The sequence below is a fragment of the Rickettsiella grylli genome (genome assembly GCF_000168295.1).
In the GTDB taxonomy this organism is placed as follows: domain Bacteria; phylum Pseudomonadota; class Gammaproteobacteria; order Diplorickettsiales; family Diplorickettsiaceae; genus Aquirickettsiella; species Aquirickettsiella grylli.
This window is the reverse complement of the sequence record NZ_AAQJ02000001.1, coordinates 645,001-760,343: the sequence shown is the minus strand read 5'-3', so window position 1 is coordinate 760,343 and position 115,343 is coordinate 645,001. Positions and strand designations below refer to the sequence as shown.

Genomic DNA, 115,343 nt, shown 5'->3' with positions numbered 1-115,343 from the left:
TTTTAACATAAGCTGTCCTTATCATAAAAAATAAAGGGTAAAAAAATTTATCAACAATGTAATCAAGCTGATAAAACGAAACAAGGTTCTGTAGCATGGATTAACCAAAATAATACGCTAAGCCTATCGAATAAAAATCAGCACTGGGTAGATTGTTTTCGCCACCGACTCGTTGAATACGCGTCCATGCTAGATCAATAGGAACAAAAGGCGTGATATCATAGCTAAAACCCAATCCGAAGCTCGGATTCCAACTATCCGAATAATTTAAATAGGATTGCCCATTCACAAAAGCAGAACCATTTGCCCTACGATAGGCTAAACCTAATTTAGCATAAAAATTCACGTTACATGAAATAGGCAACATGGGCTTTGCCATAAAATCGATAGCATTTTGATTTAAAGAAACATTTTGGCCAGGAACACCATCTATACCGGAGAAATCAACATCAGAAAAACGAAAATAACCGATTTCAAAAGCGACATTTTGATTAAATTGATAACCTCCTGCAATGCGACCGGTAAAAGCCATTTTATTATTAATGGATTGTGCAGCCGCATGGCTGGCTTCTTGATGCGTGTCAGCGGTGCCCAGTTGGCCTAAAAGATAAAATCCAGGAATAGAGGCATCGGCGAACACAGAAAAAAAAAGTAAGAAAAGAAAAAATAATTTTATCCTAATTTTCAACATGGATAACACTCCTTGTGAATGAAAATAATATGAGGAGACTTTGTTTTATTTCTTGAATCGAACGAGGCTGAGCGTATAAATTTCTTATTCAGTTAAGACGAATCGAGCTCACGATCATCGATTAGATTTTGCAGTATTACTGTTCCTATTATACGATAGGTCGAATGAAAGACCACCCTCGCTATTACGCTTATTTTACTTTATGTCGATTACATCAACCGATTGGAATTTTTTTGTTGTTGTGGCCTACATTATGGGCGTTATGGGTTGCAGGATTAGGCGTTGTTCCTTTAAGAATCATTTTGTTATTTATACTCGGGGTCATATTAACCCGCACGTTGGGTTGTGTCATCAATGATATTGTGGATAGAAATCTCGATGGCCACGTGAGAAGGACACTGCATCGTCCTTTGGTGATAGGGACTGTGAGTGTAAAAGAAGCCATTTTAATGGTTGTTGCTTTAACCGCGCTTGCGTTTGTCGTTGTTTGTCAATTTAATCGTTTAACGATAGGTTTAGCGAGTATAGCGCTCGTTTTCATGACGATCTACCCGTTGACCAAACGTTACCTGGGATGGCCGCAATTATTTTTAGGTCTTGTATTTGGCGGTTGGCCTATCTTAATCGCTTTTGCTGCAGAAACAGGAAGAATACCCCCTATTAGTGGACTATTGTTCTTAGCCGCTTATAGTTGGTGCATCGCTTATGATACTATTTATGCGATGATGGATAGACAAGATGATCAGCACGTCGGTATCCGATCCAGTGCGCTTGCATTGGGTCAATATGAAGTTATTTTCATTAATACGATAGAGACTGTTTTTGTTTTCTTATTAAGTGTGATCGGTTTTTATTTAAAGGTCCATTTTATTTACTATGTGATGTTGTTGTGTGTGATTGGTTTATTTATTTATCAACATCATTTGATTAAAAGTCGAAAACCGGCGGCCTGTTTTAAAGCGTTTTTGAATAATGCATGGATAGGCGGCCTAATATTTCTCGGTTTTTGGGGGGGGTTACCGACTTAGCCATCCATGCAAAACTTCATACACTCACATTAACAGGCGCAATTCATTCATGAAAACCAAAGTTATTTATCCAGGTACATTTGATCCAATAACGAATGGTCATCTTGATTTAGTTCAACGTGCAGCACGTCTTTTTGAAACGGTTATTGTTGCTGTGGCTAAAAATCCACCTAAAACACCGTTATTTTCGCTGAAAGAGCGCATGTGTTTAGCAAAAGAAGCATTAATTGACCTGAATAATGTTCACGTAGAGGGTTTTGATGGTTTATTAACCCATTATGCGAAAGAACAGCATGCGCGTATCATTTTACGTGGTCTCCGTGCCGTATCAGATTTTGAATATGAATTCCAATTGGCCAGTATGAACCGGAATATGCTGCCCGATTTGGAAACGTTGTTTTTAACGCCCGCTGAACAACATTCGTTTATTTCGGCTCACTTAGTGAGGGAAATTGCGAGTTTAGGAGGGGATATTACCTCGTTCGTACCCCGGGTTGTCGCTGAAACCTTGCAAACAAAATTTAAACCCTTTCACACACCGAATAAAAGGTAAAAAATGGCTTTATTCATCACTGATGATTGTATTAATTGCGATGTTTGTGAACCTGAATGTCCTAATGAGGCGATTTTTCAAGGCGAGTTTATCTATGAAATTAAATCTCACCGATGCACAGAATGTGTGGGTCATTTTGACGCACCACAATGTGTGGAGGTTTGTCCTGTCGCATGTATTATCATCAATCCTTATCAAAAAGAAACGCCTGAAAAATTATTACTAAAGTATCAGGAACTCGTAAAAAAAGGTGAAGTGAAATAAAAAACGTCGGTTGTTTTTTTACCCCTCAACCCGCATAATAGCGGCTTTATAGAATTGTTCACATTAAAAGAGGGCCATCATGGCAGTTCAAAAGTCACGTAAATCTCGATCCAAAAGAAATATGCGCCGTTCACATGATGCATTAGCCTTTCCGGCTGTTTCGATTGATCCAACCAGTGGAGAAAGGCATATTCGCCATCATATGACGAAGGATGGTTATTATCGTGGAAAAAAGGTACTTAACGTTAAGGAATAACACCTTAGATGTCTCATTATACGTTAGCTATCGATGCGATGGGGGGGGATTACGGGCCTTCTGTCATCGTGCCCGCAGTGCTTTTAGCCCTAAAGGAAGAGCCTGCACTTCATATCATTCTTGTTGGTCATCTGGATAGCCTAAAGAAGCATCTGAAAATGGCAAAAACGAGGCTATTACCGCATCAACTGACCCTTCATGAGGCGACTCAGGTCGTTGCGATGGATGAAGCGCCCGCATTAGCTTTACGGAACAAAAAAGATTCGTCCATGCGCGTTGCAATTAACTTAGTCAAAGAAGGGAAGGCTCAAGCGTGTGTGAGCGCAGGTAATACGGGTGCGCTCATGGCAACGGCCCGTTTTGTATTGAAAACAATCCCGGGTATTGATAGACCGGCTATCAGTGCGATGCTTCCTACCATGAAAGAGAAGAACAAGGTTCGCGTGTTAGATCTCGGTGCGAATGTGGATACGGAGGTAGAACATCTTCTGCAATTTGCAGTCATGGGGTCGGTATTAAGTTCTGAGATTGATAATATTAAAAGTCCACGCGTTGCCTTATTAAATATTGGTTCTGAAGAAATAAAAGGGAATGAACAGGTTAAAAAAGCAGCGGAATTATTAAAACAGGCCCATATCAACTATACCGGTTATATTGAAGGCGATGAGATATACCAAGGCTTGGCGGATGTTATTGTGTGTGATGGTTTTGTGGGTAATGTCGCATTGAAAGTCACTGAAGGTGTCGCAAAATTAATGGGTCATTATATTCGATTAGCCTTTAACCGTCATTGGTTTTCACGTCTTTCTGGTTTAATGGCGTTGCATGTTTTGAAAGGATTACGTAAACAATTCGACCCCGCTCATTATAATGGCGCAAGCTTAGTGGGTTTGCGGGGTATTGTCATTAAAAGTCATGGGAGTGCAAATGTATTTGCGTTTAAAAACGCAATTAATGAAGCCATTTTGGAGGTGCAGAAAAATATTCCAGAACGGATACGCGAACAAGTGACCGGTTTATTAAAGGAATCAGAACAATCTTTATGAAATATTCACGTATTGCAGGCACGGGAAGCTATTTACCTGAAAAAATACTCACCAATGCTGAACTTGAGAAAAAAGTGGCGACCACGAATGAATGGATAGTCGCACGGACCGGTATTCGTGAACGCCGTATTATTGGTCCCGACGATAGCACGGCGAGTATGGCGGTCGCGGCTGCTCAACACGCGTTGCTCGCGGCTTCCATATCCCCTAAAAATATACAACTTATTATTGTCGCCACCAGTACACCGGATAAATTTTTTCCAAGCACCGCCTGTTTAGTACAAGCGGGTTTGGGTTACGATGGGTGTCCTGCGTTTGATATCGTTGCAGCCTGCGCTGGATTTAACTATGCCTTAAGCGTTGCTGACAAATTTATTCGCAGCGGGACTGTTGAAACGGCCTTAGTGATAGGGAGTGAAAGCATGTCAACAATTATTAATTGGGAAGATCGTTCCACATGCGTTTTATTTGGTGATGGTGCCGGTGCCGTTGTCCTTCAAGCGGCAAAAGAACCTGGAATTATTTCCGCACATTTGCATGCGGCGGGTTCCTATAAAGATTTATTATCACTCGATACCGGATTAAAAAAGGGAGATTTACCACAGCTTAAAATGCAAGGAAGTGAGGTGTTTAAAATTGCAGTGAATAAATTAAGTTCCGTTTTAGAGGAAACGTTAGCATCGAATAAAATAGATAAAGAAGATATCGATTGGTTCATTCCTCATCAAGCTAATTTACGAATTATTAAAGCGATGGCGAATAAACTTAAAATGACGTTAGACCAAGTTGTTATCACCTTGGATCAACAGGGCAATACGTCAGCGGCATCGATTCCTTTAGCATTAGATAGAGCTGTGCGTGATGGTCGCATCCAACGTGGACAGTTATTACTGATGGAAAGTTTTGGTGCAGGTTTAGCGTGGGGTTCCGCTTTAGTACGTTACTAATGGGAATAACTTTTATTGAATGAATGAGAGGTTCATCTCAATGAGTCATTATGAATAAAAAAATTGCTTTTATTTTTCCAGGACAAGGTTCACAATCGCTCGGGATGTTAGCGGAGTTTGCTAAAGAATACCCTTTAATTCAAGAAACCTTTTCTCAAGCTTCTCAAGTTCTTAAGTTTGATTTATGGAAATTATGTCAGGAAGGGCCCGAGGCAGCGCTGAATCAAACTGAAAATACACAACCGGCTTTATTGGCTGCCAGTGTTGCGTTATGGCGTGTTTGGCAGCAAGAACGTGGTGTAAAGCCAATGTTTATGGCCGGTCATAGTTTAGGCGAGTATTCAGCACTCGTGTGTGCGGGTGCATTAGATTATTTGATTGCAATACGTCTCGTGGCTGAACGTGGACGTTTGATGCAAGCCGCCGTTCCAGCCGGGACCGGCGCGATGGCCGCTATTGTGGGTTTAGATACGGAACAATTGCAAGCCCTCTGTGATTCAGTTGCAGAAGGCCAAATCCTAGCGCCGGCTAATTTTAATTCAATCGGCCAAACGGTGGTGACAGGAGATAAGGCCGCAGTAGAAAGGTTACTGGAACCCGCCAAACGGGCCGGTGCTAAATTAGCAAAGCGTATTCCAGTGAGCGTTCCTTCACATTGTGCATTAATGAAACCGGCCGCCGAGCATTTAGCGGAAACGTTGCAAACCATTCATATTAATACGCCTCATATTCCTGTCCTAAATAATGTTAATGTGCGTATTGAACAGGATCCTCTTTTAATAAAACACGCATTAACTCAACAACTATACAGTCCTGTGCGTTGGGTGGAAATAATTCAATCACTTGAAAAACGAGGAATTGAAGAATTTATTGAATGTGGTCCAGGGAAAGTCTTAACAGGGTTAAATAAACGCATCACATCAATACCGACGCTTCCGATACATGATCCAGAGATACTTCAAGAAGCCTTAATGAGTTAAGGAATTTTTATGTTATTAAAAAATAAAGTAGCCTTAGTAACCGGTGCAAGTCGTGGTATTGGCGCTGCCATTGCTATTGGATTAGCAAAACAAGGCGCATTGGTCTGGGGAACTGCGACAACAGAAAGTGGTGCGGAAAAAATTTCACAGTCCTTTCAAGAGCACGGGTTGCACGGAAAAGGTTGGGTATTAAATATAAACGATGACCACGCTATAAAAAATCTAATGGACGCGTTACAGGTAGTGAATTTACCCAATATCTTGGTGAACAATGCAGGAATTACACGAGATAATTTGTTATTACGTATGAAAATGGATGAATGGAATGCAGTGCTGGAAACTAATTTAAGTGCTATTTTCAAATTAACGCAATTATGTTTAAAACCGATGCTAAAAGCACGTTATGGACGTATTATTAATATTTCTTCTATCGTGGGGTGTACAGGAAATTCAGGTCAAGCGAATTATGCCGCAGCCAAAGCAGGGTTGATTGGATTTACAAAAGCATTGGCACAGGAAGTTGCAACACGTCATATTACTGCCAATGTGATAGCACCCGGATTTATAGAAACGGATATGACCCATCAATTAAATGAAAGTCATCGGACTGCGTTATTGGAAAAAATTCCAGCCAAACGATTAGGCAGTGTGGAAGATATTGCAAATGCCTGCGTTTTTTTAGCTTCAGATTGGGCAAGCTATATCACAGGGAGCACATTGCATGTCAATGGTGGAATGTACATGAATTAATCAAAATAGGTTTATCGATAAAGTATTGTCGATAACAACTCAACGAATTGCATAATTTAGTAATTTGGCTTGCGTTCATTCAAGAATTGAATAAACTAAGCGACGAGTTTTATTTATATTTAAGGGGAGATTATCAGTGAGTACAATTGAAGAACGTGTCAAGAAAGTAGTGGTTGATCAACTTGAAATAAAAGAAGAAGAAGCCACTATGGAAGCTTCTTTTGTGGATGATTTGGGTGCTGATTCTTTAGATACTGTAGAGTTAGTGATGGCCCTCGAAGAAGAGTTTGATACTGAAATTCCAGATGAAGAAGCTGAAAAAATTCGAACTATTCAGCAAGCCGTTGATTACATCAAGCAATACCAAAAACAACATCAGGAAGCAGAGGATGATAAAAAAGAAAAGCAAGAATAGCATTTTAGAATAATAAGCAGGCATCAATTGCCGAAAATAGAAGCCAGTTCATTTGAAAGGGGGTCCGGACGTGAAGAAAAAGCGACGTATAGTGATAACCGGTATAGGTATGATGACACCATTAGGCCTTAATGCCAAAACAACTTGGGAAGCAATATTAGCAGGAAAAAGCGGTGTTTCTACGATTACGCAATTTGATGTTTCTACTTTTCCTTGTCAAATCTCAGCGAGTGTAAAAGACTTTAAAGCTGAAAATTATGGTATCTCAGCAAAAGAAAGCCGGAAAATGGATTTATTTATTCAATATGGTTTAGCGGCTGCGATCGAGGCGATGACCGATTCAAAACTTGAAATCACTGAAAAAAATGCAGACCGTATCGGTGTTGCCGTAGGTTCTGGCATTGGTGGGTTGCCTTTTATTGAAGAAAATCATAGCAAATTAGAACAAGGAGGTCCGCGGAAAATATCTCCATTTTTTATACCAGGCGCCATTACGAATATGCTCGCAGGTCAGATTTCCATTCGTTATGGTTTACGCGGCCCGAATATAGCGGTAGTGACTGCCTGTACTACAGGTACGCACAACATTGGATTGGGTGCTCGCACCATTCTGTATGGAGATGCTGACGTGATGGTTGTCGGTGGCTCAGAAATGGCAACCACTTCTTTAGGTTTAGGTGGGTTTTCGGCTTGTCGTGCGTTGTCTAATCGGAATAAAGAACCGCAAACAGCGAGTCGTCCTTGGGATAAAGCGCGCGATGGTTTTGTGCTGGGTGATGGTGCGGGAGTTTTAGTTCTCGAAGAATATGAACGCGCAAAACAGCGCAATGCGCCTATTTACGCCGAATTGGTGGGCTTTGGTATGAGTGCAGACGCTTTTCATATGACAAGTCCTGCGCCTGACGGTCAGGGAGCGATGACAGCAATGTTGAATACATTACATGATGCCAACATTGACAAAGAAAAAATAGCTTATATTAATGCGCATGCGACGTCTACATTGCAAGGTGATTATTTAGAATTAAGGGCGATACGCCGCGTATTTGGTGATCATGTTAAAAAATTGGCGATAAGTTCGACGAAATCAATGACGGGACATTTACTGGGCGCTGCGGGCGCAGTTGAGGCGATTTTCACTATTTTAGCACTAAAAGATCAAAAAGCGCCGCCAACAATTAACTTAGATAATCCTGGGAATCCCCCTGAGCTTAATATTCCCGACGATGATTATGTGGATTTAAATTTTGTTCCACATGTTCCACAAGAGTTAAAAATGAATTACGCACTTTCTAATTCCTTTGGATTTGGTGGAACAAACGCTTCATTGCTTTTTGCTCGATTATGATGTCTATGCCACAAAAAAGGTGGACGTTGATTATAATAGTCACTGTGCTCCTTTTTTGTGGCACGTATGTTGTGTCACATTTTTATCGGTTTTTAATTTCTCCACTCAGTTCGACTCAGACTTTTCGAGTCCTCGTAGAACCTGGTACCTCGGTACATCATTTACTGAAGGATTTACACACGAAAGGTTATATGCCTCACCCACGTTTTTTCTTAGTGTTAGCTTATCTAAAAGGCGCTACCGACAAGTTAAAACCAGGCGAATATCAAGTTGACGCGGGAACAACACCAAGCCAATTATTGGATAAAATAATGGCAGGAAAGGCTATTTTTTATCGATTTACGATCGTTGAAGGCTGGACATTTAGCCAATTAATGGCTGCATTAAATCATGTAATGGTGATTAAGCATCAACTTAATCTGCACTCGCCAGAACCAATTTTAGCTCAATTAGGTTTTCCTCCACGTAATCCTGAAGGTCTATTTTATTCAGCAACGTACTATTTCAGTACTGATACGACGGATAGTGAGTTATTAAAATGGTCTTACCTTTTGCTCAAAAAGAAATTACAAGCCGCCTGGAAGAATCGCGCTGCGCATTTACCCTATAGAACATCTTATCACGCGTTGATTGCTGCTTCTTTAGTGGAAAAGGAAACAGCAATTGCGAAAGAACGACCCATGATTGCCGGCGTGATTGAACGGCGTTTGAAAGCGGGCATTCCTTTACAAATTGATGCGAGTGTTATTTATGGGTTAGGCATGCATTATACCGGAAAATTGACAATAGAAGATTTGCATCACGATACGCCATATAATACTTACTTGAGAAAAGGGTTACCGCCTACGCCGATTGCGAATCCGAGTTACGCGTCACTTGAGGCTGTTTTGCATCCTGATCACCGCAAAAATTTGTATTTTGTGGCGAAAGGAGACGGAACACATCAATTTTCGGAAGACTTAACAGAACATAATTGGGCCGTTCAACGGTATCAGCTCAACCAGCATTATCCTTATGTCAAAAAAACGAAACCCTGTCAACGCTTTTGGTATATGAGTCAGTCGATGCGTCTGTTTTTTTGTCAGTTGAACGAATTTCGTTAAAGATTTCGTTAAAGTGTTTAATAGCAAATAAGTTTGTCTTTTACAGAAAAGTTTTGGATGGTTTCTATGAGAAATTTTTGTTTATCTACAGGAAAAAAAGACATCATATAACGGCTTTGAATGATGATGGAAAAATAATTTAAGGATTCATGAAGAAATATTCGGTTGATTAATTTTTTGATGTCGTATTCAGATACAATAATATTGTAAGCATTTTTGTAGATAGATAAAAAAAACTGCCTTTGTTCATAAGAAAATTCTGTCACACAGAATAATCTCGAGATATCATAAGCCGGATCTTCTTGACTAGAAAGTTCCCAGTCGATTAATTGCATAGTACCATTCGTTTCAATGATATTAAAGTGATGTAAATCACCATGTGATGGGAATTTTAAAGTATTGGATTTTTTAAGAAAATTTTGGATACCCGTTAATTTCTTTAATATTTTGTAATCTTTTTTATTAAAAATAGATTTAACTGTTTGAAAATAGCGGGAAGAATCATCAATAAAAGAAATCGCTGTTTCAGTGTTTCTTTTAAAATTACATTGAGAATAATGGAGTTTTTTAACTAAATGCGCTAACGAGATAAGTTTAGAAGGGCTTTTGAAGTCAATTGCAGAAAAAGATTGATAGCTTGGAATCAATTCGGTAACAAGCAGATTGTATTTTGAATAATAGGCTACCATTTTTAAAGAAGTTAAATTCAATAAATGTGCTTGCACCAGGTTTTTTATTTCTATTAACAGCTTGGGATATAAAGGCTTATAGGCTTTAGGAATGCGCAATACCAGTTTTTCGTCGATATAATGATAGGTTGTATTCGAATGTCCTCCTCTAATTTCTTTAAACTTATGGGGGTGAACAATCTTTAATGTTAATAATCGGATTAAAAGATTTTTATTAAAGATCGCAGGGCCTTCTTTTTCGAGTATGATATCGGATAATATATGGCTTATAAAATCACTTTCTTTTTTATAGAGTGTTTCTATGGGTTGCTCTGACCTATGTAAATCCATTACGTCTGGTAAATGCTCCTTTTAGGTTGAAAAAATAACGGATAACGTCCATGTTATTTATTTTTTCTTTCTTTACTTTATCCTCCGCTGAGACGTTTTTTACTTAAAAGAGCGCATTGTACATAAAAAACGGATGAAATAAAATGTTATCGCTGCAAAGGTTCAAAAATGAAGTCAAGAATTTTCAAAAATGAACGATGAAGAATCATCAGATATTCGTATTTTAATTCTTTTTTTATTCGCATAACGCCTCGTATTCAGCGTATAATTGTTAAAATATCTATGAAAGTGTTTATGAAAACGACACCCGCACGCTTTATTACTTTAGAAGGGATAGAAGGCGTTGGTAAATCAACACAACTTAAGTTTGTTGCTGATTATTTACAACAAGCCCACATTCCACTGACGATTACACGTGAGCCTGGCGGTACACCGATCGCCGAGGCAATCCGTTCGCTATTATTGCAATCTGATTTTTCACCTGAAATGCTTATTCCTGAAACGGAACTCTTATTGTTTTTTGCAGCACGCGCGCAACATATTCATTATGTGATAAAACCTGCTTTGCAACGGGGTGATTGGGTACTCTGTGATCGTTTTACCGAAACAAGTTACGCCTATCAAGGTGGTGGTAGAGGGATTGATGTAGCGTTTATTCGTAGTTTGCATCTGTGGGTGCAACAGGATTTAAACGTTAACGTGGTTTTATTACTGGACGCGCCGGTTGATATTGCCCTACGACGCATGCGTCATCGAAAAACAGCCGATCGTATTGAAGCTGAAAAACATGATTTTTTTACACGAGCCCGTGCGAGTTATCTTGAAAGAGCTCAACAAAGACCTGATGTTTACCAGGTTATTGATGCGAGCCGCTCTTTAAAAGATGTGCAAAAACAAATTAAAAACGTTTTGGATCGCTTATTGCATTTATGGGTAAAATCCGATGAATAATTATTCTATCCCTTTACCGTGGCACACTCAGCAATGGCAGCAACTGTATCGTTCTCACCAAGAAGGCCGTTTATCGCATGCCTTGTTATTCGCCGGGCAAATGGGTTTAGGCAAATCATTATTTGCTCTTCATTTTGCTAAAACTTTATTGTGTAAACAGCCTAAACAGTCGCGTGCTTGTCAAGCGTGTCGCGATTGCATCTTAGTGGCGGCCGGTACCCACCCTGATCTATCCTTGCTGACGACAGAAAAATCGACTCAGGGGATTAAAATTGATCAAATACGTGATATCACCGATAAATTAAACCATACGAGTCAAGCCACTTATAAAATTATTGTGATTAATCCCGCGGATAGCTTGTTAGTTGCGGCAAGTCAAGCGTTATTAAAAAGTTTAGAAGAACCTAGTTGTCGTTCTTTATTCATTTTATTGACTGAAAAAAGAGAACATTTATTACCGACTATTCGGAGTCGTTGCCAACTCATTCGGTTTAACCCACCTAAAAAATCATTAGCCATGGCGTGGTTAGCGCAGCAACTTCCCGCATCAGCTCTCGATACACTTTATCACCTTTCTTCGGGTGCACCGTTACTTGCTGTAAGGTACGCAGAGGAAGGTTATCCTTTATTTTATGCAGATTTAGTCCACTCATTAGCGCAATTAGTGAATCAAACATTAAATCCTATACGTTGTGCTGCGAAGTATCTAAAAACGGATATACAACAATTATTATCGGCATTATTGAACCTGCTGAATGAATTACTAAAATGTCAGTTATTGCGTGGCTATACCGCTACAATTGATTCAATTGCACATCTCGCAAGGGTTTTATCGACGGATTTTTTATTACAGTATTACGATAGGATCATGATATTACGCGCGCGAATGGTTAACGTTACACTGAATGTATCGTTGGTGTTAGACGATCTACTTTCTCGCTGGGCTTTGCAGGGTAAATCATGTTAGTTGACTCACATTGCCATTTGGATCGCTTGAATCTTGATCATTTTAATAATGATCTGCGCGCTTGTTTGGCTTTTGCTCGGAAACACGATGTATTCCATTTTCTTTGTGTCTGTATTGATTTAACTCATTTTCCAGCCGTATTAGCGATTGCTGAACAATTTAAGGATGTTTCTGCTTCTGTTGGTGTTCATCCCACGGAGTCCTTGCGTGAAGAGGTGCGTTTGACTGAATTAATTCAACTTGCCCAACATCCTAAGGTGGTAGCTATCGGTGAGACGGGTTTAGATTATTACCATGACACTACACGGAAAGAATGCCAACAAGAGCGTTTTCGTCAGCATATTCGTGCGGCTATTGCGGTCAATAAGCCATTGATCGTCCATACGCGACACGCTCGTGAGGATACTTTAAACATTTTAAGAGAAGAGGGCGCTCAACACGTGGGGGGGGTATTACATTGTTTTACAGAAGATTTAAGTATGGCCGAAAGTGCTATTAAAGAAAATTTTTATATTTCTTTTTCAGGTATTTTAACCTTTAAAAACGCGATTGAATTAAAAGCGATTGCGCAAAGATTGCCTTTGGAATATCTCTTGATTGAAACGGATTCACCTTATTTAACGCCGCATCCTTTTCGTAGTAAACCAAATCAACCCGCTTATGTACGTTATGTCGCTGAATGTTTAGCACAATTGCGTCGTTGTTCATTCGATAAAATTGCTGAACAAACGACGGCTAATTTTTTTACTTTATTTAAGCAAGCACAGTGCGGGAATTCATTCATTGAGGATAATTAAGTTTAATCATGCGGGTGTTATTTTGTTTTCTATTGCTGTGTAGTTATCATGTATCCTTTGCGGAAATGAGTGCTGAAACTGCCACAGCCGTTTATTTTAATTCAATACAAAATCAACCTAAAAAATTAGATACTTTTTTGTGGGTCATGCCAAAAGGAGGTGATCTGCATAATCACCTGGGTGGTGCTAGCCTTGCAGAAAATATGTTGCATTATGCCCGTCGGGATGGTTTGTGTATTCATGCGAAAAGTTTTGCTGCAAAAAAAGATCCGCATTGTACTGAACCTTATTATGTTGCACACTTACAAAAGTTTCCTCGCTTATATCACCAAATTATTGATGCCTGGTCGATGCGGAATTTCCGACCCGGTAAAGAAACAGGACATGATCATTTTTTTGCAACATTTGAAAAATTTCTACCGATTTTAATTCAACACCGTCCTGAAATGATACGCGAGACTATTGAAAGGGCCCGTCACGAAAATCTCCTTTATTTAGAGTTAATGGTTACGCCGGATAACAATCGGTCTGGATTATTGGGCCGTCAATTGGTTTGGAATCCCGATTTAAATCGTTTACGTCAACAACTTCTCCATAAGGGTATTATTTCTATCGTCAAAGAAATGTCGAATCAATTTAATTTTTATCAAAAGCAAATAAAAATTTTTAATCAGCAAGAAAAACAGGTCTATCCAGGTTTCAAATTACGTTATTTATATCAGGTTTTCCGCGAACAACCACCCACACACGTTTTTGCACAGTTATTAGCAGGTTTTGAACTCGCGAGTCGCGATTCACGCGTCTTAGGTATTAATCTTGTTCAAGCCGAAGATGGAAAATTGTCAATGCGGGATTATCATGTACAGATGAAGATGATTGGATTTTTGCATCAACTCTATCCTCGCGTAAAAATTAGCTTACATGCAGGTGAGTTGGTTAAAGGTTTAGTACCGTTGAGCGGTTTGCGTTTTCATATCCGTGAAGCGATTGAAATAGCCCATGCGAACCGTATTGGACATGGTGTTTCCATTTCTTATGAAAATAACGCAGAGCAATTACTGCAAGAAATGGCTAAAAAGCAAATTGTTGTTGAAATTAATCTCAGTAGTAATGCAGCCATATTACAGGTTTACGGGAAACAACATCCCCTCTTGCTCTACAAACATTATCAAGTGCCGTTCGTATTATCGACCGACGATGAAGGAGTATTAAGGACCAATTTGACTGAACAATTTAAAATCGCTGTAAAGAATTATCATTTTTCCTATTTTTTTTTAAAACAACTGGTACGTAATAGTATTCATTTTAGTTTTTTACCCGGAAAACATTTATGGGTTGATAACCACTATCAGCAACCCGTGCCGGTGTGTAAAACAAGTCTAATGCGCGGCAAATTGTATTCGAATTGTCAACGTTTTTTAATGAAAAATGAAAAAGCAGAAAGTCAGTGGGAATTAGAACAACAATTTTTAAAATTTGAACACTCCTTTATTAATAGTAAACATCATTTACAATGTGAAAAAGAGAGCCTAGAAAACAGCCGACGAATATCACGAATAATGAAATGAACATAACGATAATGATCATATGTAAAGAGGCAGAGTGGTTAAAAATTACCCTTCCTTTGTAACCTTGGCTTGTTTTTACGGCAGTCAGCGATTACTATCGGCTCATTTATTTTTGATAATAACAACTAAAAAATAGCAAATGAAACTTATTTTCTCCCCAAGTACACGCATTACAATAGCGCTTTTTTGCGTGCTTGTCATTAAACTCCTATTAGCGTGGTTTATTCCGCTTACCGCCGATGAAGCTTATTATGCCATATGGGGTACTTATCTGAGTGGTGGTGGCTACGACCACCCGCCGATGATTGGATTTGTTTTATATCCATTTTTGCAATGGAGCCATGCAATTTGGACACTGCGTTTACCTGCTATTTTTACAAGTCTTATCCTCGGTGTCGTGTCTTATCTGTATCTTAAAAAAGAAAGCCCAGAACGCGCGGCTATCACGAGTTTTTTATTAATCATTTCGCCGATAAGTTTGTTCAACATTATTATTACAACGGATACGCCGTTGTTTATTTTTTCGTTTTTATCCTTTATTTGTGTATTAGAGGCTTTAAAAAAAGGGGATGATTGGCGTTGGTTTGCTTTAGGCGGTTTGTTTTTAGGGCTCGCTTTTTTTTCAAAATATTTTGCTTGTTTATTAGGGTTAGCGTATGCCGTATATTTTATAGGTATTGCGCCGAATCGTGCACGGCTCATTGGTTTAGGTTTATTGGTTGTATTCACATTGCCTTTTGTAGCGCAGAATATTTATTGGAATTATCAACATGATTGGTCAAATATTTTATTTAATATATACAACCGAAACCATGATATGGGCTTTCGTTTCAAAACGTTGCTGGGCTATATTCTCATCTTACTCTATCTCATCACCCCCCCTTTGGTATGGGCGATCCTAAAGTTTCCTAAAGAAGAATTGAAACAACACGCTGCATTTTATTTCTTTTTTATCCCGTTATTATCATTTTTTATACTGAGTAGCTTTAAATCCATAGGACTTCATTGGCCATTGGCATTTATCCCTTTTATTTATATGTGGGCAGGTTTGTATTTGAGCACAGAAAATCTGAAAAAATTATTAAAATTTACGATTTATTGGAGTGGTATCCAATTATTGCTTATTGTCAGCTTACTCATTATTCCAATTAAATGGATACAGCACAACACTATTCTGAATTTAAACACGAATAAAGCTATTTATTTTTTTCATCATAAAGCTATCAATGCACTTTTAATACAAAAATATTCGCAACCGGTGATTTATGCGAGCCCTAACTATGCCGATGCCAGTTTATTTTTTTATGATACGAATCATTATGCCTCTGTTTTTTTAAAGGGTTCTTATCATGGTCGAGAGGACGATTTAATTACTGATTTTAAAGCATTTAATCAGAAAAATTTTTTAATTTTTTCGCGTACGCCTTTTGTTTATAATGACTACAAGCCCTATTTTAAAAAGGTGACGTTACATCAATTTTATTATCAACGCACTCCTTTTTATTATTTGTTGGGAACAACGTTTAATTATCCGGTCTATCGACAAAAAATATTAAAAGCCATTAATGATACCTACTGGGTTGATCCGCCTTATTTGCCCCATGCGCCCAGTTTTTTTTACTTAAAATATTTTAAAAATTAAACCGCGGAAATAAAAATCTAGGTGATTAAACTTAAAAATTCGGACCGTGTACGGAGATCCTCTCGAAATAAACCGAGCATGACGGATGTTTTCATCGAAGCACGTTGTTTTTCGACACCACGCATCATCATGCAGAGATGTTTCGCTTCAATAATAATAGCAACTCCTTTCGCATCCAGTATTTTTATTAAACTTTCCGCAATTTGTCGGGTTAAATTTTCTTGGATTTGTAATCGCCTTGCATAAAAATTAATAATACGTGGTATTTTTGAAAGACCAATGATTTTTCCGTTTGGAATATAGGCGATATGACACACACCTATGAAAGGTAACAAATGATGTTCGCAAAGCGAATATAATTCAATATCTTTAACGACGATCATTTCTTCCATCGCTGAACAAAACACCGCACCATTTAAAATCTCATCTAACGATTCATGCAGACCACCGGTTAAATAACGTAAGGATTGAGAAACACGCATAGGGGTGTTTTTTAAACCTTCTCGTTCAGGATTTTCTCCAAGGGCGGTTAAAATAGCTTTAATGTGCTTTTCCATAATTTTTTATGTTATTAAAATGAATAAAGATCAGTTATTTCTGAGCTGAATGGATATAATAGATTAACAGTTCTCGGCATTAAATCAACGTGCTTGTCGAATCGATGCGTCATCCACTTAATTTTTTAAAAATAAAAAAATTAAGTGGAATATTTCAATAACTTGACACCTCACTTTAATGTCCATAGGATATAAACTGCCGTAAAGGCATAAAATTAGCTTATTAATTATAAGTATTTAATTAAAGTAAAATAAAATAATTGAGTATAAAAATGATTTAAAACGATTAAAAAAAATGAATGGATGGTTTTATGGATAATCTAAAAAAGAAATTTACTGTTAAAGAATCTGCTTGCTTAAAGCGTTCTGCTTTATTGGTAGAAGACGACCCGTTTTGCCAAAAAATACAAAGTCACTGTCTTTCTGAATTAGGATATAAAGTAGAAATTGCATCTAATGCAACAACGGCGATTCATCGCGTTGAGCATTCCGCTTATAATCTTATTGTATTGGATTTAGGCTTACCGGATGAATCGGGTGAGTTAGTCATTTGTGCAATACGTGAGTTTAAAGCAAACCAACTGACACCGCTTATCGTAGCAACCGCACAAGCGGATGCTCCTACACAGCAAAAATGTTTATATTTAGGCGCTGATATTGTTTTTATGAAGCCATTCGATACGCAGACATTGTCGAAAGCGATTGATTTCTGCCATTCTCGAATAAAAGAACCATTTCACGCGAATCAATAATAATCCTGTCTTGAGTCAATAACCTAATATTTATCCCATAACCAATTAACTTTATCGCAAACAATAGCCCATTTATTTATAATGATATCCATACTATTCATTAGCGGGTAAATTAAGTTTTCAGGAGGGTCTATGTTAATCGATTTTGCACCCCAATTCATTAACTGTTTTGTTGATTTATTACAGGCGATTGATTCGTGTCAATTCCATATTCGAACGAAGCTGATAAAGTACCCATTATGGGTCGATAATGGTCATGGGGAATTTATTAATAACCGCGATAAAGTTATTTTTGCTTTAGGAAATTTTGGCCCAACACCGGAGTTATCGCCACAAGAAACCTTTAAATGTCCTGGTGTTGTTGCCGCGACTGAAGAAACTTTAATGCTGATTAATCAGGTTAATCAATCTAAACAAGCCTTTAAACAGCTTTTGAAAGCCTGTCATCAAGCACTGGGTCAAGATGTCACTAAATTCGTACGTACTACTTTAGCACATGCCGGTTATCCAGGCGTTAAATTAAAACAGGTTTTTCGACATATTATGTTTATCAATTATCATCCGAGACGCATTGCTTGGACGAAAGGTAAACACACAACAAGTAAACATTTGTCAAAAAAAGCATCTGAAAAATTGCTCGACAAGGCAGGGAAGGGGTTACATATCGATATACAGAAAGCAAAATTAAGCCATTTACCACAGCAAACTAAACTCATAAAGCACCGTGCGATTAAGCCCGGTTGGGTTGTCAATATTGGCGCATTTAAAAAAGAGGATAATTGTTCTGTCTACGAAGATATTCGTACTGCTTTACCTTTCTTTTACTTGCATGATCAACAATTACCAAATCCAATCGTCTGTTTTAGTAAATCCGCATCTGAAACCCGTAAGATGCGTGTCGATAAGCGAATTGAGTCCGTTGCTTTTCTACCGTCTATCAGCGTCTATCGTTATAAAAAAGAACCACTTTAAGTAAATAAAGTGGTTGCAGTTTTTTTTCTTACGTGGTTAAATTTATTGGCTGACGCTATAAAGTAAAGTCAGTGCTCCATGAGGGTTTTATAACATTAAGGGAATAGTATGTTTTTATTCGAAATGACATATGTTCAAATGAATCTTACTACTATAATAAAAGCGAATATTTATAATAGCTTACCTATCACCGAAATTTGTCGATCTTCTTGTTCATCCCACAGCTAAAAATAAGCGGCTTATACGCTTAATCAAGCCTATCTATAATCAAACATAAACCTTCTTAAGAAAGATTTAATTCTATTTTAAGCTAGGCGAGCTACACTTAAGTTAGTGTTGAAGAGTGAAGCTAAAAATTTTTTAATGCAGCAGGAGTTCTTATGTTCAAACATGATCATGTTGTATCCATACAAAAAAATTTACTTGCTGGAAAATATTTTCAAGCGTTAGAGGATTTACGCAATATTGGCCATCCTATTAAAAAGGCATGGTACGATTACTGTTTGAAAGAGAAGAATGAAATATCAATCAATAAATTTACAGTAAATTCTCGATTTAAAAAATTTTTAGTTGATAACATTAACGATAGTCAATTTTCGGCTGAAAATAACGATAAAACAATTCAACAGCTTTACGATCTTAAAAATACACTATCACAACTAACACTTGTTTTAATGGTATGGAAAGATAATCCAAAATCTAAGCTGGAGCAGTTAAACTTATCCAATGCGGATAAAAAAAAATTACGCCAACAATTAAAATATAAAACCCATCTTGATAAAGAGGATCGCTATGACATTAATATCGGATTCCAAGCGGTTATTTTCATCCTTTGTCAGCAAATCAATAATGCGATAAAACAAAATTCTGCACACGATTCAGTTGATTTGAAAGATATCAGCCAATTTAAAGAAACCCTCGGAAAAGATGATTTAATCCATTTTATTTTTTCTCAGCAAGAAAATTTAAACAACGTGTTGTCTAAAAATTTAAATTCAAATAATGAACCCGTTTTATTTGAAAGTAATCCCCAAATAACTGAAAAAATAGGTGAAGCCATTGCCACGTTTCAAACACCCACTAAAAAGAAAAAAGTGCTTAAATATAGTGGCGTTGCGTTTGCATTTATTGCCGCATTAGCATCCGGAATTTCAACAGGCGCGGTGATTATTTTACTATTTCCTAGCTTATCATTTACAGCAATTACTTTAGGAGTATTAATTACTTTATTTGGATTTATGGCTAATTTTCGATTTTTATCGAAAAATTTTCCTGACTTTTTATTAAGTTTAATCAAAAAAGGTGGCATTACTGAATATATTGATCAGGATGGAAATCGGAAACAATTTTCAACACTCTACAAATATTTACTAACACCCTTAGCGATATTCGCCTCATTAACCGTGGGTGTTGGAACAACCGCATTAACCTATATCACTATTTTCGGATTAGTCGCCAAATTCTTACCAATCTTAGCCATTATTTGGCCACCATTGCCCTTTATTCTGGTCGGTATTTTAGCGGTATCCATAGGTATTACACTAACGGTTGCAACGTTAACGGCTTCTTTGGAATTATTAAAAAAGCCAGCGAGCTTAAATATGAGTTTTCTACAACTCTGTCAATTTACTTATAAAAATTGCATCGAATGGTTTAAACAGTTAAAGCATGCAAAAACCCATGAAAAAGTAGGTTTGGTCATTATGCTACTTTTGCTCCCGGTAGGGTTAGGGGGGTTAGCGTATTATCGTTACACTGCAGGGGTTGATTTATCCATTTTTATCGGATTAGCTGGCGCTATCGTGACAGGACTCGTGGCTTATATGGCGCAAATGGCCTTTATATTTTTATCCATTAATAAATTAAAAAACGCCATTATAAGGCCATTTTCTTCAGAACCGATTCAACCCGAATCTGCTAATTCTCATTCTTCACGTTTATTAAATCGGCTTCACTCTTTTTTCTCTAAAATTTGGGATCCACTGGTTCTTGGTATTAATGCAATAGGTAATTCTATATTAGTTTATAACGGTTCTCCTTTATCCATCGCAGGCGCCGTTGCCTGTGGCGTAAATTCCTTTAGCGGGAACATGTTAGCACCCGATATTCATCATGTTCAAAGAAAGCAAATTAATCAGTTTATTAACCAAGAGTATGAAACTTTTATTACTAAAACAAAGTTAAATAACGAAAATCCGCTATTAGTGAGCGATCATAACACGCAACCATCTACAACAAATAAACCTTCTCCACATACATTCTTTTTTAATCTACCTGAAGAAAAAACTGAAATAAGGCCAACACCTCATGAAGCGAATGTGTCTTCAAACCGGTGTTCGTTTTATCTTTAAACTCTGAGTTTCCCCATCTGATTGAAAAGATAGTTAGGGTTAGTATTATGAGTTATTGAAAGAATAAGGCATATTAACCGCTTGAGTCATTGTTTTTAGATCTTTAGTCTCTAAGAATTCTAAGATCATTCTTATATCATCTTCGGTTAACTGTACATTTTGATTTCTGTTTTGTTCGGAAGCGTGAGAAAACAGATTATATTTAAAGCAGGAATTGGAAAGAAGTGCGTCTATCGTTTCACTCCTTTCTTTTTTATGTAAATGAATTGCTTCTAATCTTTTTATCAGACCATCGGTATAATCGGGAAATACCTGTTCTCTTAGAAATTTTAAATCTCTGTTTGTAATAGATTTCGATAAGATATCGACATCTTTTTCGGTTAAATCATAGAAAGAAAACACTATTTTGGATTTAATTTCTTTTATTGCTTCAATTTTACGTAATGTATCCCAAACAGCTGATAATTTCTCATCCTTTTGTATGAAGTTTGGCGTTTCGTCCGCTATATTTTGAAGCATTGCACTATAAATAAGTAATTCTACTATCTCTCTATGCTCTTTTAAACGCGCATGACAAAGTGCTGTTCGACCACTATTGCTCGCTGCATCAACATAAGCCCCGCAGCTCAGAAGATTTTTTACTATTGTGGAATTACCTTGTTTAGACGCATGATAAAGAGAGGTTCTTCCGCTATTACTTGCAATATTAACTTTAGCTCCTTTATTGGTTAGTAACGTTGCAACTTCAGTTTGATCTTTAGAACAGGTACTATAGAGAACAGTAACTCCACGGTCATCCGGTAAATTAATGTCAGCGCCTGAATCTATCAGTAATTTTATAATTTCAGTATGGTTTTCTGAAGAAGCAAAAGATAATGATGTTCCTCCATAACGATTCATTGCATTAATGTTAGCGCCATTTTGAATAAGTAATTTTGCGATCTCGACATGGCCGTTTGAGCAGGCCAAATCCAATGCCGTCCCATCATCTCCATTCCCCTCTAAATTAACATCAACACCATGCTGTATGAGCAATTTTGCTATCTCAAAATTACCGTGTTTACAGGCGCAACATAATAATCCTTCTTTACATTCGCGCGTCGTTGCTTTATTTTCTAAAAACAACGCGACGATGTCATTATAATCTTCAAAAAACGCATAATACACAGGTATTATGCCATCTTGATCAACTTGATTTATGTCAGCGCCTGAATCTATCAGTAATTTTACGATTTCAGTGTGACCTTGTTGAGAAGCTTGGCAGAGAGGTGTTTTTTTTTCGCAGTTACTGAGTAAATTAACGTTAGCGCCATTTTCAATAAGCAGTTTTGCGATCCCGGTATAACCGTTTGAGCAGGCGGAATACAATAACGTTTCTCCGTTGTCCATGACATTGACAACAGCGCCATTGTTAATAAGCAATTTTGCGATCTCAGTATGACCGCATGAACAGGCCCAAGCCAAAGGTGTTCCGAAAATATTTTCTAGGTTAACATTAATTCCATACTTTATAAATAATGTTGCCGCTTGTAGGTTACCTGTTAAACAAGACGTATAAAATAATCTTTCTTTGGTTTCGTACAATGTGGCTTCATTTTTTATGAATAATTCTAGAATCTCATTATGACCTTTAAAATACGCACAATGCAGGGATGTTGTGCCATCTTTGTCAGGGAGATTTATATCAGCTCCATGTTCTATAAGTAATCTTACTATTTCGGTGTAACCTTGCTTAGAGGCTTGGTAAAGTGGTGTTGTTTTTTCATTGTTATTCGTTAAATCAACAAGAGCGCCGTGTTTTATCAGCTTATTTACTATCTCAACATGACCTTTACTACATGCGGCGTAGAGCGGCGTGTCTCCATTAAGATTAACTGAATTAACGTGAGCTCCACTTTTTATAAGTCGCTTTACTTTTTTCACGTGTCCTTTATAACAGGCATCATAGAGCGCTTCTTCAATATTGGTAACTGGATTAACGTTATCACTAATGTGGGTTCCTCTAAATACGTCCACTAGTTCGGGTGGAACGGTATGAGAATCTAGCAGGGGAGGACGTAAAGGATTAGATGATCGCTTCATATAGAAAATTCCTTATTTTCTTATTTTCGTTATCGATATTTATTGGCAATGTAATATACACCGCTTGTTTTACTCTTTTCAAGAGCATCTGCAAGAACAAGAAAAGGAATATGAAAAAGATCATCCTTTAAACTCTGGCGTAACGAATTATTTATGGTTTTTTATCATGTGAGATGCTCTATTACCATTTTAGACATTTTAATGATAATATATATCTGTTTAATGACAAATAAGGAAGAATAACAATGTCAGAAAAAAAGCAGCGAGCAAATCATGACTCTGCCTGGAAAGATATCCTTGATGTTTATATTAAAGAATGCATGGAGTTTTTTATCCTAAAATCAATAAAAAAATAGATTGGGCTGTTGGTTACGAAATTCTTGATAAAGAGCTACAATCTATCACGACCGAGGCCATGAGAGGTAAACGATTTGTCGATAAGCTCATTAAAGTGAAGTCCATTGATGGTACAGAACAAGTTGTTCTACTGCACATAGAGATACAGGGCCAAAAAGAAGATGGATTTCCTTTACGTTTATTCCAATATTATTACCGGTTATTTGATCGTTACAAGAAACCCATTCTAACTTTAACCATTTTAACCGATGATAATACGTCTTGGCATCCTGAAAATTATCAAACGAAAGTATGGGATTTTCCTGTTTTAAGTTTCAGTTTCCAGACCTGTAAATTACTGCATTATCAAAATAATAAGGAAGACTTAGAAAACGTCGATAATCCCTTCGTTATTGTAGTTTTAGCACATTTAGCCGCTATAGAGACTAAGAATGACTCGAAAGCTCGCTATAAGATAAAGTTTGCTTTAACTCGCCGTTTACTTGAGAAAGGTTACAGTCGGGACTATGTCATTAATTTGTACAAAATGATAGACTGGGTGCTCGTATTACCTAAAGCGCTCGCGCTTGAATTTAGGTCTAAAATACACGATCTAGAGGCGGCAAAAAAAGTGAGTTACATAACGAGTATTGAAAGATTAGGCATCGAAGAAGGTCTACAGCAAGGACTCGAACGAGGCCGAGAAGAGGGCCGAAGAGAAGAAGATTTAAAGATTGCTAAGAAGATGCTGGCTAAACGAATTAATCCTTCACTTATCAAAGAAATAACGGGTCTATCGTTAGTTGAACGGGTGAGTAAAAAAACTATTCGAGAATACAAAAATACAAACGGCTTACGGCTTAATCCGGTGATTTGGATCCGCCCTTACAGTTAAGCTAATACTGCCGATAAATTTTATTATCGGCAGTTAGTTTTAGCCCTGAAAAATAAGGTTTTTTCATTTTTTACTATAAATAATCTCTACTAGTCAAAAAAATATGTTGCCTATTATGTTGCCTATATAGCTATATTTTCACGTAATATTTTCTTAATAAACTCGCCTTTTTTATCTGTATATAATTCACGATTGGTTAAATGAGATTGTGATAACTGAATCTTAAGCGCTTCATATTCAAGCCTAATTTTCTGATCACGTCTTAAGATATCTCTAAATAAAACGCTATGTTCAATGGTACTATTACCGCTCTGAACAATATGAATATGATGAGTTCTTTTTTCGCCAAAGGGTGGTATGCCTTTAAAAAATCTCAAATGAGATTTATTTGGGTTCTCATTCCAAAAAACATAAGCAAATGTTTCAAGTGGCTTAATCCATTGCTTAGCTTCTTCTATAGAGTTTACAGCAATAAAAATATCAATGATTGGCTTGCTTGAAAGCTCTGGCACAGCAGTGCTACCTAAATGCTTTATTGAAACATACGATAATTGATTTGAAATTCTTTTAATTGCTTTAATTTCGGCTTCCGCTAGTTTAGTCCAATTAGTATTATAAGACTCAATAATAATATTATCTTCCGCCTCTAATTGTTTGGCTTTTGCCGAGCCGGTCTTATAATCGATCATCTGGACAAAGGAGCTTTTTCCATTGACATAGCTTTCTATATCTTCAGAAAATACTTCCGCTAATGACTGTTTTAGTCGCGAATATACTTGAGCATAATCATCATGCTCAAGCATAAATTCTTTGAATAGTATATGTCGTTTGATTTCAGGCGCACCCTGTTCAAATAAATGGATATTCAGTGTTCTTTTAGTTTTAGATTTCCAATAAAAACGGCGTCCAGCTATTCCATATTCTCCCATACAAACATAACCTAGCTTTTCAATTCATGATTAAATGAATCTATTAAAGTAATGTCTTTGACAACCGGAAGAACATCAACGATTGGCTTAGCATAAATATTGGGTATAGCGGTACTGCCTATATGATGGATTTGGATGCAGTTTTCTTTCAGGATAAATTTAATCTCATTGGCAGCATCGGCATATATATTTAACCATTCTGGATTGAATTCTGTTAATTCAACAAATTTTATTTTTTCATTTGGGTCAATCATTGCTAATCTATTGCCTACTATTACTATTTCAAATATTTTTTCCAAAACTCGTTAGGATTAATAATTTCGATATCTTTATATCCCGTTATACTCAACAAATCATTATCCCCGCTAATAATTATGCGGCAATTTGCAGCCAGAGCTACTGCAATAAATTTATCATCATCAGGATCACGAGAAACCGGTGTTTTCAACTTTATTGGTTTAAAAAGTAGACTATCTTTAATTATTAAATTGATAAATGGGGCTAAATCTACATGAGGATATTTCTTGGATAAGATATCACTTACCCTACTATATTCTTCTAAAATTTCTAGAGAAGAGACAATCTCAATTCTTTTCTCATGTCACGCATTTAATATTTTCGCAGGGCGTGGCGCGTTTTTTTAACTAATGAATAATATTCGCTTTGTTCAGGAGGAGAAATAGTTTTTAAAATAACGACGCCCTCCTCTGCCAACACTACAAATCGATCTCCTGTGTGAAGGCCTGCTTATAAACGTAAATAGAAGCTACATAGATAATAAGTGCAAAGACGATTAACAAGAGTAATCTTGAAATAACCGATAGTACTTCGTTTAATGGTTTTAATCTTTCTAGTAATTGTATTTTTACTGTTTAGGAAAATTCAGACTCATCAAGCTAAGGCTTCTAGACCTTTTTTTTCTACTAGGTTAAGTAGCTTTAATGAAGTTCCACTGGGGTGTTTTTCTCCAGTTTCCCACTTTTTTATAGTAGAGGGTGTTATATTTAAAAAAGCAGCAAACACCGGTTGGCTCACTTTCTCACGCAATCTAAGGCGCTTTATCTGACGAGGGCTTAATTCATGTACAGGAGGTAAACACAGGGCATCAAAGGTACGCATTGTTTCTGCTTCTAGCAAGCCAGCATCATACAAGCCTTTTGCAGATTCATGGACTACTTTAAGTATTGATTTTTTCATAATAAAACCTCAATAAGTTCCCCTACCTTTATTGCTCGATCTATTTGTCTCTCATCGTAAGTAAAATAAAGTTTGGCTAACATTTTCAAAGCAAGTTCTTCTTTGAGTGTAATATTGGAACGTTTATTTTTCGCAAATCCATAAATAAAAAAAGCTTTATTATTTAGTTTAAAAGCAACTAGAGTGCGTGATCCACTGCTTTTTCCACGGTTTCCAATAGATATCCTTTTTTTATAGACACAACCACCCAAATTAGCCTCATAGAGTCCCTCTTCTATTTCCTGAACAGCTTTTCTTAAAACCTCATCTTTCAATTTTTGCTCTTTTGCCCATCGATAAAATGATCGGGTTTTAAAAACTCGCATAAAAATTCCTATATCTTTAATATAGCACTTAGTGGTCTATTTCGCAAGGTGAATTAAAATAAAGTGCTTCGCATTATGTATCTTCTGAATCAGTTTTTTATAACAATCCTGATCAGACCAATATGTGGAACAGCTAATGGAAGAAGTATTTCGAAAATGATTATGTATATAAACTATACTCATACTAACGATTGTAAAGATTAGGTAGGCTAATATAAAATAGGAAATAGGTATTTTTTTGTTTTCATGAGAAGATTTTTTATTTTGTAATTTATTGTTTTCAATACTGTCTGACTAAGGCATGTAGAGAATATATATGGACATATTCAGCTATCATAGCCTTTATATAATCTATAGCTTCATCTCCATGTTTTATTTGAGTTAAATTAATTTTTTCTCGTGTTATGGGATTAATTAGTCCCTTGTGCTTAAAAGCTTCAAGCAAAGCTCTGCCATCAAAAAAATGAATGGGAGTTCCATTAACTCCGATAATTAACAAGGGAGGTGATGTAATAATATCCTGGGTTATCGGGCAATGAAAGTTAGTTTGTTCTTCGGGTGATAAACGACTTTGTATTATATGGGAAATATCATTCCATATGGGATTATCTTGTTTTTTAGTATATTGAGTAATTTCATCTGGAATGACTCTAGATTCTTTAAAATGGTTTCCAGTACTAAATTCCTGTCTATTAACAAAAAAATTAGCTTGAATGTGAGATGAGAATATATGAGATATTTCTTCTCCCCATCTACTTTCAGCAGATGCCCTACTCTGAAAAGAATTTTCAATAAGTGTTCTTCGTCGAATACTTTCAGAAGTATCAAGATTTAAATTTACCTGTAATGGCAAATGTACTATAGGTCCGATAGATATCTGACTTGTTTCGATAGCTGTCAAATCGATATTAGGTACAGCAAGGTGTATCGAATTTAAATGCTCCTCGATATATCTAGTCATATCTATAGTGATTTCAGGGACAATGTCTTTTTTTATTCTAAATGGATTTAATTTTTTCAAAATGTCAAACATATTTTTATTTATTTCGCCTTTATTTTTTTTACACTAATAAGCATTTTATCAAATCTATTTTTTTGGTCGGTTCGCGTATGATAGTCTTGTTCATTCATGGACAGCAACTAACATAATTGCTTAACTTCCCTTCCCTTCTATTCAGGGACTTTCAGGCTCATCAAACAATTTTTCATTAGCTTCAGTAATTTTTTTTGCTTTCTCAGTAATTTTTTGAAACGACCAATTCCACCAAGCGAGATTGATTAATTTGTGAATCGTTTCATCATCAAATCGTTTGCGAATCAATTGAGCAGGATTACCACCAACAATTGAATAGGCTTCTATATCTTTGGTTACAACCGATCGCGATGCAATAATGGCACCATCACCTACTTTTACTCCAGGCATGAGCATCGCATCATAGCCAATCCAAACGTCATTTCCAATGATAGTATCACCTTTATAATCTGGAGTAAGAGGTACATCTTGCCATTCATTGCCAAACGCACGAAACGGGAAACTCGAAAAACCATTGGTTGCATGATTAGCTCCATTCATAATGAAGCGTACATTAGTGGCTATTTGACAGAATTTGCCGATAATCAGCTTATCGCCAATGAAGTCAAAGTGGTACAACACGTTTTTGTTAAAATTCTCAACATTTTCAGGATCATCGTAATAGGTATATTCGCCTACGATAATGTTCGGGTTCTTCACAATGTTTTTTAAAAAGCACAGTCGAGTTATATTAGGCATAGGAAATTTAATATTTGGATTAATCATATTCTCTTTTTCTTTTTATTTACTCTCTCCGGCTTAGTCGATATAAAACATGCCGACAAAGAGGACTGTTTTTTGGTAGCTTTGGGTGATCAAAGTCGTCGTGTGGATTATGATGCATACCAATTTTTTCCATTACCCGACGGGATCTTATATTATTTTCTACGGTAAATGAAACAACTTCTTCTAACTTCAGTGTAGTAAAAGAAAAAGCGATTATCGCTTTTGCGGCCTCGGTAGCATAACCCTTCCCCAAACATTTAGAATCTAATCTCCAAGCAATTTCAACAGCAGGCGTGAAATGTGCCTCAAAGGAAGTAACTAACAACCCTACAAAGCCAATAAATTCACCATTTGATTTTAATTCTACAGCATATGCTGTAAAACCATATTTTTTATAGTGATTCATAAAACGGCGAATTAAGGTTTTTGTTGCTGCCCTATTTCCAATTTTAGGCAGAAATTCGCAGACTAAAGGATCTTGATTAATTGCCGACATTGAATCAAGATCTTGTTCTTTCCAAGTTTTAAGTATTAAACGTTTTGTTTTAAAGATAATCATCGCTTTTAAATATTTACCCCATAACCAAATTCAATAAAATTAACCCTATTAAAAGCGTTTGTTGAGCATCTGCAATTGCAAAAAGATCTTTCAAATTTTTCTGTAACTTGTCTAGTAAGTTTTTTACCTCAAGAAGACATTTACTTGGTAGTGAAACAAAAGGTCCTCCTTGCATTCGGCTATTTTGTAAAATAAGCTCATGTTGTTCCGGTGCACCACGAGAAAAAGAAAATAATAGTTTTTTAACTAAATAACTAAAAAAACGTGGTGCGCTACATGGGCTAACTAAATAAGGAGAGGCATAATAACGCGCAATTAAAGGCTCAATAACAATATTTCGCTTTAAATAATAGAATCTAGACATGGGTAGTTAATATCCGTATTTAATAAAAATAAATTTATTTTTTATTTATTGAACCAAGCAAACACTACAGTTTTAAACCATGACTGTAAATATCTTTTTTCTATATAAAGCATCAAAAATAACTGTACAAAAACAACACTTACAATAATCAAAAAAAATTGAAATATGGTAACATGAATTACATAACTTAATAATGCAATAGCTATAACGGTTAATATAATCGATATCATCGTAGCTAATAAAATAGTAGAATTAATTACACTCGTCTCTATATCTTGCAAAAAATCAGCCCTAATAATGACACGTAGAAACGTGAAATTACTACCAAATAGCATCGAAAAAATAAATAAAGTTGATAAAGTAAATGAATAATATAACCCGATTATAGAGATCAAGAGAAATAAAGGGGAAAATTTAAGGCCTATGAAGTCTCTAAATCGGGTGTGGAAAATCATCATCACTGAGGCAGAACAACCACCCAATGCAACTCCACAGACAAGCCAACCTAACATTTGACCCACATCATGAAAGCGCATAGCAGCCCACGGACCAGTAATTAAATTAAATAATTGCTGGATAGGTAGTAATAACACGAATATTATGAAAATTAAGAGTCTATCTGCGGAGTGAAAAATTGTATGGATAAATTTATTAAAGTTAATTCGTTTTCTACGTAAATTAGTAGTAAATACAGAAATACTTGTCTGCTCTTGATAGCTATAGATTGCTAAAATGCCTAAGGTTTCCAGGAAAAGTGCAAAAAAAAATAGTTCCGCTAAAGACCAAATATTTAATAAAAAACTGGCTATCATTGCTCCCAAAGCCATACCAAGTTGCGTTCCTAGTAAACTAACACTTTCAGTTTGTCTCAGACACATTTTTTTCGCTATAGCTTTAGAAATTCTTGCAGAGGTACTTTGGTAAATAAAAAAACCTAAATCATAGAAAACAATGACAAAATAGATAATATTAGATGGATTTATATACTTTAATGTACCTACACTCAAGAATAGTAAAGCTGCTATACGCAGCCATTTTATTGTCAAAAGTTGGGAATGGGTTGATATTCTATCCATCTTTGATGCAAAAAAAAATGCTGAAATAACGAAAGGTATCATAGCTAATAGAAATATATTACCTAATGGAATAAGTGGCTTCTTAAAGTTAGAAAAATAACCTGCGGTTCCTACAAAAAAGATACCTTGAGGTAAATAAATAGATAATGTTATGAAAAAGAAATTAACAATATTTTTCATATTATTGATAAACTGGCATCTGATAATTAACTGTAATCAAAAAATTACCCATAAATAGCGCATCAAGTTTTGCTGAAATTAAAGTTTTAATTGCTTCCTCTGGTGTGCACACAATAGGTTGTCCTCTCATATTAAAAGAAGTATTGAGTACTAAAGGAATACCCGATAGCTGTTCGACTGCATCAAGCAAAAGCCAATATTTTTCAGCGTAATGTCTATTAACTGTTTGAATACGCGCGGAGCCGTCAACGTGTGTAATTGCAGGGAAAATTGATTTGTATTCCTTTTTAACTGGTACTGTATAAAGCATGTGCGGAAATTCACGTCCATGAGGTATATCAAAATAATGATGAGCCTTTTCAACTTTAACTGAAGGAGCAAAAGGACGAAAAGACTCACGTTGTTTAACCAATAAATTAATACGATCCCGCATATTAGGATCGGTGGGATCTGCCAGTATACTCCGATTACCTAAAGCCCTAGGTCCAAACTCCATACGATCTTGCATCCAAGCAATGATCTTTCGATTTATTATCCACTTAGCTGCTTCCTTAACAACATCAGAAACAGAAAATTCTTTTGATGTAATTTGATCACCAAATTTTTCAATTGCTTTTTTATAATCGGTTTCATGAAAATCTGGTCCAAAATAAGGTAAATCAAAAGGCGACATGCGAGGAAGAGCAATTCCCTTCTGCTGCGCTTGTACCATAGCTGCTCCTATAGCAGTTCCTGCATCACTTGCTGCAGGCTGTATATAGATATCTTTAAACAATGCCTTACGTAAAAGGTTACCATTAGCAGTGCAATTTAAGGCAACACCCCCAGCCATACAAAGCTTTTTCAAACCAGTTTTTTCTTGCCAAAAACTAAGAATATGTAAGAGCGCTTCTTCTAATGTATTTTGTAGGGTTGCTGCTAGATCTTTATGTTGTTGTGTAATAGGAGATTCGAGTGTACGCGGAGCAAAAAAATTCTCTGATAACCATTTCCGAAGCCACGGCCAGTTTGCCTGTCAATTTCTGTTGTATTTAATTTAAACTTTTTAATAAAAATTTGGTCCTGATCACGATATTCAATAACTTCATTAAATAGCTGTTGATATCTTTTTTTATCTCCGTAAGGTGCCAAACCCATGACTTTATACTCATCAGAGTTAACATAAAATCCTAAATGTGCTGTAATTTGTGAGTATAATATCCCAATGAGCTAAATACATTATAATTTTTCAGTAAATTTATTTTTTTATTTTCAGCGGAAAATAAAGAAAGACTATGCATTTCACCAATACCGTCTGCAATTAAAACCAATGCTGAATCAAACTGACTTGGATAATACGCAGTTGCAGCGTGTGCTAGATGATGATCAACTGAAACAAACTTATTACTAACAAATTTGCCGGAGAAATGGTTTTGCCATAAATCGATTTGTAGACACTTATCAAGAACTTGTTGGTAATATACGCAACTATCTTGCGTCGTTAAAAACAAGGCATGGTAAGGCTCGTAATTAAATCCATGACAGATAAAGTCCAAATCACTTAAAGTTAACCCTGCTTTTTTTAAACAAAAATTAATTGCATTAATAGGAAACTGACAAGTATATTTTTCTCCATTAAAACGTTCTTCTTCAACAGCGGCAATTAACTGGTTATCGACCAAAATACATGCCGCTGAATCTAGTCCTTGACACATACGGTATTCTTGCTCAGTAAAATCGCTATAGTAACCTTTACGGAAATTTATAGCGCTATGTAATCCACTATATCCTAATATATTCAATATAATTCCTTATATACTAAAAATTAAAAAACAAAGTCTCTTGTAAAAAAAGACTGTTCTTTTCCAAAAATTCCTAATTAAAACTATTTAATATAATTGTATTATAATATTCCTAAATCCAGATTATCGTGTAGGGAAAAAATTACATTATTTGTAAGTGCTGGATAGAATTTTGTTATAATCCACGGTATATCCTACTAAATATTTCGGGTAATTAGTACTCACAACACAAGCAATATAGGATTTATCAACATCTAAAGTAAAGGGAGGCATCCCTTTAAAAAGTATCCAATGTGATATATCTGAATTCTCTTTCGAAGAACGATAGAATGGGATAAGTAACAAGGTAATTTTTAGCTATTTGATCCTATATTGAAGTATCACAAGAAAATGAAAGTTACGTCAGCAATTCGATTTAGATAGTGTAGCGTTAGCCATGGGATCAGCAGGATTAAGCAGTGAAATAAAGATAGCGAATCCCTTAGAGCGAAGTATCGTAGCCGATTTGAGTGTAGCGGCTATGGGTGGCGTGGTACGCGGACGAATCGATGTTGAAAACTTAGCCATTCAATTGATTTCTGATAGTGCTCGGTATGCAGTGCAACAATCCTATGCAAATTCATCATCAGATGAATATCATCAAAGCCAAAGAGCGAGCCGTGGTGAAGGACACATTACGCAAACTACAATAGAACAACAATGGGAATCACAATTAATTAACGATGCAGAATTCACTGCGAATAGACAGTTACCGTCGGTAACATTTGATGTATCAGTATGTAAATCACCAGTTCGGCCAAATTTTGCATTCAAATAAGCACGCCTTACTGCAACGTACCGGAGGACGGGTAATTGGTAATGTTCAGAAATTGGAACGATTGGGATTTTTTGGCAAGCAGGTTGTTCCGAAAACGGCAGTTAATGACGCATCTTCAATAGATTATCAACACCTCGCCAAAATCCACTGGGATTCCTTGCAGGAGGTGGTTTTGGATGATAAAAATGACTCACTTCTTCGCCAACACGTTGTCCAAGTTGTTGTGATACATAAGAATTATTGACATATATTTTTTGTCATGAGCGTTTTTTATGTTTTTCGAATAGAATTTTAAATTTTGATAAATACTATTATCGGCAGTTAGTTTTAGCCAGCGCGTTCTAGCGTTAAATGACTTAGATCAGTTTGATTTGCTAACTCCCGTCTTTAATAAATGTTTTATTACAATTCTATCTTCTCTTATTATTTGATTAAAACATTTGCCCATTTCTATCCTCAAAATAGACTAGTTTAACTTCCTTAAGCCAAGAAGTAATGTTTCGAACATCGCACCTCTCCAATAAAACGCTTAGCGGCGCATCATAAAAAACGGAGAACGTGTTTCGATAGTGTCGGTATCTGTATCACATACTTCGGGGTTTTCTTGATCGTTTTTTAATGTTTCTGCTATCATCTCCTGAACTTCTACTATCATCTCTTGAGCTTTTGATATCGTCGCATCTTGTCTCGTTCTTAGCGCCTTTATTCCTGCTATTGTCGCATCTAGTTCCATTATCCTCGCGTCATGTCTTGCTTTTTCGTTCGCATAAAACTGAATATAATCCTCGGTAAATGCTTGGTATAAACGTGTATATTCTTGTAATCGTTCCTCTAAGGATTTCTCGCGCTGGCGTTGTTGTTTCTTCAACGTCGATTCCTGAGGAATGAAGCCTCGCATGATCCTAACGTCTCGATTCAGCTGACGAATGCTTTTTGTACGAAAGTCTAAAAACCGACAACAACACGCATGCTGTATCTGATAAATCGATTCCTTCGGCGAGGCATGTTTATCCGGATGAAATAGTAATAGGTCTTTTTTAAAACAAGCCATTAATTGGCGTTGTAAGGCTTCGGATGGGGGAATAGCGTCCTGATAGCACAGGCTTCCTGATTTCAGCTCCTCCACTAACGCATGATGCTGATTGAGCTGCGATTGAATGAGGGTATAACATTCATCTAAGCGCGCTTCTAAAAATGACCGCATCGTTGCTTCCTGATCGGGCCTGTCTTTTTCTGCCAATAGCTGCGTTAGCTCCTCGAGCGTGGACGGAAGCTGATCATTAAAGCGATTATCCGTTAGCCCGTGCGATCCACTGAGCGGGACAAACGAGGACGTATCATTGGATAGCCTCTCCTCCTCACTATCCACGCTATCGGATTGAATCACCGGCCACTGGGGTGTTGAATCTGGCATGAAGGGTGTATCACTACTGAATGAGCTCTCCTCGCTGTGTACTGTATCCGGCGTAACCTGCGATTGCATTGAATTCGGCATGAAGGCAGCAGCAGTGTCTCTCACCTGCAGCGCACGCTTCAAACACAAATTTTTAAATCGATTCATCATTTCTCTCAACCCTCGATATTCTTCTTTTAAGGTATCCTGTACGAAAGTTTTCTTTTCCCAGGCTACGCTTTTTAATTCTTTTTTCAATAACTTCAAAAATCTCGCTTTTTGTTTTTGCGCATCGTCGTGGTAGCGATCGAGAAATTCATCCATGGTGACGTCTAAGCTGCTTAACTGTCTATCGATCATCTTTACACATTGATCGATATCCTGCCGTAAATAAACCAACAGCGTCTGCGTTATCGTAACGTCCACTGGAAAATGACTGTTCGACAATGCCGGCACCGGTCCTTCTTGCAATAACGCGCGAAAGGAAAGACACTGTTGATAATAAGACCAAACGGCTATCTTCCTGTTAATCCGAGTCACTAAACGCAACACCCATCGGATAACACGCGATTTTTTTCGATACGCACGAATCTGATGTTCCAGTTCTTCTGGTTTAACACCAAATAAGCGGAGTTCGTTTTCCAACACGTGGTTTTCATATGACCAGAGTGGGCGCGTTTTAGAGATCGCAGGACTCACCTGAATCACGTTGGCCCAACATTGCCAGGAAAAACCTTGGAACGGTCGCTTCGTTAATCGTTGACCGACCTCCTCAAGAAGTAATCTGTCGAACATCATACCCTCCGATAAATGCAACGGCTTAGCGACGCGCCGTAAAAAACGGAGAACGTGTTTCGGCAGCTTCCGTATCCAGTGTCGCGTGGGTTTGCGGCAACGTTCGACGACGACGAGCCATGAGTAACGCTCTTAACCTTTTTATTTCTGCATCCGCCGCAGCTTGCTTCGCATCCACCTCTGCTTGCTTCGCATTAGCCTTCGTTTTCCAAACCTCAGCCTCAGCCTGTTTTTCCGCGATCTCTGCTTGCTTCGCATCCACTTCTGCTTTCATTTTTGCCATTTCTTGCGCATGTTTTTCTTTTAACTCTGTTTGCTTCTCTGCGAGTGCTTCAGCATCTTCTTTATATTTATTCGTCAGCTTATTTTGTATTTTATTTAATTCAGAGATCAATTGTTTTGAAAAGCGCATGACGTCATCGTGCAGATTAGATGCCCAAAATCGACCCTTCTGTGCTTTTTCAGAAATTTCCATCATTTTTTCAAAGCATTCTCTTGCGGCTTGAAACTCATGACTACCAGGTCCTGTATCACCAGAACCGACAATACGTTGAACACTGCGCTCTAAATGATATTTGATTCCTGAAAATTCTTCTGGCCTTTTTGCTGCAGTATCCTCTTTCCATATAAAAAACAGACCCGATTTAAGCATCGCAATCAGTTGATTAATCACATTATCTTTTTCTCGTTGGTGTAGAATAACGGCATAACGATCCAAATGTTTTATCAAGGATTGATAAGGGACGAGCAAATCAGGATAGGTCTCTAATTGTTTTTCTATTGCTCCCATGGCGGTGTCATCTTGAATAATGTGCTCCAATAACGCTTGCTTAAATGACTTCATCTCTTGCGCGTTATTTTTGAATGCTTTCACTAAAAAAGCCTCTTGCACATCCATCACGGGTTCAAAAATATTGATAGACGTCCCCAGTAAGAGACGCAACGCCTTTATATTCTTGATTTCATACACTTTATCCAGTAAAAAACGAGCGATACTCTGATTTTTATCCGGATGCGGATTGTTTAAATTCAATTGAAACAACGACAAATGATCCTTGAGATAGTCCCAGTTATCCTGATAGACTTTGGGTAATGTCGAACGGGCTTCCTCCGAATGTTGAAGCAACTCAGGATCCTGCTCTCCGATTAAATAAGCAAAAAGTTTCAGTGCGTTTTGTTCCTGATTTTTCCTCATACTTTTACGTGAGTTGTTTTCGAGTAGTCTACCGGCCACTTGGGCTTCATTGACGGTTGCATCGATGAATTGACTCACTACACTCACCGCCCCTTCAGCCAGTTTCATCTTCGGTCCAGCAGCGTTATGTAAGGAAGCGCCGCCATAGGTAATCGGCTGCACGGCGTTGATCTTAACGAGCGCGTTAAGTGCAAGATTCAATAGACTTTCCTCTGATAAACGTTCCTGTTTAAATCGTTGTTCGGGTGTTTCTTTTAAACGTTCGGTTAACGCTTGATATTCTTGGGCCAGCACTCTGTTTACAAACCGTTCATCCTGAGACCGAAGCACTGGAAAAATAATAGGCGTTTGATAATTATTCTTTGCTAATGTAAGTAGGCCGGAGCAATTCGCATCATTCAGCGCGGTGTTTTCGAAATTCGCCTGTTTTAATACAGGGTGTTCCGCAAGTTTTAACCCTAAATTTTCCCAGTCAAGAAGTTTTCCTGCGACGATGCCTAACGATAGATCGAGGAGGTATTTATTTTTAGATAAAAACGTACAGAGTGATACACTGCCTTGATGTAATAAAAAGGGTGCTAAACTCAATGTGGTTAAGGTGTGATGTTGTGTTAAATGGATCAATAATCGCCGATGAAAATCGATATTGAGGTAATCTTTTTCTTCCGATCCTTCCTGAAAATAAACACGTTCAAGTTTAATTGAACACCACGCAAGCCCTGATTGAAAGACACTGAGCAATTCTTTTGCAAGTTCATTTCGAGAGAGTGTCAGTTTAGTTTCGACTTGCTCTTCGTTGAATTGTTCAAACGCTGCAATCCGCTGGGCAAAATGAGAAGAACCATTGGTACTTTCAGCGCTACTGGAGCTGTCAGACCGTCTTATACAAATAGAATTTTTTTTTAATACGGGAACTGCTGCCGATCGGCGGTAGGGATCAAGTCTCACATTATTTAAATGAAATCGATAGGTGACACCCGAATCAAGTTCTTCAAAACTCGCTTTTAATTTTTTAAGCTGCTTACTCGTTAAGTAGTGGTCTTGATAAATAAAAAAACCATCTCTTTTAAATTGTTTTAACGCGTCACCAAATGCATTCATTTCTATGGGTTCCATTATTTTAATTATGTGCTGTCAATTTTATTACACATTTAACAAAAAGTTAAATGTATTTTTTTAGCCTATCGAACGACAACGACACATTATTTTTAATATTAAAAAAGTAAACGTCAGCAAAAACATTTCTAAATTATTTTTTTTCGATCTATTGGATGTCTTTATACATTATAATAGTGAAGCGTTTCTTTTTTTACACTGGAGTAGAAAAATCGATGCAAAAGAAAATAGTTATATTTATTTCACTTTCTTGTTTGGCAGCGTCTACTTTAGCAGTGGCTACAGAGAAAGCGAAAACTTACATTCTCCAAGGCCTCATTGAGAACATACATTTTGCGGCTGATAAAAACGGTAATAATAATCGCTGCTATATCGCGATTAGCGACTCGAATAATAATTATTACTCGAACGGTTATCATTTTGCTGCAAGAGATATCTGTTTAATGGCGCAAAAGGCATTTATATTGGGTTTAGAGGTTCAAGCAAAAGCGCAAGGTGAAGTGGGATGGGGTCCAAATTATATTGTGGATATGCATTATGCAAATAGAAATGCCTGTTGGCCCCAAGCCCACTACGGTCAAGAATGTAAAAATGAAAGTGAAACAATGAGCCAATCAATTAAATAGCATCATTGATGTATTAATTTGTGTAATGAAGCAGAGAAAAAGAACGATGTTTTACGCTCTACAATTTTTAAGCTTTGCCCTGCTATTTTTTTATAGTTCTTTTTCACTGGCTATCACGTGTTCAGTTGATTTTAGTTCTCCTAAATCCTATGTGGATTCATTAAATAAAATAAGAGAGCGTATTGGCATACGACTTCCAAATTTAACCACTTCTCAAGGAAATATGAGCATCAGTGTTTTCGTTTTATCGCCCAGCGCCTCCAACATCGGTATCATTGTAACCTTACAAGGAATTGATTATGATGATCCGAATACAAGCGTTCCAATAAGATTAGTTTTATCACCTGAGAATCTTTACCTCGCAGGTTTTATTCAAGGTAATACTTTTTATAGATTTCGAGATAGACAAAATACGGTTCTGCCGAGTGACATCCATGTACAAATCGTTGATCTCACTACAGGTTCAGATTATACGGAGCTTGAACGAGTCGGCGACGTTCGTCGCGATAGATTACAAATAAATAGGCATAGCTTGGTAACGAGTTATCGTGATTTAAATCAGTTCTCAGGAACCGCCCTCAATCAAGCTTCCGCGCGAGCGATGCTACGGTTTATAACCGTACTTCCAGAGGCCTTACGATTTAGGCAAATACAAAGAAACTTTAGACCCGTCCTGAGTCAAACCGCCAGTAATTCACATTATATCATGAGTCCTTCTAACATCAGTCTAACACTCAATTGGGGAGGATTAAGTGCGACTTTACCGAGCTATAGCCCTGATTCAACCCAGGTGCAAGTAGGAAATATTCGATTAAATGGACTCACAGAAATTTTGTACGCAGTAGCATTATTACTTGACTGCTATCATCGACCTAAAACAAATGTCTATGCACAATGTTCTATGGCGGATCCAATCGTTATCAATAAAGTAATCTGGGATAAAAAAACCTTATCCACTATTCTTAGTGAGTAAGGCCTTTATTCACTATGGCTTAAAAAATTCACATTTCAACAGATTACTTATTTTTGATAGACCAGTGCCCTGCACTCAAAGCCAGAAAATGACATAAACTCGGTAGAGATTATGATTTCATTAGAAAGGTCAAAGACTACGCTGATAGGTGCATAACCAGAAAATTTTCCAGCAACAATTTCCATGACATTAACCTCCTTCTTTCTAAAAAAATTAGTTAATGTAAACATATCTCCTTGTGGATTTTCTAGTACGATTCCTAAAGTATATTCGTCTCCCGTAAGATAATGGACAAGCCTAATTTTTTTATTCTTCACTGCATAGATTATATCTTTTTCTTCTAGCATTACAGAATTATAGTTTGAATCTCTCGCTATAAAAAAAATATAAAATTTATTACTATAAGGACAGATTGATCCAAAAGTATTTAAACACTCTCCAATCAGCTCGATTCTACTGAATTCTTTAATATCACTAAACAATGAACGGTTCATTTAATTATCTCTAGCTAATCAATTTTTTTAGATTATTCACACTCCATTTATCCATTCATATAGAAATTTTCAGCTAAACCACATTTTTTATAAGTGGTTTTATTATTCATTTCAATGGGGAAAATATCAAATTTAAGCGAATGACCTTCGAAATCCCAAGCACGTGAACGCATCTGACCTTCGATACCTTGAATAATCGCGTGCACCGTAAACCCCCCTAAAATCCAAAATATCCAAACGCTGGGATCGACGTGAGAATCAACAAGCAAAGAGGGTTTAGACGTATAACTTAGACGAACTGTAGGAATGTTATTATCCTGATGTAAATAAACGGAATAGATCCCTGAAAGGGAGAAAGTAACATAACTACTCTTTTTAACGACATCACATCGACCTGTGGTATTAATAATTACAATTTTGTTATCTAAAATTTTTATCGTCGCATTATCGAAATAAGGTCTATATCCGGTGGAAACTTTTTCCAAAGGGATAAGCCCATTGTTTCCGATAGTGTGCATTTCATTTATTTTAAAATTAGAAATACTCGATCCCTTAAATAACCCGGGTAAACCCGGTAAAATTACTCGCTCAACAAATGCCCATTTTGCGATAGCGAAACCTACTGACGATCCTTCTGCAATTAAAAAAGGATCAAATTGAAGTTGTAGATCGGCTATCTTAGGTGGTTTTTTATTAATTTCCAAAATAGCAAGAATACCTAATGAACCTAATTTACCATTGATAGATTCGTTATATGAATACTGAATTATACAGGGTTTCATCCAACTAATTTCACTACCGCTTGGAAGATTTACGAGATAAGAAAAAACAAATTTGAGTTTTTCTTGATTGTCTACAATCATCTCTGCCATGCGTTGACTGAAAATTGCTGAAGAAAATTTTTCATTACTTGGAAAAAGATCATTGATATCATCCTCTAAAATGACAATATTACCCTCCCCAGACCGTAATAACGACCGCTTGGTAATGACGTTTTTGCAGTTGAATCGAAGCTGTGTCTCAGTATTTATATCAGTTCCTACAAAGGTAAGTTCAATTTCGAGCTTAGGACAAATCCCGTCAACAATAATGTCTATTTTCTTTCCGGCAATTGTCGTTGACAGTTTTCCTTTTTTTATAGGCGTGATAAAATTAATGCGTTGTGAGCTACCTCCGGGTACAATCTGCCAGTTACCAAACACGCCCGTTATATAATCACCACTATCGTGTCTATAAGAAAAGTCGCTAATCATTAAATTTCGAGATTGTTCAAGTTCGCAATTAACCGCTTCACATGAAGTTGCACAGACAATGTCCCAGTTATACATATCCATTTTTACTCCTTTTATTATTAGGTAATATTCAGTCCGATGACGAAACTATCCGCTAACGTTGCTGATTTTAGTTCCATATTCTCTACTCTAGGCCATTGAATGGCGCCTGTTAGATTATCAGCAAAGACACGGAAAGAGGGTACATCATTATACTTTTCGTTATAAATCGCATTTGCTATCATAATTGCACCAAAGGTAATACCGGTTGTTGCCGCAGTAATTGTGAATCCCAGTTTAACCGCATTAAAAACGGTAGGATTTCTAGCAATACCGTTTTGGATATCGATGGCTATTGGGGCCAATTTTTCTAAATTTATTGGGATACCCAATAATTTAAAACTAAAACTGGCTGTTCTCGTTGCTTCACTACCAATGAGAGTCGCTTGAGCACCTTTGGAAATCGCTCCTGCAACCCCTATACCTAAGGCAAATACTGAGGCTATCGAAGTGATAATTCCTGTTACTAGACTTAACCAATTTAACCACTTATCTAATTCTACATGACAATATACATGAGCGTCTCCCATTCCTTTTTCATCAGGAACAAAAATAGGTTCTCCTTTCTTGTTTTTTTCAACTTTATATTTAAAATTTTGTTCAAGACTCATATAGACGGTAACGCCAGCACGCGGACGATAATGTGCATTAGAAATGTTGATATAAATATGATCAGATTGAAGTGTTAAAATAAAAGAATTTTTAGGTATAAGGGGTGACCATATTCCATCCTCACCTTCGAAATCTTGCCAAACCATCTCTTTTTTGTTTGAAAGTGATAAGCCGGTTTCGCTAATTTCGAAGTCTTCTTCGGTCGTATTTTTAATAAGATTGACTGCTGCCTTAAGTAGAATATGTTTAACAAACATGGTCTTACTGATAATGAGTGCAGCATTTGCACCGAAGGGCTTAACAATCTGCAAAGCACCTACATCGATTGTCTGTTGTCGCTCATTAATATCTGTTTTTCCATCAATTAATGCCAATGTTCCAAAAGCTGCTGTTTTACCATCAATAGAATTATTTGCAGCATAGCTATACGCAGAAGGTTTCAGCCATTGAAAATCTCCCTGACTTGCTTCCAAGCCGATAAGTACTATTGAAAATATTTGTCCAAAAGCTTCAATATTATTATTAAACCAAAGTTGGAAAGCGTTTTGACAAAATAAAGCTAAATTGTTATTACCAATTTGTTCATTTGTAAACGTTGAAGAAGTAACAATTATTTTCTCTTTTTGTGTAATCATTAATTTGAAACACTGCGTTGTAGCCGTAAGAATCGATGTCTTATCATTTTCAATCCATTTTTTGGGGTCATCCACTATTCCATCTAAAGCCACCTCTATATCTAGGTAGGATAATGTTCCATTTGTATTCATTTCATAGTGTTTGTTATCGTCTTTGTTATAAAATTCAACGTTACCAGCTTTTATATGACATCTAAAAGAAATTTTTTTTCCACTTGCTTCATGTAACATCTCCCATGTATCCCATTCTCCAACTATTTTTAAAACATTATTTAAAATCGTAATACTTTCTGCAAATTCTGATGGATAAAGTTCTTTACCTTCTAAATTAATTATTTTATTCATCGTATCAATATCTGTGACACTGACAACATCCCAACCACTTGTCGATATAGAAGCCATTTTTTTCTCCATATAATTTTTTTATAAATTCTTATTTTTTATTTTTACAATGATGACAATTAATTTATTATTTATATCTCAATTATCGACAGATAAAATCTAATACATTAGATTTAGATAAATGTAAGTAAATTTTACTCCTTGTTAAATAAAAATATACTATACTAGTTTATTTAATTTCAAATAAAAAAACAAATACGTAATATCCTATTCTTTATATGTTTTCTTCTTAATAACTGGGTAAGAATCAACAATATTTCAGAAGATAATTTAAGAGAGGAAATCTAAAAGTGATTTTTTATAAAATTTAATTTCTGTAAAACAACCTGTGTATACTTTACGAAAATCCAATGCTTATTTATTTCCTTTTCGAAAGAAAAAATCGGAAATCGATTGACTGGTTGGAGTATTACTTTCAGCGTTTTTTTCTTTATTTTTAGAAAAAAAACCAGGTCGAGTCTCTTCATGGTCCTGTTGGATTCCAAAGGCAACGGCCTCCTCGTGTATTGTTGAAATTTCAAGGTTCCGAAATGCAGTCGATAAGGAACCCGGATAATTCGCTTTTCTTCTATTTTTTTTCTTTTTTACAACGGGATTTCTCATTAAACTTGAGACTGTCTCTATGGGCTTTCCACTTCGTGATCGCTGATTTTTTTTTTGCTGTTCTTGGACTGACGCTAATTGATCGTAAGAGTCAAGTTGATACTTTGTTTCTAATTTTTTTTGGTTTGTGAAGGAAGGATTCAGTGCAAATAAATGTTGATTAGATGGCGTTAAATCAAGCTCAGTATAATATACTTTATCTGTATTTGGAATCATTGCTGACTTTTTTGTTCGCTTTTTTTGTGTGTTTATAGGAGCAACACAGAAAGACGAAGCACCCTCTCCTGGTGAAGCCGCTTCGAGAGATTCGATTTTCTTTTTAGGAATAACCATACAATTTTTTTCAGGATCAAGATAAATACGCACATCATCCGTTTCATCGAGCAATAAAAGGTTCGCATATTCAGATTTTCTGGAATCAACAGATTGTCCCTCAGGACAATAGTCACTGGGTTGGGAATCGTCATAGGGACTGTATCCCGGTTTTTTTTTAGGCAGTGTTAAAGAAAATCCTTCTGGATCGATATAAGTGCACGTATCATCCGTGACCCCTTGAAGCAAAAGATTTTCATATTCAGACTTTTCTGAATCAACATAAGCTACGTTAGAATAATAGTCTTGTGTTGAGTCATCATAGGGATGGTGGCTCTTATAAAGCGAATAAGCCGCCGCCTCTGCTTCGCTTAAAGGAACATTAGCACATTCTGTTTGTTCAGCCGGTAAAAATTTTTTTGTTCGTCTCGGTTTTGGCGTAGGCGCACCCGCTACTTGCGTTTTATTTTTCTTCTTTTGTTCTTGGGTTTCCAATAAATTTTCGGGAAAATGGACTGGAAATTTAGTTTCCCTCTTTTCGAATATTTTAATTTTACCTGCCGTGTTTTTTTTCATTGCGTTGATTTCCGTAATATTTTTTCCGTTCGCTATTTTTATAATTTATAGTCTACAATATCTAATAAAATTATAAAATGGAAAAATTCACAATCAATAAAAATACGTTTATTTAATTCGGCGTAATAATATTAAACATGGGCGGAAAATTATCAAATAAATTCATAAATGCATCAAGCTTTTGTTGGTTACCTTCTAATTGAATATCACCAGTTGATATATCGTGCATCATATTTTCTTGCTTTAAGGTGAGCTTATCAAACGTACTTCTTTTAAGATTTAAGCTGACATCGGCATCTTTAAAATGTTTATTGGGCGTATAGATCAATACTGAATGGTCTATTTCAAGTGCATAGGATTGGTTTTTATCCGTTAAATTGAGATTAATTTTAAATTTTTTACCTTCTGCTTTATGGCTATTCAATCGAATACCCATAAAATCAAGATACATTTCTATGGGCATCGCACGTAGTGTATCGGGACTCGCCGTTTCAGTTCCTGCCACATGAGGGACGCCATGACGAAGTTCGTAAGCTCCCATCAAATATTCATTTCGCCAGGTTGCATTTTCAGATTGATAACCCAGCTGTTCAAACGCATCGGCTTCTAAATAACGTGCGGCTTTGTTATTAGGATTGGCAAAAACAACGTGATTCAGGACTTCAGCCACCCATCGATACTCCCCTTTTTGGTAGTATTCCCGTGCTTTGTGGATAACGGCTTCTTCTCCTCCCATAAATTCAACATAGCGTTTTCCGGCTTCCGCGGGGGATAAAGGATTGAGATGGGCCGGATTGGAATCATACCAACCGATATAACGTTGATAAACTGCTTTCGCATTATGACTCACGGAACCATAGTAGCCTCGATTATACCATTCACTCGCTAACGATGGGGGTAATGTAAGCCGATTACCCACTTCAGTTAGGGTATACCCTTGATTTATCATATGAAGTGTTTGATCGTGGATATATTTGTAAAGATCTCTTTGTTTTTTTAAATAATTCACAATGTTTTCTGAACCCCACATAGGCCAATGATGTTGAGCAAATACTACATCAGATTGGTTCCCCCACCGTTCAATCGCTTCATTGATTGTTTTCCACCAACTCGCGGGATCTCTAACTTGTGCTCCTCGCAAGGTATAAAGATTGTGTAAGGTATGAGTCGCATCTTCTGCCATGCATAATGCCCGCTGTTTTGGGAAATAAATAAGCATTTCAGCCGGAGCTTCAGTATGGGGCGCCATTTGAAAGACCATCTCGACGCCGTCAATCATTCGTTTTTCACCTGTTTTACGAATAACATCAGTAGGCGGAATTAAGCTGATATTGCCCAGTGATATTGTTTTTCCTAAACCAGCATCAATCTGGCCTGTTTCGCTTTTGGGCAATAATGCACCATACATATAGGTTGCGCGCCGGCTCATTGCATTTCCTGCATAAACATTTTCACTTACAGCGGCGCTTAAAAAGCCTTCTGGGGCTATTATTTTTACTTTTCCGTTTGCAACCGATTCAGGGGTTACGATCCCCTTCACACCGCCATAATGATCCGCGTGACTATGTGTATAAATAACCGCAATAACCGGCTTTTTAGGCCGGTGCTGATAATATAACGCAAGCGCTGCATTTGCAGTTTCTTCAGTGAGTAATGGATCGATGATAATAAGGCCTTCTCTTCCCTCAATAATATCCATGTTAGAAAGATCATAACCCCGTACTTGATAAATATTATCCTTAACGTGATAAAGACCATAATTCATGTTGAGTCTTGCTTGATGCCAAAGACTTGGATTCACGGTCGAAGGAGCTTGGAAAGAGGCTGGGATAAACGCATAGTTTTTCATCGACCAAATCACCTGACCGTGTTTATTTTTAATCTCTAAATCGGGAGCATTTCCTATAAAATGAGCTTTTGCATCGTCAAAAGCTTTTTTATTATGGAAGGGAAGTTTATTGAGGAAGGATTGGTTGGCTGATTTGGTAAATTGAGATGCTGCTTTTGGCGTTAAATCGTCTGCATAGACATTCAAGCCCAACACTAATAAAAAAAAGGGAATCATTTTCCAAAACATACCTGTAATCCTATTAATAAAATAAAAAAGCTTGACTCTTTATTATTAGAATCAAAGAAATTGTAAGTTAAGTGCAGCATAAATTTGTGTTAGTGGCTGCCCTGCTCCCTTATGTGAAATTGAAAATTGTGGTTCAATAAAAAAATTATAGATGGTTTTCCCAATTTTGCTTACTTTTCCAAAACCAACGCTCAGTGGAATAACATGGCTATTGGGAACAAAATTGAATACCCACGTCGGTGCTGTCCTTAAATAATAACCTTGACCTAATTGGTAGAATGCAAAAGGCTGTAGAGTAAGCAGACTGGTATGTTCTCTGTTTTTGTTGCCTGTAAAATCGGCTTGATACGTCATTAATCCGCCAAATTGGATTTTTTTTGAGCTTCCATTGAAATACACGATTGCAAGCCCTCCTTGCCATTGGCCATTCCCTAAAACACTGGGGCTTGCGGTGGGCGCGACAAGCAAAGGACCGATGCCAAAGCTTATTGATGGATTTCCTGTATTCAATAAATAAGCAGCGAAAATATTAAAATCACCGGTTCCCGTTTTATGCGATGATTCGGTAGGAAAATTTTGGATCGGCATGGACGCTCGTATTAAAAATTTATGAATAGGCTGTGCGTAACGTAACCATACGGTATCGCCCGAAGTATCCAACGCGGATAGATTAGAATAATAATAGTTTTGAATATTAAATGCTTTAATATTCGCAATGGGATTATTGGCTTGTGTTAAATCAGTGGATGTATTATCTGCTTTTACGTAGAGCGCATAACCAATCATGACGCATAAAAGGAAAAATAACGTTAATTTTTTCATGAATAAACTCACTATAAAAGTTTAAAATCAGTTATCCACTTAAAAGGAATAGGTTAGTGCTAAAATATGATTGAGTTGATTTTTGCTGAAAGGTGTTTCAGATTGATATTGATTAATATAGCCTATTTTTACTGATTTTTTCTTGGATAAATAAATACGGACACCTAAAAATAGTCGATTTTCACTTAAAACACTGTCGGAAGTATACTTTGTTTTATTTAAACGAAAAAAAAGCTCATCGTAAAAATAAGGATTGATCTTTCTCCTAAAATCATATTTTATTTCTGCTGAAATTCGTTTTCGCAATCGAAACGTCATTGGATGTTGGTTTTCTCGTATTATTTCCTCTAAACGGGATCGCGAAATAAAACGGATGCGATCCTTTGGATTAATAGGCCAAATAAATTGCTGAAAAAAACGATTTTCTGAGTAAAATTGATGGGACGGGTCATGACCTGACCATCGATAACCCAACCAAATATTTTTATTGAATAAAATTTGACGCCCAACCCCACCTTCAAAAAATAGTGTTTGCCACGGATGATCGTTATTAATAAATCTTAATTCAGATGAAATGGAGTAAAGCCAGGGACTGTTTTCAGAAAAGCTCCGCTGGGTATCTATCCCTAGCCAAAGCTTTTCATGCTGTTCACATGCAAAGCAAATGAGTGGGAAAAATAATAACAACAAGCCACTATAAAAATTGAATTTCATTTTATCATGTTTTTCCTCATCATTAATTCGTAACCTAAAAATGGAAAAATTACTATTGTTAAAAGTAGATTGTTGTTTTAAAAAATACGTTGGGTTAATTGGGTTGAGTATTTGCTATTTTCATTGGTTATGGGATAAAAATAGATTAGCTATTATTTCCTAAAATCCCTCCCATTTTTTGAAACGATTTAAAATCGATCGATGCCTTTCCAGCTGAACAATTTAACCTGATTAGAAATGGGTTGACAAAGACAATGTGTAGACTCTTCCCTGAAATCGAGACCGTGCACGAAACTCTTGAAGACATTTCCCGGTTACAACTAAGTTTAAAGCAGCCAACGTATAACCTACTTGGAGACCAACGGCATGGACCTTATCATGGATAGAAGGATTACCCTTCACGGCAGCTCCTGAATCATTTGTAATTTGCCATTGGTCATAACCCGGAATACCAATTTCTAAACTATCTTTTTCTCGAATAGAAAATAATTGACTGATTCCCCAATTCAAAGAAAAATAATTTCCAGGTCGAATGTCAATATCCGTTTTACGTTGATTAAAATCATAGGTACCTGCAAGTGTAACGGATAATAAATGTTTTTTACCAGGAAACCATGTGCCCGCACATTGAAACTCATGCGTCCAAAAGCCTAAACCTGTATTATTACGACTCAGATTACGATATCTCCCCGTTGGTGCATAAAATGCATAAGAAGCTGAAAGATCAACGATTGGCCATCGCCATGTAAACCATAACGGTCGAACATAGGAATCTGCAATACCCCAACTGGATTGATTAATTGAAAGCCCTGTATTCAGTATTTGAAGGGAAGATTGCAAGGATGGATTTGCTACGGGTTGTAATAACATGAATGCGAAATCAGCACCCATCAATTTGGTTTTGGGTACCCAAATGAATAGAGGCGCAACAAACGCATTATGAACATTAATGTCCAAAGCAATTTGGGTATCCCTAATGTTTATGGATTGAATTGAATGTCCATTTTGATTTTTTATATCGTGGCTTGTGTAAAAATAGTTGTATAACGTCAAGTAATAACCCGGCGGCGGTGAAATAAAGCTTCGAATATCCCAAGCACCGGGTATATAATGTCCTAATTCTTGTGCAGCTATTTGCTCACTGCTGTTTGTTAAAAGCCACACAAAAAGCATCGCTTTAAAAATCGGTCTCATTAATTTTACGGTTTTCGTTTTACGTTGTGTGCGACTATCCATGCAAATTAATTTAATTTCTATCGTCAAAAACGATTAAAATTTATATCCTCATGTAATTTGAATTTGAAAGTTCATGCATAGAAAAACGACCTGAATCTGCATGATCATGAAAAGACGGCGATGAATAAAACCGAAAAGGGGCATAAACTCGAGTCATTACACTTCCCTTTTTGGGTATTAAAGGGGTTTTTTCAGCAGGCTCCATGCGCCCATAAGCGCTATAAACTTCATTGTTTGAATTCGTATGGTCTACAGACAGAAGCGATTCATTATCAAAATCAAAGTTTAACTTCTCTAAGCGCTCTATCATTTTGCAAATAGCGTTATATTCTTCACAAATTTTATACAAATCTTTCGGTAATTTAATATACGCTTCTTTTGGATATGTCGTAAAATCGAATTGCGTACTCATCCATTGCAATAATTCGTTAATGAATTCAGTTTTACCGTGATCGTTTTCATGTATTCGCGCCGCGTTTAATAATTTTTGATGGACGATTAATTTTAATTCTAATAATGTCTGTTTTAATTCTTCTCGGTCTTTTTCTCGTTGCAAATTTAAAATAGATTTTAATTGATCTTCATCTGTGTCCGCTAAAGAAGACAACAACAAATCCGGTTTAAAAAGTTGTATGCTACTTTTCATTTGTCGAAATGACTCAAAAATACAAGCCACCGTTCGTGTATCTTCATTATATCCATATTGCTCAAATTTTCCTAACACACGTTTAACAAAATCTATCATCGCAGTAGAACCTAAAAAAATCAAACCGGTTTGAGAGACCTTCAGCATAAATTGGAGTAAATGAGGGCGTAAAAATTCTAACTCGCCTGTAAAATTATCGTCAATTAATTGCGCTCCAGCCGCATAAGAAAAAAAGGATAAGTAGGTTGAAATGATTATCAATAATACAGATGTTTTCGGATAAAGTTTAAATTCAACAGGAATTTTAATCGAATCGTATTGCCACGCTGTCAAATAATCATAGCTGTTTTGTAAAGCATTTCCACCAAAAAATGCTAACAATACACCCAAGCAATAAATAGAAGGTGCTGAAAGGATACTTCCTGAAACTAAATTTCCAGTTAATCGATTTATTTCACTAAAGGTACCTATCTCAAATCCTGAACAGGCTAATATGACCCAACTTGCGCCTGAAAAATAAATTAATTTTCTAAAAATGTTATTGAGTTTACTCGGCGTATAATGGATTGGGTTGGGTGAAATTTGATGAATGTAATGAAGTAATTGTGTTAATAGTTGTAAAGGAGAGGAATCTTGTTTTTGAATATCACGCATATCTTTTGCAATGCAATTCGTAGAGCCGCACACCGAAAAATTAAACCCATAAATACTTAAAAGCTTTAATGCCTGATCAAGGCGATCAATCATTCGTTGTTTAACCAGCGAATAATAATGATTGAGTTTCTTATGTAATTCTTTTTCCTGTTTTTTTTCTTCGCTAAGAAATTGATGCGATATTTTTTGAACAACAAATTCAAAAGGTAAAAAAGGAATTCGATACCAATGGTTTTTTAAAACTAATTTGAAAGGGAGTAGATGAAGTAATGTATTGGTTAAACCAATAATCATGGACTGTAAAACAACAATTTCTTTCGGTAAGCCGGGTATAGGATTCGTTATGCTCAGTATGATAAAAGGGACTGAAGCAATAAAAGAACCCGTAAATATCACTATATTTTCAGCTATTTTGTGTTTATAACTTAACGGATATTTTAAATAATTAATAAGGGATGGAGGAATAAATTCAGCATTTATTTGATCAAAAAAGGCATTAGTGGCTGTCATTAAGACGCCGCCTGCGACCAACAGGGTACCGGTCAAATGATTGATTATAAAAAAATCACAAGGGATTTCTTTATAATCGGGATCAGCACAAATCGATTCGGCATAGGCTTTGGCTGGAACGTAGTAAAACATCACACCAAAAATAGAAACGACAAACAAACCCGATTGTTTGAGTAATTCTAACGATAAGCGCGTTCGCCCTTTTCCATCCAGATGGTATTTAACGACGGTATTTAAGGCATCGGAAAAACACACAGCGTGTTGGTTAAGCCGATAATTTTCTATCTGAATATTATTTCCTTCATGAAGAGGATGAATACCCTGAAGAGGGTGATCGATTATTGATATTTCTTCAAGAGTATCCGAATGATTGGTTAATACGGGCATTATTCATCTCCTTTTTAAGACTTTTTGTTCTATTGAGACGTTTTTAGGCACTGGTAAAAATAGTTTCTAGCCTAAAAGCTGAAACAATAATGTTTAAATGTATGTGGGAGGGAAAATCTGAGAGTAGCGTAATAACTTCCCTATTTTTTTTAATCTAAAAATAATTTAATAATTTCTGGGTCATTTTTAAACGAGGCCTATCTCGTTTTAATTTAACATAATTTTTTAAACATTCCAAACTTTTTAAAACAATAAACGACGTTTTATAAGGGTTTAATGCTGCTCCAATTACGACAGGCAGGGCATAACCAATCAAGCATTTTGCTATTAAAACCGCAGTTTAAACAACGATAAACTGGCTTATTTTCCATTAATTTTTTAATCAGATCTTTCAAACTGGTTAAATGATTTCTATTGGTTAATGGATTATTTTCTTGTGCTAAATGTAAATCAACTAATTGATATAAACCGATTAATGAAGGTTTAGTTTGCAATTGTTGCGTTAAAAATTGCAATGCTTTATTACTATCTTTTTCTTGAATCAATTTTACAATCGCTAATGAAATGGAAGTTTGCGCATGCTCATTGAGTGTTTCACGTAAATAATTGAGTAGGCCTATTATTCCTGACTGATGTTGTAAGTAGCATTGATTTAAAGGCTCTAACGTTTCTGTAATATAATCAGGATCTTGTTTTTTTACGGCTTGGTAGAGTGCAATAGCCTGTTCCCATTTTTCGTTAATAATCGCTAATTTTCCCTTAATGAGATTAGCGCGTACGCAGTGTTTGTCATATTTTAAGGCGAGATCCAATAATCGGATAGCTTCTTTGTGATTATTTTCTGCATTCAGTAGATTTAATGCTAATTCACAATAATAATGAGCAATGTTTTTAAAAATTTTGCTATCCCATTTCGAAATTTTTTTTGCTTGCTTGATAGCAATTTCCCACCGTTTTTGTTGTTGATAGATTTCTAACAAATAACGTACAGCTATACGTGCTGATTCATTATCATCCTGCTGAATGACTTCAAAAAACAAACGTTCAGCCCTATCGAGTAAACCCGCACAATAATAATCTCTTCCTAAGGCAAGTAATGCTTGTAATTTTAATGCGGATGAGAGATGAGGTCTTGCAATCAAATTTTGATGAAGTCGAATAGCTCGGTCAATTTCCCCCCGGCGGCGAAATAACACACCTAACGCTAAATGCGTTTCAACCGTTTCCGTATCCACTTCAAGTATTCTAATAAACGTATCAACCGCTTTATCAGACTGCTCGTTGAGTAAGTAGTTTAAACCACGCAAATACTCACGATTACATGCCTGTTTTTTACGGAGGTGTAAATTAGAAAATTGGCAATAAGCAGCATACCAACCTGAAGCAGCTGCAAGAGGAAGCAATAGAAACAACAATTCCAGCATAGTATTTCTTCTGCTCAGTATTTTCTATAGTTTCAACCATTAATGTTGATCTTTAAAGGGTAAGGCTCTTAAATTAGCGAGTTCTTTTTCAACGAGATTTAAACGATGGCGTAAACGACGGTTCGCATATTTCAGTTTAATATAGGTAATAAACGCTGTTAGCAGACCTAATAAGCCACCAAAAACAAAACTCAATATGGCTAATAAAGAAAGCGGTATTCTTTGAGTCCCTAAGTAATAATTTACACTCACTAAATCCGCATTAAGACCTGCAAAAATTAATCCAAAAATAAATAAAACAATCAGGAAGAAATATGTTATGAATCGCATAGATTTTACCTACTCACTCGACGGAAACCGATGCTCCAAGTAGCCATTATTAAACATAATGCTATAGTGGAATTTGTACGTGCTACGCCTCATTAATCTAAGCATGTCTTTCTATTGCTTTTTGACTATCCACATTTTCTATTTTTACTACTGAAAAAATATAACACGCTTGATCTTTTTTTATAGCCGACGAATGCACTCGACATAGCGAGCGCTTCCGCCTATCAACCCTACATCAATGATCCTTACCGATTCCCTTTAAGACAATTAAGAAAAATTATTGAGCTGTTTTTTCTTCTAAAGCAAGAAGGGACAATGAAATATAATGATTTTTTCGATCAAGACTTAAAATCTTTGCTTCTATTTCTTGCCCTATTTCAAAATTTTTTCCTTCCTCGCCATATTCAGCCACTTTAAGCTGAGCTTCCACATGATTACCTAAATCAACCTTCATTCCTTCATCATTGATTTCAATGATTTTACCTTTAACTCTCTGATCCTTACTGTATTTATCAAAAGGATGCGATGATTCGGTATCTAATTGTTTAATACCCAGCGAAATACGTTCTCGTTCGGGATCTATCGACAAAATAATGGTTTCTAATTCATCGCCTTTTTTATATTTACGTACCGCTTCTTCACCAGATAGGTTCCATGCAATATCCGATAAATGCACTAAACCATCAATATTTCCTGGTAACCCAATAAAAAGACCGAAATCAGTAATTGATTTTATTTTACCTGTAATACGCTCGCCTTTAACATGCGTATGCGCAAAGTCTTCCCACGGATTTGACTTACATTGTTTAATACCCAATGAAATACGACGTCGGTCCGAATCAATATCCAGTACAATAACCTCAATTTCCATACCCGCTTGTACGATTTTGTTGGGGTTAATATTTTTATTGGTCCAATCCATTTCTGAAACATGAACTAAGCCTTCAACGCCTTCTTCTATTTCAACAAAGCAGCCGTAATCAGTGACATTCGTTACTTTACCTTTCAAACGAGTACCTACAGGATAACGCTTTACTAAGTCCTCCCACGGATCGCCTACTAATTGTTTCAATCCTAACGAAACACGTCCCCGCTCTCTTTCTATCTTTAATACGACGACTTCAATTTCGTCGCCTATGTTTAATACTTCACTGGGTTGCTTCACTCGTTTCCACGAAATATCCGTAACATGTAATAAACCATCAATGCCGCCTAAATCGATAAAAGCACCATAATCCGCTAAGTTCTTCACAATACCTTTAATCACTTGCCCTTCTTCTAACTCCGTTAATAGCTGCTCTCGTCCCGCTTGACCTTCGGATTCAAGTACAGCACGTCGCGATAAAACGATATTGTTACGCTTAGGATCAAGTTTTATGACTTTAAATTCGAGATCTTTACCTTCAATAATACTAGAATCACGTATGGGACGTACATCTACTAATGAGCCCGGTAGAAAAGCTCGCAAACTGCCAATTTCTACTGTAAAACCGCCTTTTACTTTTCCGGTTACCTTTCCTGTCACGAGCGTATCGGCATCGTGTGCACGCTGTAAAGCAGCCCACATTTCCGCACGCTTGGCTTTTTCGCGTGATAAACGAGTTTCGCCGAATCCGTCTTCTAAAGATTCAATACTCACATCCACTTGATCGCCAACGCTGACTTCTAACTCGCCAGCTTCATTGTAAAATTGCTCAATAGGGATCAATCCTTCTGATTTTAAATTCGCATTAACGACAACACGATCCTTTTCGATGCGAACCACAGTCCCTGTAATGATCATTCCGGTATAAAAAATACGTTCGGAGAAATTTTCCTCCAATAGCTGTGCAAAACTCTCACTCATAATCGTTATATCACTTGTTCTTTTTAAGAACGGTGTTAAGGCGCAAAATGCGCGGTTAATTTTAAGCCATTACACGAAATTTTCAGAAATTTTTCGCCTAATGCCCCCCCTTGTACTTCTTTGCTTGAGCGCATGCTAACTTACTTTTTATTATCTGTAACGCTTCTTGAACACCCAAGCTCGTCGTGTCGATAGTGATAGCATCCAAAGGCACTATCAGCGGTGCTACTCGACGCTCCTTATCTCTTCGATCGCGCAGCTTAAGCTCCGCTCGCACAGCGTTAAGGCTAACATGCTTTCTCATTGGCTTCAACTGCAAATAACGTCGTTTAGCGCGTTCTTTAAGACTCGCTGTCAAAAAGATTTTAAGCAATGCATCCGGGAAAACCACGCTTCCCATGTCACGACCATCGGCAACTAAACCCGGCGCACGACGAAACGCCCGTTGATACGCTAATAGGGCTTTTCGAACCTGAGGATACATCCCTAATTGTGAGGCTAATTGGCCTATTTCAGTGGTCCGAATCGATGCGGTAATCTCTTGTTTATCCCAAAAAACCTGCTGAGTTTGATCGGGTTGTGCACTGAAATGAAGTGACAAATCACCCATCAATGGGAGTAATTTATCCTCTTCAAAAGGGGTTTGTGTTGATAGCGCGATCCATGCTGCAGCACGATAAATCGCGCCGCTATCGAGAAAGTGCCAGGATAAATCGCGCGCTAATAATTGACCCAACGTTCCCTTTCCTGAGCCACTTAAACCATCTATCGTAATAACAGGAACAGCGGAGTTTTCGGTCGTTAACAGCATGATAAATAAGTCTCCCAAGCCAATTTCCGATATTGCTGTGCACTTATTACAGGGTTGTCTGCTTGATAAATACCCCGACCCACAATAATAATATCTGCGCCCTGTTCAGCAATGGCCTGCTCAGGTGAAATATAGTGCTGACCAAGTCCTTCAGCATCACTGCACTCTTTTTTTACGCCAGGAGTCATCGTTAACCACGCTGGATTTTTGGATAGTTGATGCTGTGCAATAAACCCAATCACGAAATCAGGATAGCGAGCGGCCATCGTAAGGCTTGCTTTTGTGTAGCCTTCTGTCGCTAAGGCACCCTTGGAACTCATTTCTGCAAGCAATAATAAGCCTCGTTTTTTAACTAAACCTATTTCTTGCAAGCCCCGAATAATGCCAGGACCTGGGATAGGATGGGCATTAATGATATCGGCCCAATCACTAATACGATAAACACCTCCGGCATATTGTTGCTTAACCGTAGAACCAATATCGGCAAATTTACGATCTTCAAAAAGCAAAAATTCATGTTTTTGTGCTAAACACGCGAGTTGCTGAATAAATTCAGCTGTAAAATCAGTGAGTATATCAACATGCGTTTTTAATACACAAATTTCCTTTCCTACGGTATCTGCCAAATGAAGCAAATCAGAAGCGCGTGTCACATCAGCAGATAAACAAAGGTTAGTTTTTTTTTTCGCTATCAGTTGGCACAAACGCTGCGCGGTTACATTTAAACAGAAAGCGGTGCGCTCAGAAAAATTTAATTTTTTAATTTTTTTTGACATTTATTGAATCAACAACGGATCAAATGGAACAATTTGCGTGGTGAGATGCATCTCGGTATGAAGCTGTTCCGCTATTTTTTTCATTTGATCCGGTTTAATTTCGGGCCCTACAAAAACACGTGTCAACATTCCTAACAAGCTCTTGTATTGACGACTATACGCATTAAAACCTTTACGCCGCAAATTTTGAACTAAATTTTCAGCTTCTCTAGCATCTTTAATATCAGGTAATTCGACTACCCAGGCTTTTGCAGGGGCTAAAGGAAAATTTAATACGGTTTTTAGACTCGGTTTAGCGGATGTAATCGGTAATAACGCCGCTGTAGGTGCTGTTGGTAAGGAAGGGATAGTAAACGAAAGAATGTTCTTTGTGTGATATTCTTTCATAAATAAAGGTACAAAAATAACCCACAACGCGGCAATACTAATGATGAAAATTAAATACGTGCGTTTAGATGAAACCACGAGCGCTCTCAATTAATGTTATAAACCTATTACACAGGAATTTGTATATTAAAACAAGATTTATCAATAAAATGGGTCCCTGGTTAGGCGTCAAGAAAACCTCTTCTTTCAAAGAGGTTTAATAAACATTATTTTTATATGAAATTAAGCGGTTTGAGGAATATACACGCCAGTATAACGACGTTGCCAAGCTAATTTCTTATCAATTAGAAAAGCATATTCTTCCATAGCAATAGGTTTATTAGAGAAAGCGATGGGTTTCGCTCTATAAGGAAATAAACTATTCCAAACCTGTTCATCAGGTTGTACCGGTAATATTCCAGTTGATTCATATTTCGCATAAAGCTCTTTTAAAGATTTTGCATTAGCAACAAACAAATTTAATAATCTTTTTAAAACGGCTCCACCTTCTACGTTATCAACAATTAAATCAATATTATCAATAATTCCCGTTAAATTTTCAGCAATAACACTGAGTGCTAAAGAAATTGCTTGCACAGCGCGAACGGATTGTTCATTCCCTGTAATTAAACTTGTTAATTGTTCATTAATGGCTTTTAATAACGAACAAGTTTGTTGCAAGGTATTATAACGCACATAGGCTTTAGATAATTCAGCGCTTGCTTTATTTCGATTATCAATCGCTACTCCGATAAGTCCACCACCGGATCCTATCATAGTTACGCCAGCACCAACAACCGTAGCAGTCGCCCCTCCTGAAGTAAGACCGGCTAAAACACCGACTACAATGACTAGGGAACCTAGGGCTGCTAAAACTGCTCCGCCCGCAATCATTGCATTGGCTGCTTGGATGGAAGCATTTAAAGCATCTATCGTATCTTTTAACTTCTTCATTTCTCCCGTATTGGCGTTATATTTAATATCTGCTTTACTTTGTATAGACTTAAAATTTGAACCATCTTGACCTATATATTTTCTAAAACTTCCCAATTCATTCGTAATAACGATAATTTTTTGTTCACGAGTGTTTGCTTGATCCCGTAAAAGACCTATCTGGTTCAAAAAATTATCCTTAGCGCCCGAAACATCATTGACAACCTCATCAACCAGGTTATCCATATCATTTTCATAAGTCATAATAAGACTACAATATTGCTTTAAACCTGAATTAATTCCCACCACTTTATTGTTAAGACCCGATAACCAAAAATTAGCATGCTCTTGAGCATTTTGTTGAATTTTTGGGACATCTTTAAATTCTTCATCGGGAGGAATAATTAACGATTGTGTGGTCGTCGCAATGCAGTAATTTTGCACAACTGAACCTTGAGCAAAATTGGCTTCAGAGATACATTGTGTTTCACTGGGTATAATCGACTTATTCTCTAACTTTTTTAAATTATCTTGATAGTTTTTCGATAATAAAGAAAAGTTTATAATTTTTTTATGCGTATCCTTTTTAACAAGAGTATTGTCTGAAAAATTTTCAGGCACTTCCGTACAATAATTTTCATCGTTCAATTTTTGTTGTAACATAAATTCTCCTTAATATGTTAATTGATATGTAATGAAACGGCTAATAAACTCACTTGAGCCATTAACTCATCCCAACTTTGTTTTAAAACAGCCATTAAGCGTCTCAATAACACCGGTGTCTCATTGGCATCGATGGCATTTAACGCATCTGAAATATTTATAAGGTTATTGAGTATGTATATACATAGGTTATTAGAATTCTGAATTGTTGCTAAAACAACCATATTAACATTCAACTTTTCGGTTAACGTTTTATGTTGGTTTTTTAGTAAAGCTAATTCTGTTGTCGTTTGATTAAGTTGTGCCATTTTATTCCTTAATTCTGCTTCTTTTTTGCTTTTATTAAATCCAACTTCTTGAATCAAAATAGGTAGCCATAGGCAAAAAATCGGAATAATACAGGCTATCCATGCCCAATTAAGATCATTTAAATGTTTTTGTAATGCATTTATTTCATCTTGCAAAACTTTCATTTGATTTTGAAGATTTTTTTGATTTAGCTCCACTTGATTAATTTGAGTACTTATATTGCTGATTTCTTTTGTCGTTTTTTCACGTAATTTATTTAATTCGGTGTGAGCATCTGAGGTTAGTTTTTGAATCCGCTGTATATTCGTGTTGATATTGTTTATAGAGTCCTTAAAAATAGAAATAGCTTCGGCCTGTTTGTTGCCAACATCTTCAATTTGTGCCTTAGCTTTATTAAAATTCTGATTAAAAGGGACATCATAATCTTGAATAGCTTTTATAACAGGCTTTATAATTAAATCGGCTTCATTAGTTTTGGTATAGGTTACTGAAATTTTTAATAAATCATTGTAGTTTATTGGATAGTTATTGATTTGTTGTTCGAATAATTGTTTTGTAAAGTTTTGATAAATTTTAACTATACTTTCATTACGTTCTAACGGAGTACATTGACATGACATATATTCATCCTTAAATAAATTTATTTTTTTATTTTATATTTTTTTTCTGTTTTAAGCATTTACAATATATATAAAAGTGTCCGTTAAACTATCAGGGCTGATAAATCAAATTCATTAATTCTTTTTTAAATACTCGCGAATATCCTCTGGACAATGATAAAGTGCTTCGAGTATGGGGCATTCAGCAATTGAAATATTACCGTCACAGGCTTGTTCCCAACCCATCAGCGCATGTTTTATCCGCTGTAAACTCTTTATTTTATTCTCAATCTGAGAAATTTTTTGTTGTATCTCTAGCTTAACCGGCTGACTGGAGGATTGATTCATTTCTAAATCAAGTAAGTTTTTAATTTCATTTAAGTCAAAGCCAATGAGCTTCGCGTTTTGAATAAAATAAAAGCGCCGTAGGAGACTTTCAGGGTAAAGACGGAACCCTCCTTCAGACCGCTTTGATTTTGGAATCAAGCCGATTTTTTCATAATAACGGATTGTGACCGGTGTTTGTTGAACTAATTTAGCCAAATTACCTATCGTATAATACTTCATCGTTTATTTCCTAGCATTAAATTTCTTTATTAAAATAGTAATGATACGCCTAAACTATAGGTATTATCATTCGTAGAAAGATTATTCTCTTGAAACAATTGCTTAGTGTACCCATAATTACCGGTATGTTGATATTGCAAATAAATTGCAAGCATCGGATTGATTTGATAATACGGCCTTAATGTTAATTGCAATTCATTAAACCCGCTTCCTACTAAATCATGTGTAACGGTTTTACTTGCAAATAGTGCTTCTACTTCCGTTCGTACAAAAAAATTATGCCCAATTTGCGTATCGCGCGTTAAGTCTAGATCGAGCTTGCTACTACCGTTATGATAATAAGCTCGAATATCGGTTTCGATAAAAAACGGAGTTAAGCCTTCAATACCGATACCGGGTTGAAAATAAGGTGTCATTGTTGGACGATACACATAATTCACACCCCCTTTAACCGCCCAGAATTGGCTGATAGCATGCCAATAAAACATATCCAAATTGGCATTTTCGATAATACCCTGCTTAATTTCTGCTTTTTCCAAATAGAGTTGTAGTTTGTTATTATCACCACCAAACATCCCTTTATAAGTAATTTCTTGATCGTTATTCATTAAATTCTGATTAATATCCAATAAATTCGCACTAAAAAATCGTGGCGCAGGATCGGAAGGATGATCAATTAAGCGTTGATCGACAGGTAAGTGCTGAACACGAACTATCGCGCGATTTCGATAAGCGAAAGGTTTTATTACATTTTTTGGATGTTGGTTTGCGGGTGTCACGTCGATTAACGTGGTGTATTGAAAGACACGCGCCATACCGGCTGCCATGTGATAAAGCTGATGACAATGGAAAAACCACTGCCCGCTCGCATCCGCATCAAGATCCGCCACTACAGTCGACATAGGTGGAACAACGATAGTGTGTAATAAAGGATCGTAAGCGCCATGCCCATTACGTAAAATAAACCAATGACCATGAATGTGCATCGGGTGATCCATCATCGAATGATTGGTAAATATAATTCGATAGCGTTTTCCGGGTTTTAGTAAAATCGGTTTTGCATTATTCATTGTCACACCGTTAATAAACCAAATATAACGGTTCATATAACCCGATAAATCCATGTGTATGGTTTTTTCTATCGGTTTGTTCGGATTATTGGTTTTAACCGCTGCAATCATTTTTTGATATTTAGTACCCACGGTTAAATTTTTCATGCGAGACATAGTCTGTCTATTGTTCATACCCATATCTGAGCTATTTTTAGCTAAATTCATTGCAGGCATTCGCATGGATGATTGCATACCATTATGCTTCATCATCATGATAGGAGGAGGTTCAGGAAAAGGTTTAATATTTTGAATATTGACAGGGGTATTGGGTGTTGTCGTTAATACACCCATCGCTCGCCCTAACGTATCCATTGATTCAGCATAAATAACGGTGGCCCCAGGATGTTTGATGGATACTAAAACATCATACGTTTCACCAGGCTCAATCTTAAAATGCTTGATAAAATAAGGCTTAATATTATTACCATCGACCTGGACAAGTTCCATCATACCGTGATCAAGTTTGACGTTATAATTAGTACTCGCTCCTGCATTAATAAAACGTAATCGAACCTTATCGCCTACGCTGACATGCCGCGTCCAAGGTCGTTGCCATACACGTCCATTTAACAGATAAGCATCATAGGCAATATCACTAAAATCATAAATGTTCATTCGACTCATTTGCATCATTTTATAACTCTGCAATAATCCTTGGCGTTTTAAGGGTGTCGCATGACGATAGTCATGAAGAAACTTCAATAATGAAGGCTGTAAAGGAAATCGCGAGTCATAATAACCATCGATTTTTTTCAGGTTATTGTAAATTCCTGTTGGAGGAGTATTACTCCAATCCGATAATACCACGACAAAGTCTTTGTTAGAATGATAGCGAAAAGGTGTTTTGGGGTCGATAATAATTCCGCCATACAGGCCTTGCTGTTCTTGAAAACCATCATGTGCATGATACCAATACGTCCCTGATTGATAGGGCGTAAAACGATAATGAAAAACACCTCCAGGGGGTATTGGTTTCTGACTCACACCACTGACACCATCCATTTGCCAGGGTACAATCAAACCATGCCAATGGACTGTTGTTCCTTTATTAAGTCGATTATACACATTAATCAGAACAGGTTGTCCTTCTTTTAAATGTAAAATAGGACCTGGAATTTGATTATTGACAGCAATGGCTTGTACGGACTTTCCTGTAAAATTGACCTGCTTATAAGCAACGACCAAATTAATAGACTGAACTTTAGCCTCAGCTTGATGAGCAAAAAGCAGTGCTAAAAAAAACGTAAAATAATAAAGAGGAATAGCGTATCGGCTCATGAAATGCTTAGCGTTAAAAAATAAGGATTAATATAAATTTAACCTTAAGATTAAAGTCAAGTATTATTTCAACATATACTTAAAGGGTTAACTATTTTTGACCCTTTTTTAGAATTATCGTGTCAACCTTTAGGATTCAATGAACAAGACATAGATTTTGGATTTTGTGCTTTATTCGTTTAAAAACTCTCCTGTTGATTAATTAATGATGAACTAAGTGTAATAAATCTTGATCAGAAAGCCCTAGAAGATCTTTAATAGCGCCATACTCATAGCCCCGAGCTAACATCTTCTTAGCAATCTTTAAATCTTCTTCGTATCGACCTTGCTGCAGACTTTCTTGCCGACCTTGCTGTTTTAACTGACCTTTCCCATGGTAGAACAGCATCGAAATAACCACCGGTAATTTTTTGTATCCAAGGTTTAGATGCTGCTGCATAATGGCCACTTTATAGCGGTGCATGCGAAAAGGCATCAGTTCTTCTGCGGTGCTTTGATGTTCGAGATTGAGATAAACATAACCGTGCATCCCATTGACTTTCAACGAGTACAAAATATCAGAATGATGTTGTTTCAGATCCGCGTCGACAAAAGACCCGGGCTCAATCTTTAATGTTGTTATTTTCCTTATTCTATTTGCGCACAAGAATTCTAACGGAAAATTAAATAGAATTGAAATCTTTATCATGAATTTACATCAAGTACGGGGTGGAAGAATGAATCTTCTATGATCGACTCATCCTGTCATAGGATTCTTTAAAGGGATTCACGTTCTAAATAATGATATATCGCTGCAGCCGTATGAAAAGAACCAAAAATTAAGAGTCGATCATTTTTTCGCAATTGACTGAAAGCGCGTTGAAACGCGAATTCGGGTGAAGAAAATTCTAAAATGGATTGTTTGACTTTCAAATCGAGTAAAGACTGTTTTAATTGAGTTGCTTTAGCACCGCGGTGTTCAGTTAAATCACAAAGATACCAATAATCTACATGATTACTCAACGGACGAAAGGTGTTGGTAATATCCTTATCAGCCATCATACCTGCTAAGGCATAAGTCTCTCCTAAACAGGGTGTGTTCGCTAAACGTTTTGATAAACAAACACCACCTGCAGGGTTATGAGCCACATCAACAATAATTTGACGGGCATTTTTTTCAATGATGTGAAATCGACCAGGAACAAAAACACGTTTTAAACCTTCTTGTATAGCAAACGATGCAATCGTAAACCGTTCACTCAGAAGCTCAACGGCTTGTAAAACTGTTGCGGCATTTTGCAAATCAATCGTCGGCAACGGTAAATGATGAAGCGAGCGTTTCCGACTTTGCCAAGACCAGGATGAATGTTGCATTTTGTAATCAAATTCGACGCCAAGCCGGTATAAAGGGCTATTTAATGATTTTGCCGTATTAAGTACCGATGTTGGCGGTGAAAAATCACCACAAACACAAGGTCGATAAGCGCGCATAATCGCTGCTTTTTCTAAACCAATTTTTTCACGCGTTTTTCCTAACCATTGGGTATGATCAATGGCAATAGTACTAATAATTGATAAATCGGCGTCCACGCAATTCACTGCGTCCAAACGTCCCCCTAAACCCACTTCTAAAATAATTAGATCTAACGGGACTTGTTTGAAATAGTATAAAGCTGCCAAAGTTCCATATTCAAAATAGGTTAATGATGTCCCTAAACGCTTTTTTTCAACCTGAAAAAAAGCGTGGCATAAGTCTTGATCACTAATGCACTGACTACCTACTCGGATTCGTTCGTGGTAATGCCTAAGATGAGGCGAGGTATAGGTGCCGACTCGATAACCTGCAACACTTAAGATAGCTGCCAACAAACCCACATTGGATCCTTTACCATTCGTTCCAGCCACAGTCACGATAGGACAATCGAAATGGAGTAGATTTAGATTTTCCGCCACGTGTGAAATACGTTCAAGACCGAATTCCATACGATGAGGGTGTAAGGTCTCAATATAAGATAACCAATCAGAGAGCTGTCTGGAATCCAAGCCCACTATATTATCGGTTATCGTCATTAGCGATAGCAGTGAGTGAATAACGCGCTTGATTAGCAGCCATGAGTTTATTTAATAACGAAGCAATTTTAGTTTTCAACTCCTTCCTATCAACAATCATGTCAATTGCGCCATGCGCGAGTAAAAATTCACTCCGTTGAAATCCTTTCGGTAAAACTTGACGTACAGTTTGTTCAATGACACGGGGTCCGGCAAACCCAATTAATGCTTCAGGCTCTGCAATAATAATATCACCCAGACTTGCAAAACTTGCGGATACACCACCCATCGTGGGATCCGTTAATACAGAAATAAAAGGAAGCCCTTTTTGTTTAAGCTTGCCGAGTACAGCACTTGTTTTTACCATTTGCATTAATGAAAACAAACCTTCTTGCATCCGTGCACCGCCACTGGCTGAAATACAAATAAACGGGATATCTTCTTCAATAGCCCTTAATACGCCCTGCACAAAACGTTCACCCACAGCAGCGCCCATCGATCCGCCCATAAAATCAAATTCAAATGCTGCACAGACAACGGCTCTGTGATCCAATTTTCCCTGCATAACGATTAATGCCTCTTTTTCTCCAGTTTTCTTTATCGCTGAATGAAGTCGATCTTTATATTTAAATTGATCCTTAAATTTAAGTCTATCGACCGCTTCTATATCCTGACCTATTTCTTGACTGGTCTTTGGATCGAGAAGTTGTGCTAAACGTTTACGTGCCTTTACGCGATGATGATGATTACACGTCAAACAAACCATCAAATTACGTTCAAATTCTGCACGATAAAGCACGGATCCACAGGATTCACATTTTATCCAACTATTTTCAGGAATTCCTGTCGTATTTCTAACGACAGTCCGAATACCTTTAATGACCTTTTTTAACCAACTCATACTCATTTTTCCTTTAAATTTCAACCTTCTTTTAAAAAAAGATTAGACTATATTTGAATGACATTGAAATACTCATATTGTTTCTTCCCTTTATTGCCAAATTAACCGCCAATTTTCAACAATTCCCAATAATGTTGATAAAGACTTTCAGCAGCGCCCACATCCACTTGAACTACACTGCGGGATAAAGTTTTCTTATCAGGATAGATAATAGCATTATTTAAAACCGCTTTCGGCATCCGTTTGTAAGCGGCAAGATTAGGTGTCGAATACCCGGTTGCTATACTTATTTTTTCAGCAATATCAGGTCTTAATATAAAATTGATAAAGGCATACGCATTATTTACATGCGATGCGCCAACAGGTACCGCCATACTATCAATAGAAATAATATAACCCTCCTTGGGATAAATAAAGCGTAATGCAGCATTTTCTTGTGAAGCCTGATAAATATCCCCATTCCAGGCCATACCAATCGTTAAATCCTCATCAATAAAAAGTGATTTCACGCCATCATTATTGAACAAACGTACATTTGGCATTAACTGTTTTAACTTAAGATAAGCTAAACGTATATGTTCAGGATTTGTGTCGTTCGGCGAATAACCTAATACCATTAACGCCATTGAAAAAACTTCATGAACGTCGTCAAGTAAAAGGACTTGATTACGGTAGTGTGGGTCCCACAAATCTTTCCAGGCTTGAAATTTTTGTACCGAATGTCGTTTATTGTTAACGACAATGCCCGTTGAGGACCAAAAATAGGGAATACTATAGTGATTATTCGGATCATACGATTTGTTAAGAAGCGCAGGGTTAAGATTTTTAAAGTTGGGTAAACGAGATTTATCCAGTGGCAGCAACATTTTTTCACGGCGCATCCGATCAACAAAATACGACGACGGTACGATAATATCATATCCGGACTGTGGATCTGCTTTCAGTTTTGCGTACAGTGTTTCATTACTATCATAGGTTGCATAATTAATTTTTATTCCTGTCTCTTGCGTAAATTCTTTTAATACGTCATCTGAAATATAGCTTGACCAATTGTAAATATTGATCACATTTTTTTGCGCGAAAGTGGATTGGGTCCATAGAATGCCAAGGAAAATAAAAAAATAGATTAAACGCGTCATTATTGCTTAACCTTTTTAGGCAATACCGATTGAAAAGTGACGACAATAAATAAGGTAATAAAAAACATCACTGAGCACAGTGCATTTAATTCTGGTTTTAATCCTAGACGAACCAACGAGTAGATATAGAGCGGCAAAATTTGAAAATCAGGACCTGTGACGAAAAAACTAATGATGACATCATCCAATGATAACGTAAAACTTAATAACCACCCCGCTAAAATAGCCGGCCACAACATAGGAACAATAATTTTCCGAAAACTCATCCATTCATCGGCGCCTAAGTCACGGGCCGCTTCAAAAATATTTTTATCTAAACCGGTCAGTCGACTATAGACTGTGATCGCTACAAAAGGAATACAAAAGGTAATATGTGATAACAACAGCGACCAAAAACCTAAACGTAAATTTAATAAAAAAAATAAAATAAGCAATGAAATTCCCATGACAATATCGGGAGAGATTATCAGTACAAATAATAAACTATGCAATACGTGTTTTCCAAAAAAACGATAACGATACAGACAAGTTGCTGCAATCGTACCTATCAGTGTTGCGAAACTTGCGGCAATTACACCGATTTCTAATGAATGCAACGCAACCACGATTAAATTGCTATCCTCGCCTAATTGTTTATACCAATGGAGTGTAAAACCATGCCAAAGTAAGGAGTATGTTGAATTATTAAATGAATAAATAATCAATACAAGAATAGGAAAATAAAAAAAGCAGTACACTGCTGCTAAATAACTAAATTTCGCCAATCGATTCATCGTGGTATCGCCCTATTTTATGGACACGTCGATAAAGTAATAGTAATACGCCCATCGCCAACGTGAGCACCACACTCACTGCAGAACCTAAAGGCCAATTATGCGCCGCTAAAAATTCGTTTTGAATCAGATTTCCAACCAGAAGTGATTTAGCACCTCCCAAAATATCCGGAATATAAAACAGACTCATTGCAGGCAAAAAAACTAAAATAATTCCGCCTATAATCCCGGGTAATGTGAGTGGCAAAATAATTCGACTTAAAATGTTCAATGAATTTGCACCTAAATCGCGCGCGGCGTCAATCAATTGGGTATTTAATTTTTCAATATTCGCATATAAAGGCAATATCATAAAGGGAAGTAAACTATAGACGAGGCCAATAATGACTGCTGTATTCGTATACAAAATAGTTAAGGGATGGCGAATAATACCGAGTGATAAAAGGACTGTATTTAACAACCCTTTCGTTTTTAATAAGGAGATAATGGCATACGTACGAATTAATGAACTGGTCCAAAAAGGAATAATCACTAAAAACAATAATAAACTTTTATATTTGGAATGAAGCCGCGCTAAAAAATAGGCAAAAGGAAAACCTAACACGAGACAAATGAGGCTACAAAACCCAGCAATAAGAAAAGAATGCCAAAATACTTTAAAATAAATAGGATTTAATAATGCTTGATAATTTTGTAAGGAAAACCTCCACTGTACGAGCCGAACCGGATCACGTTCAAGCATACTGATAATGAGAACTAAAAGTGTCGGGAGTAAAGCAAATAATGACAACCACACCCATACCATACTTATCGTCGTTCTTTTAAAAAATTGGTCAGTTTTCATCTAAAATCACCTCCCAGCCTGGAATCCAATGAACCCAAACAGATTCTCCACTATGAAAGTCTAACTTTTCATCATCTTCATTAAAAAATTGTGTCGCCGCCAACAAATGCTGGCTTTCTAAGCGAATCATGAGATCAACCGTAGAACCTTTGTAGATCACTTGCTCAACGACACCCGGAAACATTTGAGCGGTATCGGTCACCTCCGCTGGAGACCACACCTCGAGATCTTCTGGTCTGACTAAGGTATAAACTTTTTGATCTTTCGAAAAATGATGCCGATTTTTTAATGTAAATGTTTTTCCTTCAATCATCACATGAAGCACATGCTCATCCGCTGAAAGAATTTGTGTTTCAAAAATATTCACTTCGCCGATGAAACGTGCAACGCGCAAGCTCTGCGGTTCTTCGTACACTTCGCGCGGTGTTCCAATTTGCTCGATATTTCCTTCATGCATCACGACAACACGATCCGACATGGATAAGGCTTCTTCTTGATCGTGCGTGACAAAGATAAACGTAATCCCTAATTGAATTTGTAATTGTTTTAATTCAAGTTGCATCGTTTTACGTAAACGATAGTCTAAAGAACTTAACGGTTCATCCAAAAGTAAAATACTCGGTTTATTGACAATAGCACGCGCAATTGCCACACGCTGTTGTTGACCTCCGCTTAATTGATGAGGTTTACGTTGACCTAACTGTGAAAGCTTCACTCGTGCTAAGACATCATCAACTTCCTGTTTAATTTCTGTTTTCGATAGTCCTCCCTTACAACGCAAACCAAATGCAATGTTGTCAAACACGGTCAGATGTGGGAATAATGCATAGCTTTGAAAGACCGTATTGACATGGCGCGCTTGAGGCGATAAACCTTTCACATCAATCCCATTAATAAAAATAACACCGCTATCGGGTTGTTCAAAACCTGAAATCAAACGTAATAAAGTGGTCTTACCGCAACCACTTGCGCCAAGTAAGGTCAAAAATTCACCGTATTTTACCTTAAAATTAATGTTTTCTAATACTTCTGCACCATCGAAGCGCTTACTGACTTCTTTCAGTTCAAGGACAACCTCACTCATTGCGCTGATAACCCCACGTGTAGGTAAAATTGAAAGAAATTATGCAATAGCACTTTATTAAAACCAAGCGTTTTATTGACCTATAGCGTAAGAGTATCGGTAAAACAAGAATGATACCCTCATTTAAAATTGAAAAATTCATGCCTTATTCACAAATGGATAGAAAATTAAAAAAATGATTCTCTGATTGGGGTAGTGAAAAACGTTCAGGATAAATAACGTGAGATAAATATAAGCCCGTTGGCGATGCAGTGACATCCGCCATTTTACGATTTTGTGCGAATAAGACTTCTTGTGCCCATAACGTCGATTTTTTACCTTGACCGATTAACATCAGCACCGCACTAATATTGCGTACCATATGATGTAAAAAAGCATTCGCTTGAATATCCATAATCACGTAGTCCCCGTGGCGTTTAACCTGAATATGTTGTATCTCACGCAACGCATGGTTTGCTTGGCAGCTAGCTGCACGGAATGAACTAAAATCATGCTCTCCCACAAGATACTGTGCCGCCCGATGCATATCCTTTTCATTTAATGGATAGCAACAATGACTGGTATACGCGTTCCATAGCGCACTTTTTAAGTGTCGATTATAAATAATATAGCGGTAACGACGTGCCAATGCAGAAAATCGTGCATGGAAAGTATCTTCCACAACCTGCACCCAATTGACCCGAATATCCGGCGGTAAATAACTATTCGAGCCAAACAACCATGATTTTTTGGAACGCCAGACATCGGTATCAAAATGAACCACTTGACTTAAAGCATGTACCCCTTTATCCGTACGACCCGCACACTGTAAGCGTACAGAATGATCAGCAACGCGGCTTATTGCACGTTCTAAATAGGTTTGTATACAGGGTAATTTCGTTTGGGATTGCCAACCATGATAAGCACCCCCTTGATAGGAAATACCGAATGCTATTCTCATCTATTTTATGTTCTCTGAGTGACTAGTTATTATTATTGATAGACGTTCAAAATAAAAAGCCTCGTTTCTAACCGGATTAAACGGCTCTAACGAATAATCGAATTTTTTATGCTTTATTTTTCGTAGAAATCGCTGCAGTAGAAATCATGGCTTTAAATTGTTGAAGACGAGCCTCGGCGGCTTGTGCTGCTTTGGAATCAGGATATTGTTGAATTAATTTTTCAAAGAGTCCCGTGGCAGCTGCTTTATCGCCTTTGGCAAAATAAGCTAAACCGCACTGCAGCATCGCATCTGGAACACGCGCATCTTGACTATAACGTGTAATAAACTGTTTAAAAAAACGAATGGCTGAATCCGCTTGTCCTTGTAATAAATATAACTGGCCTAAAAAATAATCCGCATTCGCACCATTCAGATCATTCGGAAATTTTTTATTAAACGCTTCAAATGCCGATATTGCTTCATTATATTGTTTCGTTTTTAATAATTGAAAAGCCGCTTGATAAGCGCGTTCCGCGGCCGCACTCGGAGCCGCATTGGGCTGCATTGATTTGCGATCGTTTGGACCTTCTTTTTTCTCGTGACTCAAATCGACTACCGAACGCGCGCTTAACGGACTATAGGTTGGTGAAACATTCGATTTTCCAATCGCTATCGGCGTATTTCGCTGATTAAGACGTTTGTCGAGTGCTGAATACTGATGGCGTATTTGGTCTTCTAATAGTTTGACGGCATGTTGTTGCGCTTCCAGTTTTCCTTGAAAAATTTGCATTTGTTGTTGCAAATCATCTATTTGAATCAAAAGTGGATTAAGATTCGTAATTTGACGCTCTAAAATGGTGACGCGCTGCTCCAAAGAAAAAGAAACGGAATTGGTCGGCACAGATGGTGTAACCGATGGCACCGGATTACGTGTTGAGCGGGATGTTTGAGTCGATTCTTGTTGTTCAGGAACTGGCGTTGAATGGGTTACCGCTGCGGGAGTATCATCATTCTCATCATCGTAAGCGTCAACAACCGGCGCTAATGCGAAAGCAAATAGACTCACACACAGGCCGACTCCACATAAACCGAGCTTCATCGATTTAATCAGCAAACTCGCATTGATCCCTGAAACCCGTAAAAAGTTTCTTTTCGCTAAACGTAAACGTACACGATTTAACTCTACATTCGATCTCATAAAGGAGTCCCTAATTGACATCAGTAATCACTGGCGTTTGATATTGTAAATCAGCACGTCGATTTTTAGCATAATCGGCTTCGCTATGACCAAATGCCACTGGTTTTTCAGCACCGTAACTGACCGTTAAAATTTGTTTCTTACTCACACCATTCGCGATTAAAAAACGTTCAACACTTAATGCACGACGTTGGCCCAAACCAATATTATATTCACGGCTACCTCGTTCATCTGTATTACCCACTATTAAGATCTTCGTTTGCGGATGGCTAATAAGATAATGGGCTTGAATTTGCAATGATGGTTTGTCTTCTTCACGAACAAACGATTGATTAAAATCAAAATGATAGGTTTGATCGCCAACGTGTAGAGGGTGTCTGTTTTCATCATGGTAAAAGCCATCATCCTCTATCCCTTGCGTTAAGGCACTGTCGGTTTGCAAGAGACTGTCGGTTTTCGTAGATACTGTATTCGCTTCATCGAATTCATTATTATCAGGCGTTGCGCAAGCACCTAAACTCAGCAACATAGCCACCATAACACTCATTCTTAAGCATCTTTTTATTAACATAAACACCCCTCAATTAAATTCGTTAACTCGATAAAAAAGGCGACCAGACGGGATCTTGTACATCGCCTTCAGGCGTCGGTAAGCGGCAATTAATTCGTCCATCAACTGAAGCCATGCCTAATAACCCCCGTTTATCCGGTTTTGATTCAAACAAAATCATTTGCCCATTCGGTGAAAAACTGGGTGATGCCTCATAACCTGAATGGGTCACACTGAATAACGTATCATCCTCTAAATCTTGGACCGCTATATTATACATTCCTTGGTCTCGATTGAGTACCACTATCATTTTTCCATCCGGCGAATAAGATGCACGGGCATTATAACTTCCATCAAACGTAATGCGTTGTAGCTGCTTGCCGTTTAAATTTATTTGATAAATTTGTGGCCCGCCTCCTCGGTCTGAGGTGAATAATAATGATTTTCCATCCTGCGACCACGTCGGTTCGGTATCAATAGAAAACCCAAAACTGACTTGGCTTAAGCGTTTATTCTCTAAATTGATGAAATAAATTTTTGGTGCTGCACTATTTTTAGACAAGGCTAATGCGAGCTTTTTATCATCAGGCGACCACGCAGGCGCGCCATTAATACCTGGATAATCGCTTATCACTTGGCGTTGACCGGTTGCAATCGTTTGAATATAAATACGTGGCATAATTTTTTCAAAAGAAACATAGGCAATACGCTTTCCATCATGCGACCACGAAGGTGACATAATCGGTTGTGTGGATGTTAATAATGATTTTGCGTTATGTCCATCCATATCGGCTATCTGTAAACGATATACACGATGATTTTTTTGACGTGTCACAAGTATATACGCAATACGCGTCGAAAAAATGCCTCGAACCCCCGTTAATTTTTCATAAATGAGATCACTTAAATGATGTCCAAAAGCGCGTAACTGGGTATCACGTACAGTTAATTCAGTGTGCGTTAAAATTTGTTTACGCCCTTGCGCAACGTGCACCACATCCATATAGACTCGATATCGTCCATGACCCATCGACGTTATCTTCCCTCGTACAACATCATCGATATGCTGTGCTCGCCAATAAGGTATTGAAATTTTATCCAGCGTATAAGGTTGTGGTAACGCCTGTCGGTTTGCAATAGTCACCTTAAATTGGCCACTATGGTTTAGATCAGATTCAATCACCTGACTGATATCCTGTTCAGATGAGAACGTTTCTGTCTGTTCAAAAGGCACAATAGCAATCGGCAATCGATTGGCAACACCTTGGGTCAATTCCAAATTCAATGCGGCGACTGCGTTCTGAGTCCACCCTAAACTACTAAAGGTTATTGCATAAATGAACGAAGAAACCCATTTTTTAAAGCGATAAAACGATTTTTTTAAACGAAACCCATTCATTTATTATTCTCCATCGTGCTACTTTTGGGTAATACCCACATTCGTTTCAAAACAGGGTGATAAAATGCACCAATAACATGTAGTATCAAAGATGCGATAAATAAATAAGCGATGATTTCATGCGCTTTAGCAAAAAATTGTGCGACTAATGGTTTATTGGCTAACGGTGGTAGTGTAAAAATACCGTAAAAACTAATCGCATGCTGACTAAAGCTTGACATAAAAAATCCCGTTATCGGCATGAGGAACATGAATAAGTACAATGCAATCACATTAAACGCTGCTAAACGACGTTGCCAAAAAGGGATTGAAGGCGGTAATTTCGGTGTCACATTGATAACGTGCCAAAACAATCTGAGGACGACTAAACCGAAGATAAGCAAGCCTGTTGCTTTATGGAGCTTATACAAATTATCACTAAAAGACGATGTCGGAATATTAATCATCGTATAAGCGATGATAAACATGCTGATAATGAGCACGACCATCAACCAATGAAAAAATTTAGTGACACTACCATAAATCGTTACTGTATTTTTTAACATCAGAAACCATAATTAACGAACGTTGAAAACTCTAGTTTATTATAATCAACCGGGGAATTAAAAATAGGCCTATTTTTTATCCGCTTGAAATAAATAGAATTTATGACGATCGCACGCATTCTTTAACGCGTCGACAATAGGTTTCTTTAATACCACAGGCCACGAATAAGGCTAACAATAAGCTGAGCAGCAAGGTCAATAACGCCCTGCGAAAATCATCATTAGAATAATAAGGTAAACCGTGTATCATTGCGCCATCCCAATTTTTTTGTAATAGCCAGCCAATCAATGGTTGAAACCCAGCACCGATAATAACGGATGCCATATTGGAAAATGCAACTGAAGTTCCTGCTGTCGATTGCGGATTAATTTCTGATGCAACCGCATAGGCAATAGCAACTCCTGTATTCGAAAACCCATATAAAAATAACACACTAAACAGTATTCCTAAATTTAAGTGGGGTAACAAAATAACCAACCCTGCCATGAATAAACTTAAACTCGCTGATAAAATAAGCATCGGTTTTCGTCGTTGAATTTTATCGGAAACCCAACCCATTAAAGGACCCCCTATCGCCCAACCGATAAAGATTAAACTAATACCCATCGCAGCAACCTCGTTGCTTAATCCATACGTTTGACGAAAAAATTTAACACCCCATAGTTCTGCCAAAGCAGCCGTAGGCGCGTAAAGTAAGCCTGCGAATAAGGCATTCCACCAACTTTGTGGATTTCGTAACACACGTATTAAACCGGACCAAAGGAAATAGTTTTTTTTAATTTTAAACGAGGTAACCGGTACAACCGGATCGCGCACGAGTAAGGCAACCAGCGCAGAAAGTAATAGCATTAAACTCGCAATAAAAACTAAAGCCGCACGCCAACCCCAATGGATAACTAAATAAGCCATTGGCATTTGACCGAAAGCCGCACCGAGCATGCCCAAGGCTTGTGTTAAACCGGCTAACAAACCAAATTTTTCTGCGGGAAACCACACCGCAGCTACTTTTAAAGCGCTCACGAAGGCAAAGGCAGCTGCAAAACCCATCATTAAACGGGATAGTGCAGCTATTTCAAGATGCGTTGTTGTTGCAAAAATAAGACAGGATACACCACAAAGAAAAATCATGCTGGTAAGTAACCAGCGTAAGCTAAAACGATCAACGAGGATACCCACGGGAATTTGCATACCCACATAGGTATAATAGAAAAAAGCCGATAAGCTCCCTAACGCTAAGGCCTGCACATTAAAATCGTGCATTAATGAGTCAATCATTACGCCCGGCGATACCCTGGCAAAATATTCGATAAAAAAAGCACTCGCCGCCAAGCCCCACATTAACCATGGATAATAGGTTCGCGTAATCGTGTTTCCAATAAAGCGGTCATTCAACATTTAATTTATCTCAAACATAAGTTAACTGACAATAAGCCAAGCATTCCCTGGTTATTGATCGCGCTTTATAGTAAACACTGTAAAAAATTTTGTCTATCCACGGAACGTGTGTTTTTATTTCGGGAGTTTCGCGCGTCTATTTTATTGTTACTGCACAATGAGTTTTCAATTTTTAGTGATAGAAGATTTTATAATGAACCAATCCTGTTGATAGAAATAAATTTCACGCATTCAACTTGCTCTCGAGTGAAGTTATCATGATTGGTCGCAACATAATCTTAGCGCTTGTCAACTAAGTCCATCACTTCATTTTCAGATAAATGGGTTAGATCGTGAATATATTGAATGGATCGGCCTTGAGCAATAAGCTTTTTAGCGATTGTAATAGCATTAAGGTGTATGCCTTCTTCTCGGCTTAAACGTTCAAAACTTGTTATATAACTCATATTTTTCTCCTCCTCTAATTCATGGAGTTTCTCTTTATATTCTAACTCTAAATCCTTGGGTATAACGAGTGCCCAGTCTATCACCTTAACCAAATTTATTACATAATCTCGCCCATAGCCTCTATCATAGAGCAGCTGCGTTAATCGGAGCTTCATAATAAATCGCGCTTTAGGATCTTTCTTTGTTTCTAGAAAGATAAGATGAACGAGCACGACGATTGCAAAGGGATTATTCGAGCGCTCTAGTTCTCGTTTTTTAGTGCAATAATTAATCAATTTATGCGTTTTAAAGTTAAACGTTAACTGAAAAATCAAAGACATCTCTGATAATTTTGAGGATGCCAATTTCGGTTGCTATCTGTCAGAATAGCTAAGGTTAAAATAGATTGATCGTACTTTATAAATAGTTTGCAATAATACTGGAATAGTCGTTTAGCGAAATCCTCTTCTTTTTTCCCTTGGATTTCAATGTGAATTAAAACAACTTCTTCTTTTCCTTTGAGCGATTTGATTTTTATGAGTTTATCAACAAACGTTTTCCCTATCATTGACTCCGTTGTAATCGACTGCAGCTCTTTATCTAACGTTTCATACGGGACTCCCCAATCCATTTCTTTTGCAATTTCTGGATAAAAAAACTCCATGAACTCTTTAAAATAAACATCTAAAATATCTTTCCATGCAGAGTCGTGGTTTGCTCGCTGCTTTTTTTCTAACATTATTATTCTTCCTTATTTGTCGTTAAACAGATATATCTATATTATCATTAAATGTCTAAAATGATAATAGGAAATCTAATATATCCGTAAAAAATGATTCGGGTAAAGTAACATCACGTTTTTACGGCCAAATCCGAATCAAGTTACTTTCCTTAACACGTTTAAAGACTCCTTTTGAGAGATTCATCCACTATTTTTAAGAGAAAAGGCAATAGATAGAAGACGTCCGGTGAAAAACTTCACCTTATTGTGTTATTACCCCTTCAGGCCGGACGATTAAATTAATGTGACGAAAGGTATGAAATAAATCTTCATTTTTTGGGACTGGCAAAGGTGACGCTTTATACACAGCCGTTTGCGCTGAACGATCCAGTATTAAATTACCACTACTTTTAACAATAATCACGTCTAAAACTAGCCCTCCCGGTGCCAAATGCACGGTTAATTGCGTTTCTAAGTGTTTATTCATTTCTGGAGGAATAATCCATTGTTGAGCAATGGCCTGCAAAATAAGATGTCGGTACTTGCCCATCGTTGCGGCATAACGGGATGTATGAATCGATTGTTTTTCTAACGTTTTTAATTCTTGATCCAGTAATTGTTGAACATTTTTCTCAACCAGTTTTAATGATTTTTTGGATATCGGTTGATGCGTCATTTTTTTTGGCTTATGCATTATTTTTTTTTCTATTTTTGTTGTTTTAAGATGCATTCTTTTTTTTATCAATAACGATTGTTTATTTCGTGTATGTGACGTTATTTGCTTTTGCTCGTTTTTATGTACTTTTTTTTTCTCAAGCGGTAATACAACCGGGCTTTTTTTGATTAACTCGGATTTTAAGGGTTTGGTCACCTCAGAGGGTTTGGGAACCTCAGTCGGTATCTTTATTTTCTCGACAGGAGGCGTCTTTTTTTTAACAAGCGTGTCCATGGGGATCGCTGTGGCGTGTATCCATTGTACAGCAGGAGAAGATAAAGAAACTAACGTTGTATGATGACGTACTGTTAAAAATAAAGCTAAAAATAAAACGAAATGCAATAGAAGTGCGGCCAAAAATGAATATGAATAATAGTTTTCTCTATTAAACCTGAGCATACATCGTATTTAAACCGCCTGTGGCGGTGACTCCGTTAATAAACCAATATTAATCGCTCCAGCGCGTTGCAATAAAACCATCAAGGATATGACTTTACCATAATCAATTTTTTTATCGCCTTTAATAAAGATCTGTTGTGGGGCTTTTTTTTCCGCAACACGCCTCAATTGTTCATCCACTTTTTGTTTTAATTGTTGAATCGTTAGCGGCGTTTGGGGATGCGTTAGGGTATTCAAATAATAAAACCCTTTTTCATCAATAGAAACAATAATAGGTTCCTGTGTAGAAGTCATGGTTTGTGTTTGCGCTTGCGGCAAGTTCACTTTAATCCCCTGTGATAATAAAGGCGTCGTCACCATAAAGATAACTAACAACACTAACATGACATCAATGTAGGGAACTACATTAATTTCAGATAAAAGCGATTTGCGCCGTTGCTGTAAAGGCGGACGGAAATTAGGATACATAATTCCCCGCATTGCCATGAATTTGACGATACAAAATAGTTGAGAATTCTTCCTGAAAACGGTGATAATGGTGCAATAAATGCTGAATTTGATGCGCGTAACGATTGTAAAAAATGACTGCAGGAATAGCAACAAATAAACCCATCGCGGTAGCGACTAATGCTTCTGCAATACCGGGCGCCACCATTGCAATAGTAGCTGTCTGTTGTGAAGCCGATAATGCATGAAAAGCAGTCATAATTCCCCACACTGTCCCAAATAATCCAATATAAGGACTTGTGGAACCTAATGTGGCTAAAAAGTCTAAATGTTTCTCGAGTAATTGATGTTGTTCAGAATACGCAATACGCATCGCACGTTGCACACCTTCCATAATAACCGCGGGTACATCACTGACGTGTTGGTCCAATCGCACAAACTCACGGAATCCCGCGTGAAAAATACTGGCTAAACCGTTCTGTTGTTCCTGTTCACGATTCAACTCCGTATAAAGTTTACTAAGCTCAATACCTGACCAAAATTTATTTTCAAATTGAGCTAATCGTTTTCTTGAACGTCTCAGTATGAATCCATATTGGAAGATCATTGACCACGATAAGATCGAGGCAACCAGCAAAATGAACATCACACATTTAACGATTCCGCTTGCCGCTGAAAAGTAACTCCAAAGGGAAGGATCGATCGTTGACATTCTGACCTCTTTTATATTACGTATTTACGATGCAATCTTTACGCTTACGTGTGTGTGATAGCGGATGTACAATGCACCATTCAAAAACGCTTCGCGATTACTATTCACTTTAGTTTATTTTATCAGAAAAATCATAAGCGATCTGTTTTTGTCCCTGAAGATGTGTGGGCATGGCCAAACTGAAATGGGAAAACGTTTTTTTTGTTGCCACGCGCCCTCGAGGCGTACGCATAATAAACGCTTGTTGAATTAAATAGGGTTCAATCACGTCTTCAATAGTGTCTCGCTCCTCACCAATCGCCGCCGCCAAGCTGTCTAAACCCACGGGTCCGCCATCAAATTTTTCGATAAGTGTTAATAATAATTTTCGATCTTGCTGGTCGAAACCTTCTTTATCTACTTCTAATAGATCCAGCGCTTGTGCGGCTAACGATTGGTCTATTTTTCCATCTGACTTTACTTCAGCAAAATCCCTGACTCGACGTAACAAGCGATTGGCTATGCGTGGTGTACCCCGTGCGCGCTTGGCAATTTCATTCGCTCCCATCGAATCAATCGTTACCTTTAAAATCCCTGCGGAGCGCGTTACGATACGACAAAGATCAGCAACACTATAAAACGTTAAGCGCTGTACAATTCCAAACCGATCGCGCAACGGCGACGTTAACAATCCGGCGCGGGTTGTCGCGCCGATTAACGTAAACGGTGGTAAATCGAGTTTAATCGATCGTGCTGCTGGCCCCTCGCCTATCATAATATCCAGTTGATAGTCTTCTAATGCAGGATAAAGTATTTCTTCAATCACAGGACTTAAACGATGAATTTCATCAATGAATAAAACTTCATTAGGTTCAAGGTGCGTCAGTAATGCGGCTAAATCACCGGCCCTTTCAAGCACAGGACCTGATGTTTGTTTCAGGCTAACGGCCATTTCATGGGCAATAATCGTTGCCAATGTAGTTTTACCTAAACCCGGCGGCCCAACAATTAATACGTGATCCAAGGCTTCTTGGCGCGCGCGTGCCGCATGAATAAACAATGTCATTTGTTCACAAACTGAGGTTTGACCTAAATAATCAGCTAACGCGACAGGTCGAATACGCGGATAGATTTTTTCATCTTCTCTCTTTTTTTTGGCAGAAGTTAAACGATCTGAAATTGGCATAAACGATTCGGTTAATTAAGATGGATAATAAATGATTTCAATGTATTTTTTAAAATCGATCGTGTTATTATTAGCGAATTAGGATTTCTTTATCAAGCATTCAAGAAAAAAAGATGAGTCAGTTTATTTCGTTTTCAAACACAATCGCCGAATTAATAAAAGAGACACTACCTCAATTAGAACCCTTTTTTGAGACCCCTAACGACGAAAATACGTTTGATTTAAGTCAGATTAAAGAACTCAAAGGTCATCGTACTCAATTAATCCAAGAGGGTTTAAATCTGATTCATCAATTCGATCGTTTAAGTCAGCATCATTTTTTTAAAAATAACAAACAGGAAGTGGAAGATTATATCCTTAAAAACACGCAATTACTTCTTGAATCACTTAAAAATTATAGTTTAAGTTGCAATTCGTCTCCACAAATCAAAGATTTTTTAAATATTATTCCAGATAATATCAGTACAATAATCGGGTTTACATTAATTATCACATCCCTTCTTTCCATTCAATTTCTTCCCTTAGTTTCCATACCGCTTGCTTTAGGTTTTTGGATTCTTATCGATTTCACGTTTAATAATCGAAAAGCCGCTAAACAACTTAAAGAAACAATGCGTACGCTTAAAAACGAATTAAGAACGATCGAAGAAACCCACGTTATTTTAAAACATGAAACCACCCTGCCGTTCCCTTCAGAAACACAAAGATTATCAGCAGCAATACCCAGCACAAGTCAAAACTATCATTCTTTTTCAGAACCCTCTACGTCCTCCTACTCTTTTTTCGGCACAACAGACGGCAACCCGGATACTGAAATTAATTTAGAAACTTCTTTTTCATCAACACCTCATCATTAACTTCGTATTTCGCTTCTCAATTCCTTGAAAAATGAATCAATTAACGCTTGAAGTTTAAAGATTTTCCGTATTTAGGTTTTACGTTTCGTTTTTAATTGCTCAAAAATTTTTCAACATTCACTATTTCATTCTCTACTACGCTTTTTTAAAGATGAAATGACAGTCCCCCCTATTAAAAAGGTATTTATTATTACAAAAATAATTTTTACTTTATACTATTTGAGGAGTTTTATTTTTTTATCTTTCAGAAAAAATAAATTTTTTATGAAAACGGATCAACACGCCTCTGAAATCCTCATCGACATTGAGAAGAACGCGCGCTTAAAGCATAAAAACTTACGTTTTGACGATCTTTTACAATTCATAGGGAGACGCGCTTTTGGCATGGGTTTATTATTTTTTGCTCTACCGAATGCGTTACCTTTTTCGATTATCCCCGGGGTTGCTTTTATTTTTAGTCTCCCTATTATTTTCTTTTCATTTCAAATGATCACAGGGAAAAATACGCTCACGTTACCTAAAACCCTTGCGAAACGATCGATTAACACTGAAAAATTAATTCGCGTTATTCATACAACGGTTCCCTATTTAGTCAAACTAGAACGATTCCTCAAACCCAGATGGCTCGTGATGACTTCACGAAAAATGGAGACTATCAATGGCATTATTATTTTTGGTTTAGCCCTCTTGTTGATCTTACCGATCCCCTTTAGTAATTTTATATTTGCTTTATTGATTGTGATCTTCAGTTTAGGCTTAATAGAAAAAGATGGAATTTGTATTATAGGTGCTTATCTCTTAACCGTTTTTTATCTCCTTTTCATTTGCACGTTTATCTTATCAGCCCTTCGAACTCTTTTTTAATCACATGAAATGGAGCCTTGATCCATATCGTGATTCGAACATTTAATTTATAGTGTTTAACGCGTGTCGAATCAATGCCTCGAGCGAAAGTGAAGCGTCTTTAATTCGTAATACGGCACGACTGGCTTCTTGGTTTTTATAACCTAACGCCATTAATGCAGCAATTGCATCTTGTTGGATGTGTTTTAAAGATTGAATGGTATTTTTATCAAGTATCTCGGGTTGGTTATGGGATAAATTTCTTAGACGATCGCGCATTTCTATAATTAACCGCTCCGCCGTTTTTTTTCCAATGCCAGGAACCGCCTGCAAACTGTTTACATTTTGCTGTTCTACACAACTGACAAATTCGGTTACTTCAATTTTTGATAAAATCCCTAAAGCAACTTTTGGTCCCACACCACTCACTTTTAATAATTGCGTAAATAAAAAACGCTCTTCAGGTGTACTAAAACCATACAAAAAATGGCCGTCCTCACGGACAATAAATTGGGTATATAAAAACACTTTTTCACCGCAATGAGGAAGTTGATAAAACGTATGCATTGAGGCTTGAATTTCATAAGTAAACGCATTCGCCACTTCTACAAGTAAAATCGGTGGCTGCTTTTCAACAAGTATACCGCGCAATCGATTAATCATCGTCTTCTCCCTCGTCGAAAACCTGTCTTGGCGCCGAGCTGTTCTGATTGACGTGCTTGTGCATGACAAATCGCTATCGCTAATGCATCCGCTGCATCCACTGATGGCGTGCAATTTAAATGGAGTAATACACGGACCATATGTTGAACTTGTTGTTTGCTGGCCGCACCATACCCGACTACGGATTGTTTCACTTGTCTTGCTGAATATTCACAAATTCTTAATTTGGCCAATGCAGCTGCCACCAATGCAACGCCTCGTGCTTGACCTAGTTTCAATGCTGCATGCGGGTTGATATGCATAAAAACTTGTTCAATCGCTGCTTCATGAGGTGTATAATCCTGTAGGAGCTTTTGCAAACCGGTAAATATTTTCTCCAAACGTTCAGAAAAAGCCACATTAACGACCTTAATACAACCACTATCCAAATAGTTTAATTCTGAACCTTCCATTTGAATAAGACCATAACCGGTTATGCAAGAACCCGGATCAATGCCCAAAATAATGCGATTTTTACTATAATCAATCGCATTAACCCTATGATTTAACATTAGGCTTGATTCGTATAGACATTTTGTACATCGTCTAAGTCCTCCAACAGGTCAATTAAGCAGTCTAGCTTTTCCTGGTCTTCTTTATTTAATTCAACGCGTGTACTGGCTAACCAGGTCACTTCACTATGGGCGATACTTAAATTTTTTGCGTGGTAACGTTTAACAACGTCCACGAATTGATTTTCCGCGACCCAAACATCAATACTTTTATCCGGATAAGTAATGACCTCTTCTGCACCTGCCTCTAAAGCAATCTCCAAAATTCGCTCTTCTTCAAAGCCTGGAGAAAACGTAATGACTCCTTTTTTACTAAATAAATAAGCGACTGAACCTGTATTTCCCAGATTGCCGCCTGACTTGCTCAAAACATGTCGAATTTCCGCAACGGTACGATTACGGTTGTCAGTGAGCGTATCGATTAATAGTGCAACTCCGTTAGGTCCATAACCTTCATAACGAATTTCTTCCATTTGAACCCCTTCTGGACCACCGGAACCTCGTTTAATTGCACGGTCAATTGTCTCTCGCGTCATATTCGCCGCTAATCCCTTATCAACAGCTAAACGCAAACGGGGATTATTGCTGAGGTCCCCCCCACTGATTCGTGCAGCAACCGTAATTTCACGAATTAATTTGGTAAATAATTTACCTCGCTTTGCATCTTGCTTATTTTTTCGATGCTGTATATTCGCCCATTTACTATGTCCCGCCATAATTTTCTCTTCTTATAAACCGTTTCATTTCATTTTCGTAAAATAAATAACGACGATTATTTTCACACTACACTAAATGACCTCCACAAAAAATTTGATTGTATTGAATCGCCGTCACTAATGAGGTCATTGGCAATAACCAAATTAAACCAATCCCTAGCGTCATCAAGACTAAAAGACCGAATAGTATGGTTGTGAAAACAATTAATGCCGTGTTTTTAAAAATATGTTGATTAATTGATTGGAAAGCCAGACGTAAGCTTTGTTTTATTGCTATTTTCTGATCTAAAATGAGCAAGACGGTCATGAAGACTAAAACGGACAAGTAAAAATAGATAAAAAAACAGATGCCGAAAATAATAAATAAAAAAGCTCTCGTTAAAATGGGGCCTAAAAAAGCAACTTGTTGCTGAATGATCCCGGAATGTAAAAGGATATTGGTGCTGGAAAGAATAAAACTATTCAATAGATAAAGTAATAAACCAATGAACAGCAAAGGCCGTAAGGCGTGTTGAAAAGAAAAAACCATCTTGGCATGAATCGGTTTAGATTGTAAGTGTTGCAAGGCCATATAAGCTAAAGAAGCTGTAAATAAGAAACGGAACACTTCGACGGTTCCCACAACAACAAATTTCAGCATTAATTTGGCATTATAAAAAAAAACCGCATGATACGCAGTCGCTAAAGGCAAAACGTACACGTCATAAAGCGCTAATACTAATCCCAACACAAGACAAATCAACGCCATAACCAGTACGAAATAAAGAAACCCAAGCCAATAACTGACTTTCATTCCTTTTACGCGATACCAAGCCTCCAAAAAAATGGTTTTAATCGGCATTCGATAATTGCCATGAAGTGCGTTGTTAAAATTTGCTGTGTTTGAATGCAACATAACCTTTATTTAAAAAATTGCGTCGTAAAATCTTTCATTTTCACTCAACGCTTAAATTGTAATGCCTTGCATCTTGCGATGGATGACGTCTTTGTTATTTTTTACGAATCTGTAAAGCGAGCTCTTTTAATTGCTGTTCAGAAACGAGACTTGGCGCATGCGTCAGTGGGCAATGTCCCGTTTGTGTTTTAGGAAAAGCAATCACATCACGGATCGATTGCGCATTTGTCATCAGCATCACTAAACGATCTAAGCCAAAAGCCATTCCTCCGTGCGGTGGACAACCGAATTTAAGTGCTTCTAAGAAAAAACCAAATTTTTCTTTTTGTTCGGCTTCACTCAGTGTTAATCGATCAAATACCGCTTTTTGTATCGCACTGTCATGAATACGTATGGATCCTCCACCCACTTCACAACCATTTAGTACCATATCATAGGCCCGGGATAAACACGCTTCAGGGTTTGCCAATAATTCAGCGGCATTCGTAATCTTAGGTGCCGTAAAAGGATGATGCAAGGCTTTCCAGCGTTTTTCTTCTTTTTCAAATTCAAATAAAGGAAAGTCAACCACCCACAAAGGGAACCATCCTTCTTTAATGCAGTTAAAATCATGGCCTAATTTAACGCGTAGCGCGCCTAAGGATTCACTCACTATTTTAGCATCGCCCGCACCAAAGAAAATAATATCACCTTTTTTAGCATCCACTCGTTGTAAGATGGCATTGACAACCGCATCTGGAATAAACTTTAAAATAGGTGATTGTAGACCTTTTACCCCCTGGCTCGGATCGAAAACTTTCAGGTAGGCCAATCCTTTCGCACCAAAAATCGCCGCATAATGGGTGTACGTTTCTATTGCTTTACGTGTTAATTCAGCCCCTTGAGGAATGCGTAATGCGGTCACTCGCGCGTTGGCATCTTTGGCTGGATCCGAAAAAACTTTAAACGTTATGTTTTCTACTAAATCGGCAATATCGACTAACTCAAACGGAATCCGTAAATCGGGTTTATCACTTCCGTAGCGTTGCATGGCCGTGGCATAACTTAAGCGTGGAAAAGGACAGGGTAAATCCACCGCTAATAATTTTTTAAACAAATAACAGATCAAGGATTCATTGAGCGTTTGTATATCCTCCTCGCTACAAAAAGACATTTCCATATCGAGTTGAGTAAATTCAGGCTGTCTATCCGCGCGCAAATCTTCGTCACGGAAACAACGTACGATTTGGTAGTACCGATCAAACCCTGCAATCATCAATAATTGTTTAAATAATTGGGGGGATTGCGGCAACGCATAAAATTCACCCGGATAAATACGACTCGGCACCAGATAATCTCGTGCCCCTTCCGGTGTCGCTTTGGTCAATACGGGGGTTTCAATCTCTAAAAAGCCCTTTTCTTCATAAAAATGCCGTATTAATTTAACCATCTCAGTACGTCGCCGAAAACGTTCTTGAACTTCAGATCGACGCAAATCTAAATAACGATAACGTAAGGCCACTTCTTCACTTACCGGTGTATAGGCATCAATCGAAATAGGCAGTGGTGCTGATGTATTTAAAATAATAAGCGCTGTGGGTTTAAGCTCAATATTGCCCGATTTTAACTGTGTATTTTCTGTTCCTTGAGGTCGCAACCGTATTTCGCCGCTTATTTGCACAACATACTCATTTCGTAATGTTTCTGCTTGTTTAAATAATTCAGACTGCTCGGGGTTAAACACCACCTGTAAAAGACCACTCCGATCGCGTAAATCAATAAAAATAATACCGCCATGATCACGACGATGATGAACCCAACCACAAACGTGCACCGTTTCATTGACTAAATTTGAATTTAATTGCTGGCAATAATGTGTTCTTTGCATAATCGTGTCGTTTTCAATTTAAAAAATTTAGGATTTTTTTTCTGATGGATCGGTTTTAGGCGGTTTATCCACGGATTTTTTTTCAGCTACACGCTCTTTTGCTGTCGATTCTTGAACGTTATCGGTGCCTTTATTCTGTTCTTTCGGCGTCGTTGTATTATCCGCTTTGTCTTTTTCTGTATTTTCGGGTTTCGTCGGATTTTTAAAATCGGTCACATACCAACCGGTTCCTTTCAAATGGAAAGCGGACGCTGAAACTAGCTTTTTCAAAGTCGGTTCTTGACAAATGGGACAATGCGTTAGCGGTTCGTCACTACTGTTTTGTAGTGTATCAAATTTATGGCCGCAGGCCTGACAGGCATATTCATAAATAGGCATAGTACTCCCTCATTTTTTCAAATTCAGTTATTCATATTTTCACATTGAGAATCCAGTAAATACCTTATGGATCGAAGACTCACAATATAATGGGCATTTTAATCCAGTGCTTACAGTTTGGCCAGTATAGAATAACGTGGCATGTTAAAGAAAGCATCCTCTGCTTTCTTTATTGATTTATGTTTTTAATTGGAATGAGAAAAGCTCAATGCCTCTGACAAATCGGCTAACGCTTTGTCGACGGATTGAGAGGGATGAAAAAAATTAAAATGATTTGATTTTGAAGTATTAGAAATATAGACCCCTTCACTAATCACCGGTCCATTCATAAAAAAATCAGCTAATTTTTCGAGTAATTGATTAATCATTTTATATAGATTATGGACTAATCGATAATCAGAATAAGGTAATTGTTTTACTTGATGCCTCAAGCATTCTAAACTGTTCTTAAAATCTTTAATAATCGCGTCATTCTCAGATTCAAAATTTAAATGATTAATCGGATCATCCTTCATCAGTTGATTCAGTTCTGAGAAGTATACGTTTATTTTTCTGACTAATACGTAAACCCTCTCATCCTTGGTTTGATTTGAAAAATCGTTCATTTTATCCAAGATCAAAGAAAGTTCAGAAATCCTTCTAAAACGATCTGCTTTTTTCCTATTTTCGAAACTTTCATAAAAAGAGTTATCAATATACTCCCCTTCACTGGCGTTAGGAATTGTTTTAGAAAAATTTTCGTTGATGTTAGGCATAATAACTCGCTTTTTGAATACATTAAAATTTATCCGTGATCACTTATTCCTTTATTCCTTAAACGCTCCTAGTATAACAAATAAACCCATTGAATTTATCAAACACCGTTAGGCACGCTTAATTGTTCTACTAACTAACACCGTGGTTTTGCAGAAGCGCTATTCTGGTGTAAGCTCTAGCACATTTAAGGGGTTATTAAAGGGCTATCCATTATGCGCAGCAGTCATTTTTATCTTCCCACACTGAAAGAAGCACCTGCCGATGCCGAGATTAAAAGCCATCAATTGATGTTGCGCGCGGGAATGATCCGCAAAGTGGCCTCAGGAATTTATTCCTGGCTCCCTTTGGGTTTACGGGTTTTACGTAAAGTGGAAACGATTGTCCGTGAGGAAATGAACCGTATTCATGCGCAAGAGGTGCTACTGCCGATTCTGCAACCCGCCGAACTATGGCAAGAATCCGAACGATGGGAGGCTTATGGTCCAGAATTACTCCGTCTTACCGATAGACATCAACGCGCGTTTTGTTTAGGCCCGACACACGAAGAAATCATTACCGCTTTAGTGCGTCACGAAGTACGCAGTTACAAACAATTGCCCCTTATTTTTTATCAAATACAAACCAAGTTTCGTGATGAAATTCGACCTCGTTTTGGCGTTATGCGTGCACGTGAATTTATGATGAAAGATGCTTATTCGTTTCATCCTGATAAAACCTCACTTTCAGAAACCTATCAAATGATGCATGCGAGTTATTGTCGAATTTTCACGCGTTTAGGATTAAAATTTCGTGTCGTCTTAGCAGATACAGGAAATATTGGTGGCAGTCAATCCCACGAATTTCAAGTTTTAGCGCAAACGGGCGAGGATCACATTTTCTATAGTGATAGGAGTGATTATGCGGCTAATGCTGAACTGGCAGAAAGTCTTGTCATTCAACAACGCCCTCCTGCACCAACGAAAGCACTGAAAAAAGTAAACACCTCTCCTAAAAAAACGATGCGAGCGCTCAGTGATTATCTGAATATCTCTCTTCAACAATCGATTCAATTCGTCGTGGTTAAAGGAAAATTATCCCCTTTAATCGGTCTTATACTCCGTGGTAATGATGAATTAAACGTAACCAAAATTGGAAAGTTAACAGATGTTGCAACGCCCATCCACTTTGTAGATGAAGCGGACATTTTAGCGTACACCCACGTGTCCTCTGCTTATCTCGGCCCTATTGGTTTATCCATCCCTTTAATTATTGATCGCGAAGCAGCCGTACTTTCCGATTTCGTCTGCGGTGCGAATGAAGAAGGTTTCCATTATATAAACGTTAATTGGGGACGGGATTGCCCGCTTCCTCCCATTGCTGATTTACGAAAAGTCCGTGTAGGTGATCCCAGTCCTGATGGAAAAGGACGTCTAAAAATGGAGCGCGGTATTGAAGTGGGCCATATTTTTCAGTTAGGAAATAAATACGCGTGTGCAATGAATGCGCGCATTACAACCAGTCATGCGCGTGAAATACCTATGGAAATGGGGTGCTATGGTATCGGTATCTCACGCGTTGTGGGTGGGGCCATCGAACAATGCCATGATGACCAGGGTATTATCTGGCCGTCTGCCATGGCTCCTTTTCAAGTGGTGATAATCCCTATTGCTTATCATCGAAATCGGTCCGTAAAAGAAGCGGCCGATACGCTTTATCAGCAACTTCAGCAGGCGCGCATCGATGTTTTATTAGATGATCGCAAGGAACGTCCTGGTAAACTTTTTGCAGATAATGATCTCATCGGGATTCCCCATCGTTTAGTCATCAATGAAAAAATGATACTCGAAAAAACCGTTGCCTATAAAGCGAGAATTGAAAAACATGAACATCCGGTGAATTTGGAAAATATCCTAAATTTTTTACACCAAAAAATTAATATTCCGAGAGATTGAACCTCATTAAACAATGTAAACGCATAAATAAACATTATTAAAAGGAGAAATCAGTGAATTATTGGCTAATGAAATCAGAGCCCACTTGTTTTAGCATATACGATTTAGCCAAGCGCCCACAACAGCGTGAACCTTGGGATGGTGTCAGAAATTATCAAGCTCGCAATTTTTTAAAAGCAATGAAAAAAGGTGATTTGGCATTTTTTTATCATTCGAGCTGTCCTCAGCCTGGAATCGTTGGAATAATAAAAATAGTCAAGACCGCGTATCCTGATAAAACAGCCGCATTTCCATTAGACCACTCCCATCATCCTAAAAATACTACAAAACCCCGTTGGTATGCCGTTGATGTCCAATTAGTCAGAATCTTTAAATCCATCATTACTTTAGAATCTTTAAGAAAAGAACCTCAGTTAAAAACGATGCGTTTATTACAAAAAGGAAATCGTTTATCCGTTATGCCTTTAACAACGCTTGAATGGCAACACCTCATGTCTTTCGTTCCTTATCATGAACAGATAAAAAAAATAATCCGTACTGAACCTCTATTTTAAAGTAGAGATATTGAATATAATAAATTCTGTCGATGAACGATATAAAATAATAATAATTTACTTAAGGAAAAGTAATCATGACCATTACTGACTGGCCCGCCAGGGAACGCCCCCGTGAAAAATTACTTTCGCAGGGCGCCTCTGCTTTATCTGACGCTGAGTTACTTGCACTTTTTATTCGCACTGGGGTTCGAGGAAAAACAGCTCTGGATATTAGCCGAGAACTTCTTTCGCAATTTGGTAGCTTACGCCATATTGTTGCCGCCAGTTTGGAACAGTTTACGAAATCCCTCGGTTTAGGCTTAGCGAAATATGTCGAAATTCAAGCTGCGAAAGAGTTAGCTACGCGTTGCTTACAAGAAAATCTTGAAGAACATAACACGTTTGAAAATCCACGAGATGTTCATGCATACTTATCACACAAATTGCGCTGTTACCCCTACGAAGTTTTTAGCTGTTTATTTTTAGATAATACACATCGCTTTATTTTTTTTAAAGAACTCTTTCACGGAAGCATTAACGAAGCGACGGTCTACCCTCGAGAGCTTATCCGTCAAGTCTATCAACATAATGCTGCAGCGGTCATTTTAGCTCACAATCATCCTTCGGGTAATGCCAAACCGAGTGATGCAGATAAAAGGCTTACGCAAGAAATAAAAACTATTTTAACAGCCATTGATGTACGCTTATTAGACCATATCATTATCGGGTCAGGTTGCATAACCTCTTTTGCGGCACAAGGTTTACTGTAAATTCTTTTGACAGCCCCTTGTGTTTTTGGTATAAAGCGGACATTCTGTACCAAATAATCTGTATTGGGGACTATTATGGCTAGGGTCTGTCAAGTAACGGGTAAAAAACCCATGGTGGGGCACAATGTGTCTCACTCTAACCGGAAAACGAAACGTCGCTTTCAAATTAATTTGCATATCCGTCGTTTATGGGTTGCCAGTGAAAAGCGTTTTGTAAAATTAAGAATAACCTCACAAGGCTTGCGTATTATCGAAAAGTTAGGTATTGATAACGTACTTGCGACGTTACGTCGGCGTGGTGAAAAAGTTTAAATAGGAAATAAATAATGCGTGATAAAATTAAATTAAAATCAACGGCTAGTGCTTATTACTATACGACGAATAAAAACAAGAAAACAACGCCTCATAAATTAAAGCTAAAAAAATACGACCCTATCACCCGAAAACATGAACTTTTTGAAGAAGACAAGATCAAGTAGCCCACTCACCTAAAGCCTGCTCAAGCAGGCTTTTTTATTGATTTAGTGGCTATTGTTTCTTAATCTGACTCTGGCCGCATCAATGGAAATAAAATAACATCGCGAATTGATACTGAATCCGTAAATAACATGGTTAAACGATCAATACCCATTCCTTCACCCGCTGTGGGGGGCAAACCATATTCTAGCGCTTGAATATACTCTTCATCATAGGGCATCGCTTCTGAATCACCTTTTGATTTCGCTAATAATTGTTGCTTGAAACGCGCTCTTTGATCTTCTGGGTCATTTAGTTCGGAAAACCCATTGGCTAACTCGCGCCCTCCAATATAAAGTTCAAAACGATCGGCAAAATCCGGATTTTCACTATTACGTCTCGCCAACGGCGATACAACAATGGGGTATTGGGTAATAAAGGTAGGTTGTTTTAATTTTTCTTCGACAGTCTCTTCAAATACTGCGAATTGGAGTTGTCCAATAGATTCTTTTGGCTGAATTTCTAAATCCGCAGCAATTTTTTTTAAACGAGCAAATTCAGTAACATCGTTTAATTGCCATTCCGGATTATATTCAAGTAAAGCATCAATCATTGTTAAACGCTTAAAAGGTTTAGACAAATCATAGATTTCACCTTGATAGGTCAATTGTTCAGTCGTTAAAATAGTTTTTGCTAATTCACGAATTAATTGTTCTGTTAAATCCATTAAATCATGATAATCCGAATAAGCCTGATAAAATTCTAACATGGTGAATTCAGGATTATGTCGTGTCGAAAGGCCTTCGTTACGAAAACTTCGGTTAATTTCAAAAACCTTTTCCATGCCACCAACGACAAGCCGTTTTAGATGTAACTCCGGTGCCACACGTAAAAATAATGGCATATTTAATGCATTATGGTGGGTAATAAAAGGTCGCGCTAAGGCACCACCCGGTAACACATGCATCATGGGTGTTTCAACTTCAAGGAATCCACGACGATTTAAAAATTGCCGAATTTCTTGAATAAGCTGTGATCGGATTTGAAACGTTTTTCGCGTTTTTTCGTTGGTCATTAAATCTAAATAACGATGTCGGTAACGTTGCTCTTTATCCGATTCAGAAAGACCATGAAATTTATCGGGTAAAGGACGTAACGCTTTACTTAATAAATCAACTTTTTCTGCTTTCACAGAAAGTTGATTCGTTTTAGTCCGAAATAAAACACCCACAATCCCAACAATATCACCTAAATCTAAACGTTTTATCATTTCATAATGTTCTACACCGACTGTATCTTGTTTAACATAGATTTGCATTTTCCCTGACATATCTTGAATATCAAAGAATAAACTTTTTCCCATGTCTCGTTTTAACATAATCCGACCTGCCACTCGGACAGAACAATTTTTTTGTTGTAAGCGGTCACTGTCTACTTGCTCAAAGCGATGATGCAAATCAGCGGTTAAATGATTGCGCCGAAAAGAATTAGGATAAGCGTCTGAACATTGCCGCAAGTCGTTTAGCTTCTCCAAACGTTGTGAAAATAGATCGTCCGCATTATTCACGGTCGTTATTTTTTCTTGACTCATAGTAATTTTTTCCAAACTCATTCATTTTTTTAACGATTCTTAGTTTAACAGATGATACGCTAAAAAAGGTATGTACCTAAACCCTATAACCCTGCTTTTAAACTGGCTATTAAAAAAGGGTTCAGCTGTCCATTTAACACGGCTTGCGTATTACCGGTTTCAATACCGGTACGCAAATCCTTGATTCGCGCATCATCTAAAACATAGGAACGTATTTGACTTCCCCAACCAATATCACGCTTTAAGGATTCTTGATTTTGTTTCTCTACTGTGCGTTTACGCCGTTCCAGTTCATACAGCTTTGCTCGTAGTTGCTTCATCGCTTGATCACGGTTTTTATGTTGTGAACGATCATTTTGAGATTGCACCACTACGCCGCTCGGAATATGCGTAATACGCACAGCGGAATCTGTTCTATTCACATGTTGTCCGCCTGCCCCACTCGCACGATAGGTATCAATACGTAAATCAGCGGGGTTGATTTCTATATTGATGGATTCATCCACTTCAGGCGATACAAACACAGCAGCAAAAGAAGTATGGCGTCGTTTATTGGCGTCAAAAGGCGATAACCGGACTAAACGATGTACGCCCGTTTCGGTACGTAACCAACCGTAAGCATATTGACCTTCAACTTTAATGGTGGCGCTTTTTATTCCAGCGACTTCGCCCGAAGAAACTTCTATTAAATCAACTTTAAAATGATTGTGTTCTCCCCAACGCAAATACATACGTAATAACATTTCTGCCCAATCTTGTGCTTCTGTACCACCCGAACCCGCCTGTATTTCTAAATAAGCTGAATTTTTATCTAATTCATGGGGAAACATTCGTCGAAACTCAAGCTGTTCAAGACGCATTTCCAGTTGCTGTAACTCTTCCGATAATGTTTTCAAAAGATCGTCTGCATTTTCATGAACTGCTAACGCATAAAGATCGTTAATCTCTTTTAAACTTTTTTCTAAGTGCTGAAAAGTCGAAACAATTTCATAAACCTGCGCACGCGTTTTACCTAATTGTTGAGCTTTTTCAGGATGATTCCAAATATGAGGGTCTTGTAATTGATGATCAAGTTCCTGCAGCGCTTCACATTTTGCAGTGTAGTCAAAGATACCTCCGTAATTCGGTACTACGGCTCTCTAGATCATTGATCTTTTGAATAATAGGTGCTGCTTCAAACATAGGAATAAACGAGAAACTAAAAAATTAATTCTTATACGCTTTACGATCGAACGAGCATTGGGCCATAACAAAAATAATTCCTATTAATAGGACCTTAATTTAATTTCCTCTGCGTTGAAAATCCCGCTAAGCGAACTGCAAACCTTCGCAATGCATAAACGCCGGTTGCTTCAGCCTGTTTACACCAATCTTGTAAGGCTTCGAGTAATTCGCGTTGTGTCGCGGTAGTACGTCCCCAAATCGCTTGGAGTTTAAGACGATATTGATAGACTAATGCTAACACGTGATGGTTATTGATGACTGTGGCAATTTGCTGTTTACCTTCTTCATTTAACAAGGATTCGGTTCGTATCAGTGCAATTTTAGAACGTTTTAACAATGCTTTACCGGTGGTCGTATTCGCTTTTTCTGTCTCTTCATGCAGCACAGGTAACAGTACCTCGCGACTATAACGGGCGAGGACTTGAAACCGATTGGTAATCAGCGCTGTTAAGGTATCTAAATCAACCTGGGATTTTCCCGGTACGTTCGAAAGCTTAGGCGATACGCGTTTTACTTTCGATAATCCTAAAAACTGAAGTAAGCGTATATAAACCCAACCTAAATCAAACTCCCACCATTTTACAGAAAACTTAGCAGAGGTTGGAAAAGTATGATGATTATTATGTAATTCTTCACCACCAATAAAAGCACCCAACGGGATAATATTCCTCGCTGCATCAGGACACTCAAAATTTCGATAACCCCAATAATGGCCAATACCATTCACAACACCCGCTGCAAAAAAAGGAATCCAAGCCATTTGTAAAGCCCAAATAGTCACTCCGGGAACACCGAATAAAACGAGATCAATAACAAACATCAACGCAATACCCGCCGCACTATCCTTTGTGTAAATATGACGCTCTAACCAATCATCAGGGGTCCCTTGGCCATAACGTTCCATGGTATCTGGATTATTAGCCTCCTCACGATATAATTCTGCTCCCTCCAAAAAAACTTTCTTAATTCCACGGGTTTGTGGGCTATGTGGATCCTCCTCTGTTTCGCATTTCGCATGATGCTTACGATGAATGGAAACCCATTTTTTAGTTTCCATACCGGTCGTTAGCCAAATCCAAAAACGAAAAAAATGACACACAGCAGGATGTAATTCCAGTGCGCGATGCGCTTGTGCGCGATGGAGATACACTGTAACACTCACAATAGTGATATGTGTTAAAAGGAGCAATGCAAGCACATAACCCCAAAAGGACAAATTCAATACGCCGTATAATAGTTCCACCATAACCTCTTATATTTTAATAGTATTCAGATAGCACCCACCTAAGTCAACACTTTTTAGTCAAATAACTATCATCCACTCCCATAAAAATTAATATTTATTCTTCTCTATATTCTATTAGCTTAACTACCTTTTTTACGCCAGAAGAATCTCTTGCTACCGATACGGCTAAACGGGCTTGTTTGGGAGTGGCTATCCCTAATATATAAACCACGCCGTTCTCAGTCACTATCTTAAAATCATTCGATTTAAGATCCCTATTCGCAAACATCTTCGTCTTTACTGCTGAAGTAATAGCGACATCTTGCGCGCGCCGGTAAAGTGTTGTTGGAATTCCTAAAGAAATTTTATTAAACACCCGTCGAACTTCTGGGATAGACCTTGCATAATGTTCTGCCTTCGCTTTTAATTTTTCATCATACGCTTGGCCTGTTAATAACACCACACGATTATAGCTGACTGCAGAAATATGTGTTTCAGCATTCAGTTCCGGATCATTCACTAACTTTCGATTGACTTTAAAATTTATTTCCTCATCCGTTTTTATCGTACTAATAGGACGTGGGTCGGTCACTAAACTACCTGTTGTTGCGCCTCCCGCTACAAAAGCGCCCGCTAAACAACCTTGCAACCCCAACGATAGAATCAAAATAGTAAAAATTTTTTTCATTTCTAGCCTCTTTTAGCTTCTAATAAACAGGGTGATTAATTGTAAAAAAAATCGTTTTAGCGAGCCATATCAATTGACTGGGAAACAGACCCAAAATAAGGAGTAGTATAGCATTAATACTGAGTGCAAGATAGGCATCAGAAGCAACACTTAACTGTGGAACGGTGGGCTCTGGCTCTTCAAAATACATCACTTTAACCACATTAATGTAATAATAAGCACCAATAATCGCAAAAATAATCGCTAAAGTGGCTATCCATAATAAATGCACTGAAATCAACGCTTCTAATATACCCAGCTTCGCAAAAAAGCCTATTGTCGGCGGAATTCCTGCCATAGAAAACATAGTGATCAACATCATGAGCGCGAGCCAAGGACTACGAGCATTGAGGCCTTTTAAGTCATTGATATCTTCAATCTGAGTAAATCGACTCATCACCACAAGCAAACCAAAAGCGGCCAATGCCATTAAGCCATAGGCAAGCATATAAAAGATACTCATGGCGTAACCCATCTTCGTACCCGCAACCAACCCCAGTAAGCCATATCCCATATGTGCGACCGATGAATAAGCGAGCATACGCTTTAAATTGCTTTGGACAATCGCCACTAGATTGCCCAAACTAAATGATAAAATAGCAATCACTGCAATTAAGGGCTGCCAATAACTGAGTAAACTAGGCATTGTACCCACGAGTATGCGGATGGCTAAGGCTAAGCCCGCTATTTTCGGTCCAGCACTAATAAACAACGTGACCGGGGTGGGCGCCCCTTGATAAACGTCTGGCACCCACAGCTGGAAGGGTGCCGCACCTACTTTAAATGCAATGCCCGCAAGAATAAAAATAAGAATCGTGCTCAGTAATAGTGGTGATTGACCGCCGATAACTAACACATCGTGAATAGAGGATAAAATCAGAGAATGGCTTGCACCATACAGCAAAGAAAGACCATATAAAAATAAACCCGATGCCAATGCGCCTAAAATAAAATATTTTATGGCTGCTTCAGCCCCCTGACTGGATTGACGTCGTAAGGCTACCATCGCGTAGAGTGGAAAGGATAATAATTCCAAACCTAAATAAAGCGTTAAGAGACTATTGGCCGATGTCAACACCAACATACCGAGTATTGAAAATAAACCTAATAAATAATATTCACCTGAATGAATCGACAGGTTTTTTAGCGCATCACGCGCATACACAAAAGCAAATAAACTGAATATCAAAATGCACAATTTAATAAAGTAAGCAACGAGATCCCATGTAAAATGTGCGTGGAACAATAATTGTGCCGGTACATGATATAAATGAATCAACAACGCCAATGTAATCAGTAAACTGAGTTGAGTCGCACTATAGGTAAGTCGATTGTTTTTTTGTTTCGCGAAAAGATCAATGAATAGGATAACGCAAGTCATCAATAATAAAGCGATTTCAGGAAGTGCAGGATAGAGAAGATATTGTTGTAATGTCATCATAATTTAGTTTGCAAACTCCACTGCAAAATTGAATCCACTGAAGTATGCATGATCGTCAATAAGGGAGCCGGATAAATACCAATAAAAAGGATTGCAAAACTTAATAAAATAAACACCAGTTTTTCAAAGCCATGGATATCACCACTTTCTGCAATCCGGGGATTTGTAATCTCACCAAAAAATATTCGTTTATACATATAGAGTGTATAGGTGGCACTCAGAATTAACGTCGTCGCCGCTATTGCAGTAATCCAAAAACTGGCTTGCATTGCACTCAGAATAATCATGAATTCTCCGACAAAGCCTGAGGTACCCGGCAAACCCAAATTTGACATCGAAAACAACATAAAAAAGGATGCTAATAAAGGCATACTGGTTGCTAAACCTCCATAATCTTTAATAAGACGACTTCGGAAACGATACGCCAACATTCCCACTGCTAAAAACATCGCACCCGAACTAAACGCATGAGAAATCATCTGAACCATCGCACCTTCTAAACTCATATAAGCCATCAACGTATTATGACTTTGCTTCATGATGGCAAATAACATAAAACAACCGAGTACAACAAAACCCATATGCGCGATTGAAGAATAAGCAATCAACCGTTTCATATCTATTTGCGCTAAAGCGACGAAACCAATATAAACGATAGCAATTAACGCTAATACAATCATTAAGCCAGCGAGTAAGCGACTCGCATCAGGAACGATAGGTAACGTAAAACGTAAAAATCCATAGCCGCCTAGTTTCAACATTAATGCTGCCAATACAACGGAACCACCCGCTGGTGCTTCTGTGTGTGCATCGGGTAACCAGGTATGAAAAGGCCACATCGGGATCTTGACCGCAAATGCAATTAAAAAAGCGACAAAAATCCAAATTTGTGCAGATAATCCCAATGGTAAGGGGTAAAAATGAGCAATTAAAAAATCATGTTCTGGATTGTGGACACCCAAATACAGGAGTGCAATCAACATCAATGCCGAACCAAAAAAAGTGTATAAAAAAAACTTGATCGACGCATAGGATCGATTATCACTTCCCCAGACACCAATACTTAAATACATCGGAATCAGAATAGCTTCCCAAAATACGTAAAATAAGATCGAATCAGTCGATGCAAATGTTCCGACCATCATGCCTTGCATCAGTAAAAATGCAGCCATATATTGTGCAACCCGTAACTTGATACTATGCCATGCCGCCAAAATAACTAACAATGTGGTAAACACCGTTAATAAAATAAGGGGTAACGATATCCCGTCGACACCTAAGGCGTAGTGAATATGATAAACAGTAATCCAATCGATATTTTCTTGGAATTGCATACTGCTTACCGCGGGATTGAAACCCAAATATAAGGGAATACAAAACACCAGTGTTATCAGCGACGTCGTTAGCGCAACCACGCGTGCACGTTGCGGATAACGATCACCATTGACGGCGACTGCCAATATGCCGCCAAATACAGGCAACCATATCAATAAACTTAATAAATGGTTGTGTATAAACGAAGCAAGTAAAGTAAAATACATTCTTATACTACTAATTTATTTATAAGGAATAAGCCAATAAAAAAACAATGATTCCAAACACCATCATCAATGCATAATGGTAAATATAACCCGACTGTAAATGTCGCAACAGCTGAGAGAGCCAACTGATACGTCTTCCTGAGCCATCAATCAATTTTTCGTCAAGCACATTCATATCAACGTTAAAAAATAATTGCGCTAAACGTCGACCGCCTTTTTCAAATACCAGTTGATTAAAGGAATCAAAACCATATTTATTGACTAAAACACGATATAACACGGTAAAATGATTTTTTGCCCACGCGGGAATCGTCGGGAATTTGCGATAACATAACCAGGCTAAACCGATACCCAAGATAGAAAAAAGCGTTGCCGTATTGATTAATAAACCTTTTTCATTGACCATGGTGTTGTTGAGCGACAAAACAGTGAAACTTTTTGTAAGTAATCCAGGAACATTTAAAAAAGCAGGTGCGAATAAAAATCCTGCAATCGTTGAAGGAATCGCTAATGCAATCAAACTAAACCGAACAATGGATGTCGTTTGCTGGTAACGTGGATGAGGTGCGCGTGCTCGACCCTGAAAAACGAGGAAAAAGGCGCGAAAAATATAAAATGAAGTCACGAATGCACCGAACAACACACAATAATAGGCGTACGTTGCGGCAGGTAACGTGGATTCATGGACGGCATCGATAATCACATCTTTCGAATAAAAACCAGAAAATGGGGGAATGGCCGCTAAAGCCAACGCCCCAATTAAAAAACAAATCATCGTTATTGGCATAATTTTTGCTAAACCGCCCATTTTACGAATATCTTGCTCATGATGCATGGTGAGAATAACGGAACCTGCTGCTAAAAATAATAAAGCTTTGAAAAAGGCATGGGTGACCAAATGAAAAATACTTGCAGCATAAGCTGAAGCACCTAAACCCACCACCATATAACCCAATTGGGATAAGGTAGAATACGCAACAATACGTTTAATATCATTCTGAACAATCGCAACCAAACCCATTGATAAGGCCGTGGTTCCCCCTAGAATTAAAATAAGATTTAACACGCCCGGTGCATATTCATATAAAGGTGAAAGACGGGCCACTAAATAAACACCCGCCGTAACCATCGTGGCGGCATGGATCAATGCTGAAATGGGTGTTGGACCTTCCATCGATTCCGGTAACCACACATGTAATGGTATTTGAGCTGATTTTCCCATCGCGCCAATAAATAACAGAAAGCAAATAACCGCAATAACAGAATACGAAGTATGCGGAAAAAGTGTTAGATGTGCTTCTTTCAGCGCAGCAGCCGTATGAAAGATATGGTAATAATCCAAGCTACCGAAATAATTAAATAACAATGCAATACCTAAAAAGAATCCAAAATCACCGATCCGATTCACCAAAAACGCTTTAAAGCTTCCCCGATTGGCTGCTTCGCGTTTAAACCAAAATCCAATAAGGAGATACGAAACTAAACCGACCGCTTCCCAGCCAAAAAATAACTGAAGAAAATTATTGGCACTCACCAACATGAGCATCGCAAAGGTAAATGCCGACATATAACTAAAAAAGCGCTTATAACCTGGATCGCCCGCCATGTACGTGACACTATAAATATGCACAATGAATGAGATAAAAGTCACAATGAGAAACATCACGACCGTTAACGGATCAATTAAAAACCCGATATTAAATCGAAATTTCCCGGTAAAATCCCACAAATAAAGATTTTCGTCGTAAATAACGCCATGCAGGAAAAAAAGTTCATAGGCGAAATACAAGGACAAAAGAAAAGAAAGTGCCACCGCGAAGATAGTCACACGGTGTGCCGTGCTCGCACTGACACGCTGTCCTCCTAACCCTGCAATTAAGGCCCCTCCTAAAGGAAATAAGATAAGTGCAAGACTAATGAATTGATAATGATCCATTCCCACTACCCCTTTAACCGGTTTAAGTCATCGACTTGAATACTCTGTCGTGTACGAAATAAAACGATCACTATCGCTAAACCGATAGCCGCTTCGACAGCCGCTACGGCAAGTATAAAAAAAACAAATATTTGTCCTGCTAAATCCGCAAAAAAATGCGAAAATGCAATAAAATTGATATTCACAGCCAGTAATAATAATTCGACACACATCAGCAAAATAATTATATTCTTCCGATTAATGATCAATCCGAGTAAACCTATACTGAATAAGGTCGCCGCAAGTATTAGATAATAATTTAACGGAATCATTTTTTTTTCTCGGTTGGCATTTTTATAATTCGTAAACGATCCGAAGGTTTAATTTTTAATTGTAATTCAGGTGAGATCGCCTTGTTCAACCGTTTTTCACGGAAACTCAAGGCAATCGTGGCAATAATACCCACCAATAATAAAACACCAGTAATTTCAAATGGATAAGCATATTGCGTATAGAGAACATTCCCTAAAGCCTGTGTATTACTCTCGTTAGCCGCTAAGGGGATCAGTATTTTGTTTCCCGTCAGTGGGAATACGGCGTCGATCAATAAGGCCAATAGAATCAATACACCCAAAACCGCCCACACTAAATAGGGAACAAAACCATATTGTTTTTCAGTTTTATCCAGATTTAAGGTCATGATAACAAATAAAAAAAGTGTCATGACGGCACCTACGTACACTAAAATCAAAATCAGACCCAAAAATTCCGCTTCTAAGAGTATCCATAACGCCGCCGCAGAAAAAAAAGTCAACACTAAAAATAAAGCACTGCGCACTGAATTACGTGAAATAATTGTCATTAACGCTGAAGTAATCAGTACCCCAGCAAAGATAAAAAATACACACGATTGAATAGAAATCATCATAACAAAACGTTCACTATTTTTATATCCAACAGGGCACTCATAATTAAAGAATACGTTCGTTTAACGGTAAGGTGCATCTTCTGCTCTCTCTTTAGCTATCTGCTTCTCATAGCGATCTCCAATCGCTAACAACTTTTGTTTCGTCATAATTTGTTCACCGCGATTTTCAAAATGATAATGTGGAATATTTGTTTCGACGATAGCGTCTACTGGACAGGATTCTTCACAAAATCCACAATAAATGCATTTAAATAAATCGATCTCATATAAGGTTGTTCGTCTGGAACCATCTTCGCGTGGCTCTGCTTCAATCGTAATCGCCAATGCAGGGCATACCGCTTCACATAATTTACACGCAATACACCGTTCTTCGCCATTCGGATATCGACGCAATGCATGTAAACCGCGAAATCGAACAGAACGTGGCGTTTCCTCTTCAGGAAATTGTAGGGTCACTTTTTTCTTAAAAAAATAACGGCCCGTCACACCTAAGCCTTTAAAAAGTTCCCATAGCGTAAATGTTTTAATCCATTGGATTATTTTTCTTAATATATTCATGCGCTAAACCAAGGACCCCATTTAAATTGTACTGCAATGGCTATAACGGTTATCCACAGTAACGTCACTGGAATTAACACTTTCCACCCTAAACGCATTAATTGATCGTAACGATAGCGGGGGAAGGTTGCACGTGACCAAATAAAAAGTCCCAAAAAACCCATCATCTTGATAAAAAACCAAAGGATACCCGGAATCCACGCCAATGCCCCTTCTAAAAATGGAATACCTTGAAAAGGTGATAACCATCCTCCTAAAAACAATAAACTGGCCACTGCTGAGATCAAAATCATATTCATATACTCAGCAAGAAAAAATAAGGCGAAACTGACACCAGAATATTCAACATGAAAACCCGCGACAATTTCTGATTCTCCCTCGGCTAAATCAAACGGTGCACGATTCGTTTCAGCAATCCCAGAAATCCAATAACAGATAAAGAGAGGCAATAACGGCAACCCATACCAATGCCAAATTCCCCCTTGTTGGCGCAACACAATATCCTGTAGATTCATACTACCCGCAGCTAACAAAACGCCGACAAAAGCAAACCCCATCGCAATTTCATAGGAGATCGTTTGAGCGGCTGCGCGCAATGAGCCGAGTAAAGCATATTTTGAATTGGTCGCCCATCCCGCAATTAATATTCCATACACACCCAACGATGTCATCGCAAATAAATAAAGTACTCCGGCATTAATTTGAGTTAACGCCAACCCTTCACTAAAGGGAATAACAGCCCATGCTGCTAATGCCGGTGCAATGGTAACCACCGGCGCTAAAATAAATAGATAACGATTCGCCGCCGTCGGTACAATGATTTCTTTGGTAATCAGTTTAATGACATCTGCAATCGGTTGTAAAAAGCCTAAAGGCCCCACCCGATTGGGTCCAATACGCGTTTGTATGTAACCGATGCCTTTCCGTTCAATAAACGTTAAATAAGCCACAACCAATAACAAAGGAACCGTTATAATAACAATCTTAATGATTATCCAAAGTAATAATAGAAAATCATTCAACATAAAGTATCACCTCGCCAAATGATTCACCTAAAGTTTCGGTTTGTTCGCAACCTGCAGGAATATAAACACAATTATCAGGGATATCCGCTTGTATCGATAAAGGTAATAATGCTTCTCCTCTCCCTTGTTCAATACGAACCCATTGACCTGGCGTAACCTTTAATTCGTGCGCTAATGCTGCATTCATCACAATACGAACGGGATGATGAGGATTACTTGCAGACACTTGTAAAGCTAACGCGCGGCGCACCACACTATCCACGCCATAAAGAGACCATTCACTGATACGTTGTATTTTCTTTTTACTCGGGAAATCGTGGGTCTGTTTTTGTTTTAGTTTTTGTTCTCCTCGTTCCCCCATCGAAGGCGTAGCAAAATATTCTAAAAGGAATGGTTCTAATTTTTCGCGAATAAATGCATGATCAGAACGGTTAAATGCTTCTAACGCCAAACGATTCCCTACTGTCTGCAAAATCTCCCATCCTGAGCGGGCTTGCTCTATCGGCGGTATTGCTGCGGAAAATGTCTGCCAACAACCCCCCATGTTGATAAAACTTCCTTCAATCTCAGCAAAGCTTGCCATCGGCAAAATAACATGCGCATGTTCCAGTAAAGATTTCGCTTTAAAAGGTGATAGTGCTAAAACAAAATCAGCCTGTTTCAAGGCGTTGCTCACGCGTTGCGGATTTGCACAATCTAAAGTGGGTTCAATATTTAATAAAATAAATGCACGTAAATCGGCATTAAACATTTCCGCTGCCGCTAAACCAGGCTTCGTTAAAGAAATCCCACCCGGTAACCGATGAGGTACGGCACCGGCTAACCACGCGCCCATACTATTTGCACCTTCCGTAAAATAGATGCAACGCGCACCTGTCCGTTGTGCAATAAAGTGCGTTAATTCTCTTATTAAACTGGCCTGTGGATGATTATGTGCGAGCGCGCCTAAAACGATGAGTGCATTTTTTGCAGATTTTAATTGATGAACAACATCACTTTTTACAGAAATCGCTGTAAAATCAGAAAAAGCAGCCAAGGATTGAGGATCACCCACTGCGTTTGCGATACCTAATAACGTAGGCACGAGAGCATCCGGAGACACCTGTTTATTTTCAGACAATGAAAAAGGGACCTGAATATCCACACAATGCAAACTCGCTATTTTTGCACCGGCTAAACTTGCTTTCCGTAAACGATGTGCTGCAATGGGCTGCTCACGTCGAATATTGGATCCTATCAACCACACAAACGTTGCTTTTTCAAGTTCCGTTAAACGAATTCCTGGCGGACACAGTGTTGCCTGCATTTGATCCGACACATCAATTTGATGTAAACGATGATCAATATGTGATGTTCCCAAACTCCGTAATAATTTTTGAAAAAAATAAAATTCTTCAGTCGTGCAAGAAGGTGATGCTAATCCCCCTATCGCTTGTGAATCCTGTGTTTTCAATAGTTGTTTTAATTCGTTTACGACTTTCGTTAACGCGGTATCCCAATCCACACTAACCCACCGGCCTTTTTCTTTAATGAGCGGTTTTGTCAAGCGATCCTTACTATGAATGCCCAAATAACTATAGCGATCTCTATCCGATAACCAGGTTTCATTGATCGCTTCATTTTCACGTGGAACAGCGCGCAGAACTTGTCCCCGACGGGTATGTAAATAGATGTTTGAACCACAACAATCATGGGGTGCTATCGATGCGGATTGTTGTAATTCCCACGCGCGTGCTTTAAATCGAAAAGGTTTCGAGGTTAATGCGCCCACCGGGCACAAATCAATGATGTTTCCTGATAATTCTGATTCCAAACTATGTTCGATATAGGTGCTAATTTGTAAATCTTCGCCACGATTTAACGTACCTAATTCTTTTATACCGGCAATTTCCTGACCAAAACGTACACAACGCGTACATTGAATACAACGGGTCATCTCCGTTGAAATCAACGGTCCAAGATTATCGTCTTTGACAGAACGTTTACCCTCGGTAAATCGGGACAGTGAGGAACCATAACCCAAAGAAAGATCCTGTAATTCACATTCACCGCCTTGATCACAGATAGGACAATCTAACGGGTGATTAATGAGTAAAAATTCCATAACCGCCCGTTGTGCTTCTTTTGTTTTGTCCGATGTTGTGTAAACTTTCATCCCGGCTGTCACCGGTGTTGCACACGCGGGTAAAGGTTTCCCAAATTTTTCAACGTCAACTAAACACATCCGGCAATTAGCCACAATAGATAATTTTTTATGGTAACAAAAACGTGGAATGTAAATACCTGCTTTATCGGCCGCTTCAATAATTGTTGTATTTTGTTCAACGCGTAATAGTCGACCGTCTATTTCAATATCTATCATTTCTCTCCGCCCCTACCTTATTTTTACTCATGCGGATCACCCACTGGACAGCGCTTATGTTCAATATGTTCAATAAATTCACTTCGAAAATGCTTAATAAAGCTTTGTACTGGCATTGCCGCTGCATCGCCTAAGGCGCAAATGGTATGCCCCATAATTCTTCCTGCTACGCTCTCTAATAAATCCAGATCACTTCTCTGCGCATGACCTTGTTCAATCCGATGTAATACACGCCACATCCATCCGGTTCCTTCACGACAAGGCGTACATTGACCACAGGATTCTTCTTTATAAAAATGCGCAATACGCGTTAAAACTTTCACCATGCACGTGGTTTCATCCATCACAATAACAGCACCTGAACCTAACATCGAACCTGCTTTGATTATTGAGTCATAATCCATTGCGGTATTCCACATCGCTTCTGCGGTGAGTACTGGCATCGATGACCCCCCTGGAATAACAGCTTTTAACTTTCTATTTGCTTTCATCCCGCCTGCCAGTGCAAGTAATTCCTTAAAGGGAATACCTAAAGGAACTTCATAGTTACCGGGTTTATTCACATGACCTGTCACACTAAATAATTTACAACCACCATTATTGGGTTTACCCAGTTCTAAAAACCATTGCCCGCCTTTTTGTAATATCACGGGAACCGACGCTAACGTTTCTGTATTATTAATCGTCGTAGGACAACCATACAAACCATAATTCGCTGGAAAAGGAGGTTTAAAACGCGGAAAACCTTTCTTTCCTTCTAAAGATTCCATTAAAGCAGTCTCTTCACCGCATATATAAGCACCCGCACCTCGATGATTATAAAGCTGAAAATCAAATCCTGACCCTATTATATTTTCGCCGAGCCACCCTGCTTCGTATGCTTCAGCGAGTGCCGTTTCACAACGTTCAAAAGGTTCATCGTATTCACCGCGTATATAGTTGTAGCCGACAGTCGCTCCCATCACATAACCTGCAATCGCCATTCCTTCAATAAGCTGATGTGGATTAAAGCGCAAAATATCACGATCTTTACAGGTTCCTGGCTCACCCTCGTCAGAGTTACATAAAATGTATTTTTGACCTGGCGCATTACGGGTAATAAAACTCCATTTCAAACCCGTCGGAAAACCTGCTCCACCACGCCCCCGCAAACAAGAACGTTTCAATTCTGCGATAATCTGCTCAGGAGGTGTTTTTTCTTTTAAAATTCTTTCCCAAACTTCATAACCACCCACACGCCGATAATTCTCGAGACTCCACGGTTTATCAAAATGTAACGTTCGAAAACAAATATCATTGGCCATCTAAACCATCCAAGATTTTATCTAATTTTTCAGGCGTTAACGTTTCATAATAACGGTGTCCGATATGGACGACCGGTGCATTGGCACACGCACCTAAACATTCAACTTCTCGTAACGTAAATTTTTTATCCGCCGTCGTTTCGCCCAGATTAATGTTCAAACGCGTTTGTAAATGCTTGACGATTTTGTCACAACCACTCAACATACACGAAATATTGGTACATACACCAATCTTATGCCGGCCTACCGGTTTGAGTTCATAAAGCGTGTAAAAGGTGGCAACCTCATAGGCCGTAACACGGGACATTGCTAAATAGTCAGCAACTGCATCAATTAAATACTGCGATAAATAACCCCCATTATATTCCTGCGCTATTGTCAACGCCTGCAATATGGCAGACTGTCGACGAGTCGATGGATATTTCTGGATCCATTTATCAATTGCCTTTTTTAATTCTTCAGGCAATGGTTCATTTTTATTTGTAACGTGCTTCATCGATCAATTTCACCAAATACAATATCAAGACTGGATAATATGGCGACGAGATCTGCAATCATGTGTCCGGAAACCAATTCATTTAAAGCGGCCAAATGTGGAAACCCCGCGGAACGTATTTTAACGCGATAAGGTTTATTGGCACCATCCGATACCATATAAATTCCAAATTCACCTTTAGGGTGTTCTATGGCCGCATAAACTTCACCAGGCGGCACACAATAACCCTCACTAAAGAGTTTAAAATGATGAATAAGCGATTCCATATCTTCTTTCATTTGCAATCGCGTTGGAGGTACTATTTTATGTTTTTTCAACGTCACAGGACCTGGATTAGCGCGTAACCAGCCCACACATTGCTTAATTAACGCATTGGATTGGCGCATTTCTTCGACACGCACCAGATAACGATCATAACAATCCCCGTGTTTACCGATGGGTATATCAAAATCTAATTCATCATAGACCTCATAAGGTTGTTTCTTACGTAGATCCCACGCAACACCAGACGCGCGTAAAATAGGCCCTGTACAACCGAGCTGTAACGCACGTTCTGCTGATAATACACCGATACCCACGGTCCGTTGTTTCCAAATACGGTTATCCGTCAGTAACGTTTCATATTCATCAATCAATTGAGGAAACCGTGTGACGAAATTTTCAATAAAGTCCAACAAACTCCCCTCACGGTTCGCATTCATCTCACGGATTTCTTTTTCATTATGCCATTGTGAAGGTTTATATTGCGGCATTTTATCGGGCAAGTCGCGGTATACGCCACCCGGTCTATAATAAGTAGCGTGCATCCGTGATCCTGATACCGCTTCATAACAGTCAATGAGATCTTCACGTTCACGAAAACAATATAAAAAAACAGTCATCGCGCCAATATCTAACGCATGTGCACCTAACCAAAGTAAATGATTCAAAATACGTGTAATTTCATCAAACATCACCCGAATATATTGCGCGCGTTTCGGCGGTGTAACCCCTAATAATTTTTCGATGGCTAACACATACGCATGTTCATTACACATCATCGAAACATAATCTAAACGATCCATGTAACCAATACTTTGATTATAAGGTTTCGATTCCGCCAATTTTTCAGTTGCACGATGCAATAAACCAATATGCGCATCCGCTGACTGAATCACTTCTCCATCTAATTCTAAGATCAAACGCAATACACCATGTGCAGCGGGATGCTGTGGGCCAAAATTTAAGGTGTAATTACGTATTTCAGGCATTTAAAATTTACTCTGGTTTTTTATGAAAACACGTTAAAATCGCTTCATTCTTCGTTTTGCGAATTGTTTTTGGAACTAAAGTCCGATGTTTTATCGTAACCGGTTGATAAACCACCCGGCCTTTCGTTGCATCATAACGCACTTCAACATGTCCCGTTAATGGAAAATCCTTACGGAAAGGATGGCCGACAAACCCATAATCGGTTAATAGGCGTCGTAAATCAGGATGGCCATCAAAAAAAACACCAAAGAGATCGAACGCTTCTCGTTCATACCAATTGGCCGCTGGCCATAATTTAATGACTGACGGTACTTGAGGTGGTTCACCTTGCGCAAAAATTCGTAATCGTAAACGTTGATTATGCGTCAGTGATAACAAATGATAAACGACAGCAAATCGGGGCTTATTCCAATTAATCGGATGTAAATCGCCTGTTTTATCAACGCCACGCTCAAACCCAGTCAACGTGGATTGTTCCGTTGTCCATTCACTGACACCATATTCGGCATAATCGACGACACAAACATCAACTAATAATTCAAATTTAAAATCCGCTTCATCCCGTAATGCCAAGCCGACTTCCTTTAATTTTTCAGCAGAAATTTCTAAATTAATTTCATTCCGCGCAACTGCTATTTCTTGAATAACCGAATTAAAGCGCTGATTTAACTTTTGGAGTTGCGAAACGACGTCTGACATCTTAAGTACGCTCAATAAAGTGATTTTTTTTTATTTTATTTTGCAACTGGATGACGCCATAGACTAAAGCTTCTGCAGTTGGAGGGCAACCGGGCACATACACATCAACCGGGACAATTCTATCGCATCCACGCACCACGGAATAGGCGTAATGATAATATCCTCCCCCATTCGCACAAGAACCCATGGAAATAACCCAACGCGGTTCTGCCATTTGGTCATAAACCTTGCGTAACGCCGGTGCCATTTTATTACATAAGGTCCCTGCAACAATCATCACATCGGACTGCCGAGGGCTTGGACGAAATACGACACCAAATCGATCGAGATCATAACGCGACGCGGCTGAATGCATCATCTCTACCGCGCAACAGGCCAAACCAAATGACATCGGCCATAACGATCCACTACGCGCCCAGGCAAGCAACTTATCGAAGGAGGTGGTAAAAAACCCTTGTTGCTGTAATAAGGATTCTATTCCCATTGTAAAGCCCCTTTTTTCCACTCGTATACAAAACCGAGTAATAATAAACTTAAGAAAATTCCCATGGCCAGTAAACCCGGTAAACCGATGTGCCGTAAAGAAACAGCCCAAGGAAACAAAAAAGCAGTCTCTAAATCAAAAATAATAAATAAGATAGCCACTAGATAATAACGAACATCAAAAGGTAAACGTGCATCACTCATCCCTGGGAACCCACATTCATAGGGTGATAATTTTGCCCAATCAGGACGTTGTAAACCGGTTAAATATCCCATGGATAAGGCAGCGACACCCAGAAAAAGACCAAAAACAATAAAGATAAGAATTGGAAAATATTGCTGTAACATCGTTTTTTAATTACCTCAGCGAATTTCCACGCTAGTATACAACCTTCATTAGGGGAAATTCTATATACAAATCTATTTTTTAATGCTACACGGCCAACACAAAAGAAAATCAGTGATTTCATTTAAATGCATACAAGCATCTTCAAAAATCTTCGAAATTTAAAATGGGACTAGGATTTAAATTTAATAAATGATAGCATCATAAAGTGATAGAAATTTTTAAGGAAAATAAAATGAATATTAAACCGGATTACTATTTATCACCTCTTTTTTTTGCGCGATCTTCTTTATCCACATGCGACGTTGATTTAGTCAAAAAAACGCTTGCTCGTATTTTCCGTCCTTTTAAAGAAAATACCAATGCGCTTGAACCAAGCAGGTTAGCGGATATGCTGAATCATTATATCGACGGATGCAATAACGCTTTTTTAGCTAGTGAACGTATCCGCCTTTTTTTACTAGCCAGTTTTATTGCAAGTACAACTATCTCATTTATTGCACTTTCAATAGTACCTATAAGTACACTGAGTGTGAGTTTAGTTTGCATCCTATCACTTTTATTACTTTCAACTAATTTTTTTATTTTGTTGAATCAAATACACGGTTATCATCAAGAAAGCAGTTGGGGTATGCTCAAAAAATATTATTCAGATTATACGAAAAACCTATACTCAAAAAAATTCAACCAAAATTTAACCTCTTCACAAGAAAAAATTTATAATTCCACGGCTTCTTTTTGCCTATTCACGCCTCAAAAAATACGTCTAGCCGATCATTTTAAATATAGTACCCATGCCGATGCTTCAACGTTTAATGCTCACCTCGTTCAGAACAATGAAGACGCTTATCAGCCGAATCCATGCTATCAGCCGCTTTAAAATGCAATGAATGAAATTCCTCAATAAGCATTGGATTCAATTATTTTTAAAATACGCTAAAACTACATTATACGATCGCTTTACAATCTATTTAAAATAGGACTAAACTTTTAATTTTTTTCGCTATTAGTTTGCATTATGCTGAAATGGGACACTCGACAATACTTTACATTTATTTTATTTTTATTTTTATTTCGCAACAGTTATGCCCTTGGAAATGACGTTTGTCATCCGATTGTCAACAACAACCAACAGCACTACATCATTGCCTACGGCTCGCTCATAGAAACGAACTCTAAGAATACCACCTCTCAGGATAGCGGTGTTAATCAACCCGTTTGGGTTGACAATTATCAACGAGGTTGGCTTTCTAAAGGTTTATCCTCTAGTTTAAGTACGACGTATCTCGCCGTCATTAAAAATAAAAAGAGCCGTTTTAATGGCACTATTTTTCATGTATCGAATACCCACGCATTCAAAAATTTTGACGCAAGAGAAAAATATTATTGTCGTGTTTCTGTTCCTGCACGCACTGTTCATTTATTAAGTGGGAAAAAATTACCTCAAGGTCATTTTTGGATCTATGAGCTCAAGCCCGAATTTCTTGCCTCCCCTTCATCACATTATCCTATTGTTCAATCTTACGTTGATATTTTTTTGTCGGGTTGTCTAGAAATAGAAAAAAAATACCATTTGAAACACTTTGCCATGCACTGTATCAAAACAACGACCGATTGGTCCAATCATTGGGTCAACGACAGAATTTATCCACGCAGACCTTGGGTACATCAACCCCACGCTTTAAAAATTGATGCCTTATTGGAGCAACAAATCCCCTATTTTTTTCAGCACATTAAAGTAGAAAGTTAATTTTAAAAAGATATAAGCAAAATTAACTTTTTTAATGAAAATTAAAACGACAGCTTTAATAACGAAAGACGTTGATGACGTGTGAGCGCCAATTCAATTAAATGCGTCAGCAACGATGTGTAAGCAATTCCTGAGACCTCCCATAATCTTGGATACATACTTATTTTAGTAAACCCAGGAATTGTATTCAGTTCATTAAAGTAAATTTTTTGGGATCGTTTTTCAATGAAAAAGTCGATCCTAGCCATTCCTGAACAATCCAAACCGTTAAATAACTCGATCGCTAAGCGTTTTATTTGTTGCAACTGACTATTCTGTAACGAAGCGGGGATAATCAACTGTGCCCCCTTCTCATCCAGATATTTTGCCTCGTAAGAATAAAACTCATGACGGGGAATAATTTCACCTATCTGACTCACATAAGGTTCAGCACCCCACTTTTGATTTTCCAATACAGCGATTTCCACTTCGCGCACTTCAAGGGCTTTTTCAACTAACACTTTAGTACTGTAAGTAAAAACCAGCTCAATGGCATTCTCTAAATCAGTATCTTTTTTTATTTTCGTAATGCCTAAACTTGATCCACCATTCACTGGCTTTATAAAAAGCGGATAACCTATTTCTTGTCTAATTTGTTGGCTATATAACGACTTATTTCTTAGCCAATGACCCGAATTAAATGCTAAAAAAGGAACGACAGGAATATGTGCAGCACACGCTAAACGTTTGGAGACCACTTTGTCCATACCCACCGCTGAACCTAATACATCTGCACCAATATAGGCGATATCCATTAGATCCAATAAACCTTGAATTGTACCATCTTCCCCTAATGCACCATGTAAGACAGGAAAAACAACATCATAATGCCCTTTCTTATCAACCATTAATTCAGCCAATCCAGAAAACGACTGCGCGTTTTCAGTTTCTAGCAAGATAGTATCCCCTGAATATAAAGATTGCAGTTGATTAACAAAACAACGACCTTGTTTATCAATGCCAATCGGAATGATAGAAAATTTACGCTGATCTAAATTTTTAATCACAGCCGCAGCAGAAAGCAAAGAAATCTCATGCTCTGCAGAAAAACCACCATAAAGTACGGCTACTTTCGTTTTAGTGCTTTGTTCTAATTGCATAAAGCGTTATCTCTTATCTCAAGTCTTAAACTAATAAGCTAACACGATAAAATTATTATAAACAGACTCATAAGAAAAATCTTGGGTTTTAAATTGAGTTTGTAAGCGAGTTTGTAACATAAAGTACAAATAAAGCAAAAGTGAAATTATTGTAATAATCAAGTATGTTGCTTTTCGAGGCAAATTGTTTTTGAGTAGTGGAGTGTACTAGAGTACATGAGCAACGGAAAAAACAATTTAACAACGAAATAAAGCAACAGATGCCGATTATAAAGAAAAAACCCGCGATTAGCGGGTTTTTGTGTATCAAGTAGCCTGGCAATGCCCTACTTTCCCATGGGGGAACCCCAAAGTATCATTGGCGCAGAATAGTTTCACGACTGAGTTCGGAATGGGATCAGGTGGTACCTATTCGCTAAGGTCGCCAGGCATTCATTTTGCGCCACTGCTAAATTAAGTATTTGATGAATAGCTGCGTTGTCGTCTTTTTTGCGGTACTCATTTACTCATGAGTAAACTCCGTTCCTAAAAAAGACGACGCCTTGCTCTTCAGTCAAATCCCTTCTTTAGCAGTGGCGCGAATCCGTTAATCTTTTAACTTTCGCTAATCTTTACATTAGCGGAAATCTTTAACAAAAAAAAATCTGTAAAAAGTAGTTTGTAGATATGCTTTATTCAACTGAAGTCATCCTAAAGAATAACCAGTAGGATTCTCAAATTAAGCCACACGGTCAATTAGTATGGGTTAGCTCAATACATTACTGTACTTACACACCCCACCTATCTACGTCGTCGTCTTCAACGGACCTTGAGGAGGATTAAATCCTCGGGAGATCTTATCTTGAGGGAGGTTTCCCGCTTAGATGCTTTCAGCGGTTATCCTGTCGGTACGTAGCTACCCGGCTATGCTTCTGGCGAAACAACCGGACCACCAGCGGTACCTCCACGCCGGTCCTCTCGTACTAGGCGTAGCTCCTCTCAAATCTCCAGCGCCCACGGCAGATAGGGACCGAACTGTCTCACGACGTTCTGAACCCAGCTCGCGTACCACTTTAAATGGCGAACAGCCATACCCTTGGGACCTGCTTCAGCCCCAGGATGTGATGAGCCGACATCGAGGTGCCAAACACCGCCGTCGATATGAACTCTTGGGCGGTATCAGCCTGTTATCCCCGGCGTACCTTTTATTCGTTAAGCGATGGCCCTTCCATTCGGAACCACCGGATCACTATGACCTGCTTTCGCACCTGCTCGACGTGTTTGTCTCGCAGTCAAGCACCCTTGTGCCATTACACGCAATGCGCGATGTCCGACCGCGCTGAGGGTACCTTCGTGCTCCTCCGTTACTCTTTAGGAGGAGACCGCCCCAGTCAAACTACCCACCATACACTGTCCCCAAACCCGATAAGGGCCCTAGGTTAGAACTTCAACGTTAACAGGGTGGTATTTCAAAGGTCGGCTCCACGAATTCTAGCGAACTCGCTTCAATGCCTCCCACCTATTCTACACAGTTAAATTCAAAGTCCAGTGTAAAGCTGTAGTAAAGGTGCACGGGGTCTTTCCGTCTTGCCGCGGGTACGCTGCATCTTCACAGCGATTTCAATTTCACTGAGTCTTGGGTGGAGACAGTGTGGCTGTCGTTACGCCATTCGTGCAGGTCGGAACTTACCCGACAAGGAATTTCGCTACCTTAGGACCGTTATAGTTACGGCCGCCGTTTACCGGGGCTTCGATCCGCAGCTTCACCTGCGCTGACATGACTTTTGAGCTTTATTTTCGAATTATTTTTCTTTCTAATTCATTGTCAAAAGCCATCTCAGCGCAAGTTAACTACTTCAATTAACCTTCCGGCACCGGGCAGGCGTCACACCCTATACTTCCTCTTTCGAGTTCGCAGAGTGCTGTGTTTTTGGTAAACAGTCGCAACCACCTGATTATTTCAACCTCCCTCAGCTTGTGGGGTATACCCACTCACCAAAAAAGGTGCACCTTCTCCCGAAGTTACGGTGCCAATTTGCCTAGTTCCTTCACCCAAGTTGTCTCATCGCCTTAGTATTCTCTACCTGTCCACCTGTGTCGGTTTGCGGTACGGTTCCTATAGACCTGAAGTTTAGAGAGTTTTCCTGGAAGCAGGGCATTAATTACTTCATCGTTAACCGAGGTTAACAACTCGTCATCACGTCTCGAGATTAACGAAACTCCGGTTTTTCCTAGAGTCTCTCTCTACTCGCTTAAACCGGAACTACCAGTCTCCGGCTAACCTAGCCTTCTTCGTCCTCCCATCACAATCTATAAAAGT

General features: G+C 37.9%; 113 protein-coding genes, 2 rRNA genes and 3 pseudogenes (2 of these 118 only partly in view). 32 read left to right on the top strand and 86 right to left on the bottom strand.

Translation table 11 applies throughout. From position 1 onward, the window contains the following. Both RICGR_RS03555 and RICGR_RS03550 read right to left on the bottom strand, forming a co-directional pair. Positions 1–9, bottom strand: the beginning of a protein-coding gene (locus RICGR_RS03555) for an outer membrane beta-barrel protein (protein WP_006036004.1). It extends 630 nt beyond the left edge of the window; 9 of the gene's 639 nt are visible here — the first part of the coding sequence; its start codon is at positions 7–9; its stop codon lies off the left edge, out of view. Positions 10–100: 91 nt separating this feature from the next. After that, entirely contained in the window at positions 101–691 is a 591-nt protein-coding gene (locus RICGR_RS03550) for an outer membrane beta-barrel protein (RefSeq protein WP_006035204.1), read from the bottom strand. Between the two features lie 164 nt (positions 692–855). On the opposite strand from RICGR_RS03550, the gene ubiA reads away from it, so the two are divergent. The 11 genes from ubiA (at position 856) to mltG (ending at position 9,378) form a co-directional block, all read left to right on the top strand. Further along, positions 856–1,719 (top strand): 4-hydroxybenzoate octaprenyltransferase, encoded by an 864-nt coding sequence (ubiA, locus tag RICGR_RS03545; RefSeq protein WP_006034761.1) that lies wholly within the window; start codon positions 856–858, stop codon positions 1,717–1,719. A 49-nt stretch (positions 1,720–1,768) separates the two neighbouring features. Next, positions 1,769–2,272 (top strand): pantetheine-phosphate adenylyltransferase, encoded by a 504-nt coding sequence (coaD, locus tag RICGR_RS03540; RefSeq protein WP_006035390.1) that lies wholly within the window; start codon positions 1,769–1,771, stop codon positions 2,270–2,272. Positions 2,273–2,275: 3 nt separating this feature from the next. After that, on the top strand, positions 2,276–2,536 hold the full coding sequence (locus RICGR_RS03535; protein WP_006035394.1) for a YfhL family 4Fe-4S dicluster ferredoxin: 261 nt from the start codon (positions 2,276–2,278) through the stop codon (positions 2,534–2,536). Between the two features lie 79 nt (positions 2,537–2,615). Further along, positions 2,616–2,792: a 50S ribosomal protein L32 gene (gene rpmF, locus RICGR_RS03530; RefSeq protein WP_006035465.1), complete on the top strand. Its 177-nt coding sequence runs from the start codon at positions 2,616–2,618 to the stop codon at positions 2,790–2,792. Between the two features lie 8 nt (positions 2,793–2,800). Continuing rightward, a complete protein-coding gene (plsX, locus tag RICGR_RS03525) occupies positions 2,801–3,838 on the top strand; it encodes a phosphate acyltransferase PlsX (protein ID WP_006035888.1) in 1,038 nt (345 codons plus the stop codon). Beyond that, positions 3,835–4,785: a beta-ketoacyl-ACP synthase III gene (locus RICGR_RS03520; RefSeq protein ID WP_006035055.1), complete on the top strand. Its 951-nt coding sequence runs from the start codon at positions 3,835–3,837 to the stop codon at positions 4,783–4,785. The genes plsX and RICGR_RS03520 overlap by 4 nt, the downstream gene beginning before the upstream one ends. A gap of 50 nt (positions 4,786–4,835) precedes the next feature. Continuing rightward, positions 4,836–5,765, top strand: coding sequence for an ACP S-malonyltransferase (fabD, locus tag RICGR_RS03515; RefSeq protein ID WP_006034956.1), 930 nt, complete (start codon positions 4,836–4,838; stop codon positions 5,763–5,765). A 9-nt stretch (positions 5,766–5,774) separates the two neighbouring features. Then, complete coding sequence (fabG, locus tag RICGR_RS03510; RefSeq protein ID WP_006035579.1) at positions 5,775–6,515, top strand: 3-oxoacyl-ACP reductase FabG; 741 nt, start codon at positions 5,775–5,777, stop codon at positions 6,513–6,515. A 136-nt stretch (positions 6,516–6,651) separates the two neighbouring features. After that, positions 6,652–6,930 (top strand): acyl carrier protein, encoded by a 279-nt coding sequence (acpP, locus tag RICGR_RS03505; RefSeq protein ID WP_006034812.1) that lies wholly within the window; start codon positions 6,652–6,654, stop codon positions 6,928–6,930. Between the two features lie 70 nt (positions 6,931–7,000). Then, positions 7,001–8,275 carry a beta-ketoacyl-ACP synthase II gene (gene fabF, locus RICGR_RS03500; RefSeq protein WP_006035359.1) on the top strand — a complete coding sequence of 425 codons (1,275 nt, stop codon included), beginning with the start codon at positions 7,001–7,003 and terminating at the stop codon, positions 8,273–8,275. Positions 8,276–8,280: 5 nt separating this feature from the next. Continuing rightward, the gene (gene mltG / locus RICGR_RS03495; RefSeq protein ID WP_240992213.1) at positions 8,281–9,378 is read left to right on the top strand and encodes an endolytic transglycosylase MltG; all 1,098 of its coding nucleotides are present in this window, start codon (positions 8,281–8,283) and stop codon (positions 9,376–9,378) included. Positions 9,379–9,395: 17 nt separating this feature from the next. Here the strand turns inward: mltG and RICGR_RS03490 are convergent, their stop codons facing one another. Then, the gene (locus RICGR_RS03490; RefSeq protein WP_006034905.1) at positions 9,396–10,397 is read right to left on the bottom strand and encodes a phosphotransferase; all 1,002 of its coding nucleotides are present in this window, start codon (positions 10,395–10,397) and stop codon (positions 9,396–9,398) included. 294 nt (positions 10,398–10,691) lie between these two features. Here RICGR_RS03490 and tmk point away from each other — a divergent pair, with 294 nt between their 5' ends. From tmk to RICGR_RS03465, 5 genes are all read left to right on the top strand, one after another. After that, a complete protein-coding gene (gene tmk, locus RICGR_RS03485) occupies positions 10,692–11,348 on the top strand; it encodes a dTMP kinase (RefSeq protein WP_006035023.1) in 657 nt (218 codons plus the stop codon). Then, a complete protein-coding gene (gene holB / locus RICGR_RS03480) occupies positions 11,341–12,315 on the top strand; it encodes a DNA polymerase III subunit delta' (RefSeq protein WP_006035812.1) in 975 nt (324 codons plus the stop codon). The genes tmk and holB overlap by 8 nt, the downstream gene beginning before the upstream one ends. Beyond that, on the top strand, positions 12,309–13,112 hold the full coding sequence (locus tag RICGR_RS03475) for a TatD family hydrolase (protein ID WP_006035443.1): 804 nt from the start codon (positions 12,309–12,311) through the stop codon (positions 13,110–13,112). Before holB ends, RICGR_RS03475 begins: the two co-directional genes overlap by 7 nt. An 8-nt stretch (positions 13,113–13,120) precedes the next feature. Continuing rightward, complete coding sequence (locus RICGR_RS03470; RefSeq protein ID WP_006034867.1) at positions 13,121–14,680, top strand: adenosine deaminase family protein; 1,560 nt, start codon at positions 13,121–13,123, stop codon at positions 14,678–14,680. 139 nt (positions 14,681–14,819) lie between these two features. Then, positions 14,820–16,322 (top strand): ArnT family glycosyltransferase, encoded by a 1,503-nt coding sequence (locus tag RICGR_RS03465; RefSeq protein ID WP_081441682.1) that lies wholly within the window; start codon positions 14,820–14,822, stop codon positions 16,320–16,322. Between the two features lie 17 nt (positions 16,323–16,339). Here RICGR_RS03465 and folE read toward each other — a convergent pair whose 3' ends face one another. Then, positions 16,340–16,879 carry a GTP cyclohydrolase I FolE gene (folE, locus tag RICGR_RS03460; RefSeq protein ID WP_006035250.1) on the bottom strand — a complete coding sequence of 180 codons (540 nt, stop codon included), beginning with the start codon at positions 16,877–16,879 and terminating at the stop codon, positions 16,340–16,342. A gap of 311 nt (positions 16,880–17,190) precedes the next feature. Here folE and RICGR_RS07475 point away from each other — a divergent pair, with 311 nt between their 5' ends. From RICGR_RS07475 to RICGR_RS03445, 3 genes are all read left to right on the top strand, one after another. Then, a complete protein-coding gene (locus RICGR_RS07475; protein ID WP_240992212.1) occupies positions 17,191–17,631 on the top strand; it encodes a response regulator in 441 nt (146 codons plus the stop codon). A 132-nt stretch (positions 17,632–17,763) separates the two neighbouring features. Beyond that, a complete protein-coding gene (locus RICGR_RS03450; protein WP_006034839.1) occupies positions 17,764–18,603 on the top strand; it encodes a DNA replication terminus site-binding protein in 840 nt (279 codons plus the stop codon). A 380-nt stretch (positions 18,604–18,983) separates the two neighbouring features. Continuing rightward, entirely contained in the window at positions 18,984–20,954 is a 1,971-nt protein-coding gene (locus tag RICGR_RS03445) for an MFS transporter (protein ID WP_006035628.1), read from the top strand. Between the two features lie 45 nt (positions 20,955–20,999). On the opposite strand, the gene RICGR_RS03440 is transcribed toward RICGR_RS03445, so the two are convergent. Continuing rightward, complete coding sequence (locus RICGR_RS03440) at positions 21,000–23,036, bottom strand: ankyrin repeat domain-containing protein (protein WP_006035428.1); 2,037 nt, start codon at positions 23,034–23,036, stop codon at positions 21,000–21,002. A 316-nt stretch (positions 23,037–23,352) separates the two neighbouring features. Here RICGR_RS03440 and RICGR_RS03435 point away from each other — a divergent pair, with 316 nt between their 5' ends. Next, the gene (locus tag RICGR_RS03435; RefSeq protein ID WP_050764009.1) at positions 23,353–24,267 is read left to right on the top strand and encodes an RpnC/YadD family protein; all 915 of its coding nucleotides are present in this window, start codon (positions 23,353–23,355) and stop codon (positions 24,265–24,267) included. A gap of 122 nt (positions 24,268–24,389) precedes the next feature. Here the strand turns inward: RICGR_RS03435 and RICGR_RS07470 are convergent, their stop codons facing one another. The 13 genes and pseudogenes from RICGR_RS07470 to RICGR_RS08020 form a co-directional block, all read right to left on the bottom strand. Then, positions 24,390–24,956 carry a GrpB family protein gene (locus tag RICGR_RS07470; protein ID WP_240992262.1) on the bottom strand — a complete coding sequence of 189 codons (567 nt, stop codon included), beginning with the start codon at positions 24,954–24,956 and terminating at the stop codon, positions 24,390–24,392. Positions 24,957–25,010: 54 nt separating this feature from the next. Next, positions 25,011–25,450, bottom strand: a pseudogene (locus tag RICGR_RS07915) (GrpB family protein); the annotation flags it as partial. Between the two features lie 23 nt (positions 25,451–25,473). Further along, positions 25,474–25,785, bottom strand: a complete 312-nt coding sequence (locus tag RICGR_RS08140) for a putative toxin-antitoxin system toxin component, PIN family (RefSeq protein WP_081441681.1) — start codon at positions 25,783–25,785, stop codon at positions 25,474–25,476. Positions 25,786–26,087: 302 nt separating this feature from the next. Continuing rightward, positions 26,088–26,393, bottom strand: coding sequence for a helix-turn-helix domain-containing protein (locus RICGR_RS03415; RefSeq protein ID WP_006035614.1), 306 nt, complete (start codon positions 26,391–26,393; stop codon positions 26,088–26,090). Then, the gene (locus RICGR_RS03410) at positions 26,390–26,758 is read right to left on the bottom strand and encodes a type II toxin-antitoxin system RelE/ParE family toxin (RefSeq protein ID WP_006035088.1); all 369 of its coding nucleotides are present in this window, start codon (positions 26,756–26,758) and stop codon (positions 26,390–26,392) included. Before RICGR_RS03410 ends, RICGR_RS03415 begins: the two co-directional genes overlap by 4 nt. A gap of 280 nt (positions 26,759–27,038) precedes the next feature. Then, positions 27,039–27,791, bottom strand: coding sequence for a hypothetical protein (locus RICGR_RS03405; RefSeq protein WP_006035711.1), 753 nt, complete (start codon positions 27,789–27,791; stop codon positions 27,039–27,041). Positions 27,792–27,932: 141 nt separating this feature from the next. Beyond that, on the bottom strand, positions 27,933–28,556 hold the full coding sequence (locus RICGR_RS03400) for a CatB-related O-acetyltransferase (protein WP_006035251.1): 624 nt from the start codon (positions 28,554–28,556) through the stop codon (positions 27,933–27,935). Between the two features lie 19 nt (positions 28,557–28,575). Next, positions 28,576–29,115 carry a GNAT family N-acetyltransferase gene (locus RICGR_RS03395; protein WP_006034820.1) on the bottom strand — a complete coding sequence of 180 codons (540 nt, stop codon included), beginning with the start codon at positions 29,113–29,115 and terminating at the stop codon, positions 28,576–28,578. 13 nt (positions 29,116–29,128) lie between these two features. After that, entirely contained in the window at positions 29,129–29,479 is a 351-nt protein-coding gene (locus tag RICGR_RS03390; protein WP_006035453.1) for a hypothetical protein, read from the bottom strand. A gap of 41 nt (positions 29,480–29,520) precedes the next feature. Further along, positions 29,521–30,735 (bottom strand): MFS transporter, encoded by a 1,215-nt coding sequence (locus RICGR_RS03385; RefSeq protein WP_006034995.1) that lies wholly within the window; start codon positions 30,733–30,735, stop codon positions 29,521–29,523. Between the two features lies 1 nt (position 30,736). Then, positions 30,737–31,408 carry a carbamoyltransferase C-terminal domain-containing protein gene (locus RICGR_RS07910; protein WP_275113652.1) on the bottom strand — a complete coding sequence of 224 codons (672 nt, stop codon included), beginning with the start codon at positions 31,406–31,408 and terminating at the stop codon, positions 30,737–30,739. A 48-nt stretch (positions 31,409–31,456) separates the two neighbouring features. Continuing rightward, a pseudogene (locus tag RICGR_RS08025) lies at positions 31,457–31,699 on the bottom strand (carbamoyltransferase N-terminal domain-containing protein); the annotation flags it as partial. Beyond that, positions 31,654–32,429, bottom strand: a pseudogene (locus RICGR_RS08020) (carbamoyltransferase N-terminal domain-containing protein). The pseudogenes RICGR_RS08025 and RICGR_RS08020, both read right to left, overlap by 46 nt. Before the next feature lie 523 nt (positions 32,430–32,952). On the opposite strand from RICGR_RS08020, the gene RICGR_RS03365 reads away from it, so the two are divergent. Then, a complete protein-coding gene (locus RICGR_RS03365) occupies positions 32,953–33,333 on the top strand; it encodes a hypothetical protein (RefSeq protein ID WP_006035305.1) in 381 nt (126 codons plus the stop codon). 529 nt (positions 33,334–33,862) lie between these two features. On the opposite strand, the gene RICGR_RS03355 is transcribed toward RICGR_RS03365, so the two are convergent. Beyond that, complete coding sequence (locus RICGR_RS03355) at positions 33,863–35,524, bottom strand: hypothetical protein (RefSeq protein ID WP_240992211.1); 1,662 nt, start codon at positions 35,522–35,524, stop codon at positions 33,863–33,865. Positions 35,525–35,546: 22 nt separating this feature from the next. Further along, the gene (locus RICGR_RS03350; RefSeq protein WP_006035133.1) at positions 35,547–37,817 is read right to left on the bottom strand and encodes a coiled-coil domain-containing protein; all 2,271 of its coding nucleotides are present in this window, start codon (positions 37,815–37,817) and stop codon (positions 35,547–35,549) included. A gap of 230 nt (positions 37,818–38,047) precedes the next feature. Here RICGR_RS03350 and RICGR_RS03345 point away from each other — a divergent pair, with 230 nt between their 5' ends. Further along, positions 38,048–38,458, top strand: a complete 411-nt coding sequence (locus tag RICGR_RS03345) for a hypothetical protein (protein WP_006034941.1) — start codon at positions 38,048–38,050, stop codon at positions 38,456–38,458. Between the two features lie 46 nt (positions 38,459–38,504). Next, complete coding sequence (locus RICGR_RS03340; protein ID WP_006035658.1) at positions 38,505–39,431, top strand: ribosome-inactivating family protein; 927 nt, start codon at positions 38,505–38,507, stop codon at positions 39,429–39,431. Between the two features lie 47 nt (positions 39,432–39,478). Here RICGR_RS03340 and RICGR_RS03335 read toward each other — a convergent pair whose 3' ends face one another. The 38 genes from RICGR_RS03335 to ruvB all read right to left on the bottom strand — a co-directional run bounded on the left by RICGR_RS03335 (position 39,479) and on the right by ruvB (position 79,820). Further along, positions 39,479–39,925 (bottom strand): hypothetical protein, encoded by a 447-nt coding sequence (locus tag RICGR_RS03335; protein WP_006034732.1) that lies wholly within the window; start codon positions 39,923–39,925, stop codon positions 39,479–39,481. A gap of 47 nt (positions 39,926–39,972) precedes the next feature. Then, complete coding sequence (locus RICGR_RS03330; protein WP_006035900.1) at positions 39,973–41,259, bottom strand: TULIP family P47-like protein; 1,287 nt, start codon at positions 41,257–41,259, stop codon at positions 39,973–39,975. A gap of 17 nt (positions 41,260–41,276) precedes the next feature. Then, on the bottom strand, positions 41,277–42,905 hold the full coding sequence (locus RICGR_RS03325; protein WP_006035340.1) for a TULIP family P47-like protein: 1,629 nt from the start codon (positions 42,903–42,905) through the stop codon (positions 41,277–41,279). Positions 42,906–43,259: 354 nt separating this feature from the next. Then, the gene (locus tag RICGR_RS03320) at positions 43,260–44,396 is read right to left on the bottom strand and encodes a hypothetical protein (protein WP_006035734.1); all 1,137 of its coding nucleotides are present in this window, start codon (positions 44,394–44,396) and stop codon (positions 43,260–43,262) included. Positions 44,397–44,508: 112 nt separating this feature from the next. Then, positions 44,509–46,473 carry an alkyl/aryl-sulfatase gene (locus RICGR_RS03315; RefSeq protein WP_006035002.1) on the bottom strand — a complete coding sequence of 655 codons (1,965 nt, stop codon included), beginning with the start codon at positions 46,471–46,473 and terminating at the stop codon, positions 44,509–44,511. A gap of 51 nt (positions 46,474–46,524) precedes the next feature. Continuing rightward, positions 46,525–47,295, bottom strand: a complete 771-nt coding sequence (locus RICGR_RS03310; RefSeq protein ID WP_006035790.1) for a hypothetical protein — start codon at positions 47,293–47,295, stop codon at positions 46,525–46,527. Positions 47,296–47,334: 39 nt separating this feature from the next. Beyond that, on the bottom strand, positions 47,335–48,009 hold the full coding sequence (locus tag RICGR_RS03305) for a DUF2490 domain-containing protein (RefSeq protein ID WP_006035317.1): 675 nt from the start codon (positions 48,007–48,009) through the stop codon (positions 47,335–47,337). A 231-nt stretch (positions 48,010–48,240) separates the two neighbouring features. After that, on the bottom strand, positions 48,241–49,245 hold the full coding sequence (locus RICGR_RS03300) for a SphA family protein (RefSeq protein ID WP_006035643.1): 1,005 nt from the start codon (positions 49,243–49,245) through the stop codon (positions 48,241–48,243). Between the two features lie 40 nt (positions 49,246–49,285). After that, a complete protein-coding gene (locus tag RICGR_RS03295; RefSeq protein ID WP_006034862.1) occupies positions 49,286–51,442 on the bottom strand; it encodes a hypothetical protein in 2,157 nt (718 codons plus the stop codon). 263 nt (positions 51,443–51,705) lie between these two features. Further along, positions 51,706–52,866 carry a lipopolysaccharide assembly protein LapB gene (gene lapB, locus RICGR_RS03290; RefSeq protein WP_006035163.1) on the bottom strand — a complete coding sequence of 387 codons (1,161 nt, stop codon included), beginning with the start codon at positions 52,864–52,866 and terminating at the stop codon, positions 51,706–51,708. A gap of 39 nt (positions 52,867–52,905) precedes the next feature. Continuing rightward, complete coding sequence (locus RICGR_RS03285) at positions 52,906–53,196, bottom strand: LapA family protein (RefSeq protein WP_006035774.1); 291 nt, start codon at positions 53,194–53,196, stop codon at positions 52,906–52,908. 277 nt (positions 53,197–53,473) lie between these two features. Further along, positions 53,474–55,042 carry a 30S ribosomal protein S1 gene (gene rpsA, locus RICGR_RS03280; RefSeq protein WP_006035859.1) on the bottom strand — a complete coding sequence of 523 codons (1,569 nt, stop codon included), beginning with the start codon at positions 55,040–55,042 and terminating at the stop codon, positions 53,474–53,476. Between the two features lie 97 nt (positions 55,043–55,139). Then, the gene (cmk, locus tag RICGR_RS03275) at positions 55,140–55,853 is read right to left on the bottom strand and encodes a (d)CMP kinase (protein ID WP_006035236.1); all 714 of its coding nucleotides are present in this window, start codon (positions 55,851–55,853) and stop codon (positions 55,140–55,142) included. Beyond that, a complete protein-coding gene (gene pyrF / locus RICGR_RS03270) occupies positions 55,844–56,629 on the bottom strand; it encodes an orotidine-5'-phosphate decarboxylase (RefSeq protein WP_006035135.1) in 786 nt (261 codons plus the stop codon). The genes cmk and pyrF overlap by 10 nt, the downstream gene beginning before the upstream one ends. Further along, positions 56,630–57,094 carry an SPOR domain-containing protein gene (locus tag RICGR_RS03265; protein WP_006035770.1) on the bottom strand — a complete coding sequence of 155 codons (465 nt, stop codon included), beginning with the start codon at positions 57,092–57,094 and terminating at the stop codon, positions 56,630–56,632. It abuts the gene before it with no gap. Positions 57,095–57,238: 144 nt separating this feature from the next. Next, positions 57,239–58,591 (bottom strand): HBL/NHE enterotoxin family protein, encoded by a 1,353-nt coding sequence (locus RICGR_RS03260; RefSeq protein WP_006035326.1) that lies wholly within the window; start codon positions 58,589–58,591, stop codon positions 57,239–57,241. A gap of 17 nt (positions 58,592–58,608) precedes the next feature. Beyond that, complete coding sequence (locus tag RICGR_RS03255) at positions 58,609–59,520, bottom strand: hypothetical protein (RefSeq protein WP_006034822.1); 912 nt, start codon at positions 59,518–59,520, stop codon at positions 58,609–58,611. 114 nt (positions 59,521–59,634) lie between these two features. Then, entirely contained in the window at positions 59,635–60,066 is a 432-nt protein-coding gene (locus RICGR_RS03250) for a heavy metal-responsive transcriptional regulator (RefSeq protein WP_006034669.1), read from the bottom strand. 29 nt (positions 60,067–60,095) lie between these two features. Beyond that, on the bottom strand, positions 60,096–62,456 hold the full coding sequence (locus tag RICGR_RS03245; RefSeq protein ID WP_006035642.1) for a multicopper oxidase domain-containing protein: 2,361 nt from the start codon (positions 62,454–62,456) through the stop codon (positions 60,096–60,098). 202 nt (positions 62,457–62,658) lie between these two features. Further along, positions 62,659–63,144, bottom strand: a complete 486-nt coding sequence (locus RICGR_RS07460) for an Rpn family recombination-promoting nuclease/putative transposase (protein ID WP_006034833.1) — start codon at positions 63,142–63,144, stop codon at positions 62,659–62,661. Positions 63,145–63,212: 68 nt separating this feature from the next. After that, positions 63,213–64,505 (bottom strand): bifunctional tetrahydrofolate synthase/dihydrofolate synthase, encoded by a 1,293-nt coding sequence (gene folC, locus RICGR_RS03235; RefSeq protein ID WP_006035784.1) that lies wholly within the window; start codon positions 64,503–64,505, stop codon positions 63,213–63,215. Continuing rightward, complete coding sequence (accD, locus tag RICGR_RS03230) at positions 64,489–65,385, bottom strand: acetyl-CoA carboxylase, carboxyltransferase subunit beta (RefSeq protein WP_006035190.1); 897 nt, start codon at positions 65,383–65,385, stop codon at positions 64,489–64,491. Before accD ends, folC begins: the two co-directional genes overlap by 17 nt. Before the next feature lie 101 nt (positions 65,386–65,486). Continuing rightward, positions 65,487–66,524 (bottom strand): ABC transporter substrate-binding protein, encoded by a 1,038-nt coding sequence (locus RICGR_RS03225; RefSeq protein WP_006035973.1) that lies wholly within the window; start codon positions 66,522–66,524, stop codon positions 65,487–65,489. Then, complete coding sequence (potC, locus tag RICGR_RS03220) at positions 66,524–67,297, bottom strand: spermidine/putrescine ABC transporter permease PotC (RefSeq protein WP_006035598.1); 774 nt, start codon at positions 67,295–67,297, stop codon at positions 66,524–66,526. Before potC ends, RICGR_RS03225 begins: the two co-directional genes overlap by 1 nt. Further along, complete coding sequence (gene potB, locus RICGR_RS03215) at positions 67,275–68,141, bottom strand: spermidine/putrescine ABC transporter permease PotB (RefSeq protein WP_006034970.1); 867 nt, start codon at positions 68,139–68,141, stop codon at positions 67,275–67,277. Before potB ends, potC begins: the two co-directional genes overlap by 23 nt. After that, positions 68,131–69,225 (bottom strand): spermidine/putrescine ABC transporter ATP-binding protein PotA, encoded by a 1,095-nt coding sequence (gene potA / locus RICGR_RS03210; RefSeq protein ID WP_006035336.1) that lies wholly within the window; start codon positions 69,223–69,225, stop codon positions 68,131–68,133. Before potA ends, potB begins: the two co-directional genes overlap by 11 nt. A 145-nt stretch (positions 69,226–69,370) precedes the next feature. Next, on the bottom strand, positions 69,371–70,165 hold the full coding sequence (gene truA, locus RICGR_RS03205) for a tRNA pseudouridine(38-40) synthase TruA (protein WP_006035769.1): 795 nt from the start codon (positions 70,163–70,165) through the stop codon (positions 69,371–69,373). Positions 70,166–70,271: 106 nt separating this feature from the next. Continuing rightward, positions 70,272–71,345: a tol-pal system protein YbgF gene (gene ybgF / locus RICGR_RS03200; RefSeq protein WP_006035457.1), complete on the bottom strand. Its 1,074-nt coding sequence runs from the start codon at positions 71,343–71,345 to the stop codon at positions 70,272–70,274. Between the two features lie 10 nt (positions 71,346–71,355). Beyond that, positions 71,356–71,916 (bottom strand): peptidoglycan-associated lipoprotein Pal, encoded by a 561-nt coding sequence (gene pal / locus RICGR_RS03195; protein ID WP_240992210.1) that lies wholly within the window; start codon positions 71,914–71,916, stop codon positions 71,356–71,358. Positions 71,917–71,938: 22 nt separating this feature from the next. Further along, entirely contained in the window at positions 71,939–73,294 is a 1,356-nt protein-coding gene (gene tolB / locus RICGR_RS03190) for a Tol-Pal system beta propeller repeat protein TolB (protein ID WP_006035609.1), read from the bottom strand. After that, the gene (locus tag RICGR_RS03185) at positions 73,291–73,839 is read right to left on the bottom strand and encodes a cytochrome b (RefSeq protein WP_006034662.1); all 549 of its coding nucleotides are present in this window, start codon (positions 73,837–73,839) and stop codon (positions 73,291–73,293) included. Before RICGR_RS03185 ends, tolB begins: the two co-directional genes overlap by 4 nt. Positions 73,840–73,939: 100 nt before the next feature. After that, on the bottom strand, positions 73,940–75,235 hold the full coding sequence (locus tag RICGR_RS03180; protein ID WP_006035604.1) for an MFS transporter: 1,296 nt from the start codon (positions 75,233–75,235) through the stop codon (positions 73,940–73,942). A 278-nt stretch (positions 75,236–75,513) separates the two neighbouring features. Further along, the gene (locus RICGR_RS07455) at positions 75,514–76,002 is read right to left on the bottom strand and encodes a hypothetical protein (RefSeq protein WP_050764001.1); all 489 of its coding nucleotides are present in this window, start codon (positions 76,000–76,002) and stop codon (positions 75,514–75,516) included. Beyond that, positions 75,993–76,400, bottom strand: a complete 408-nt coding sequence (locus RICGR_RS07450; RefSeq protein ID WP_050763998.1) for an RpnC/YadD family protein — start codon at positions 76,398–76,400, stop codon at positions 75,993–75,995. Before RICGR_RS07450 ends, RICGR_RS07455 begins: the two co-directional genes overlap by 10 nt. A gap of 244 nt (positions 76,401–76,644) precedes the next feature. After that, positions 76,645–77,454, bottom strand: coding sequence for a cell envelope integrity protein TolA (tolA, locus tag RICGR_RS07445; protein WP_006035087.1), 810 nt, complete (start codon positions 77,452–77,454; stop codon positions 76,645–76,647). Positions 77,455–77,505: 51 nt separating this feature from the next. Then, positions 77,506–77,964, bottom strand: coding sequence for a protein TolR (gene tolR, locus RICGR_RS03165; protein ID WP_006035895.1), 459 nt, complete (start codon positions 77,962–77,964; stop codon positions 77,506–77,508). Further along, complete coding sequence (gene tolQ / locus RICGR_RS03160; RefSeq protein ID WP_006035799.1) at positions 77,954–78,655, bottom strand: protein TolQ; 702 nt, start codon at positions 78,653–78,655, stop codon at positions 77,954–77,956. The genes tolR and tolQ overlap by 11 nt, the downstream gene beginning before the upstream one ends. A gap of 109 nt (positions 78,656–78,764) precedes the next feature. Beyond that, the gene (gene ruvB / locus RICGR_RS03155) at positions 78,765–79,820 is read right to left on the bottom strand and encodes a Holliday junction branch migration DNA helicase RuvB (RefSeq protein WP_006035779.1); all 1,056 of its coding nucleotides are present in this window, start codon (positions 79,818–79,820) and stop codon (positions 78,765–78,767) included. A gap of 113 nt (positions 79,821–79,933) precedes the next feature. Here ruvB and RICGR_RS03150 point away from each other — a divergent pair, with 113 nt between their 5' ends. Next, a complete protein-coding gene (locus RICGR_RS03150) occupies positions 79,934–80,677 on the top strand; it encodes a hypothetical protein (protein ID WP_006034779.1) in 744 nt (247 codons plus the stop codon). A 264-nt stretch (positions 80,678–80,941) separates the two neighbouring features. Then, positions 80,942–81,541: an exopolysaccharide biosynthesis protein gene (locus tag RICGR_RS03145; RefSeq protein WP_040615442.1), complete on the top strand. Its 600-nt coding sequence runs from the start codon at positions 80,942–80,944 to the stop codon at positions 81,539–81,541. A 42-nt stretch (positions 81,542–81,583) separates the two neighbouring features. Here the strand turns inward: RICGR_RS03145 and ruvA are convergent, their stop codons facing one another. The 7 genes from ruvA to RICGR_RS03110 form a co-directional block, all read right to left on the bottom strand. Continuing rightward, positions 81,584–82,183 (bottom strand): Holliday junction branch migration protein RuvA, encoded by a 600-nt coding sequence (ruvA, locus tag RICGR_RS03140; protein ID WP_006034731.1) that lies wholly within the window; start codon positions 82,181–82,183, stop codon positions 81,584–81,586. Then, positions 82,180–82,734, bottom strand: coding sequence for a crossover junction endodeoxyribonuclease RuvC (gene ruvC, locus RICGR_RS03135; RefSeq protein ID WP_006035338.1), 555 nt, complete (start codon positions 82,732–82,734; stop codon positions 82,180–82,182). The genes ruvA and ruvC overlap by 4 nt, the downstream gene beginning before the upstream one ends. Continuing rightward, positions 82,734–83,450, bottom strand: coding sequence for a YebC/PmpR family DNA-binding transcriptional regulator (locus RICGR_RS03130; protein WP_006035120.1), 717 nt, complete (start codon positions 83,448–83,450; stop codon positions 82,734–82,736). The genes ruvC and RICGR_RS03130 overlap by 1 nt, the downstream gene beginning before the upstream one ends. Positions 83,451–83,517: 67 nt before the next feature. After that, on the bottom strand, positions 83,518–84,345 hold the full coding sequence (locus RICGR_RS03125; protein WP_240992209.1) for a hypothetical protein: 828 nt from the start codon (positions 84,343–84,345) through the stop codon (positions 83,518–83,520). A 94-nt stretch (positions 84,346–84,439) separates the two neighbouring features. Next, the gene (gene aspS / locus RICGR_RS03120; RefSeq protein ID WP_006035286.1) at positions 84,440–86,212 is read right to left on the bottom strand and encodes an aspartate--tRNA ligase; all 1,773 of its coding nucleotides are present in this window, start codon (positions 86,210–86,212) and stop codon (positions 84,440–84,442) included. 27 nt (positions 86,213–86,239) lie between these two features. Then, positions 86,240–86,590 (bottom strand): FmdB family zinc ribbon protein, encoded by a 351-nt coding sequence (locus RICGR_RS03115; RefSeq protein WP_006035923.1) that lies wholly within the window; start codon positions 86,588–86,590, stop codon positions 86,240–86,242. Positions 86,591–86,775: 185 nt separating this feature from the next. Next, entirely contained in the window at positions 86,776–87,345 is a 570-nt protein-coding gene (locus RICGR_RS03110) for a hypothetical protein (RefSeq protein WP_006035225.1), read from the bottom strand. Positions 87,346–87,558: 213 nt separating this feature from the next. Between RICGR_RS03110 and RICGR_RS03105 the strand changes: the two genes are divergently transcribed. The 5 genes from RICGR_RS03105 (at position 87,559) to rpmG (ending at position 91,062) form a co-directional block, all read left to right on the top strand. Continuing rightward, positions 87,559–89,277 (top strand): proline--tRNA ligase, encoded by a 1,719-nt coding sequence (locus RICGR_RS03105; RefSeq protein ID WP_006035988.1) that lies wholly within the window; start codon positions 87,559–87,561, stop codon positions 89,275–89,277. A gap of 53 nt (positions 89,278–89,330) precedes the next feature. After that, positions 89,331–89,831 (top strand): EVE domain-containing protein, encoded by a 501-nt coding sequence (locus tag RICGR_RS03100; RefSeq protein WP_006035374.1) that lies wholly within the window; start codon positions 89,331–89,333, stop codon positions 89,829–89,831. 77 nt (positions 89,832–89,908) lie between these two features. Further along, a complete protein-coding gene (gene radC / locus RICGR_RS03095) occupies positions 89,909–90,583 on the top strand; it encodes a RadC family protein (protein WP_006034767.1) in 675 nt (224 codons plus the stop codon). Between the two features lie 75 nt (positions 90,584–90,658). Further along, a complete protein-coding gene (gene rpmB, locus RICGR_RS03090) occupies positions 90,659–90,895 on the top strand; it encodes a 50S ribosomal protein L28 (protein WP_040615142.1) in 237 nt (78 codons plus the stop codon). 14 nt (positions 90,896–90,909) lie between these two features. Then, a complete protein-coding gene (rpmG, locus tag RICGR_RS03085; protein WP_006034892.1) occupies positions 90,910–91,062 on the top strand; it encodes a 50S ribosomal protein L33 in 153 nt (50 codons plus the stop codon). 59 nt (positions 91,063–91,121) lie between these two features. On the opposite strand, the gene lysS is transcribed toward rpmG, so the two are convergent. The 18 genes from lysS to ndhC all read right to left on the bottom strand — a co-directional run bounded on the left by lysS (position 91,122) and on the right by ndhC (position 110,157). After that, positions 91,122–92,630: a lysine--tRNA ligase gene (lysS, locus tag RICGR_RS03080; RefSeq protein ID WP_006034898.1), complete on the bottom strand. Its 1,509-nt coding sequence runs from the start codon at positions 92,628–92,630 to the stop codon at positions 91,122–91,124. Positions 92,631–92,713: 83 nt separating this feature from the next. Then, positions 92,714–93,812, bottom strand: a protein-coding gene (prfB, locus tag RICGR_RS03075; protein WP_240992208.1) for a peptide chain release factor 2 whose coding sequence is annotated in 2 segments (ribosomal slippage) — positions 92,714–93,736 and positions 93,738–93,812 — 1,098 coding nt in all. Because the reading frame shifts where the segments join, the coding sequence is not laid out codon by codon here. A 94-nt stretch (positions 93,813–93,906) separates the two neighbouring features. Continuing rightward, positions 93,907–95,100, bottom strand: coding sequence for a DesA family fatty acid desaturase (locus tag RICGR_RS03070; protein ID WP_040615139.1), 1,194 nt, complete (start codon positions 95,098–95,100; stop codon positions 93,907–93,909). A gap of 94 nt (positions 95,101–95,194) precedes the next feature. Next, positions 95,195–95,767, bottom strand: coding sequence for a BON domain-containing protein (locus tag RICGR_RS03065; RefSeq protein WP_006035376.1), 573 nt, complete (start codon positions 95,765–95,767; stop codon positions 95,195–95,197). Positions 95,768–95,786: 19 nt separating this feature from the next. Then, a complete protein-coding gene (nuoN, locus tag RICGR_RS03060; protein WP_006035709.1) occupies positions 95,787–97,247 on the bottom strand; it encodes an NADH-quinone oxidoreductase subunit NuoN in 1,461 nt (486 codons plus the stop codon). Continuing rightward, positions 97,244–98,788 carry a complex I subunit 4 family protein gene (locus tag RICGR_RS03055; protein ID WP_006035196.1) on the bottom strand — a complete coding sequence of 515 codons (1,545 nt, stop codon included), beginning with the start codon at positions 98,786–98,788 and terminating at the stop codon, positions 97,244–97,246. The genes nuoN and RICGR_RS03055 overlap by 4 nt, the downstream gene beginning before the upstream one ends. Before the next feature lie 19 nt (positions 98,789–98,807). Continuing rightward, positions 98,808–100,724 (bottom strand): NADH-quinone oxidoreductase subunit L, encoded by a 1,917-nt coding sequence (gene nuoL / locus RICGR_RS03050; protein ID WP_006035538.1) that lies wholly within the window; start codon positions 100,722–100,724, stop codon positions 98,808–98,810. Positions 100,725–100,729: 5 nt separating this feature from the next. Beyond that, a complete protein-coding gene (gene nuoK, locus RICGR_RS03045) occupies positions 100,730–101,035 on the bottom strand; it encodes an NADH-quinone oxidoreductase subunit NuoK (protein ID WP_006034902.1) in 306 nt (101 codons plus the stop codon). Further along, positions 101,032–101,628, bottom strand: coding sequence for an NADH-quinone oxidoreductase subunit J (locus RICGR_RS03040; RefSeq protein ID WP_006035357.1), 597 nt, complete (start codon positions 101,626–101,628; stop codon positions 101,032–101,034). The genes nuoK and RICGR_RS03040 overlap by 4 nt, the downstream gene beginning before the upstream one ends. 63 nt (positions 101,629–101,691) lie before the next feature. Then, positions 101,692–102,189 carry an NADH-quinone oxidoreductase subunit NuoI gene (gene nuoI / locus RICGR_RS03035; protein ID WP_006035970.1) on the bottom strand — a complete coding sequence of 166 codons (498 nt, stop codon included), beginning with the start codon at positions 102,187–102,189 and terminating at the stop codon, positions 101,692–101,694. Further along, positions 102,186–103,214 carry an NADH-quinone oxidoreductase subunit NuoH gene (nuoH, locus tag RICGR_RS03030; RefSeq protein WP_006035930.1) on the bottom strand — a complete coding sequence of 343 codons (1,029 nt, stop codon included), beginning with the start codon at positions 103,212–103,214 and terminating at the stop codon, positions 102,186–102,188. The genes nuoI and nuoH overlap by 4 nt, the downstream gene beginning before the upstream one ends. Then, positions 103,204–105,576 (bottom strand): NADH-quinone oxidoreductase subunit NuoG, encoded by a 2,373-nt coding sequence (gene nuoG, locus RICGR_RS03025; protein WP_006035008.1) that lies wholly within the window; start codon positions 105,574–105,576, stop codon positions 103,204–103,206. Before nuoG ends, nuoH begins: the two co-directional genes overlap by 11 nt. Positions 105,577–105,599: 23 nt before the next feature. Continuing rightward, positions 105,600–106,880, bottom strand: a complete 1,281-nt coding sequence (gene nuoF, locus RICGR_RS03020) for an NADH-quinone oxidoreductase subunit NuoF (RefSeq protein WP_006035593.1) — start codon at positions 106,878–106,880, stop codon at positions 105,600–105,602. Then, complete coding sequence (gene nuoE, locus RICGR_RS03015) at positions 106,870–107,376, bottom strand: NADH-quinone oxidoreductase subunit NuoE (protein WP_006035151.1); 507 nt, start codon at positions 107,374–107,376, stop codon at positions 106,870–106,872. The genes nuoF and nuoE overlap by 11 nt, the downstream gene beginning before the upstream one ends. Then, the gene (locus RICGR_RS03010) at positions 107,373–108,626 is read right to left on the bottom strand and encodes an NADH-quinone oxidoreductase subunit D (RefSeq protein ID WP_006034679.1); all 1,254 of its coding nucleotides are present in this window, start codon (positions 108,624–108,626) and stop codon (positions 107,373–107,375) included. The genes nuoE and RICGR_RS03010 overlap by 4 nt, the downstream gene beginning before the upstream one ends. Before the next feature lie 7 nt (positions 108,627–108,633). After that, entirely contained in the window at positions 108,634–109,326 is a 693-nt protein-coding gene (locus tag RICGR_RS03005) for an NADH-quinone oxidoreductase subunit C (RefSeq protein ID WP_006035631.1), read from the bottom strand. A gap of 1 nt (position 109,327) precedes the next feature. Beyond that, positions 109,328–109,810 carry a NuoB/complex I 20 kDa subunit family protein gene (locus RICGR_RS03000; protein ID WP_006034987.1) on the bottom strand — a complete coding sequence of 161 codons (483 nt, stop codon included), beginning with the start codon at positions 109,808–109,810 and terminating at the stop codon, positions 109,328–109,330. Next, complete coding sequence (gene ndhC, locus RICGR_RS02995; protein ID WP_006035419.1) at positions 109,801–110,157, bottom strand: NADH-quinone oxidoreductase subunit A; 357 nt, start codon at positions 110,155–110,157, stop codon at positions 109,801–109,803. Before ndhC ends, RICGR_RS03000 begins: the two co-directional genes overlap by 10 nt. Positions 110,158–110,390: 233 nt before the next feature. Between ndhC and RICGR_RS02990 the strand changes: the two genes are divergently transcribed. After that, positions 110,391–111,035, top strand: coding sequence for a hypothetical protein (locus tag RICGR_RS02990; protein ID WP_006035114.1), 645 nt, complete (start codon positions 110,391–110,393; stop codon positions 111,033–111,035). 138 nt (positions 111,036–111,173) lie between these two features. Further along, positions 111,174–111,905: a gamma-glutamylcyclotransferase gene (locus RICGR_RS02985; RefSeq protein WP_006035882.1), complete on the top strand. Its 732-nt coding sequence runs from the start codon at positions 111,174–111,176 to the stop codon at positions 111,903–111,905. 41 nt (positions 111,906–111,946) lie between these two features. Here the strand turns inward: RICGR_RS02985 and RICGR_RS02980 are convergent, their stop codons facing one another. From RICGR_RS02980 to RICGR_RS02970, 3 genes are all read right to left on the bottom strand, one after another. Continuing rightward, positions 111,947–113,044, bottom strand: a complete 1,098-nt coding sequence (locus RICGR_RS02980) for a D-alanine--D-alanine ligase family protein (RefSeq protein WP_006036017.1) — start codon at positions 113,042–113,044, stop codon at positions 111,947–111,949. A gap of 313 nt (positions 113,045–113,357) precedes the next feature. Continuing rightward, positions 113,358–113,473, bottom strand: a 5S ribosomal RNA gene (gene rrf / locus RICGR_RS02975). Positions 113,474–113,758: 285 nt separating this feature from the next. Next, positions 113,759–115,343: ribosomal RNA gene (locus tag RICGR_RS02970) — 23S ribosomal RNA — on the bottom strand; it runs 1,414 nt beyond the window's last position.

Bases quoted from the DNA above. Each gene is read 5' to 3' on its own strand.
- tolR (WP_006035895.1), bottom strand. From the start codon at position 77,964: ATGTATCCTAATTTCCGTCCGCCTTTACAGCAACGGCGCAAATCGCTT.
- RICGR_RS03355 (WP_240992211.1), bottom strand. From the start codon at position 35,524: ATGATGTTCGACAGATTACTTCTTGAGGAGGTCGGTCAACGATTAACG.
- RICGR_RS03310 (WP_006035790.1), bottom strand. From the start codon at position 47,295: ATGAAAAAATTAACGTTATTTTTCCTTTTATGCGTCATGATTGGTTAT.
- RICGR_RS03465 (WP_081441682.1), top strand. From the start codon at position 14,820: ATGAAACTTATTTTCTCCCCAAGTACACGCATTACAATAGCGCTTTTT.
- RICGR_RS07450 (WP_050763998.1), bottom strand. From the start codon at position 76,400: ATGTTAGAAAAAAAGCAGCGAGCAAACCACGACTCTGCATGGAAAGAT.
- RICGR_RS07460 (WP_006034833.1), bottom strand. From the start codon at position 63,144: ATGATAAAGATTTCAATTCTATTTAATTTTCCGTTAGAATTCTTGTGC.
- ruvC (WP_006035338.1), bottom strand. From the start codon at position 82,734: ATGTTAAATCATAGGGTTAATGCGATTGATTATAGTAAAAATCGCATT.
- RICGR_RS03315 (WP_006035002.1), bottom strand. From the start codon at position 46,473: ATGTTTTGGAAAATGATTCCCTTTTTTTTATTAGTGTTGGGCTTGAAT.
- tmk (WP_006035023.1), top strand. From the start codon at position 10,692: ATGAAAACGACACCCGCACGCTTTATTACTTTAGAAGGGATAGAAGGC.
- RICGR_RS03300 (WP_006035643.1), bottom strand. From the start codon at position 49,245: ATGGATAGTCGCACACAACGTAAAACGAAAACCGTAAAATTAATGAGA.
- rpmF (WP_006035465.1), top strand. From the start codon at position 2,616: ATGGCAGTTCAAAAGTCACGTAAATCTCGATCCAAAAGAAATATGCGC.
- RICGR_RS03330 (WP_006035900.1), bottom strand. From the start codon at position 41,259: ATGGATATGTATAACTGGGACATTGTCTGTGCAACTTCATGTGAAGCG.
- accD (WP_006035190.1), bottom strand. From the start codon at position 65,385: ATGAGTTGGTTAAAAAAGGTCATTAAAGGTATTCGGACTGTCGTTAGA.
- radC (WP_006034767.1), top strand. From the start codon at position 89,909: ATGACCATTACTGACTGGCCCGCCAGGGAACGCCCCCGTGAAAAATTA.
- RICGR_RS07470 (WP_240992262.1), bottom strand. From the start codon at position 24,956: ATGATCGATTATAAGACCGGCTCGGCAAAAGCCAAACAATTAGAGGCG.
- nuoL (WP_006035538.1), bottom strand. From the start codon at position 100,724: ATGGATCATTATCAATTCATTAGTCTTGCACTTATCTTATTTCCTTTA.
- RICGR_RS03440 (WP_006035428.1), bottom strand. From the start codon at position 23,036: ATGAAGCGATCATCTAATCCTTTACGTCCTCCCCTGCTAGATTCTCAT.
- fabG (WP_006035579.1), top strand. From the start codon at position 5,775: ATGTTATTAAAAAATAAAGTAGCCTTAGTAACCGGTGCAAGTCGTGGT.
- nuoF (WP_006035593.1), bottom strand. From the start codon at position 106,880: ATGGCCAATGATATTTGTTTTCGAACGTTACATTTTGATAAACCGTGG.
- folE (WP_006035250.1), bottom strand. From the start codon at position 16,879: ATGGAAAAGCACATTAAAGCTATTTTAACCGCCCTTGGAGAAAATCCT.
- RICGR_RS03150 (WP_006034779.1), top strand. From the start codon at position 79,934: ATGAGTCAGTTTATTTCGTTTTCAAACACAATCGCCGAATTAATAAAA.
- RICGR_RS03130 (WP_006035120.1), bottom strand. From the start codon at position 83,450: ATGGCGGGACATAGTAAATGGGCGAATATACAGCATCGAAAAAATAAG.
- RICGR_RS03320 (WP_006035734.1), bottom strand. From the start codon at position 44,396: ATGAAAAAAAACACGGCAGGTAAAATTAAAATATTCGAAAAGAGGGAA.
- RICGR_RS03390 (WP_006035453.1), bottom strand. From the start codon at position 29,479: ATGTCTAGATTCTATTATTTAAAGCGAAATATTGTTATTGAGCCTTTA.
- RICGR_RS03110 (WP_006035225.1), bottom strand. From the start codon at position 87,345: ATGCCTAACATCAACGAAAATTTTTCTAAAACAATTCCTAACGCCAGT.
- folC (WP_006035784.1), bottom strand. From the start codon at position 64,505: ATGACGATAACCGATAATATAGTGGGCTTGGATTCCAGACAGCTCTCT.
- RICGR_RS03450 (WP_006034839.1), top strand. From the start codon at position 17,764: ATGTTAATCGATTTTGCACCCCAATTCATTAACTGTTTTGTTGATTTA.
- RICGR_RS03260 (WP_006035326.1), bottom strand. From the start codon at position 58,591: ATGTTACAACAAAAATTGAACGATGAAAATTATTGTACGGAAGTGCCT.
- ndhC (WP_006035419.1), bottom strand. From the start codon at position 110,157: ATGTTACAGCAATATTTTCCAATTCTTATCTTTATTGTTTTTGGTCTT.
- truA (WP_006035769.1), bottom strand. From the start codon at position 70,165: ATGAGAATAGCATTCGGTATTTCCTATCAAGGGGGTGCTTATCATGGT.
- nuoE (WP_006035151.1), bottom strand. From the start codon at position 107,376: ATGAAGCACGTTACAAATAAAAATGAACCATTGCCTGAAGAATTAAAA.
- RICGR_RS03305 (WP_006035317.1), bottom strand. From the start codon at position 48,009: ATGAAATTCAATTTTTATAGTGGCTTGTTGTTATTATTTTTCCCACTC.
- holB (WP_006035812.1), top strand. From the start codon at position 11,341: ATGAATAATTATTCTATCCCTTTACCGTGGCACACTCAGCAATGGCAG.
- RICGR_RS03145 (WP_040615442.1), top strand. From the start codon at position 80,942: ATGAAAACGGATCAACACGCCTCTGAAATCCTCATCGACATTGAGAAG.
- RICGR_RS03255 (WP_006034822.1), bottom strand. From the start codon at position 59,520: ATGTCATGTCAATGTACTCCGTTAGAACGTAATGAAAGTATAGTTAAA.
- RICGR_RS03245 (WP_006035642.1), bottom strand. From the start codon at position 62,456: ATGAGCCGATACGCTATTCCTCTTTATTATTTTACGTTTTTTTTAGCA.
- RICGR_RS03185 (WP_006034662.1), bottom strand. From the start codon at position 73,839: ATGTTAAAAAATACAGTAACGATTTATGGTAGTGTCACTAAATTTTTT.
- mltG (WP_240992213.1), top strand. From the start codon at position 8,281: ATGCCACAAAAAAGGTGGACGTTGATTATAATAGTCACTGTGCTCCTT.
- cmk (WP_006035236.1), bottom strand. From the start codon at position 55,853: ATGCTGTTAACGACCGAAAACTCCGCTGTTCCTGTTATTACGATAGAT.
- lapB (WP_006035163.1), bottom strand. From the start codon at position 52,866: ATGCTGGAATTGTTGTTTCTATTGCTTCCTCTTGCAGCTGCTTCAGGT.
- RICGR_RS07475 (WP_240992212.1), top strand. From the start codon at position 17,191: ATGGATAATCTAAAAAAGAAATTTACTGTTAAAGAATCTGCTTGCTTA.
- RICGR_RS03000 (WP_006034987.1), bottom strand. From the start codon at position 109,810: ATGGGAATAGAATCCTTATTACAGCAACAAGGGTTTTTTACCACCTCC.
- pyrF (WP_006035135.1), bottom strand. From the start codon at position 56,629: ATGTCAAAAAAAATTAAAAAATTAAATTTTTCTGAGCGCACCGCTTTC.
- RICGR_RS03435 (WP_050764009.1), top strand. From the start codon at position 23,353: ATGCATGGAGTTTTTTATCCTAAAATCAATAAAAAAATAGATTGGGCT.
- potA (WP_006035336.1), bottom strand. From the start codon at position 69,225: ATGAGTGAGGTTGTCCTTGAACTGAAAGAAGTCAGTAAGCGCTTCGAT.
- rpmB (WP_040615142.1), top strand. From the start codon at position 90,659: ATGGCTAGGGTCTGTCAAGTAACGGGTAAAAAACCCATGGTGGGGCAC.
- coaD (WP_006035390.1), top strand. From the start codon at position 1,769: ATGAAAACCAAAGTTATTTATCCAGGTACATTTGATCCAATAACGAAT.
- RICGR_RS03405 (WP_006035711.1), bottom strand. From the start codon at position 27,791: ATGTTTGACATTTTGAAAAAATTAAATCCATTTAGAATAAAAAAAGAC.
- tolB (WP_006035609.1), bottom strand. From the start codon at position 73,294: ATGAATGGGTTTCGTTTAAAAAAATCGTTTTATCGCTTTAAAAAATGG.
- RICGR_RS03335 (WP_006034732.1), bottom strand. From the start codon at position 39,925: ATGAACCGTTCATTGTTTAGTGATATTAAAGAATTCAGTAGAATCGAG.
- RICGR_RS03470 (WP_006034867.1), top strand. From the start codon at position 13,121: ATGCGGGTGTTATTTTGTTTTCTATTGCTGTGTAGTTATCATGTATCC.
- RICGR_RS03345 (WP_006034941.1), top strand. From the start codon at position 38,048: ATGCAAAAGAAAATAGTTATATTTATTTCACTTTCTTGTTTGGCAGCG.
- RICGR_RS03225 (WP_006035973.1), bottom strand. From the start codon at position 66,524: ATGACGCGTTTAATCTATTTTTTTATTTTCCTTGGCATTCTATGGACC.
- potC (WP_006035598.1), bottom strand. From the start codon at position 67,297: ATGAATCGATTGGCGAAATTTAGTTATTTAGCAGCAGTGTACTGCTTT.
- RICGR_RS03105 (WP_006035988.1), top strand. From the start codon at position 87,559: ATGCGCAGCAGTCATTTTTATCTTCCCACACTGAAAGAAGCACCTGCC.
- RICGR_RS02980 (WP_006036017.1), bottom strand. From the start codon at position 113,044: ATGCAATTAGAACAAAGCACTAAAACGAAAGTAGCCGTACTTTATGGT.
- RICGR_RS03535 (WP_006035394.1), top strand. From the start codon at position 2,276: ATGGCTTTATTCATCACTGATGATTGTATTAATTGCGATGTTTGTGAA.
- RICGR_RS03400 (WP_006035251.1), bottom strand. From the start codon at position 28,556: ATGATTAATCCAAATATTAAATTTCCTATGCCTAATATAACTCGACTG.
- RICGR_RS03350 (WP_006035133.1), bottom strand. From the start codon at position 37,817: ATGAATGCATTTGGTGACGCGTTAAAACAATTTAAAAGAGATGGTTTT.
- RICGR_RS03385 (WP_006034995.1), bottom strand. From the start codon at position 30,735: ATGAAAAATATTGTTAATTTCTTTTTCATAACATTATCTATTTATTTA.
- nuoN (WP_006035709.1), bottom strand. From the start codon at position 97,247: ATGATGACATTACAACAATATCTTCTCTATCCTGCACTTCCTGAAATC.
- nuoH (WP_006035930.1), bottom strand. From the start codon at position 103,214: ATGTTGAATGATTTTCTATTATTACTTTGGATAATCATTAAGATTGTT.
- RICGR_RS03040 (WP_006035357.1), bottom strand. From the start codon at position 101,628: ATGATTTCTATTCAATCGTGTGTATTTTTTATCTTTGCTGGGGTACTG.
- potB (WP_006034970.1), bottom strand. From the start codon at position 68,141: ATGAAAACTGACCAATTTTTTAAAAGAACGACGATAAGTATGGTATGG.
- RICGR_RS03365 (WP_006035305.1), top strand. From the start codon at position 32,953: ATGGGATCAGCAGGATTAAGCAGTGAAATAAAGATAGCGAATCCCTTA.
- rpmG (WP_006034892.1), top strand. From the start codon at position 90,910: ATGCGTGATAAAATTAAATTAAAATCAACGGCTAGTGCTTATTACTAT.
- RICGR_RS03395 (WP_006034820.1), bottom strand. From the start codon at position 29,115: ATGATTATCTTTAAAACAAAACGTTTAATACTTAAAACTTGGAAAGAA.
- RICGR_RS03125 (WP_240992209.1), bottom strand. From the start codon at position 84,345: ATGTTGCATTCAAACACAGCAAATTTTAACAACGCACTTCATGGCAAT.
- RICGR_RS03325 (WP_006035340.1), bottom strand. From the start codon at position 42,905: ATGGCTTCTATATCGACAAGTGGTTGGGATGTTGTCAGTGTCACAGAT.
- RICGR_RS03285 (WP_006035774.1), bottom strand. From the start codon at position 53,196: ATGCGATTCATAACATATTTCTTCCTGATTGTTTTATTTATTTTTGGA.
- plsX (WP_006035888.1), top strand. From the start codon at position 2,801: ATGTCTCATTATACGTTAGCTATCGATGCGATGGGGGGGGATTACGGG.
- nuoK (WP_006034902.1), bottom strand. From the start codon at position 101,035: ATGATTCCGTTAAATTATTATCTAATACTTGCGGCGACCTTATTCAGT.
- RICGR_RS02990 (WP_006035114.1), top strand. From the start codon at position 110,391: ATGAATATTAAACCGGATTACTATTTATCACCTCTTTTTTTTGCGCGA.
- RICGR_RS03070 (WP_040615139.1), bottom strand. From the start codon at position 95,100: ATGGTGGAACTATTATACGGCGTATTGAATTTGTCCTTTTGGGGTTAT.
- RICGR_RS03180 (WP_006035604.1), bottom strand. From the start codon at position 75,235: ATGTTGAATGACCGCTTTATTGGAAACACGATTACGCGAACCTATTAT.
- ybgF (WP_006035457.1), bottom strand. From the start codon at position 71,345: ATGAGATCGAATGTAGAGTTAAATCGTGTACGTTTACGTTTAGCGAAA.
- pal (WP_240992210.1), bottom strand. From the start codon at position 71,916: ATGTTAATAAAAAGATGCTTAAGAATGAGTGTTATGGTGGCTATGTTG.
- RICGR_RS03445 (WP_006035628.1), top strand. From the start codon at position 18,984: ATGTTCAAACATGATCATGTTGTATCCATACAAAAAAATTTACTTGCT.
- RICGR_RS03520 (WP_006035055.1), top strand. From the start codon at position 3,835: ATGAAATATTCACGTATTGCAGGCACGGGAAGCTATTTACCTGAAAAA.
- RICGR_RS03005 (WP_006035631.1), bottom strand. From the start codon at position 109,326: ATGTCAGACGTCGTTTCGCAACTCCAAAAGTTAAATCAGCGCTTTAAT.
- RICGR_RS02985 (WP_006035882.1), top strand. From the start codon at position 111,174: ATGCTGAAATGGGACACTCGACAATACTTTACATTTATTTTATTTTTA.
- ruvB (WP_006035779.1), bottom strand. From the start codon at position 79,820: ATGCCAATTTCAGATCGTTTAACTTCTGCCAAAAAAAAGAGAGAAGAT.
- aspS (WP_006035286.1), bottom strand. From the start codon at position 86,212: ATGCAAAGAACACATTATTGCCAGCAATTAAATTCAAATTTAGTCAAT.
- RICGR_RS03065 (WP_006035376.1), bottom strand. From the start codon at position 95,767: ATGAAAAAAATTTTTACTATTTTGATTCTATCGTTGGGGTTGCAAGGT.
- rpsA (WP_006035859.1), bottom strand. From the start codon at position 55,042: ATGAGTGAGAGTTTTGCACAGCTATTGGAGGAAAATTTCTCCGAACGT.
- nuoG (WP_006035008.1), bottom strand. From the start codon at position 105,576: ATGATAGATATTGAAATAGACGGTCGACTATTACGCGTTGAACAAAAT.
- fabD (WP_006034956.1), top strand. From the start codon at position 4,836: ATGAATAAAAAAATTGCTTTTATTTTTCCAGGACAAGGTTCACAATCG.
- nuoI (WP_006035970.1), bottom strand. From the start codon at position 102,189: ATGAATATATTAAGAAAAATAATCCAATGGATTAAAACATTTACGCTA.
- RICGR_RS03490 (WP_006034905.1), bottom strand. From the start codon at position 10,397: ATGGATTTACATAGGTCAGAGCAACCCATAGAAACACTCTATAAAAAA.
- ubiA (WP_006034761.1), top strand. From the start codon at position 856: ATGAAAGACCACCCTCGCTATTACGCTTATTTTACTTTATGTCGATTA.
- RICGR_RS03295 (WP_006034862.1), bottom strand. From the start codon at position 51,442: ATGCCCGTATTAACCAATCATTCGGATACTCTTGAAGAAATATCAATA.
- RICGR_RS03055 (WP_006035196.1), bottom strand. From the start codon at position 98,788: ATGTATTTTACTTTACTTGCTTCGTTTATACACAACCATTTATTAAGT.
- tolQ (WP_006035799.1), bottom strand. From the start codon at position 78,655: ATGTCAACGATCGATCCTTCCCTTTGGAGTTACTTTTCAGCGGCAAGC.
- RICGR_RS03115 (WP_006035923.1), bottom strand. From the start codon at position 86,590: ATGCCTATTTATGAATATGCCTGTCAGGCCTGCGGCCATAAATTTGAT.
- lysS (WP_006034898.1), bottom strand. From the start codon at position 92,630: ATGAGTCAAGAAAAAATAACGACCGTGAATAATGCGGACGATCTATTT.
- RICGR_RS07910 (WP_275113652.1), bottom strand. From the start codon at position 31,408: ATGTCGCCTTTTGATTTACCTTATTTTGGACCAGATTTTCATGAAACC.
- RICGR_RS03250 (WP_006034669.1), bottom strand. From the start codon at position 60,066: ATGAAGTATTATACGATAGGTAATTTGGCTAAATTAGTTCAACAAACA.
- RICGR_RS03340 (WP_006035658.1), top strand. From the start codon at position 38,505: ATGTTTTACGCTCTACAATTTTTAAGCTTTGCCCTGCTATTTTTTTAT.
- RICGR_RS03415 (WP_006035614.1), bottom strand. From the start codon at position 26,393: ATGAAAAAATCAATACTTAAAGTAGTCCATGAATCTGCAAAAGGCTTG.
- RICGR_RS03410 (WP_006035088.1), bottom strand. From the start codon at position 26,758: ATGCGAGTTTTTAAAACCCGATCATTTTATCGATGGGCAAAAGAGCAA.
- RICGR_RS03550 (WP_006035204.1), bottom strand. From the start codon at position 691: ATGTTGAAAATTAGGATAAAATTATTTTTTCTTTTCTTACTTTTTTTT.
- RICGR_RS07455 (WP_050764001.1), bottom strand. From the start codon at position 76,002: ATGTCTTTGATTTTTCAGTTAACGTTTAACTTTAAAACGCATAAATTG.
- ruvA (WP_006034731.1), bottom strand. From the start codon at position 82,183: ATGATTAATCGATTGCGCGGTATACTTGTTGAAAAGCAGCCACCGATT.
- RICGR_RS03010 (WP_006034679.1), bottom strand. From the start codon at position 108,626: ATGCCTGAAATACGTAATTACACCTTAAATTTTGGCCCACAGCATCCC.
- RICGR_RS03475 (WP_006035443.1), top strand. From the start codon at position 12,309: ATGTTAGTTGACTCACATTGCCATTTGGATCGCTTGAATCTTGATCAT.